Origin of the sequence: Saccharothrix obliqua (assembly GCF_019375475.1) — a bacterium.
Taxonomy (GTDB): domain Bacteria; phylum Actinomycetota; class Actinomycetes; order Mycobacteriales; family Pseudonocardiaceae; genus Actinosynnema; species Actinosynnema obliqua.
The window spans coordinates 1-115,343 of sequence record NZ_JAHXGQ010000006.1 but is presented as its reverse complement, the minus strand read 5'-3'; the positions used below and the strand labels follow the sequence as shown (position 1 = coordinate 115,343).

General features: G+C 72.2%; 106 protein-coding genes (1 of these 106 running past the window's edge). 47 read left to right on the top strand and 59 right to left on the bottom strand.

What is annotated here, in order from left to right:
* The 8 genes from KZQ38_RS20025 to dnaA form a co-directional block, all read right to left on the bottom strand.
* Positions 1-357, bottom strand: the 5' portion of a protein-coding gene (locus KZQ38_RS20025) for a DUF3566 domain-containing protein (RefSeq protein WP_219443663.1). 450 nt of this gene lie to the left of the window's left edge; the window shows 357 of its 807 coding nt (coding positions 1-357); its start codon is at positions 355-357; its stop codon lies off the left edge, out of view.
* A gap of 27 nt (positions 358-384) precedes the next feature.
* Positions 385-2,910 (bottom strand): DNA gyrase subunit A, encoded by a 2,526-nt coding sequence (gene gyrA, locus KZQ38_RS20020; protein WP_219443662.1) that lies wholly within the window; start codon positions 2,908-2,910, stop codon positions 385-387.
* A gap of 46 nt (positions 2,911-2,956) precedes the next feature.
* Positions 2,957-4,930 carry a DNA topoisomerase (ATP-hydrolyzing) subunit B gene (gyrB, locus tag KZQ38_RS20015; RefSeq protein ID WP_219443661.1) on the bottom strand — a complete coding sequence of 658 codons (1,974 nt, stop codon included), beginning with the start codon at positions 4,928-4,930 and terminating at the stop codon, positions 2,957-2,959.
* 239 nt (positions 4,931-5,169) lie between these two features.
* On the bottom strand, positions 5,170-5,703 hold the full coding sequence (locus KZQ38_RS20010) for a DciA family protein (protein ID WP_257901865.1): 534 nt from the start codon (positions 5,701-5,703) through the stop codon (positions 5,170-5,172).
* An 85-nt stretch (positions 5,704-5,788) separates the two neighbouring features.
* Positions 5,789-6,904, bottom strand: coding sequence for a DNA replication/repair protein RecF (recF, locus tag KZQ38_RS20005; protein ID WP_219443660.1), 1,116 nt, complete (start codon positions 6,902-6,904; stop codon positions 5,789-5,791).
* Between the two features lie 3 nt (positions 6,905-6,907).
* Entirely contained in the window at positions 6,908-7,912 is a 1,005-nt protein-coding gene (gene gnd, locus KZQ38_RS20000) for a phosphogluconate dehydrogenase (NAD(+)-dependent, decarboxylating) (protein WP_372452260.1), read from the bottom strand.
* A complete protein-coding gene (gene dnaN / locus KZQ38_RS19995) occupies positions 7,854-8,990 on the bottom strand; it encodes a DNA polymerase III subunit beta (protein WP_219443658.1) in 1,137 nt (378 codons plus the stop codon). Before dnaN ends, gnd begins: the two co-directional genes overlap by 59 nt.
* Before the next feature lie 1,028 nt (positions 8,991-10,018).
* Positions 10,019-11,539 (bottom strand): chromosomal replication initiator protein DnaA, encoded by a 1,521-nt coding sequence (dnaA, locus tag KZQ38_RS19990; RefSeq protein WP_219443657.1) that lies wholly within the window; start codon positions 11,537-11,539, stop codon positions 10,019-10,021.
* A 418-nt stretch (positions 11,540-11,957) separates the two neighbouring features.
* Between dnaA and rpmH the strand changes: the two genes are divergently transcribed.
* The 9 genes from rpmH to KZQ38_RS19945 all read left to right on the top strand — a co-directional run bounded on the left by rpmH (position 11,958) and on the right by KZQ38_RS19945 (position 17,853).
* Positions 11,958-12,101 (top strand): 50S ribosomal protein L34, encoded by a 144-nt coding sequence (rpmH, locus tag KZQ38_RS19985; RefSeq protein ID WP_073897783.1) that lies wholly within the window; start codon positions 11,958-11,960, stop codon positions 12,099-12,101.
* Positions 12,102-12,114: 13 nt separating this feature from the next.
* Positions 12,115-12,471 (top strand): ribonuclease P protein component, encoded by a 357-nt coding sequence (gene rnpA / locus KZQ38_RS19980; RefSeq protein ID WP_219443656.1) that lies wholly within the window; start codon positions 12,115-12,117, stop codon positions 12,469-12,471.
* The gene (gene yidD, locus KZQ38_RS19975) at positions 12,468-12,737 is read left to right on the top strand and encodes a membrane protein insertion efficiency factor YidD (RefSeq protein ID WP_219443655.1); all 270 of its coding nucleotides are present in this window, start codon (positions 12,468-12,470) and stop codon (positions 12,735-12,737) included. The genes rnpA and yidD overlap by 4 nt, the downstream gene beginning before the upstream one ends.
* 3 nt (positions 12,738-12,740) lie before the next feature.
* Positions 12,741-13,799, top strand: coding sequence for a membrane protein insertase YidC (gene yidC, locus KZQ38_RS19970; RefSeq protein WP_219443654.1), 1,059 nt, complete (start codon positions 12,741-12,743; stop codon positions 13,797-13,799).
* 18 nt (positions 13,800-13,817) lie between these two features.
* Positions 13,818-14,360, top strand: coding sequence for a Jag family protein (locus KZQ38_RS19965; protein WP_219443653.1), 543 nt, complete (start codon positions 13,818-13,820; stop codon positions 14,358-14,360).
* Between the two features lie 112 nt (positions 14,361-14,472).
* Positions 14,473-14,931 carry an NUDIX hydrolase gene (locus KZQ38_RS19960; RefSeq protein WP_219443652.1) on the top strand — a complete coding sequence of 153 codons (459 nt, stop codon included), beginning with the start codon at positions 14,473-14,475 and terminating at the stop codon, positions 14,929-14,931.
* A gap of 248 nt (positions 14,932-15,179) precedes the next feature.
* Positions 15,180-15,857: a 16S rRNA (guanine(527)-N(7))-methyltransferase RsmG gene (rsmG, locus tag KZQ38_RS19955; RefSeq protein ID WP_219443651.1), complete on the top strand. Its 678-nt coding sequence runs from the start codon at positions 15,180-15,182 to the stop codon at positions 15,855-15,857.
* 143 nt (positions 15,858-16,000) lie between these two features.
* Positions 16,001-16,873: a ParA family protein gene (locus KZQ38_RS19950; RefSeq protein ID WP_308258493.1), complete on the top strand. Its 873-nt coding sequence runs from the start codon at positions 16,001-16,003 to the stop codon at positions 16,871-16,873.
* Complete coding sequence (locus tag KZQ38_RS19945; RefSeq protein ID WP_219443650.1) at positions 16,870-17,853, top strand: ParB/RepB/Spo0J family partition protein; 984 nt, start codon at positions 16,870-16,872, stop codon at positions 17,851-17,853. Before KZQ38_RS19950 ends, KZQ38_RS19945 begins: the two co-directional genes overlap by 4 nt.
* A 92-nt stretch (positions 17,854-17,945) precedes the next feature.
* On the opposite strand, the gene KZQ38_RS19940 is transcribed toward KZQ38_RS19945, so the two are convergent.
* The gene (locus KZQ38_RS19940; RefSeq protein WP_219443649.1) at positions 17,946-18,890 is read right to left on the bottom strand and encodes a D-alanine--D-alanine ligase family protein; all 945 of its coding nucleotides are present in this window, start codon (positions 18,888-18,890) and stop codon (positions 17,946-17,948) included.
* A gap of 15 nt (positions 18,891-18,905) precedes the next feature.
* Positions 18,906-20,225, bottom strand: coding sequence for an aminotransferase-like domain-containing protein (locus KZQ38_RS19935; protein WP_219443648.1), 1,320 nt, complete (start codon positions 20,223-20,225; stop codon positions 18,906-18,908).
* 147 nt (positions 20,226-20,372) lie between these two features.
* Here KZQ38_RS19935 and KZQ38_RS19930 point away from each other — a divergent pair, with 147 nt between their 5' ends.
* The gene (locus tag KZQ38_RS19930) at positions 20,373-21,005 is read left to right on the top strand and encodes a GNAT family N-acetyltransferase (protein ID WP_219443647.1); all 633 of its coding nucleotides are present in this window, start codon (positions 20,373-20,375) and stop codon (positions 21,003-21,005) included.
* Between the two features lie 13 nt (positions 21,006-21,018).
* Positions 21,019-22,014 (top strand): YdcF family protein, encoded by a 996-nt coding sequence (locus tag KZQ38_RS19925; RefSeq protein WP_308258492.1) that lies wholly within the window; start codon positions 21,019-21,021, stop codon positions 22,012-22,014.
* A 1-nt stretch (position 22,015) separates the two neighbouring features.
* On the opposite strand, the gene KZQ38_RS19920 is transcribed toward KZQ38_RS19925, so the two are convergent.
* From KZQ38_RS19920 to KZQ38_RS19865, 13 genes are all read right to left on the bottom strand, one after another.
* Positions 22,016-22,153, bottom strand: coding sequence for a hypothetical protein (locus KZQ38_RS19920; protein ID WP_219443646.1), 138 nt, complete (start codon positions 22,151-22,153; stop codon positions 22,016-22,018).
* Between the two features lie 147 nt (positions 22,154-22,300).
* The gene (locus KZQ38_RS19915) at positions 22,301-23,572 is read right to left on the bottom strand and encodes an AAA family ATPase (RefSeq protein WP_219443645.1); all 1,272 of its coding nucleotides are present in this window, start codon (positions 23,570-23,572) and stop codon (positions 22,301-22,303) included.
* A gap of 116 nt (positions 23,573-23,688) precedes the next feature.
* Positions 23,689-24,831, bottom strand: a complete 1,143-nt coding sequence (locus tag KZQ38_RS19910) for an N-acetylmuramoyl-L-alanine amidase (protein WP_219443644.1) — start codon at positions 24,829-24,831, stop codon at positions 23,689-23,691.
* A 172-nt stretch (positions 24,832-25,003) separates the two neighbouring features.
* On the bottom strand, positions 25,004-25,333 hold the full coding sequence (gene trxA, locus KZQ38_RS19905) for a thioredoxin (protein ID WP_219443643.1): 330 nt from the start codon (positions 25,331-25,333) through the stop codon (positions 25,004-25,006).
* Between the two features lie 25 nt (positions 25,334-25,358).
* Positions 25,359-26,351: a thioredoxin-disulfide reductase gene (gene trxB, locus KZQ38_RS19900; RefSeq protein WP_219443642.1), complete on the bottom strand. Its 993-nt coding sequence runs from the start codon at positions 26,349-26,351 to the stop codon at positions 25,359-25,361.
* A 96-nt stretch (positions 26,352-26,447) separates the two neighbouring features.
* The gene (locus tag KZQ38_RS19895; RefSeq protein ID WP_219443641.1) at positions 26,448-27,179 is read right to left on the bottom strand and encodes an anti-sigma factor family protein; all 732 of its coding nucleotides are present in this window, start codon (positions 27,177-27,179) and stop codon (positions 26,448-26,450) included.
* A complete protein-coding gene (sigM, locus tag KZQ38_RS19890; protein ID WP_219443640.1) occupies positions 27,176-27,793 on the bottom strand; it encodes an RNA polymerase sigma factor SigM in 618 nt (205 codons plus the stop codon). Before sigM ends, KZQ38_RS19895 begins: the two co-directional genes overlap by 4 nt.
* Before the next feature lie 517 nt (positions 27,794-28,310).
* Entirely contained in the window at positions 28,311-28,700 is a 390-nt protein-coding gene (gene rbsD / locus KZQ38_RS19885; RefSeq protein WP_219443639.1) for a D-ribose pyranase, read from the bottom strand.
* Complete coding sequence (locus KZQ38_RS19880; protein ID WP_219443638.1) at positions 28,697-29,554, bottom strand: ribokinase; 858 nt, start codon at positions 29,552-29,554, stop codon at positions 28,697-28,699. Before KZQ38_RS19880 ends, rbsD begins: the two co-directional genes overlap by 4 nt.
* Positions 29,551-30,474, bottom strand: coding sequence for a substrate-binding domain-containing protein (locus KZQ38_RS36335; protein WP_257901810.1), 924 nt, complete (start codon positions 30,472-30,474; stop codon positions 29,551-29,553). The genes KZQ38_RS19880 and KZQ38_RS36335 overlap by 4 nt, the downstream gene beginning before the upstream one ends.
* Positions 30,475-30,488: 14 nt before the next feature.
* Positions 30,489-31,448 carry an ABC transporter permease gene (locus tag KZQ38_RS36330; RefSeq protein ID WP_257901809.1) on the bottom strand — a complete coding sequence of 320 codons (960 nt, stop codon included), beginning with the start codon at positions 31,446-31,448 and terminating at the stop codon, positions 30,489-30,491.
* On the bottom strand, positions 31,445-32,887 hold the full coding sequence (locus KZQ38_RS19870; protein ID WP_219443637.1) for a sugar ABC transporter ATP-binding protein: 1,443 nt from the start codon (positions 32,885-32,887) through the stop codon (positions 31,445-31,447). Before KZQ38_RS19870 ends, KZQ38_RS36330 begins: the two co-directional genes overlap by 4 nt.
* Complete coding sequence (locus tag KZQ38_RS19865; RefSeq protein WP_308258491.1) at positions 32,877-33,881, bottom strand: LacI family DNA-binding transcriptional regulator; 1,005 nt, start codon at positions 33,879-33,881, stop codon at positions 32,877-32,879. The genes KZQ38_RS19870 and KZQ38_RS19865 overlap by 11 nt, the downstream gene beginning before the upstream one ends.
* A gap of 143 nt (positions 33,882-34,024) precedes the next feature.
* Between KZQ38_RS19865 and KZQ38_RS19860 the strand changes: the two genes are divergently transcribed.
* Entirely contained in the window at positions 34,025-36,160 is a 2,136-nt protein-coding gene (locus KZQ38_RS19860) for a DUF2339 domain-containing protein (RefSeq protein ID WP_219443636.1), read from the top strand.
* Positions 36,161-36,369: 209 nt separating this feature from the next.
* Positions 36,370-37,362: a YncE family protein gene (locus KZQ38_RS19855; protein ID WP_219443635.1), complete on the top strand. Its 993-nt coding sequence runs from the start codon at positions 36,370-36,372 to the stop codon at positions 37,360-37,362.
* Here KZQ38_RS19855 and KZQ38_RS19850 read toward each other — a convergent pair.
* Positions 37,359-39,461 (bottom strand): MMPL family transporter, encoded by a 2,103-nt coding sequence (locus tag KZQ38_RS19850; protein WP_219443634.1) that lies wholly within the window; start codon positions 39,459-39,461, stop codon positions 37,359-37,361. The two genes, KZQ38_RS19855 and KZQ38_RS19850, sit on opposite strands and share 4 nt — an antisense overlap.
* 114 nt (positions 39,462-39,575) lie before the next feature.
* On the opposite strand from KZQ38_RS19850, the gene KZQ38_RS19845 reads away from it, so the two are divergent.
* Positions 39,576-40,322 (top strand): TetR/AcrR family transcriptional regulator, encoded by a 747-nt coding sequence (locus KZQ38_RS19845; protein WP_219443633.1) that lies wholly within the window; start codon positions 39,576-39,578, stop codon positions 40,320-40,322.
* 27 nt (positions 40,323-40,349) lie between these two features.
* On the opposite strand, the gene leuS is transcribed toward KZQ38_RS19845, so the two are convergent.
* A complete protein-coding gene (gene leuS / locus KZQ38_RS19840) occupies positions 40,350-43,145 on the bottom strand; it encodes a leucine--tRNA ligase (RefSeq protein ID WP_219443632.1) in 2,796 nt (931 codons plus the stop codon).
* Between the two features lie 146 nt (positions 43,146-43,291).
* On the bottom strand, positions 43,292-44,422 hold the full coding sequence (locus KZQ38_RS19835; RefSeq protein WP_257901808.1) for an esterase-like activity of phytase family protein: 1,131 nt from the start codon (positions 44,420-44,422) through the stop codon (positions 43,292-43,294).
* Positions 44,423-44,531: 109 nt separating this feature from the next.
* Here KZQ38_RS19835 and KZQ38_RS19830 point away from each other — a divergent pair, with 109 nt between their 5' ends.
* Positions 44,532-44,930, top strand: a complete 399-nt coding sequence (locus KZQ38_RS19830) for an SdpI family protein (protein ID WP_308258490.1) — start codon at positions 44,532-44,534, stop codon at positions 44,928-44,930.
* Positions 44,931-44,932: 2 nt separating this feature from the next.
* Here KZQ38_RS19830 and KZQ38_RS19825 read toward each other — a convergent pair whose 3' ends face one another.
* Entirely contained in the window at positions 44,933-46,795 is a 1,863-nt protein-coding gene (locus KZQ38_RS19825) for a hypothetical protein (protein ID WP_219443630.1), read from the bottom strand.
* Between the two features lie 208 nt (positions 46,796-47,003).
* Complete coding sequence (locus tag KZQ38_RS19820; RefSeq protein WP_219443629.1) at positions 47,004-47,585, bottom strand: YqgE/AlgH family protein; 582 nt, start codon at positions 47,583-47,585, stop codon at positions 47,004-47,006.
* A gap of 259 nt (positions 47,586-47,844) precedes the next feature.
* On the opposite strand from KZQ38_RS19820, the gene KZQ38_RS19815 reads away from it, so the two are divergent.
* A complete protein-coding gene (locus tag KZQ38_RS19815; protein WP_219443628.1) occupies positions 47,845-49,167 on the top strand; it encodes an MFS transporter in 1,323 nt (440 codons plus the stop codon).
* On the opposite strand, the gene KZQ38_RS19810 is transcribed toward KZQ38_RS19815, so the two are convergent.
* Positions 49,138-49,410 carry a response regulator transcription factor gene (locus KZQ38_RS19810; RefSeq protein ID WP_219443627.1) on the bottom strand — a complete coding sequence of 91 codons (273 nt, stop codon included), beginning with the start codon at positions 49,408-49,410 and terminating at the stop codon, positions 49,138-49,140. The genes KZQ38_RS19815 and KZQ38_RS19810 overlap by 30 nt on opposite strands.
* Positions 49,411-49,501: 91 nt before the next feature.
* Complete coding sequence (locus tag KZQ38_RS19805; RefSeq protein ID WP_219443626.1) at positions 49,502-50,992, bottom strand: CCA tRNA nucleotidyltransferase; 1,491 nt, start codon at positions 50,990-50,992, stop codon at positions 49,502-49,504.
* A 116-nt stretch (positions 50,993-51,108) separates the two neighbouring features.
* On the opposite strand from KZQ38_RS19805, the gene KZQ38_RS19800 reads away from it, so the two are divergent.
* From KZQ38_RS19800 to KZQ38_RS19780, 5 genes are all read left to right on the top strand, one after another.
* Positions 51,109-51,654 carry an NUDIX hydrolase gene (locus KZQ38_RS19800; RefSeq protein WP_219443625.1) on the top strand — a complete coding sequence of 182 codons (546 nt, stop codon included), beginning with the start codon at positions 51,109-51,111 and terminating at the stop codon, positions 51,652-51,654.
* The gene (locus tag KZQ38_RS19795; RefSeq protein WP_219443624.1) at positions 51,651-53,903 is read left to right on the top strand and encodes a DUF6049 family protein; all 2,253 of its coding nucleotides are present in this window, start codon (positions 51,651-51,653) and stop codon (positions 53,901-53,903) included. The genes KZQ38_RS19800 and KZQ38_RS19795 overlap by 4 nt, the downstream gene beginning before the upstream one ends.
* A gap of 14 nt (positions 53,904-53,917) precedes the next feature.
* A complete protein-coding gene (gene murJ, locus KZQ38_RS19790) occupies positions 53,918-55,531 on the top strand; it encodes a murein biosynthesis integral membrane protein MurJ (protein ID WP_308258489.1) in 1,614 nt (537 codons plus the stop codon).
* A gap of 37 nt (positions 55,532-55,568) precedes the next feature.
* Positions 55,569-57,098 carry a protein kinase family protein gene (locus tag KZQ38_RS19785; RefSeq protein WP_219443622.1) on the top strand — a complete coding sequence of 510 codons (1,530 nt, stop codon included), beginning with the start codon at positions 55,569-55,571 and terminating at the stop codon, positions 57,096-57,098.
* A gap of 109 nt (positions 57,099-57,207) precedes the next feature.
* A complete protein-coding gene (locus KZQ38_RS19780) occupies positions 57,208-58,839 on the top strand; it encodes a phosphoenolpyruvate--protein phosphotransferase (protein ID WP_219443621.1) in 1,632 nt (543 codons plus the stop codon).
* 279 nt (positions 58,840-59,118) lie between these two features.
* On the opposite strand, the gene KZQ38_RS19775 is transcribed toward KZQ38_RS19780, so the two are convergent.
* The 7 genes from KZQ38_RS19775 to KZQ38_RS19745 form a co-directional block, all read right to left on the bottom strand.
* Positions 59,119-59,988, bottom strand: a complete 870-nt coding sequence (locus KZQ38_RS19775; protein WP_219443620.1) for a LysR family transcriptional regulator — start codon at positions 59,986-59,988, stop codon at positions 59,119-59,121.
* Positions 59,985-60,530, bottom strand: coding sequence for a hypothetical protein (locus KZQ38_RS19770; protein WP_219443619.1), 546 nt, complete (start codon positions 60,528-60,530; stop codon positions 59,985-59,987). The genes KZQ38_RS19775 and KZQ38_RS19770 overlap by 4 nt, the downstream gene beginning before the upstream one ends.
* A 67-nt stretch (positions 60,531-60,597) precedes the next feature.
* Positions 60,598-61,782 carry a glycine C-acetyltransferase gene (locus tag KZQ38_RS19765; protein WP_219443618.1) on the bottom strand — a complete coding sequence of 395 codons (1,185 nt, stop codon included), beginning with the start codon at positions 61,780-61,782 and terminating at the stop codon, positions 60,598-60,600.
* Positions 61,783-62,817, bottom strand: coding sequence for an L-threonine 3-dehydrogenase (gene tdh, locus KZQ38_RS19760; RefSeq protein WP_219443617.1), 1,035 nt, complete (start codon positions 62,815-62,817; stop codon positions 61,783-61,785).
* A gap of 51 nt (positions 62,818-62,868) precedes the next feature.
* Positions 62,869-64,314: an SDR family oxidoreductase gene (locus tag KZQ38_RS19755; RefSeq protein WP_219443616.1), complete on the bottom strand. Its 1,446-nt coding sequence runs from the start codon at positions 64,312-64,314 to the stop codon at positions 62,869-62,871.
* Between the two features lie 63 nt (positions 64,315-64,377).
* Positions 64,378-64,572, bottom strand: a complete 195-nt coding sequence (locus tag KZQ38_RS19750; RefSeq protein ID WP_219443615.1) for a DUF397 domain-containing protein — start codon at positions 64,570-64,572, stop codon at positions 64,378-64,380.
* Positions 64,573-64,588: 16 nt separating this feature from the next.
* A complete protein-coding gene (locus KZQ38_RS19745; RefSeq protein WP_219443614.1) occupies positions 64,589-65,428 on the bottom strand; it encodes a helix-turn-helix domain-containing protein in 840 nt (279 codons plus the stop codon).
* Positions 65,429-65,585: 157 nt separating this feature from the next.
* On the opposite strand from KZQ38_RS19745, the gene KZQ38_RS19740 reads away from it, so the two are divergent.
* Positions 65,586-65,783: a hypothetical protein gene (locus tag KZQ38_RS19740; RefSeq protein WP_219443613.1), complete on the top strand. Its 198-nt coding sequence runs from the start codon at positions 65,586-65,588 to the stop codon at positions 65,781-65,783.
* Here KZQ38_RS19740 and KZQ38_RS19735 read toward each other — a convergent pair.
* From KZQ38_RS19735 to macS, 4 genes are read right to left on the bottom strand one after another with little or no spacing between them, the layout of a single operon-like run.
* Positions 65,780-66,331 carry a GNAT family N-acetyltransferase gene (locus tag KZQ38_RS19735; protein ID WP_308258488.1) on the bottom strand — a complete coding sequence of 184 codons (552 nt, stop codon included), beginning with the start codon at positions 66,329-66,331 and terminating at the stop codon, positions 65,780-65,782. The genes KZQ38_RS19740 and KZQ38_RS19735 overlap by 4 nt on opposite strands.
* Entirely contained in the window at positions 66,328-66,903 is a 576-nt protein-coding gene (locus tag KZQ38_RS19730; RefSeq protein ID WP_219443612.1) for a DUF1707 SHOCT-like domain-containing protein, read from the bottom strand. Before KZQ38_RS19730 ends, KZQ38_RS19735 begins: the two co-directional genes overlap by 4 nt.
* Positions 66,900-67,553: a response regulator gene (locus tag KZQ38_RS19725; RefSeq protein WP_219443611.1), complete on the bottom strand. Its 654-nt coding sequence runs from the start codon at positions 67,551-67,553 to the stop codon at positions 66,900-66,902. Before KZQ38_RS19725 ends, KZQ38_RS19730 begins: the two co-directional genes overlap by 4 nt.
* Complete coding sequence (gene macS, locus KZQ38_RS19720) at positions 67,550-68,656, bottom strand: MacS family sensor histidine kinase (RefSeq protein WP_308258487.1); 1,107 nt, start codon at positions 68,654-68,656, stop codon at positions 67,550-67,552. The genes KZQ38_RS19725 and macS overlap by 4 nt, the downstream gene beginning before the upstream one ends.
* Before the next feature lie 219 nt (positions 68,657-68,875).
* On the opposite strand from macS, the gene KZQ38_RS19715 reads away from it, so the two are divergent.
* Positions 68,876-70,072 (top strand): GGDEF domain-containing protein, encoded by a 1,197-nt coding sequence (locus tag KZQ38_RS19715; protein WP_219443609.1) that lies wholly within the window; start codon positions 68,876-68,878, stop codon positions 70,070-70,072.
* A gap of 1 nt (position 70,073) precedes the next feature.
* Here KZQ38_RS19715 and KZQ38_RS19710 read toward each other — a convergent pair whose 3' ends face one another.
* Positions 70,074-70,631, bottom strand: a complete 558-nt coding sequence (locus tag KZQ38_RS19710) for a TetR/AcrR family transcriptional regulator (protein WP_219443608.1) — start codon at positions 70,629-70,631, stop codon at positions 70,074-70,076.
* A 100-nt stretch (positions 70,632-70,731) separates the two neighbouring features.
* On the opposite strand from KZQ38_RS19710, the gene KZQ38_RS19705 reads away from it, so the two are divergent.
* Positions 70,732-71,451 carry an MBL fold metallo-hydrolase gene (locus tag KZQ38_RS19705; RefSeq protein WP_219443607.1) on the top strand — a complete coding sequence of 240 codons (720 nt, stop codon included), beginning with the start codon at positions 70,732-70,734 and terminating at the stop codon, positions 71,449-71,451.
* On the opposite strand, the gene KZQ38_RS19700 is transcribed toward KZQ38_RS19705, so the two are convergent.
* On the bottom strand, positions 71,426-72,598 hold the full coding sequence (locus tag KZQ38_RS19700) for an AI-2E family transporter (RefSeq protein WP_219443606.1): 1,173 nt from the start codon (positions 72,596-72,598) through the stop codon (positions 71,426-71,428). The genes KZQ38_RS19705 and KZQ38_RS19700 overlap by 26 nt on opposite strands.
* Before the next feature lie 104 nt (positions 72,599-72,702).
* Here KZQ38_RS19700 and KZQ38_RS19695 point away from each other — a divergent pair, with 104 nt between their 5' ends.
* The 3 genes from KZQ38_RS19695 to KZQ38_RS19685 all read left to right on the top strand — a co-directional run bounded on the left by KZQ38_RS19695 (position 72,703) and on the right by KZQ38_RS19685 (position 81,243).
* Positions 72,703-74,880 (top strand): translocation/assembly module TamB domain-containing protein, encoded by a 2,178-nt coding sequence (locus KZQ38_RS19695; protein ID WP_257901807.1) that lies wholly within the window; start codon positions 72,703-72,705, stop codon positions 74,878-74,880.
* 216 nt (positions 74,881-75,096) lie between these two features.
* Positions 75,097-75,903: a hypothetical protein gene (locus KZQ38_RS19690; RefSeq protein WP_219443605.1), complete on the top strand. Its 807-nt coding sequence runs from the start codon at positions 75,097-75,099 to the stop codon at positions 75,901-75,903.
* 189 nt (positions 75,904-76,092) lie between these two features.
* On the top strand, positions 76,093-81,243 hold the full coding sequence (locus KZQ38_RS19685; RefSeq protein WP_219443604.1) for an autotransporter outer membrane beta-barrel domain-containing protein: 5,151 nt from the start codon (positions 76,093-76,095) through the stop codon (positions 81,241-81,243).
* A gap of 1,387 nt (positions 81,244-82,630) precedes the next feature.
* Here the strand turns inward: KZQ38_RS19685 and KZQ38_RS19680 are convergent.
* The 5 genes from KZQ38_RS19680 to KZQ38_RS19660 form a co-directional block, all read right to left on the bottom strand.
* Positions 82,631-83,008 carry a helix-turn-helix domain-containing protein gene (locus tag KZQ38_RS19680; protein WP_219443603.1) on the bottom strand — a complete coding sequence of 126 codons (378 nt, stop codon included), beginning with the start codon at positions 83,006-83,008 and terminating at the stop codon, positions 82,631-82,633.
* 59 nt (positions 83,009-83,067) lie between these two features.
* Entirely contained in the window at positions 83,068-83,286 is a 219-nt protein-coding gene (locus tag KZQ38_RS19675) for a hypothetical protein (protein WP_219443602.1), read from the bottom strand.
* A 1,315-nt stretch (positions 83,287-84,601) separates the two neighbouring features.
* On the bottom strand, positions 84,602-85,426 hold the full coding sequence (locus KZQ38_RS19670; RefSeq protein WP_219443601.1) for a sensor domain-containing diguanylate cyclase: 825 nt from the start codon (positions 85,424-85,426) through the stop codon (positions 84,602-84,604).
* Between the two features lie 103 nt (positions 85,427-85,529).
* Positions 85,530-86,366: an exonuclease domain-containing protein gene (locus KZQ38_RS19665; protein WP_219443600.1), complete on the bottom strand. Its 837-nt coding sequence runs from the start codon at positions 86,364-86,366 to the stop codon at positions 85,530-85,532.
* A 25-nt stretch (positions 86,367-86,391) separates the two neighbouring features.
* Positions 86,392-86,949, bottom strand: a complete 558-nt coding sequence (locus KZQ38_RS19660; RefSeq protein ID WP_219443599.1) for a TetR/AcrR family transcriptional regulator — start codon at positions 86,947-86,949, stop codon at positions 86,392-86,394.
* A 241-nt stretch (positions 86,950-87,190) separates the two neighbouring features.
* Between KZQ38_RS19660 and queC the strand changes: the two genes are divergently transcribed.
* The 11 genes from queC to KZQ38_RS19605 all read left to right on the top strand — a co-directional run bounded on the left by queC (position 87,191) and on the right by KZQ38_RS19605 (position 96,862).
* The gene (gene queC / locus KZQ38_RS19655) at positions 87,191-87,901 is read left to right on the top strand and encodes a 7-cyano-7-deazaguanine synthase QueC (protein ID WP_219443598.1); all 711 of its coding nucleotides are present in this window, start codon (positions 87,191-87,193) and stop codon (positions 87,899-87,901) included.
* Entirely contained in the window at positions 87,901-88,542 is a 642-nt protein-coding gene (queE, locus tag KZQ38_RS19650) for a 7-carboxy-7-deazaguanine synthase (RefSeq protein WP_219443597.1), read from the top strand. The genes queC and queE overlap by 1 nt, the downstream gene beginning before the upstream one ends.
* Positions 88,542-88,901 (top strand): 6-carboxytetrahydropterin synthase QueD, encoded by a 360-nt coding sequence (gene queD, locus KZQ38_RS19645; protein ID WP_219443596.1) that lies wholly within the window; start codon positions 88,542-88,544, stop codon positions 88,899-88,901. The genes queE and queD overlap by 1 nt, the downstream gene beginning before the upstream one ends.
* On the top strand, positions 88,898-89,719 hold the full coding sequence (gene folE2 / locus KZQ38_RS19640; RefSeq protein ID WP_219443595.1) for a GTP cyclohydrolase FolE2: 822 nt from the start codon (positions 88,898-88,900) through the stop codon (positions 89,717-89,719). The genes queD and folE2 overlap by 4 nt, the downstream gene beginning before the upstream one ends.
* Entirely contained in the window at positions 89,716-90,669 is a 954-nt protein-coding gene (locus KZQ38_RS19635; protein ID WP_219443594.1) for a hypothetical protein, read from the top strand. Before folE2 ends, KZQ38_RS19635 begins: the two co-directional genes overlap by 4 nt.
* 1 nt (position 90,670) lies before the next feature.
* Positions 90,671-91,801, top strand: coding sequence for a DGQHR domain-containing protein DpdB (dbpB, locus tag KZQ38_RS19630; RefSeq protein WP_219443593.1), 1,131 nt, complete (start codon positions 90,671-90,673; stop codon positions 91,799-91,801).
* Complete coding sequence (dpdA, locus tag KZQ38_RS19625) at positions 91,798-93,036, top strand: tRNA-guanine transglycosylase DpdA (protein ID WP_219443592.1); 1,239 nt, start codon at positions 91,798-91,800, stop codon at positions 93,034-93,036. Before dbpB (KZQ38_RS19630) ends, dpdA begins: the two co-directional genes overlap by 4 nt.
* The gene (gene dbpB, locus KZQ38_RS19620) at positions 93,033-94,217 is read left to right on the top strand and encodes a DGQHR domain-containing protein DpdB (RefSeq protein ID WP_219443591.1); all 1,185 of its coding nucleotides are present in this window, start codon (positions 93,033-93,035) and stop codon (positions 94,215-94,217) included. Before dpdA ends, dbpB (KZQ38_RS19620) begins: the two co-directional genes overlap by 4 nt.
* Positions 94,218-94,527: 310 nt before the next feature.
* Positions 94,528-94,653: a helix-turn-helix domain-containing protein gene (locus tag KZQ38_RS19615; protein WP_257901806.1), complete on the top strand. Its 126-nt coding sequence runs from the start codon at positions 94,528-94,530 to the stop codon at positions 94,651-94,653.
* Positions 94,654-94,678: 25 nt separating this feature from the next.
* Positions 94,679-95,281, top strand: coding sequence for a TetR/AcrR family transcriptional regulator (locus KZQ38_RS19610; RefSeq protein WP_219443590.1), 603 nt, complete (start codon positions 94,679-94,681; stop codon positions 95,279-95,281).
* Positions 95,282-95,362: 81 nt separating this feature from the next.
* Positions 95,363-96,862: a carboxylesterase/lipase family protein gene (locus tag KZQ38_RS19605; RefSeq protein WP_219443589.1), complete on the top strand. Its 1,500-nt coding sequence runs from the start codon at positions 95,363-95,365 to the stop codon at positions 96,860-96,862.
* Here the strand turns inward: KZQ38_RS19605 and KZQ38_RS19600 are convergent, their stop codons facing one another.
* Entirely contained in the window at positions 96,863-97,798 is a 936-nt protein-coding gene (locus tag KZQ38_RS19600; RefSeq protein WP_219443588.1) for a zinc-binding dehydrogenase, read from the bottom strand. It abuts the gene before it with no gap.
* Positions 97,799-97,887: 89 nt separating this feature from the next.
* Here KZQ38_RS19600 and KZQ38_RS19595 point away from each other — a divergent pair, with 89 nt between their 5' ends.
* Both KZQ38_RS19595 and KZQ38_RS19590 read left to right on the top strand, forming a co-directional pair.
* Positions 97,888-98,478, top strand: coding sequence for a TetR family transcriptional regulator (locus KZQ38_RS19595; protein ID WP_219443587.1), 591 nt, complete (start codon positions 97,888-97,890; stop codon positions 98,476-98,478).
* A 140-nt stretch (positions 98,479-98,618) separates the two neighbouring features.
* Positions 98,619-99,437 (top strand): S1 family peptidase, encoded by an 819-nt coding sequence (locus KZQ38_RS19590; RefSeq protein ID WP_219443586.1) that lies wholly within the window; start codon positions 98,619-98,621, stop codon positions 99,435-99,437.
* A 15-nt stretch (positions 99,438-99,452) separates the two neighbouring features.
* Here KZQ38_RS19590 and KZQ38_RS19585 read toward each other — a convergent pair whose 3' ends face one another.
* A complete protein-coding gene (locus KZQ38_RS19585; RefSeq protein ID WP_219443992.1) occupies positions 99,453-100,316 on the bottom strand; it encodes an SDR family oxidoreductase in 864 nt (287 codons plus the stop codon).
* A 57-nt stretch (positions 100,317-100,373) separates the two neighbouring features.
* Between KZQ38_RS19585 and KZQ38_RS19580 the strand changes: the two genes are divergently transcribed.
* The 3 genes from KZQ38_RS19580 to KZQ38_RS19570 all read left to right on the top strand — a co-directional run bounded on the left by KZQ38_RS19580 (position 100,374) and on the right by KZQ38_RS19570 (position 101,697).
* Positions 100,374-100,964, top strand: coding sequence for a TetR/AcrR family transcriptional regulator (locus tag KZQ38_RS19580; RefSeq protein ID WP_219443585.1), 591 nt, complete (start codon positions 100,374-100,376; stop codon positions 100,962-100,964).
* 195 nt (positions 100,965-101,159) lie between these two features.
* Positions 101,160-101,372, top strand: coding sequence for a hypothetical protein (locus KZQ38_RS19575; protein ID WP_219443584.1), 213 nt, complete (start codon positions 101,160-101,162; stop codon positions 101,370-101,372).
* A gap of 1 nt (position 101,373) precedes the next feature.
* Positions 101,374-101,697 (top strand): hypothetical protein, encoded by a 324-nt coding sequence (locus KZQ38_RS19570; protein WP_219443583.1) that lies wholly within the window; start codon positions 101,374-101,376, stop codon positions 101,695-101,697.
* Between the two features lie 238 nt (positions 101,698-101,935).
* On the opposite strand, the gene dnaB is transcribed toward KZQ38_RS19570, so the two are convergent.
* The 6 genes from dnaB to KZQ38_RS19540 form a co-directional block, all read right to left on the bottom strand.
* Positions 101,936-103,297, bottom strand: a complete 1,362-nt coding sequence (gene dnaB / locus KZQ38_RS19565; protein ID WP_372452259.1) for a replicative DNA helicase — start codon at positions 103,295-103,297, stop codon at positions 101,936-101,938.
* A gap of 415 nt (positions 103,298-103,712) precedes the next feature.
* Positions 103,713-104,168, bottom strand: a complete 456-nt coding sequence (gene rplI / locus KZQ38_RS19560; RefSeq protein ID WP_219443582.1) for a 50S ribosomal protein L9 — start codon at positions 104,166-104,168, stop codon at positions 103,713-103,715.
* Positions 104,169-104,183: 15 nt separating this feature from the next.
* A complete protein-coding gene (rpsR, locus tag KZQ38_RS19555) occupies positions 104,184-104,423 on the bottom strand; it encodes a 30S ribosomal protein S18 (RefSeq protein ID WP_033428226.1) in 240 nt (79 codons plus the stop codon).
* Positions 104,424-104,468: 45 nt separating this feature from the next.
* A complete protein-coding gene (locus KZQ38_RS19550; RefSeq protein WP_219443581.1) occupies positions 104,469-104,972 on the bottom strand; it encodes a single-stranded DNA-binding protein in 504 nt (167 codons plus the stop codon).
* 12 nt (positions 104,973-104,984) lie between these two features.
* On the bottom strand, positions 104,985-105,296 hold the full coding sequence (rpsF, locus tag KZQ38_RS19545; RefSeq protein ID WP_219443580.1) for a 30S ribosomal protein S6: 312 nt from the start codon (positions 105,294-105,296) through the stop codon (positions 104,985-104,987).
* A 121-nt stretch (positions 105,297-105,417) separates the two neighbouring features.
* Entirely contained in the window at positions 105,418-106,380 is a 963-nt protein-coding gene (locus KZQ38_RS19540) for a hypothetical protein (protein WP_219443579.1), read from the bottom strand.
* Positions 106,381-106,526: 146 nt separating this feature from the next.
* Between KZQ38_RS19540 and KZQ38_RS19535 the strand changes: the two genes are divergently transcribed.
* Genes KZQ38_RS19535 through KZQ38_RS19525 form a run of 3 tightly spaced genes read left to right on the top strand, consistent with a single transcriptional unit; the run spans position 106,527 to position 109,332 of the window.
* Complete coding sequence (locus KZQ38_RS19535) at positions 106,527-107,297, top strand: deoxyribonuclease IV (protein WP_219443578.1); 771 nt, start codon at positions 106,527-106,529, stop codon at positions 107,295-107,297.
* On the top strand, positions 107,294-108,697 hold the full coding sequence (locus KZQ38_RS19530) for a glycosyltransferase family 87 protein (RefSeq protein ID WP_219443577.1): 1,404 nt from the start codon (positions 107,294-107,296) through the stop codon (positions 108,695-108,697). The genes KZQ38_RS19535 and KZQ38_RS19530 overlap by 4 nt, the downstream gene beginning before the upstream one ends.
* Complete coding sequence (locus KZQ38_RS19525; RefSeq protein ID WP_219443576.1) at positions 108,694-109,332, top strand: class I SAM-dependent DNA methyltransferase; 639 nt, start codon at positions 108,694-108,696, stop codon at positions 109,330-109,332. The genes KZQ38_RS19530 and KZQ38_RS19525 overlap by 4 nt, the downstream gene beginning before the upstream one ends.
* 4 nt (positions 109,333-109,336) lie before the next feature.
* Here the strand turns inward: KZQ38_RS19525 and KZQ38_RS19520 are convergent, their stop codons facing one another.
* The 3 genes from KZQ38_RS19520 to KZQ38_RS19510 all read right to left on the bottom strand — a co-directional run bounded on the left by KZQ38_RS19520 (position 109,337) and on the right by KZQ38_RS19510 (position 114,563).
* On the bottom strand, positions 109,337-110,884 hold the full coding sequence (locus KZQ38_RS19520; RefSeq protein WP_219443575.1) for a glycosyltransferase family 87 protein: 1,548 nt from the start codon (positions 110,882-110,884) through the stop codon (positions 109,337-109,339).
* Between the two features lie 108 nt (positions 110,885-110,992).
* Positions 110,993-113,464 carry a transglycosylase domain-containing protein gene (locus KZQ38_RS19515; RefSeq protein ID WP_308258486.1) on the bottom strand — a complete coding sequence of 824 codons (2,472 nt, stop codon included), beginning with the start codon at positions 113,462-113,464 and terminating at the stop codon, positions 110,993-110,995.
* Positions 113,465-114,158: 694 nt separating this feature from the next.
* Positions 114,159-114,563 carry a DUF5318 domain-containing protein gene (locus KZQ38_RS19510; protein WP_219443574.1) on the bottom strand — a complete coding sequence of 135 codons (405 nt, stop codon included), beginning with the start codon at positions 114,561-114,563 and terminating at the stop codon, positions 114,159-114,161.
* Between the two features lie 163 nt (positions 114,564-114,726).
* Between KZQ38_RS19510 and KZQ38_RS19505 the strand changes: the two genes are divergently transcribed.
* Positions 114,727-115,269, top strand: a complete 543-nt coding sequence (locus KZQ38_RS19505; protein WP_219443573.1) for a PadR family transcriptional regulator — start codon at positions 114,727-114,729, stop codon at positions 115,267-115,269.
* Positions 115,270-115,343: the final 74 nt, after the last annotated feature.

The window sequence follows — 115,343 nt, the reverse complement described above, 5'->3', positions numbered from 1 at the left end:
CGGACCACCGGGCGGCACGGGCCGGGCCACGGCCACCGTGTCCGGGTCGGAGGCCGGGTACGCGGGCTGCTGCGCCCCGACCTCCGCCGGCTGCTCGGGCGCCGGGTCGCCCGGCCCCACCTGCTGCGCCTCGCCGTAGTGCGGCTGCGGTACCTGACCCTGCTGGGCCTGACCCTGTTGGGCGGCGTCGTTGGCGACCCGCTGCCACGGCGGCGGCGCGGCGGGGGCCTCCTGCTCCCCGGCGGCCTGCTCGCTGCCCGAGGAGGTCTGCACCGCCTGTTGCTCGGGTGTCCCCTCGGCCGCCCCCGGCCGGGTGATCACCGCGGTCTTGTCCTCTGGCTTCTCGGGTGAACTCACGAGCAGTCCCTCAACCTCTCGTCCGCGCTAGTTGGCAGGCTCGGCCTGGTCCGCGTCGCCTGCGGCCACGTCATCTGTGGTGACGTCTCCGGCCTCCTCCGCGTTGCGTGCCACGGCGATCAGCGTGGTCCCCTCGCCGAGGTTCATCAACCGGACGCCCTTCGTCTGCCGCCCCGCCTTGCGCACCTCCGCGGCGCTGGTCCGGATGAGCCCGCCCGTGGAGGTGATGGCGTACAGCTCGTCGTCGACGTCGACGATGAGCGCGCCGACCAGCCTCCCACGCCGGCGGTCGTGCTGGATGGTCAGCACACCCTTGCCTCCGCGACCCTGCACCGGGTAGTCCTCGATCGGCGTGCGCTTGGCATACCCGCCGTCGGTGGCCACCAAAACAAACAGGCCCTCCTGGACGACGCCCATCGACAGCAGCTCGTCACCGCTGTTGAACCGCATCCCGAGCACGCCCGACGTGGCCCGGCCCATGGGCCGCAGCGCCTCGTCGTTCGCGTGGAACCGGATGGACTGGCCGTCCGCCGAGACCAGCAGCAGGTCGTCGTCGGCCGAGCAGAGCACGGCGCCGACCAGCTCGTCGTCGTCCCGGAGGTTGATGCCGATGAGACCACCCGATCGGTTGGAATCGAAGTCCGACAGCTTGGACTTCTTGACGAGGCCCTTCTTGGTGGCGAGCACCAGGTAGGGCGCGACGTCGTAGTTCTTGATCTGGATGACCTGGGCGATCTCCTCCTCCGGCTGGAACGCCAGGAGGTTGGCGACGTGCTGGCCGCGCGCGTTGCGGTTGGCCTCGGGCAGCTCGTACGCCTTGGCCCGGTACACGCGGCCCTTGTTGGTGAAGAACAGGATCCAGTCGTGCGTGGAGCACACGAAGAAGTGCTGCACGATGTCGTCCTGCTTGAGCTGCGCGCCCTGGACGCCCTTGCCGCCGCGCTTCTGCGACCGGTACAGGTCGGTCTTGGTGCGCTTCGCGTAACCCGTCCGAGTGATCGTGACGACGACGTCCTCGACGGCGATGAGGTCTTCCATCGACACGTCGCCGTCGAACGGCACGATCCGGGTGCGCCGGTCGTCGCCGTGCTTCTCCACGATCGCGAGCAGCTCCTCGCGCACGATCGCGCGCTGCCGCTCCGGCTTGGCCAGGGTGTCCTTGAGGTCCGCGATCTCGACCTCGATCTCGGCGAGCTGGTCGATGATCTTCTGCCGCTCCAGGGCGGCCAGGCGGCGGAGCTGCATCTCCAGGATCGCGTTCGCCTGGACCTCGTCCACGTCGAGCAGCTGCACCAACCCGGTGCGCGCCACGTCGGGCGTGTCCGACCGCCGGATCAACGCGATCACCGCGTCGAGCTGGTCCAGCGCCTTGACCAGGCCGCGCAGCAGGTGGGCCCGCTCCTCCGCCTTGCGCAGCCGGTAGCGGGTGCGCCGGACAATGACCTCGATCTGGTGCTTCACGTACTGGCGGATCATCTGGTCCAGCCGCAGCGTGCGCGGCACGCCGTCGACCAGGGCCAGCATGTTGACGCCGAACGAGTATTGGAGCTGGGTGTGCTTGTAGAGGTTGTTCAGCACGACCTTGGCGACCGCGTCCCGCTTGAGCGTCACCACGATGCGCATACCGCTGCGCTTGTTGGACTCGTCGGCGATGTTGGCGATGCCGGTGAGCTTCTGGTCGCGCACCAGCGCCGCGATGTTCTCCACCAGGTTGTCGGGGTTGACCTGGTAGGGCAGCTCGGTGACGACCAGGATGGTGCGGCCCTTGGCGTCCTCGTCGATCTCCACGACGGCGCGCATCTTCACCGAGCCGCGGCCGGTGCGGTACGCGTCCTCGATGCCCGCGGTGCCCAGGATCAGGCCGTGGGTCGGGAAGTCCGGACCCTTGATCCGGGCGATCACCGCCTCCAGCGCCTCCTCGTCGGACGCCTCGGGGTTGTCCAGCGCCCACACCACGCCGTCCGCGACCTCGCGCAGGTTGTGCGGCGGGATGTTGGTGGCCATGCCGACCGCGATGCCGGACGAGCCGTTGATCAGCAGGTTCGGGATGCGGGCCGGCAGGACCGTCGGCTCCTGGATGCGACCGTCGTAGTTGTCGCGGAAGTCGACGGTCTCTTCCTCGATGTCGGCCAGCATCTGCATGGCCAACGGGGTGAGCCGGCACTCCGTGTACCGCATGGCGGCGGCCGGGTCGTTGCCCTGGGAACCGAAGTTGCCCTGGCCGTCGACCAGCGGGTACCGCAGTGCCCACGGCTGGGCGAGGCGCACCAGCGCGTCGTAGATGGCCGAGTCGCCGTGCGGGTGGTAGTTGCCCATCACGTCGCCGACCACGCGCGCGCACTTGTTGTAGCTGCGGTCCGGGCGGAAGCCCGAGTCGTACATCGAGTACAGGACGCGGACGTGGACGGGCTTGAGGCCGTCCCGCACGTCCGGCAGCGCCCGCCCGACGATCACGCTCATCGCGTAGTCGATGTACGAGTTCTGCATCTCCAGCTGGAGGTCGCGCGGTTCGGTGCGGTCTCCCCCGCTCGGAGGCAGCGTCGTCTCAGTCACGGTTCTTCTTTCCTGTTCGCCGGCCTGGTGGGGTGCTCGCGGACGCTCAGACGTCCAGGAACCGCACGCCCTTGGCGTTGCGGGTGATGAAGGAGCGCCGCGCCTCGACGTCCTCGCCCATCAGCACGCTGAACAGCTCGTCGGCGGTGGCCGCGTCGTCCATCGTGACCTGGAGGAGCACCCGGTGCGCCGGGTCCATGGTGGTCTCCCACAGCTCCTCGGCGTTCATCTCGCCGAGGCCCTTGTAGCGCTGGATGTTGTCGTCCTTGCCGATCTTGCGGCCCGCGGCGAGGCCCTGCTGGATCAGGCCGTCGCGCTCGCGGTCGGAGTAGGCGTACTCCGGCTCCTGGCGCTGCCACTTGATCTTGTACAGCGGCGGCTGCGCGAGGTACACGTGCCCGTGCTCCAGCAGCGGTCGCATGAAGCGGAACAGCAGGGTGAGCAGCAGGGTGCGGATGTGCTGGCCGTCGACGTCGGCGTCGGCCATCAGCACGATCTTGTGGTACCGGAGCTTGGACAGGTCGAACTCGTCGTGGATGCCCGTGCCCAGCGCCGTGATCAGCGACTGGACCTCGACGTTCTTCAGCACGCGGTCGATGCGCGCCTTCTCCACGTTGATGATCTTGCCGCGGATCGGCAGGATCGCCTGGAACATGGAGTCCCGGCCCTCCTTGGCCGAGCCGCCCGCCGAGTCGCCCTCGACGATGTACAGCTCGCACTCCTCCGGGTTGGTGGAGCGGCAGTCCTTGAGCTTGCCGGGCAGGCCGCCGATGTCCAGCGCGCCCTTGCGGCGCACCAGCTCCCGCGCCTTGCGCGCGGCGATCCGGGCCTGCGCCGACGACACCGCCTTGGTGACGATGGTCCGCGCCTCGTTCGGGTGGCGCTCGAACCAGTCGGCCAGGTGCTCGTTGGTCGACTTCTGCACGAACGACTTGGCCTCGCTGTTGCCCAGCTTGGTCTTCGTCTGGCCCTCGAACTGGGGCTCCTTGAGCTTCACCGAGATGATCGCGGCCAGGCCCTCGCGGATGTCGTCGCCGGTGAGGTTGGCGTCCTTCTCCTTGAGCAGCTTCTTGTCGCGGGCGTACTCGTTCACGACGCGGGTCAGCGCGGCGCGGAAGCCCTCCTCGTGCGTGCCGCCCTCGTGCGTGTTGATCGTGTTGGCGAACGTGTACACCGACGGCGTGTAGCCGGTGTTCCACTGCATCGCCACCTCGACCTCCAGGTCCTCACCCTTCGCCTCGAAGGAGATGACCTTCTGGTGGACGGCCTCGCGCGTGTGGTTGATGTGGCGGACGAAGTCCTCCAGGCCACCCGGGTAGTGGAAGACGCGCTCCCGCACCACGGCGCGGTGCCCCTCGGCGTCGGCCTCCTCGGCGGCCTCGTCCTGGACGCGCTCGTCACGCAGGACGATGGTCAGGCCCTTGTTGAGGAACGCCATCTCCTGCAACCGCCGGGAGATGGTCTCGATGTTGTACTCGGTGGTCTCGAAGATCTCCGGGTCGGCCCAGAACGTGATGGTCGTCCCGGTCTCCTCGGTCGGCGCGCCCCTGGTCAGCTCGTGGGCGGGCTTGGAGCCCTCGAAGCGCTGGTTCCACGTGAAACCATCGCGCTTGACCTCGACGTCGAGCGCCGTGGACAACGCGTTGACCACCGAGACGCCGACGCCGTGCAGACCGCCGGACACCGCGTAGGAGTCGCTGTCGAACTTGCCGCCCGCGTGCAGCACGGTCAGCACCACTTCGAGCGTGGGGCGCTTCTCCACCGGGTGCATACCGACCGGGATGCCGCGACCGTCGTCGATGACCCGGACGCCGCCGTTGGCGAGCAGGGTCACGTCGACCATCGTCGCGAACCCGGCCATCGCCTCGTCGACGGAGTTGTCCACGACCTCCTGGATGAGGTGGTGCAGACCGCGCTCGCCGGTGGACCCGATGTACATGCCGGGTCGCTTCCGGACTGCTTCCAAGCCCTCCAGGACGGTGATCGAAGACGCGCTGTACTCATTCTTCTTGGCTGCCACGGGCCTGGTGTCTCCTCGGACGTCAAGCGACTCGCCACCGAAGGGGTCGCGGCGCTGGTGTCACGCTACCCCTCGATTCTACTGGCCGGGGTGCCCAGAAACCCACCAAGGACACCCCTGGTTTGCTCACAGACGGCCCGAAGTGAAGAAGGACGAGTCCGCCCGACGGGTCCAGGGGTGTGAATCGGCTGGTGAGCGCTCACCGCGCCACAGGATCGCCGCTGACGCCCTCTCGGCGCTCACCCGTAGGTGTCGCGTGGTCCGCGCCCCGGGACGTGCCTGGGCCCGTACCGCCAACTGGGCGCGGCCGGCCCCTGCACCTTGAGCTTGTGCACGACGCCGTCGCCGACGCCCGCCGCGATGCGCTTGAGCAGTTCCCGCTGCAACAGGCGGAGCTGCGTGGCCCACGCCGTGGAATCGGCCTGCACGGTCAGCTCGCCGTCCTCGAACGCGACCGGGCGCGCGTGCTCGGCCACGTCCTCGCCCACCAGCTTCCCCCACCGGGCGAACACCTGGCCGCCCGCGAGGCGCTCGGTCCACCCGCGCTCGGCGGCGATCCGGGACGCGAGCCTGCCCAGCGGCTGGGGGTCGCGGTCGTCCGGGCCGGGACCCGACCAACGCCGCCGACGCCGGCGCACCGCGCCACCGCGCCCGGTCTTCCGCACGCCCTGCGCGCCGCGTTCCTTCGCCGACGCACGCGCGGCGGCCAGGGCGGCACGGGCGAGGTCCGACCCGGTCGGACCACCCGGCCGAGCGACTTCAGGTGTGGACAGGTGTCCTTCAGTGGCCGAGTTATCCACACCATCCACAGGGTTGTCCCCAGATGTGCCGCCAATCACACCCGTTCGGCGGTTCTCCTCAGACACGGCGCACCTCCCCGTGGTTGACCTCGAACCGGGCGCCGGACAACTCCTCCGGCACGTCCTCCGCGACCGCCGCCGTGATGAACACCTGCTCCGCCGCGGCGGCCACCTTCGCGAGCTGCCGCCGCCGGCCCCGGTCGAGTTCGGCGAACACATCGTCCAGCACGAGCACCGGTTCGGAGCCCTCGACACGCAGCATCTCGTAACCGCCGAGCCGCAGCGCGAGCGCGAACGACCACGACTCGCCGTGGCTGGCGTAGCCCTTCGCGGGCAGGTCGCCGAGCACCAGGTCCAGGTCGTCCCGGTGCGGGCCGACCAGGCACACGCCGCGGTCCACCTCCTGCGGGCGCAACCGGCGCAGCTCGGCCAGCAACGCCTCCTCCAGCGCGGCCCGGTCGGGCGTGCCGGGGAACGCCTCGCCCAGGCTCGACCGGTACGCGATCCGCGCCGGCCGCGACTCGGGCGCGACGTCGGCGTACGCCCGCGCCACGTGCGGCGCGATGTCCGCCACCAGCCCCAACCGGCCCGCCAGCAGCTCCGCGCCGTGCCGCGCCAGGTGCCCGTCCCACACGTCGAGCGTGCCCACGTCCGCCGACCGCACCGAGCGGATGCTCTTCAGCAACGCGCCCCGCTGCTTGAGCACCCGGTCGTAGTCGCCGCGCACCCCGGCGTAGCGGGGCGAGCGGGTGGTCAGCAGCTCGTCCAGGAACCGCCTGCGCTCACCGGGGTCGCCGCGGACCAGCGCCAGGTCCTCCGGCGCGAACAACACCGTGCGCAGGATGCCCAGCACGTCGCGCGGGCGCGGCACCGGACCGCGGTTGACCCGCGCCCGGTTCGCCTTGCCCGCGGTGATCTCCAGCTCGACCAGCAGCTCGCGGCCGTCGTTGACCACGGCCGCGCGCACCACCGCGCGCGGCGCGCCGTGCCGGATCAGCGGCGCGTCCGTCGCCACCCGGTGCGAACCGAGGGTGGCGACGTAGCCGAGCGCTTCGACCAGGTTCGTCTTGCCCTGGCCGTTGCGCCCGACGAGCACGCTCACCCCCGGCTCGAACGCCAGGTCCGCCTGCTCCCACGACCGGAAGTCGGCGACTTGCAGGTGCCGGACGTACAAGGCTCAGCTCTGCGTGGTGCCGGCACCGGAGGAGGGGCCGGCGGCCTGCACGGCGTGCCCGCCGAACTGGTTGCGCAGCGCCGCGACCGCCCGCATCGCGGGCGAGTCCTCCTGGCGGGACGCGAACCGGGCGAACAACGCGGCGGAGATCACCGGCGCGGGCACCGCGTGGTTGATCGCCTCCTCCACCGTCCACCGGCCCTCGCCCGAGTCCTCCACGTGACCACGCAGGTCGTCCAGCTCCGGGTCCGACTCCAGCGCGCGGACCAGCAGGTCCAGCAGCCAGGACCGCACCACCGTGCCGCGCTGCCACGCCTTGATCGTCGCCGGCACGTTCTCGACCAGCTCCGACGCCTCCAGCAGCTCGAAGCCCTCGGCGTACGCCTGCATCAGGCCGTACTCGATGCCGTTGTGCACCATCTTGGCGAAGTGGCCCGCGCCGACCCGGCCCGCGTGCGCGAAGCCCTCCTCGCGCGGGCCCTCCGGGCGCAGCGCGTCGAAGATCGGCATGGCGCGCTCGACGTCCTCCGCCGCGCCGCCGACCATCAGGCCGTAGCCGTTGTCCAGGCCCCACACGCCACCGGACACGCCGCAGTCCAGGTAGCGGACGCCCTTCGCGGCCAGCGCCTCGGCGTTGCGCGCGTCGTCGGTGAACCGCGAGTTGCCGCCGTCGATCACCAGGTCGCCCTCGCTCAGCAGCTCGCCGAGGTCCGCGATGGTCTGCCGGGTGATGTCACCGGCGGGCACCATCACCCACACCACGCGCGGCGCCTCCAACTCGGCCACCATGTCGGCGAGCGACCCGGCGTCGGTCACGTCCGGGTTGCGGTCGTAGCCCACCACCTCGTGCCCCGCGCGGCGGATCCGCTCGCGCATGTTGAAGCCCATCTTGCCGAGACCGACGAGTCCGAGCTGCACGGTCGTTCTCTCCCTGGAGTTCTGTGGTTGATCAGCCGGGCAGGCGCACGGGCATGAGCAGGTAGAGGTAGCCGGGCGCCACGTTCCCATCCTCGTCCACCGGCTTGAGCAGCGCCGGGCGGCTGGGCGTGGTGAACGACAGGTGGGCCCGCGGCGTGCGCACCGCCTGGAGCCCTTCCAGGAGGTAGGTCGGGTTGAACGCGATCGTCACCGGCTCGCCGGTGTAGTCGACCGGCAGCTCCTCCTCCGCGCTGCCCTCGTCGTCGCCGCCCGCGGACAGGCGCAGCGACGCGTCGAGGAACTCCAGCCGGACCTGCGTGCCGCGCTCGGCGACCAGCGACACGCGCTTGATCGCCTGCACCAGCGAGTCGACCTCGATCACGGCCGCCGCGGAGTGCTCCGTGGGCAGGAGCTGGCGGTACTTGGGGAAGTCCGCGTCGAGCAGGCGGGTGGTCGTGCGGCGGCCCGTGCCGGACAGGCCGAGCAGGCCGTCGTTCGCGGCGAGGGACAGCTCGACCTTCGCGCCGGACGCGCCGAGCGTCTTCGCCGAGTCGTTCAGGGTCTTGGCCGGGACGAGGACCGCGACCTCGCCGAGCGAGTCGTCCGGCTCCCACGGGAACTCGCGCATCGCGAGCCGGAACCGGTCGGTCGCCACCAGGGTCAGCCTGCCCTCGCCGATCTCCAGCCGGACGCCGGTCAGCATCGGCAGCGTGTCGTCCTTGCCCGCCGCCACGGCCACCTGGGAGACGGCCTCGCCGAACACCTCGCCCGGCAGCTCGCCCGCGAGCTGCGGCATGGCCGGGAGCTGGGGGTAGTCCTCGACCGGCATGGTGGGCAGGCTGAACCGGGCCGAACCGCAGCTGATGGTCATCCGCGCCCCGTCCACGGAGATCTCCACCGGGTGGTTGGGCAGCGCCTTGGTGATGTCGGCGAGCAGCCGGCCGGAGACCAGCGCCCGGCCGCCGTCCGCGATGGTCGCCGGCACGCCGCACTGCGCGGACACCTCGTAGTCGAAGCCGGAGACGGTGAGCGCGTCACCCGACCCGTCCTCGGCTCCGGCGTCGAGCAGCACGCCGCCGAGCACCGGGACCGGTGGCCGGGACGGCAGGCTGCGCGCGACCCAGGCGACGGCGTCGGCCAGCCCGTCGCGCTCGACGCGGATCTTCATGAGGCGTCCTTTCTTCCTCAAGTCGGCAGGGTCCACAGCAACAGCATCCGTTGCGGTGGGGATCGGGGAGCCGCGTCCCTCGCCGGATCGTTCCGACCCTCGGCGCGGAGGCTCCACCGTAGAGCGTCGGGGAGCACTTCGTCACCTCGGGGCGGCACCCGGGTGCCACCCGGGTGCCGGTGCTGTCCCCGGGTTCGACCCCCGCCTGTTTTTTCTTTGTTCATCTCTTCAAGAGAGGACAACAGCAACAGCAGTAGGGGCTGTGGACAGTGTGGACAACAGGCGTTACCGCTGCTCGTCGCCCACTTGGAGGTGTGGATGAGTACGGGTGGTCACCCGGGGACAAGTCGGCGCACCCGGGGAGAACTCCGGCGGTGCTCCGTTCGGTCCACAGGTCGGCCGAGTTGTCCCCGGGTGCATCCCCGGGTGTGGGCCGAGTTCTCCCCGGGTGCTGCACAGGGTGAGCGTGGCCTGGATCTCCCCCGATCGACACCTTTTCCGGCCCTGTGGACAACTCGTCGCCCCGGGTTCACCCGGCGAACCGGCCCCCGCGCGGCCCTCCCGGCAGGTCGTACCGGCGTTGTCGACCGTGCTCGCACGCAACGCTTCCGGCCCCCGCGCCGGGCCTCGTGAAAGTCCTTCACGGGCCCCGAGTCGCCCTCTCCGAACCCCGCGGGGCCGCCCTCGCCGGGACACCTCCGGCACCCTCCCGCGGCGTCCCCCGCCGACCTCGGACGCCACCTCGGACGCCGCACCCGGGGACCCCGCCGCTCCCCGGGTGCCGCCGCCGCGCCGCCCCGCGCACCCGGGTGCGACCCGACCGCACCCGGGTGCGAGCGGGGTCCGCGCCCGCCCGGCCCCGGGTGCGGACCCCGCTCCCCTCCGCCGGCCCGCCTCCCGAGCGCCGCCCCGGTGCCGCACCCGGGGCGGCCTCCCGACCACCCCCTCCCCGCCCGTCGTTCGTGCGGTCCCCACGGAAACGCCGAGGGCCCGACCGCACGCAGCGGTCGGGCCCTCGGTCGGACGGGTCAGGGGGTGTGGCGGGCGCGTTGCTTGATGCGCGACGTCAGCTCCTGCACCTGCTCGTACACGCGCCGGCGTTCGGCCATCTCCTTGCGGATCTTCTTGTCGGCGTGCATGACCGTGGTGTGGTCGCGCCCGCCGAAGGTCTGGCCGATCTTGGGCAGCGACAGGTCGGTCAGCTCGCGGCACAGGTACATGGAGATCTGGCGGGCCTGGGCGAGGACCTTGGTCTTGCCGGGGCCGCAGAGGTCGTCTATCGAGACGCTGAAGAACTCCGCCGTCACGGCCATGATGGTGGGCGCGGTGATCTCCGGCGCGTGCGAGTCCGGGATCAGGTCGCGCAGCACTATCTCCGCGAGCTGCACGTCCACCGGCTGCCGGTTGAGCGACGCGAACGCCGTCACGCGGATCAACGCGCCCTCCAGCTCGCGGATGTTGCGCTCGATCCGGGCGGCGATGAACTCCAGCACGTCCGCGGGCGCCGCGAGGCGGTCCTGGGCGGCCTTCTTGCGGAGGATCGCGATGCGGGTCTCCAGCTCGGGCGGCTGGATGTCGGTGATCAGGCCCCACTCGAAGCGCGTCCGCAGGCGGTCCTCCAGCGTCTCCAGGCGCTTGGGCGGCCGGTCGGAGGACACGACGATCTGCTTGTTGGAGTTGTGGAGGGTGTTGAACGTGTGGAAGAACTCCTCCTGCGTTCCCTCCTTGCCCTCCAGGAACTGGATGTCGTCCACGAGCAGCACGTCGATGTCCCGGTACCGCCGCTGGAACGCCACCTTGCGGTCGTCGCGCAGGGAGTTGATGAAGTCGTTCGTGAACTCCTCCGTCGACACGTACCGCACGCGCATCCCGGGGAACAGGCGCTGCGCGTAGTGCCCCACGGCGTGCAGCAGGTGCGTCTTGCCGAGCCCGGACTCACCCCAGATGAACAGCGGGTTGTACGCACGGGCGGGCGCCTCGGCGACGGCGACGGCCGCCGCGTGGGCGAACCGGTTGGACGCGCCGATGACGAAGGTGTCGAAGTTGTACTTCTCGTTGAGCCTGGTCTGCGACGACGCCGGGTTCGCCGGCCGGGTGAACGGCGTGCCGCTGGGCGCGCCGCCGCTGAACGTCGGCCAGATCTCGGTCACGGCCGCGAGGGCGTCGCCCTCCTCGTCCACCTCTTCGTCGGTCTCCGCCTCCTCCACGACCACCGGCAGCTCGGGCGGCACGCCGTTGGCGGCCACCGGCACCTGGATGGGCGTGGTGGGCGGACCGTTCACCGGTTCCGGCGAGTCGACCTTCACGGCCAGCGACACGGCGCGACCCAGCCTCCGGGACAACGCCGCGGTGATCGGCTCGCGCAGGGCGCGTTCGATCGCCTCCTTGGCGAAGTCGGACGGCGCGGCCAGCAGCGCGGTGCCGTCGAGCAGCCCGATGGGGCGGGTCACGCGCATCCAGGCGCGTTGCTGGGGCGACAGCGTGCCGGCGGCCAGCTCCTGCACGACCTGCTCCCACACGCGGCCCAGGTCGGCCTGGTGGTCGGACACCTCCGCGCTCCCCTCCCCTCGGTGACTGTCCCGCGATCGATCCCCCGGGGACCGCCACGACGTGGACACGGAGAATAGAGGCATCCACAGAGTTATCCACAACTGTGCACTAACGCGCGTCGGAACGCAGTGGGTCCCTCGTAGCTTTCCGAACGCCCGGCGGCGGCGTGACGCGTCGTCTGCTCCGGCCCGCGGCCACCCGCGAAGGCAGCACGCTAACAAGGCGCGGGGCGGTGCCACAAGGCGCTGCCCCGCCGCAAGCGCTTTACCCACCCGGGTGCGCCGTCGGCACCCCCCGATTTGAGTCCGCACCCGGGGCTGCGTACCCTGGACCGGTCTCCGTTCGCGAGGCGTGCCCTTCGCGCGCCCATGGACCCGCCGGGGACGACCACAGACGTTAAGCACCGGGAGTCCGACCGTGAGCAAGGGTAAGCGCACCTTCCAGCCCAACAACCGCCGCCGCGCGAAGACGCACGGCTTCCGGCTGCGTATGCGCACCCGCGCCGGTCGCGCCATCCTGGCCGCGCGCCGTGGCAAGGGCCGCAAGCAGCTGTCCGCCTGATCGCCGCAGCGCCGTGCTACCCGCGGCCAACCGGCTGACCCGCAGCCAGGACTTCGGCCTGGTGGTCCGCCGAGGCCGCCGGGCCGGCCGGCCCCGGCTGGTGGTGCACGCCCTCGTGCCCGCCACTGATCCGTTGGCGCAGCCCACCTTGGAGTGCTCCAAGGTGGGCTTCGTCGTGAGCAAAGCCGTGGGCAACTCCGTCGTCCGGCACCGCGTGAGCCGTCGCCTGCGGCACGTGGTGCGGGACCGGCTGGACGCGTTGCCCCCCGGTACGTCGCTGGTGGTGCGCGCGCTCGCGCCGGCCGCCGCGGCGAGCAGCGCCGAGCTGGGCGAGGACTTCGACGCCGCGCTGCGCAGGTTGTCGCGATGAGCGACCGGGTGAGCCCCGTGACGCGGGTGTTGTTGCTGCCGATCCACTTCTACCGGCGGTTCATCTCCCCCGCGCTGCCCCCGACTTGCCGTTTCCACCCGAGTTGCAGCACGTACGCGGTGGAGGCGTTGACCGTCCACGGTCCGCTGCGCGGGTCCTGGCTGGCGATCCGCCGGCTCGGCCGCTGCGGACCCTGGCACCCTGGTGGCCTGGACCCCGTTCCGCCGAGGCGAACCACGGTCCCCGACCTTCCTGCCGAGGAGTAGTCAGTGCTCAACTTCATCTACTACCCGGTGTCCTTCATCCTGTGGTGTTGGCACTGGGTGTTCGGCCACGTCTTCGGCGAGTCGAGCGGGATCGCCTGGGCACTGTCCGTGGTGTTCCTGGTGTTCACCCTGCGCGCCCTGCTGTTCAAGCCGTTCGTCGGCCAGGTCCGGTCGATGCGCAAGATGCAGGAGTTCGCGCCGGAACTCCAGAAGATCAAGAAGAAGTACGCGAACGACCGCCAGCGCCAGGCGCAGGAGATGCAGAAGCTCCAGTCCGAGCACGGCGTGAACCCGCTCGGCGGCTGCCTGCCGATGCTGGTGCAGATCCCGGTGTTCATCGGTCTGTTCCACGTGCTGCGCTCGTTCAAGCCCGGCTGGGGCGAGGTCTACTTCTTCGACGCGCAGGGCGTGGACTCGTTCGTCAACGCCAAGCTGTTCGGCGCGAACCTGTCGACGTTCATCACGATGCCCGACAACGAGCTGGTGAACTTCGGCACCGAGCGCGTCTCGGTGCTGTACGTCGCGATCCCGCTGATGATCATCGCGTCGATCGCGACCCACTTCACGGCGCGGCACTCGGTGGCCCGGCAGACGCAGGTCGCGGCGGAGAACCCGCAGACCGCGATCATGAACAAGCTGACGCTTTACATCTTCCCGCTGGGCGTCCTGGTCGGTGGTTTCTTCTTCCCCATCGCGATCCTGCTGTACTGGCTGAGCAACAACGCGTGGACGCTCGCGCAGCAGTACGTCGTGTACCACCGCATCGACCGCGAGGAAGCGGCGAAGAAGGAAGCCGCCGTGCAGCAGCGGCAGGCGCTGGCCCCGAAGCCCGGCGTGAAGCCGAAGCCCGGCGCCAAGCCCGCGCCCGGCGTGAAGCCGGCCGCCGGCGCCAAGCCCGCGGCCAAGGCCGCCGCCAAGAAGCAGGACCCGGAGCCCGCCGACGCGGAGCCCGCCGAGTCGTCCGACGAGACGACCGCGAACGGGAAGCCGGCCACCGAGATTCCCGGTCTGAGCCCAGACCGATCCCCTGGCAAGAAGCAGGGCAACAAGAGGCGTCGTTGACCCTGGAGAGGAGACATCGTGTCGGAGACGTTGCAGGCGACCGACGTGGACGCACCGGAGGCTGACGAGGTCCCGCCGGCGCGGTCGGGGACTTCGGAGGACCTGCTCGTCCAGGAGGGCGACATCGCCGGGGACTACCTGGAGAGACTGCTCGACCTGCTCGACTACGACGGCGACATCGACCTCGACGTCGAGGCCGGCCGGGCGATCGTCAGCATCGACGGCGGGGACGACCTGGAGAAGCTCGTCGGTCCCCGCGGCACCGTGCTGGAGTCGCTTCAGGAACTCACGCGGCTGGCCGTGCAGCAGGAGACCGGCGTGCGCAGCCGGCTCATGCTGGACGTCGCGGGCTGGCGTGCCGGGCGGCGGGCCGAGCTGGCCGACCTCGGCCGGACGACTGCCGAGAAGGTGCTCGCCACGGGTGAGAAGGTGCGGCTGCACCCGATGACCCCGTTCGAGCGCAAGGTGGTGCACGACGCCGTCGCCGCGGTGGCGGGCGTGCACAGCGAGAGCGAGGGCGAGGAGCCGCAGCGCCGGGTCGTGGTGCTGCCCAAGGGCTGACGCGCGCAGTGCCGAAACGGCCCCTTGTTCCACGTGGAACAAGGGGCCGTTTTGCGTGCCGGGCTTCGGCGAAATGCTTCCGCGCTCGTGTTCCACGTGAAACGGTCGCGGCATGAGTGAGATCATCCGGAAGCTCCGGGTCGCCGCCTACGCGGTGATCGTGGAGGAGGACCGCATCCTGCTGTCGCGGTGGTTGGGGCCGGAGCGGCCACGGTGGATTTTGCCCGGCGGCGGGGTCGACCACGGCGAGGACCCGTACGACGCCGTGATCCGCGAGGTGCACGAGGAGACCGGGTACCACGCGGAGGTGCGTCGGCTGCTCGGCATCCAGAGCGTGCGCGGCCCGCTCAACTCCGATGGCGACGACGTGGACTACCACCGCATCCGCATCCTGTACGAGGCGGCGGTGGTGGGTGGCGAACTGCGGTACGAGGTGGGCGGCTCGACGGACCGCGCCGCGTGGTTCCCGCTGGCGGACGTGCCGGGCCTGGACCGGGTGGAGTCGGTGGACGTCGGGCTGGAGATGTACCGGACGCGACCGCCGGACGGCCGCCCGCCACGTTCCACGTGAAACACGCGCCATCACGTTCCACGTGAAACACCGCCCGTTTCACGTGGAACGCCGCGCCGCGTGGAACCCCGGCTCACCGTTCCACGTGAAACACCGTCGGTCTGATCACGTCGATTTGGCGTGTCGCCGGGGTGATCCGTCATAGTGGGCACCGGCACACCAGCGGGGCGCCCGCCGCCCCCGTGGCCGCCCCCGCCAACCCACCCGGCGCGGTACCGCCGCGTGGTTTCACGTGAAACGACGGAGACATGGCCGCACCTCTGGAGGACCGCGCGCAGCGGGTTTTCGGTGACCACTACCCCAAGGCGGTCGCCTTCCGGGACCTGCTCGTGGAGCACGGGGTCGAGCGCGGGCTCATCGGTCCGCGCGAGGTCGACCGCCTCTGGGAGCGGCACATCCTCAATTCCGCGGTCATCGCGGAGTTGCTTCCCCAAGGTTGCCGGGTGGTGGACGTAGGCTCGGGCGCGGGCTTGCCGGGCATCCCCCTGGCGATCGCCCGCCCCGACCTCGACCTCACGCTCTTGGAGCCGATGGCCCGTCGCGTGACGTGGCTGTCCGAGGTGGTCGAGGCGCTGGAACTGGAGGTCCACGTCCTCCGGGGGCGGGCCGAGGAGGTGGCGGTGCGGGACCGGCTGGCGGGCAGCGACGTCGTGACGGCACGCGCCGTGGCCCCGCTCGAACGGCTCTCCCGGTGGTGCCTCCCCCTCCTCCGCCCCGGCGGTCTGCTGGTCGCCCTCAAGGGCGAGAGCGCCGAGGAGGAACTGGAGCGCGACGCCGAGGCGGTGCGGCGAGCCGGTGGCGTCCGGCCCCGCGTGACCGCCTGCGGTGGTGACGTACTCGAACTGCCGACCACCGTCGTGCTGGTGGAGCGCGACGAGCAGGCGAGCCGCCGTGACGGCACGCGGCGGAGAAGGAAGGATCGGTGACCGTGCACCCCGACCCCCTGCAACCGGTGTTCCAAGCGGCCGGTGTTCCACGTGAAACCGAACCGGCAGGTGCGGGTGCAGCGCTCCGCCCCGACAACGGCCCGACCACCAACGGCTCGGACGACAACGCAGGAGACAGCACCGTGTGGACCCCCATCGCGGAGGAAGCAGCACGCGCTACCCGTGTTCTGCACCCCGACTCCTCCCAACTCCCCCGCCCCGCCCGCCGCCGCGTCCTCACCGTCGCGAACCAGAAGGGCGGTGTCGGCAAGACGACCAGCACGGTGAACCTGGCCGCCGCGCTCGCCATCCACGGCCTCAAGGTCCTCGTGATCGACCTGGACCCGCAGGGCAACGCCAGCACCGCGTTGGCCGTCGAGCACCGGTCCGGCACCCCCTCCGTGTACGAGGTGCTGATCGGTGAGCTGTCCGTCGCCGAGGCCGCCCAGGTCAGCAACCAGTCCCCCAACCTGTACTGCGTGCCCGCCACGATCGACCTCGCGGGCGCGGAGATCGAACTCGTCTCGATGGTCGCCCGTGAATCACGCCTGAAGGAGGCGTTGAGCCCGGAGGCGCTGGAGCCGATCCGCCCGGACTACGTGTTCATCGACTGCCCGCCGTCGCTGGGCCTGCTGACCGTCAACGCGATGGTCGCGGCGCAGGAGGTGCTGATCCCGATCCAGTGCGAGTATTACGCGCTGGAGGGCCTGGGACAGCTCCTCCGCAACATCGAGCTGGTGCAGGCGCACCTGAACCCGACGCTGAGCGTGTCCACGATCCTGCTCACCATGTACGACGGCCGCACGAAGCTCGCCGACCAGGTGACCAGCGAGGTGCGCGGCCACTTCGGCGACACGGTGCTCCGCACGGTCATCCCGCGCAGCGTGAAGGTGTCGGAGGCACCGGGCTTCGGTCAGACGGTGCTCACCTACGACCCCGGCTCGCGCGGCGCGATGAGCTACTTGGACGCGGCACGGGAGATCGCCGAACGCGGCGCGGAGATGGGGACGGCATGACGGAACAGCGCAAGGGTGGCCTCGGCCGCGGTCTGGCGGCACTGATCCCGAGCGGACCCCCGGTGGGCGCCCCGACCCCGATCCGGGCGGTCCGAACCGGGACCACCCCTGCGCCCAGCGAGCCCTTCACGGAAACACCCGCGGGCGAGGTGGCCGGCGCGGTGTACCAGGAGCTGCCGGTCACGGCGATCCGCACCAACCCGAAGCAGCCGCGCCAGGTGTTCGACGAGGAGGCGCTGCGCGAGCTGGAGCACTCCATCCGCGAGTTCGGCCTGATGCAGCCGATCGTCGTGCGCGCGGTCGGGCCGGGCAGCTACGAGCTGGTGATGGGCGAGCGCCGGTGGCGGGCCACCCAGCTCGCCGGGCTGACGACGATCCCGGCCATCGTCCGCCGGACCGCGGACGACGTGATGCTGCGGGACGCCCTGCTGGAGAACATCCACCGCGTCCAGCTCAACCCGCTGGAGGAGGCGGCGGCGTACCAGCAGCTGCTCCAGGAGTTCGGCGTCACCCACGAGGAGCTGGCGGACCGCATCGGCCGCAGCCGCCCGGTCGTGACCAACACGATCCGCCTGCTGAAGCTGCCCCTCCCCGTGCAGCGGCGGGTGGCGGCCGGCGTGTTGTCGGCGGGGCACGCGCGTGCGTTGCTCGGCCTGGAGGACCCGGGCGTGCAGGAGGAGCTGGCGACCCGGATCGTGGCCGAGGGCATGTCGGTGCGCGCGACCGAGGAAGCCGTGACGCTGGCGAAGTCGGCCGAGCCGGCGAAGGCGAAGCAGGTGCGGCGCAAGCCCGTCCTCGCGCCGGGGCTCCAGGAGTTGGCGGAGCGGCTGTCGGACGACTTCGACACGCGGGTCAAGGTGGAGCTGGGCCAGCGGAAGGGCCGGATCGTGGTCGAGTTCGGCTCCGTGGACGACCTGGAGCGGATCATCCAGCTCATGTCGCCGGAAGCGGCAAATCGGACACGTACGACAGACGTGTGATCACCCACGGCCCTTATGTCACGGTGATGATTACGTCTGGTAGCTAAATGACTACGGCCCCGCACTGCGGGGCCGTAGTCATGTTCGGTCGATCAACGCGACACGGCGCGCTCCACGAGACCGGCGTAGATCTCCCCGAGCGAAGCACCCGCCGCCTCCACCGCCATCGGCAGCAACGACGTCTCGGTCAGGCCCGGCGACACGTTCACCTCCAGGAAGTGGACCGTGCCGTCCGCCGCCACGACGGCGTCGGTGCGCGACACGTCCCGCAACCCGAGCAGCCGGTGCGCCGCCACCGCCAGCTCCCCCACCGCGTGGGCGGCCTTGTCGGCCAACCGAGCCGGCGCGTGGAAGTCGGTCAGCCCCGCGGTGTACCGGGCGGTGTAGTCGTACACGCCGCTCTCCGGCACGATCTCCACCGGCGGCAACGCGTACGGCCCGTCCGGACCGTCCACCACCGCGACGGCCACCTCGACGCCCTCCACGTACCGCTCCGCGAGCACGGTGTCCCCGTACGCCAGGCACCCGACCATCGCGGCGGGCAGCTCGGCCGCCTCCCGCACCACCTGCGCGCCCAGCGCCGACCCGCCCTGGTCCGGCTTCAACATCAGCGGCAGGCCCAGTCGCTCCACCAGGGCGTCCAGCACGGGCTGCGCACCCAGCTCGCGGAACGTCGCGTGCGGCAGCACGGCCCACTCCGGCGTCGTCAGCCCGGCCCGCGCCAGCTCCGCCTTCGCGGTCGGCTTGTCCCAGGCGCGGCGGCACGCGCGGGAGTCCGTCCCGACGAACGGCACGCCGAGCATCTCCAGGATCGTCTGCACGGACCCGTTCTCGCCCTCACCGCCGTGCAGGGCGACCACGACGGCGTCGGGGCGGTGCTCGTGCAACCGGTGCACGAGCTGGGTGTCGGCGTCCCACTCCTCCACGACCAGACCCGCCGAACGCAACGCGGCGGAGAGCCGGCGACCGGACCGCAGGCTCACCTCGCGCTCGTGCGACAGGCCACCGGACAGCACAGCGACCCAGCGGTCAGACAACTTCTCTTCTCCTGATCAGGCGGTGTCGGGCGAGGGGGTCTGCGGCCCCGGGACGGCACGCCGCGCGGCCGTGGGGCCGAACGTCTCGTGCAACTCCATCTCGTCCTTGATGACGTTCGCGAGCCGCCGCACGCCCTCCCGGATGCGCTCCGGCGTCGGGTAGCAGTACGAGATGCGCAACTGGCGGCTGCCCAGGCCGTCCGCGTAGAAGCCGGTGCCGGACGCGTACGCCACGCGTTGCGTGACCGCGCGCGGCAGCATCGCCTTGGTGTCGATCCCCTCCGGCACGGTCAGCCACACGTAGAACCCGCCGGCGGGCTTGTTCCACGTGGAACCAGCCGGCATGTGCTGCTCCAGCGCCGAGATCGCCGCGTCCCGGCGCTCGCGGTACGCCTCGCGGTAGACCTTGACCTGGCCCTTCCAGTCGTGCGTCGAGAGGTAGCGCGACACGATGAGCTGGTTGAGCGTCGGCGGGCACAGCGTGGCCGACTCGGCGGCCAGCACCAGCTTCTCCCGCACGGCGTGCGGCGCGAGCACCCAGCCCACGCGCAGGCCCGCGGCGAACGTCTTGGAGAACGAGCCCAGGTACACGACGTTGTCCGGGTCGGTGGACCGCAGCGCCGGGTACGTGACGCCGTCGAAGCCGAGCAGCCCGTACGGGTTGTCCTCGACCACCAGGACGCCGTGCGCGCGGCAGATCTCCAGCACCTCCGCCCGCCGCTGGACGGCCAGCGTCACGCCCGCCGGGTTGTGGAAGTTCGGGATCGTGTAGAGGAACTTGACCCGGCGACCGGACCGCTCGACGGACGCCAGCGCCTCGCGCAGCGCGGCGGGCACCAGGCCGTCCGCGTCCATCGCCACGTGGACGACCTGCGCCTGGTAGGCGGCGAACGAGCCCAGCGCGCCGACGTACGACGGGCCCTCGGCGAGCACCACGTCACCGGGGTCGCAGAAGATCCGGGTCACCATGTCCAGGCCCATCTGCGAGCCCACGGTGACGACCACGTCGTCCGGGTGCGCGGAGATGCCCTCCAGCGCCATCACGTCGCAGATCTGCTCGCGCAGCTCGGGCACGCCGTGCGCGGAGCCGTACTGGAGCGCGACCAGGCCGTCCTGCGCGATGAGGTCGCCGATCTCGGCCGACAGCGAGTCGAGCGGAAGCGCTGCCAGGTGGGGCATCCCCCCCGCCAGGGACACCACCTCGGGTCGGCTCGCCACCGCGAACAGCGCCCGGATCTCCGATGCCGTCATGCCCGCCGTGCGCGCCGCGTACCGGCGCAGGTGGGGATCGAGGCTTCTGGCGCCCTGCTTCGGGTGCTGACCGGGTAGGTTCACGGGGAACTCCGACGTGGTAGTGGTTACCGGCGGGTTTGTTCCCGGCTGAGTGTAACCGCCGTCCCGTTCGGGGCATGTGCCTTCCAGACGGGGGTCACATCCGCATATCCTTCGTAGGGGTTCGCCTACGGGGGTTGGGAGGTCGGGGTGTCGCGACGCGTCGTGGGCGTCACTCTGGACAACCTGGAGCACCTTTCCAAGCACAGCCGGACCTGCGTGTTCTGGGAACTGGCGCCACATCTCAAGGAGCAGGCCGAGGAGTACGGGGACACCGAGTTCGAGAAGGAGGCGTGGGTTTCCAGCGTCCTCCTCGAATGGGGTTCCTGCGGCCGGATCATCTACTGCGACGGCATCCCGGCCGGTTCCGTCTTCTACGCGCCGCCGGCGGCCGTGCCCCGGTCGCTCGCCTTCCCCACCTCGCCCGCCAGCCCCGACGCGGTGCTGATGACCGGCCTGGAGGTGCTGCCGGAGTTCCGCGGTGGCGGGCTCGGGCGCGTGCTGGTGCAGACCGTGGCGAAGGACCTGACCCGGCGCGGCGTGAAGGCGATCGAGGCGTTCGGCGACAACCGGCCCGACGAGGACGAGCAGTCGTGCGTGACGCCCGCCGACTTCCTGCTCCAGGTGGGCTTCAAGACCGTCCGGCCGCACCCGCGCTGGCCGCGGCTGCGGCTGGAGCTGCGCAGCGCGTCGTCGTGGAAGGAAGACGTCGAGGCCGCGTTGGAGCGCCTGCTCAGCACGGTGTCCGTGTCGACGGCCGAACCGAGCTTCCGTCCCGCGTAGGTACGTTGGCGGCGTGCTCTACGCGATCATCGCCGCGGTGTCGGCCCTGAACTTCGCCCTCGGTGTCCGGCGTGACCGGCGACGGGTCATGAACGCCGTCTGGCTGGGGTTGACCCTGGTGTTCGCGTTCCTGTGGCTGGTGTCCCGCGACGACCTGCCGACGTGGGTGAACGCCGTCATCGGCTGGGCCGTGCTGGTCGTGTTCCTGCTGGCCGTGCTGGTGCTGCCGGTCGCCCTCGTGGTGAACGGCGTGGTGATGCTCCGGCGCGAGGGCCGTGGCCTGGCGAACCTGCTGTCCCTGCTCACCGGGCTGGCCATGGTGACGTTGATCGTCGCGTTCGGCTTCGCGCTGCGGTCGGAGCGGACGTGGGTGCACGCCGTCGTCGGCGCGTTGGTCGTCATCGCCTGGTACGTGGCGTTCCTGTTCGTCAGCCTGCTGCTGTACTCGATCCTCTACGGCAAGACCGGGCGGCGCACGGGCTTCACCGCCGTGATCGTGCTGGGCGCGGGCCTGGCGGGCGACCGCGTCCCACCCCTGCTGGCGAGCAGGCTGGACCGGGCGGTGGCCGTGTACCGACGCGAGGTGGCAGCCGGCCACGACCCGCTCATCGTCGTCTCCGGCGGGCAGGGCCCCGACGAGGCCGTCTCGGAGGCCGCCGCCATGCGGGGTTACCTGCTGGACAGCTCGGTGCCCGAGTCGGCGATCGTCCTGGAAGACCGGGCCACCACCACCGAGCAGAACCTCCGGTACAGCCGCGCCCTGCTCGCCGAACGCGGCCACGACGGCCGGGCCGTGGCGGTGACCAACAACTTCCACGTCTTCCGCACCGCCGTCCTCGCCCGGCGGCTGCGGATGAAACTGGAGGTCATCGGCTCGCCCACGGCGTGGTACTTCCTGCCCAGCGCCTTCCTGCGCGAGTTCGTCGCCCTCCTCGCCCGGCACCCGGTCGTGCACGCAAGCGTTTGCGGTGTGCTGGTGGTGCTGTACCTGCTGCTGATCCTGCGGTAGGTCAGCGGGCCGCCCCGATCGCCGTCAGGAACAGGTGCATCGAGGACGACGGGTTGTCGTACGGGACGATCTTCCCGTGCTGCTTGTGGCGCGCGGCGAGCGCGGCGGCGCGGTTGACCGCAGTTCCCCGGTGGGGCATGTACCGGGCGACGTCGAGCTGCTTGCCCGTGCTCCCGTCGAGGCTTCGTCGCCGGCGTACGGCCGCATCGGTGTCGAGGTGGGCGTTGCACTGGTCGGGTGGCGGCTGTCCGGCGCAGGCTTTTGCCGGCCCTCTTGCGGTTCGCGGTCAACCGATCAGCCCCAGCACCCGGAGCACCGCGGTGCGGTCCACGTCCGGCAGTGCGCCGAACCTGCCGTGCAGGTAGGCGTTCTCCAGGTTCTGCGACCTGCGCACGCGCTCCCCCGCGAAATCGGCCAACGCGCCGAGCCGGGTGGTGCCGTTCGGGAGCTCCTCGGTCAGCCGGACCTCGTCCCGGTTCAGGTGGTTGAGCAGGCTGGTGTCGTGCGAGGTGAAGATCAGCTGTGCGCCCAGGGGGTTGGTGACCCGATCGTGGAACAACCGGATCAGCTGCGCGGACAGCGTCGGGTGCAGGCTCGCGTCCAGCTCGTCGAACAACAACGGGGAACCCAGTCGCAGCGCACTGAGCACGGGACCGATCAGGCGGTACCAGGTGCGCGTGCCCTCGGATTCCTGGTGCAGGTCCAGCGGCACGAGTGCGTCATCGGACCGGTGGACGAACCGGATTCGCCTCCGTGTCCGCCCGACACCGGGCGGCACGTCGTCTCCGGGGAAGGGCATCTCTTCCGAGTCGATCACGACGTCGTCGATGCCCAGGTCGGCCATGCGCAGCATGGCGAGGGCCTGGGCGCGGTCTTCCCGGGAGGTGTCGTCCGCTCCGGGTAGCGACGACGGGGCCTGGTCGGGATCCAGGCCGAACCACCAGGCAGTGGGGTTGTGGGTCGAGCGTCGCCCGGTCGGCCACGGCGCGAGCACCTGCGTGTTCCTCAACACCGCGGCGAAACCGTTGACCAGCGGTTCCTCGAACCGCCGCGCGACGGCCAGCACGAGCGTGCGCGGAGTGAGGAGTTCGCGCGTTCCGGACAAGCCGCTCAGCCCACGCTGGAGTTTGAGGGTCTCGCCCTCGCGCTCGAAGACCCGCCGACGCTTCTTCTCGGGGTAGTGGAACAGGCCCTCGTAGTGGACGCGCGTCTTGTCGAGTTCGAGCACGTACTCGAAGCGAACTCCTTGCACGATCGCTTCGAGCACGAACTCGGACGTCTGCCGACGACCGTCCCCGAAGGCGAACGTGTCGACGGGTATCCGGTCCTCCCAGAACCGGAGCGAGTGCACGACCGCGTCCCGGAGCCAGTGGAGCGCGGTGATCACATTGGACTTGCCCGACGCGTTCGGGCCGAAGATCGCGGCCACGGGCAGCAGGCTCTCGCCGATGTTGGGTGCCGGGCGGGCCTCCGGGCGGTCCCGGTCGACGGCCACCAGGGACAGCTCCACCGGATCCAGGATCGAGCGGAAGTTCGCCACCTCGAACCTGATCAGCACGAGTTACCTCTCCGTCGACAGGCTGTAGCTACAGCCCCGCTTTCGTCAGGTATGGACGAAAACAGCCGTCTGTCGACGCCTGAGAGGCGTTTACCCGCGTTCGAGTGTGTCCCGGGTCAGCGGGCCTGGCCGGTGGTCAGCTCGTGCCGCATCAGGTCGTCCAACGTGAACGTGCCCGTGGGCTGGTCGTTCTTCCCCAGCAGGTACAGCCGCTTCACGGCGACGAGGATGCCCTCCGCCACCACGTCCCGGAACGACGGGTTCGCCAGCCGGGCCCGGTCACGCGGGTTGGTCAGGTAGCCGACCTCCACGCGGACCGCCGTGCAGCGCGTCATCCGCAGCATGTCCCACGTCTTCGGGTGCGTGCCGCAGTCGAGCATCCCGGTCCGCGCCACCAGCTCCCGCTGGATGAACCCCGCCAGGGCCTCGCCGACCGTGGACGACGTGCCGTTGCCGGTGCCGAAGTGGAAGCTCGCCACGCCCGCCGCCAACGCCGACGAGTTGGCGTCGGTGTGCAGCGACAGGATCAGGTCCGCGCCCGCCTCGTTGGCGAACTTCGCGCGCTCCCCCTCGTCCGGGCAGTGACCGGGGCCGCGGGTGAGCAGGGCCTCCATGCCGGTCGCCGCCATCTTGCCCTCCAGCAGGCGGGCCAGGTCGAGCATCACGTCCGCCTCGGCGACGCCGTCGACCACCACGCCGCGGTCCGCGCCGCCGTGCCCCGGGTCGATGATGATCCGCTTGCCCGACAGCCGCGGCCCGGCCCGGCGGACCCGCTCCTGCTCGCGCAGGAACACCGGCCGCCCGCCACGCACCTTGGGCTGCAACTGACGCAGGGCGCGCACCGTGTCGGGACCGCACATGCCGTCCACGATCAGGCCGTAGTCGCGCTGGAAGCTGCGCAGCGCCAGCTCGGTCTGCCTGCCGAACTCGCCGTTCGGGCGGCCGGCGTCGTAGCCGAGTTCGAGCAGCCGCTCCTGGAGCGCGAACACGTCGTCACCGGTCACCGGCTGGGACACCAGGTACGCCAGCGGCCGGTCGCCCAGGCGGAACGTGGCGTCGCGCAGCGCGCGGTACGTGGCCGGTCCGACGACGCCGTCGGTGATCAGGCCGCGCTGCTGCTGGAACGCGCGCACCGCGTGCTCGACCGGCAGGTCGAACACCTGCGACGGCTGCGGGTCGGACAGCAGGCCGATCCTCGTCAGCGTGGCCCTGACCTCGGCGACGTCCGGGCCGAAATCCCCGCGGCGGAGTAGCGGCATGGACCCCTCGTTCGCTTGGGCGTCGACATCCGCCGACGCTGGAAGTTGACGCCCTATTGTGCCCTGCCTGAACAGGAGCCCCACGCAGGGCTACGAGCGGTGGGTACCCACCCACGAAAAGCGTGACCCGTCCGGCTACCGGCGTAGCCGAACGGGTCACGCTGCGGGTTGTTCAGGCCAGGACGTCGGCCAGGTCGTTGAGCAGCGCCGCCTTCGGCTTCGCGCCCACGATCTGCTTCACCGGACGGCCGCCCTGGAACAGGATCAGGGTCGGGATCGACATGATCTGGTAGTCGCGGGCGATCGACGGGTTGGCGTCGATGTCGACCTTCGCGACCGTGAGCTTGTCGGCGTTCTCCGCCGCGATCTCCTCGAGCACCGGGGCGACCATCTTGCACGGGCCGCACCACGTCGCCCAGAAATCGACCAGCACGGGCTTCTCGCTCTGCAACACGTTCTCGGTGAACGTGTTGCTCGTCACCGGCACGGTGGCGCCTGCCATGTTCGTTCTCCTCGTCAGAAGGTTTTCAACGGGTGGTGACGGGCTCGCTGTAACCGCCGCCCACGTGCTCGGCGGTGATGGCGGCCTCGCCCGTACCGTGCTCGGCGAGCCAGCGCTCGGCGTCGATCGCGGCGGAGCACCCCGAGCCCGCGGCGGTGATCGCCTGCCGGTAGGTGTGGTCCACCAGGTCACCGGCGGCGAACACGCCGGGGATGTTCGTGTACGTGCCGCGGTCCTGGACCTTGACGTAGCCCTCGTCGTCCAAGTCGACCTGACCACGCACGAGGTCGCTGCGCGGGTCGTGGCCGATCGCCACGAAGAAGCCGGTGAACGGGTGCTCGGTCACCTCGCCCGTGCGGGTGTCGCGGACCTTCAGCCCGGACACCGTGCCGTCGCCGACGACCTCCGTGACTTCGGAGTTCAGCAACCACTTGATCTTCTCGTTGGCGCGGGCGCGCTCCAGCATGATCTTGGAGGCCCGGAAGTCCTCGCGCCGGTGGATGATCGTCACCGACTTGCCGAAGCGGGTGAGGAACGTGGCCTCCTCCATCGCCGAGTCGCCGCCGCCCACCACCGCGATCTCCTGGTCGCGGAAGAAGAAGCCGTCGCACGTCGCGCACGCCGACACACCGCGGCCCAGCAGCTCCTGCTCACCGGGCACGTGCAGGTAGCGCGGCGCGGCGCCCATGGCGAGGATGACGGCCTTGGCCGCGTACCGGGTGCCGTTGGCGGTGACGTACTTGACGTCGCCCTCCAGCTCCACCGACTCCACGTCCTCGGCCCGCAGCTCCGCACCGAACCGCTTGGCCTGCTCCCGCATCTGCTCCATGAGGTCGGGGCCCATGATGCCGTCGCGGAAGCCCGGGTAGTTCTCCACTTCGGTCGTGGTCATCAGCGCGCCGCCGTACTGCGACCCCTCGAACACCAGCGGTTCGAGCTGGGCACGCGCCGCGTAGACCGCCGCGGTGTACCCGGCGGGCCCCGATCCCACGACGATCAGGTTCCGAACGTCCGACACCCTCGACCTCCGTTAGTCGTGACAGGCACTGGCCTGCACTGCGTTCAACGGATCGTAGGGTGCCTTGATTCCTGGCCGGCCGGGTGAGGTGGGCTACTACGGCGTGATGCTGCTGCGTGCCAGCACGCCGTTGGGGTTGTCCGGTCCGCACGTGTCGGGGTCCAGGACCACGATCTGGAACGCGCCCGGCTTGCCGCCGGGGAGGACGGCCATCACGGCGTCCCGGCCGTCCAGGGTGATCGGGCTGACGCCGAGCGGCTTGGTGCTGACGATGTTCGCGCCCTGGAGGCAGCCCGCCAGCTTGTCCTGGTTCTCCAGCGGACCGTAGTTCTGGGCCTTCAGCACGTCGCCGAACACCGGGCCGAAGTCGTTGCCCTTGACCGCGAGCGGCTGGTGGGTGACCGGGGTGTCCGCCTTCGTGGTGGGCAGCGCCTGCTGGTCGCTGGTCGGCGCGGCCGTGTTGCCCTGCGTCGACACCACCACGACACCGACCGCGACGGCCGCCGCGGCGAGCAGCCCCGCGCCCCAGCCGAGCTGCTTGCGCCGCCTGCGCGCGGTCAGGTCGACCACCGGTGCGAGCGGCCGGGCCTCGGCGGCGAGCGCGGCGTCGATCCGCTCCGCCACGTGGCGCGGCATGGGTATCGGCGGCAGGTTGTGGAGTTCTTCCACGGTCGCGTCGAGCGCCCTCAGCACGGCCTGCGCGTCGGCGTCGTGCGCCACCGCCGCCCGCAGCTCCGCTTCGTCCCGCGGGTCGAGGACACCCGCGTGCAGGTCAGCCAGCAGGTCGACGGACCACGGCGGCCCGGAGCGCCGCACATTGCCGGTCATCGTTCCTCCAACTGACGTCTCTGTTGCACCTGCACATCGTCGACTGGGACGTTCGCATCTGCACTCCGGTTCCGGAGGTGCCCCAGAACTTTGGCGAGCTTCGCGCGTCCCCTGGCGCACCGGGATTTCACGGTGCCCTCCGCGATGCCCAGCAACTGCGCCGTTTCCGCTACCGAGTATCCCTCCACGTCGACCAACACGATCGGGGCACGTTGCTCCTCCGGCAGCTCCGCCAGCGCCGCCTGCACGACCAGCCGCGTCTCCCGCTCCGCCATCGCGTCCCGGGGCGCCACCGGCTCACCCGGACCGGCCTCGGGCAGCGGCACGGTGGGACGCGTTTGCCGCCTGCGCATCCGATCGAGGCACGCGTTCACCACTATTCGGTGCAACCACGTCGTGACCTGCGATTCCGCCCGGAAGCTCCCGGCGGCGCGGAACGCCGAGATGAACGCCTCCTGCAACGCGTCCGCCGCCTCTTCGGGGTCGCGCAACGTGCGCAACGCGACCGCCCACATCCGATCTCGGTGGCGTTTCACCAGCTCCGAGAACGCGTGCGGGTCGCCGGCGGCATGAGCCGCGATGAGGTCTGCGTCCGAGCTGGCTGCGGCGGTCACGGAGAGAGGGTATCGGCACCGCCGGGGTGCACCACGATCACCCGTTCAGCGATGTTCCCGCACCCCGGTCCGCGCGCGGGGGCGTGCGCTCGGGGTCAGGGGGTCCACCCAAGCCCCTTCGCCGAGCGACGGTGCCCGAAGCTCATAACGAGACGATGGTGAACCGAATGAAAACCACCCCACCCGGCTGTAAAGTCACAGGTCAACAAGGGTCTTCCCCGCGCCAGCGGGGGTGGTCCCACCGGCCGCTGGCCGGCCACGTCCCAGGTGTGCGTCTTCCCCGCGCCAGCGGGGGTGGTCCCGTCAGTGGGTTTGTCACGGCGTCGGCTCGGGTGTCTTCCCCGCGCCAGCGGGGGTGGTCCCTCACCGCGGAGTCGTGCAGGTACATCCGCCACGTCTTCCCCGCGCCAGCGGGGTGGTTCGTCGTCTGTCAGTGACCACCTCGGCTACCGGGCGTCTTCCCCGCGCCGGCGGGGGTGGGCCAAGGCCGGCCGGCCTTGGCCCCAGCGGTGAGGGGCTAGAACGGGACGCCGCAGCGCAGCAACACGTTCGCGTACGGGGTCGCCTCACCCGTGCGGATCACCAGGCGGACACCCGCGACCCGCGCCTTGAACTCCTCGTGCGCCACGCGGTCGACCAGCGGCAGACGGGTGGTCAGCGCCGCGGCGCACCGCGGGTTGCGCTCGTCCACCTCGGCGGCGACCAGAGCGCGCTCCACCACCAACTCCGCCAGCACCGCGTCCAGCACCTGGAGAAGCGACGGCACGCCGAACACGAACGCCAGGTCCACCACCGCCGGCCCGGCCGGGATCGGCAGGCCGCAGTCCGCGACCACCAGCTCGTCGGTGTGGCCGAGCCTCGCCAACTCGGCGTTCAGGCCCGCGTGCAGGATGCCCGCCCGCTTCACGGCAGCACCTCCCCCGCGGTCGGGTACGACGGCTGCGCGCCCGCCCTGGTCACGGACGTCGCCGCCACCCGCGCCGCGTACCGCGCCGCCTCGACCAGCGACGACCCGTCGGCCAGCCGGGCCGCGAGGGCACCCGCGAACGCGTCACCGGCGCCCGTCGTGTCCACCGGCGACACCTCCGGCGCGGTCACCTCGACCACGCCGGACGCCGTCACCACGGCCGCACCGCGAGCACCGAGCGTGACCACCACCGACCGCGGCCCCAGATCAAGCAGTCCCTCGAACGTGTCGGCCAACTGGGACGCCTCGTGCTCGTTCACGATCAACGGGTCGAGCAGCGCGAGCGTCGCCGCCGGCACGTCCGCCACGGGCGACAGGTTCAGCACCGGCCGCGCCCCGCGCCCGGCCGCCGTCCTGATCCCGTGCACGACCGTCTCCAGCGGCACCTCCAGGGAGCACACCAGGACCGTGACGCCGTCCCACGACAAGGCATCCACGTCCGCCGGCGACACGTCGGCGTTGGCACCGGGCGCGACCACGATGGAGTTCTCGCCGTCCGGGGTCACCGTGATGTAGGCGATGCCGGTCGGCCGGTCCGACGTGCGCACCAGGTCGGTGCGCACCCCGGACTCCGCCAGCGACTCGCGCAGCAGCCGCCCGTACTGGTCCGGGCCGACCGCGCCGACCAGCGCGACATCGCACCCGAGCCGCCCGGCGGCGGCGGCCGTGTTGGCGCCCTTGCCGCCGGGCATCACGACCGTGTCGCCGCCCAGCACCGTCTCGCCGCCGCCGGGGCGGCGGGGCACCGCCACGACGAGGTCCGCGTTGGCCGAGCCCAGCACCAGTACCGTCACTTCTTGAACTCTGCCAGGTTCTTCTTGGTCACGACCTTCACCTCGACGTCGACCACGCCCTGCACGACCTCCTTCTTGGCCGCCTTCACCGCCTGCTCCACCGCCTTGCGGCCGAGCACGTCGGGCTGCTGCGCGATGGTCGCGGCCATGACGCCGTCCTCGATCGCCTGGAGGCCGTCCGGCGTGCCGTCGAACCCGACGACCTGCACGTCCTTGCCCGCGCGGTCACCGAGCGCCTTGATCGCGCCCAGCGCCATCTCGTCGTTGTCGGCGAAGACGCCCTTGATGTTCGGGTTGGCCTGCAACAGGTTCGTCATGACGTCCAGGCCCTTGGCGCGGTTGAAGTCCGCGGGCTGGCTGGCGACGACCTTGATGCCGCCCGAGTTCAGGCCCTCCTCGAAACCACGACCGCGGTCGCGGGCCGCCGACGCGCCCGGGATGCCCTGGAGGTGCACGACGTCGCCGCTGACCGCGCGGCCCAGCTCGATGGCGGCGAGCGTGCCGCCCTGCACGTTGTCCGACGCGACCTCGGACGCCACCTTGCCCTCGTCCACCGAGCGGTCCACCGCGACCAGCGGGATGGACGCGTTCTCGGCGGCCTTCGCGGCGGGCGACGCCTGCTTGGAGTCGACCGGGTTGATGATGATCGCGCCGACGCCCTGGGTGGTGAACGTCTGGACCTGGTTGACCTGGTTGGTCGCGTCGTTCTGCGCGTCCGCCACGGTCAGCTTCACGCCCAGCTCGGCGGCGGCCTTCTCGGCGCCCTCCTTCAGGGCCACGAAGTAGGGGTTGTCGAGGGTGGAGATGGCCAGGCCGATGGTGATGTCGCCACCACCGCCCCCGGTCGTCGTCGTCCCCGAACCGCACGCGGTCAGCGCGAGCGCGAGCGCGGACAACGCGGCGACACCGCGGAGCTTCATCTTCCTGATTCCTTTCATCGGGTACGGCGGCGAAGGGTGTCGAGCAGCACGGCCAGCGCGATCACCGCGCCGATGACGACCTGCTGCCAGAACGGGGACACCTGCAACTGGTTGAGGCCGTTGCGGAGGACGGCCAGGACGAGCGCGCCGACCAGCGTCCCGGTGGCGCGGCCGACACCCCCGGACAACGAAGCGCCGCCGATGACCACGGCGGCGATGGCGTCGAGTTCGTAGCCCACGGCGGCCTGCGGACCCGCCGACGACAGCCGCCCGGCGAGCAACATGCCCGCGACGGCCGCGAACAGGCCGGACAACGCGTAGACGACGAGCTTCTGCCGCTTGGTGTCGATGCCGGAGAGGCGAGCCGCCTCCTCGTTGCCGCCGATCGCGTACATGGCGCGGCCGGAGTACGTGCGGGACAGCACGAAACCCGTGATGCCGAAGAAGAGCAGCATCACCAGCAACGGCACCGGCAGGAACGGCGTGAGGTTCGAGCCCAGGAAGCTCACCACGTCCGGCGTGGTGAGCGGGCTGCCCTGGGACACCACGAGGGTCAGGCCGCGCGCCACGCTCAGCATCGCCAGCGTCGCGATGAACGCGGGCAGCTTCCCGTACGCCACCAGCGTTCCGTTGACCAGGCCCGCGACCACGCCGGTCAGCAGGCCGAGCAGCAACGCCACCGGACCGGGCAGGCCGGCCTCGGCGGACGACCACGCGCCGACCATCGCGGACAACGCGGCCACGCTGCCCACCGACAGGTCGATGCCGCCGGACACGATGACGTAGGTCGACCCGAACGCGAGCACCGCGACCACGGCCGCCTGCACGCCGACGTTGAGCAGGTTCTGCGTGCTGAGGAACGACGGCGCGAGCACCGACAACGCCACCACCAGCAGCAGCAGGCCCGCGAGCGCGCCGTTGTCCGCCAGCGCGCGGCGGGCGAACGCCGTGCGACCGTCCACAGTGGAACTCATGCCGGGAACTCCTGAACTGCCAACGCCATCACCCTGTCCTGGGTCGTGCCGGCGGGCAGCTCGCCCGCGACCCGGCCCTGCGCCATCACGACGATCCGGTCGCTCATCCCGATCACCTCGGGCAGGTCGGACGACACCAGCACCACGGCGCGCCCGGCCGCCGTCATCCGGTTGACCAGCTCGTAGATCTCCACCTTCGCGCCCACGTCCACGCCACGCGTCGGCTCGTCCAGCACCAGCACCCGCGGGTCGGCGAGCAACCACTTGCCGATGACCACCTTCTGCTGGTTGCCGCCGGACAGCTCGCGCACCGACTGGCCGAGACCGGAGGTCTTGACCCGCAACGCGTCCGCCACCTCGCGTGCCCGCGTGCGCTGCCCGACGCGGTCCACGAGGCCCGCGCGGGCCGTCGAGCGGAGCGTGACCAGGCCGAGGTTGTCGCCGACGGTGGAGGTGAGCACCAGGCCCTGCGCCTTGCGGTCCTCGGGGACCAGGCCGAGGCCCGCGCGCATCGCGGCACGCACGTCGTGACCGGGCAGCACCCGGCCGGCGACCTTCACCCGGCCGGCGTCGTAGCGGTCGACGCCGAACGCGGCACGCACCACCTCGGTGCGGCCCGCGCCGACCAGGCCCGCGATGCCGACCACCTCGCCCGCCCGCACCCGGAACGACACGTCCTGGAACGCGCCCGCGCGGGTCAGGCCCTCGACCTCGAACAACACCTCGCCGGGTGTGCCGCGCCGACGCGGGTACCGCTCGGCGATGGCGCGGCCCACCATCAGCTCGATCATCCGGTCCACGGACGCGCCACGCGGCAGGACGCCGACGCTGCGGCCGTCACGCAGGACCGTGATGCGGTCGGCGATGCGGCGGATCTCGTCCAGGTGGTGGGTGATGAACACCAGGCCGACGCCCCGGTCGCGCAGCTCGGCCATGATCTCGAGCAGCCGGTCCGTCTCGGTGTCGGTGAGCACGGCGGTCGGCTCGTCCAGGACGAGGACCTGCGCGTCCAGGTCGAGCGCGCGGGCGATCTCGACCATCTGCTGCTGCGCGATGCCCAGCCCGCCGACCGGCGTGGCCGGGTCCAGGCGCAGGCCGACGCGGTCCAGGAGGCGTTGGGCGTCATGTCGCATTCGCGCTTTGTCGACAAATCCGAAGCGACGGGGCGGGCGGCCGAGGAACAGGTTCTCCGCGACCGAGAGGTTCGGCACCAGCGCCAGCTCCTGGTGGATCACGGCGAGCCGGGTGCCCGGTGCGCGCTCGACCCGGCCGTCGTCCGGGCTGTGCACGCCGGCCAGGACCTTCACCAGCGTCGACTTGCCCGCGCCGTTCTCGCCGAGCAGGACGTGCACCTCGCCGGGCCGCACGTCGAAGTCGACGCCGTCCAGCGCCCGCACGCCGGCGAAGCTCTTGGTGATGCCGCGTGCCTCAAGCAGCACCGGTCGCCTCCCCGCACGAGCCGCGCACCACGAGGCGCGCGGTGAGCCGCACGTCGTCCGGCTGCTCACCCGCGATGAGCGCGAGCAGGCTGCGCGCCGCGGCCCGGCCCATCTCGACGGTCGGCTGCGCGACCACCGTGATCGGCGGGTCGAGCAGCGGGAACCACGGCTGGTCGTCGTAGACGGCCAAGCCCACGTCGGCGGGCACCTTCAGGTTGCGGCGGCGCAGTTCCTCCAGCGCGCCCAGGCCCATCAGGTTGTCCATCGCCACCAGCGCCGTCGGCCGGTCCGGCAGGTCCAGCAGCGCCGCCGCCGCGCGCACGCCGCTGTCCCGGCGGAAGTCGCCGTGCACGACCTCCAGCTCCAGCCCGCCGCGGGCGAACTGCTCCAGGCGCTCGCGACCGGTGCTGGTGTCGGCCGGCCCCGCGATCACGCCGACCCGGCGGTGGCCCGCGGCGGTGAGCGCGGCGGCGAGGTCGGCCAGGGCCTGCGCGCCGTCCGCGCGGACCACCGGGCAGGTCGCGCCGGCCACCGTGCGGTCGAGCAGGACCAGCGGGATGTGCTTGTCCTCCACCTCGGCGATCCAGGTCGGGTCGTCGGTGGCGGGGCAGACGAGGAGGCCGTCGACGCGGCGGTCGAGGAGGTTGCGGACGTAGGTCGCCTGCTGCTCGGCGGACTCGTCGGCGTTCGCGACGATCACGCAGAAGCCGTGCGCGCGGGCCTCCTCCTCGACGGCGCGGGCGATCTCGGCGAAGAACGGGTTGACCAGGTCGCTGATCACCAGGCCGAGGGTCGTGGTCGAGGTGGTGCGGAGGGAGCGGGCGAGGGCGTTCGGGCGGTAACCCAGCTCTTCGACGGCGGCGAGGACGCGGGTCCGGGTCTCCTCGGTGGGGGCGGCGTGGCCGTTGAGGACGCGGGAGACGGTCGCGGTCGAGACGCCGGCGTGCTGCGCGACGTCCTTGATCGTGGTCACGCTGCGCACCTCCTCGGTCACGTGGTAACGATTACAGGGCTAAGTTAATCGGTTACACGTAGGGCGCTGTCAAGTGTCTCGATTCAGCTCGTGACCTGTTCGGTACGCGGTATTGAGTAGAGGTACGGATACGGATACGGCACCGATCGGGTGAATCTGGTGCCATGACTGGACCGGACCCCCTGATACGGCTGGCGGACGAGCTGGGCCACCTCGGTCGACGACTGGAGGCGGTCGGGCTGGAGCTGAAGCACGTGGCGGCGCCGACCGCGCTGCTGGAACCCGGCCCCGCGCGCCCGACCGGTGCGGAGGGCGAGCCGACCGCAGCCGAGCCGCCCGCCGCCGCTGAACAGGGCGCCGCCGAGCCGACCCCGGCCGCTGCCGGACAGGGTGCCGCCGAGCCGGCCGCCGCTGCCGGACAGGCCGCCGCCGAGCCGGCCGCCGCCGAGCCGACTCCCGCCGAGCCGACCCCCGCCCGCGCCGAGGGTCCGGCCGAGCCGAGCGGTGCGGCCGGTCTCCCGGACAGCGGTGCGGTGCGAACCGGTGCGGCCGAGGTCGCGGGCGGGCAGGCGGGTGCCGGGCGACCCGGTGGCGGCGCGGCTCCGGCCGGTGCCGGGCACGTCGCTCGTCCCGCGACACCGTTCTCGGCCTGGTCGGCACCCGGACCGTGGGCGGGGCAGCCGGGCGGGTGGCCGCCCCGGCCGTCGACACCGCCACCGCCCCCGCCGCCGTACGCCCCGTACGCGCCGCAGCAGGCGCGGCCCACCCTCATCGACCGGCTCGGCAAGCCGGGCGCGGGCAGTCGGCTGCTGGCCTGGGTCGGCGGCGCGGTGACCCTCCTCGGCGTCGTCATGCTGCTGGTCCTCGCCGTCCAGCGCGGTTACCTCGGCCCGGTGCCCCGCGTGGTCGGCGGCGCGGTGCTGGGCGCGGTCCTGGTGGGTGTCGCGTTGCGGCTGCACCGCGGCGAGCACACCCGGGTCGGGGCGTTCGCCGTCGCCGCCACCGGGTTCGCCGTGCTCTACCTGGACGTCGTCGCCGCCACCTCGATCTACCGCTACCTGCCGGAGGGCGCGGGCCTGGCGCTCGGCCTGGCGGTCGCGGTCGGCGGGCTCGTGCTCGCGATGCGCTGGGACTCGGCCGCCTTCGCGGTGGGTGTCGTCGGCGCGTGCGCGGTGTGCGCGCCGATCCTCACCCACGGCTTCCCGCCCCTGCTGGTGGCCTTCCTGCTGGTCCTGAAGATCGCCGCGAGCCCCGTCCAACTGCGGCGGGCGTGGCCTTCGCTCGCCGTCACGGCCGGGGTGCCGCCGCTGCTCGCCGCGGTGGTGTCGATCGGGCAGACCGACGACCCGCGGGTGCTCGCCGGCATGGCGCTGCTCGCGGCGGTGGTCGGGGTGGCGGCGGCGGTGGCGACCGCGTGGCGGCGACCCGGTGACGCGGTGGCGCTGGGCCTCGCGGTCGGGTCGCCGATGCCGGCGCTGCTGACCACCACCGTCCTGGACCGGCCGTGGGCGGCGGGGCTGGCGGGCGCCGTCGCGTTCGTCATGCTGCTGCTGTGGGCGGTCGGGCTGCGGACGCTGCCGAAGGCGTTCACGGCCGGTGTCGGCGGCGTGGGGCTGCTCGCCCTGCTGCTCACCACGGCCATCGCCCTGGACGGCAGCGCGCGTGCCGCCGCGGTGCTGGGCGAGGCGCTGGTGCTCGCGTTCCTGGCCAGGCAGCTCGGGTCGCGGAGCACGCTGGCCGGCTCGGCGGTGTTCGGCGTCATCGGGCTGGGGATGGCGTTGGTCGACGCGGTGCCGCCGGGCCTGCTGCTCGCGCCGCCACGCCGCCCGGTCGCCGAGGGCGCCCTGGTCACCGGTGCGGTCACCGCGCTGGCCCTGCTGGTGCTCGCGGTCTTCCTGCCGTGGGCGGCTGTCCACCTCGGTGTCCTCCGGCGGCACCCGCTGCCGTGGGTCGTGGTCGGCCTGGTCGCGTTGTACGCGGCGGCCGGGGTGGTGTTGTGCTCGGCGTTGCTGGTGTCGCAGAGCGTGACCGGGTTCGTCTTCGGTCACTCGGTCGTGACGGTTTCCTGGACGGTCGCGGCGCTGGTGCTGCTGGTCCGGGGCATCGACACCCGGTCACTGCGCGTCGCCGGGTTGGTGCTGGTCGGCGCGGCGGTGGCGAAGCTGGTGCTGTTCGACCTGTCCCGCTTGGACGGCATCGCGCGGGTCCTCGCGTTCATCGGCGCGGGTCTCGTCCTCCTTACGGCGGGCACGCGCTACGCCAAGCTGGTGGCAACCCGACGAATTTCGGCCAATTCGTAGCTGTCGGGATCCAAAACGCCCTTCGTTGCGTCAACCTGGTGGTAGTTCTACGTCGTCGGGGCTCAGACCACCGGTGCAGCGCACCGGCAGGGGTCCGGCGTCGGTCGTTTCGCCCCCCGAGCGACCGGCGCCGGGCGCACACCACCGACTGTCACCCGGACCGGCGAAAGTGCTGGCCACCCGGCCGTACCGGGTGTTGCCATTCGGGCATGTCGACCCGACGGGCAGCCCTCGCCGCGGCGGCGCTGGTCGTCTGCGTGATGATCGCCGCGGCGGCACCCGTCCCGACCGTGACGGCGTCCGAAACCGGGGTGCACCGCGCCTACGTGTTCACCCGCAGCGGGCAGGTCCAGGTCATCGACACCCGTGACGGCCGTGTGGTGACCCGGGACGACACGGGCGCGTGGACGACCGGAGCGGCCGTGTCGGCGGACGGCCGACGCGTTTACGTGGTCAACGGCTGGGCGGGCCTCGTCACGGCGGTCGAGCCGGGTGCGGGCGTGGTCGGCCGGGTCGACCTCGGCACCCAGCTCGCGCAGGCCGTGTTGCGCCCGGACGGGCGACGCCTCTACGTCACCGGCAGCGGCGTGGTGGCGGTGATCGACCCCGGCCGGTTCCGGCTGGTCGCGGCGATCCGGGTGGGCAGGCAGCCGCAGGGCATCGCGGTCACCCCGGACGGCGCCGAGCTGTACGTGGCCAACGCCCAGGACGGCACGGTGAGCGTGCTGGACACCAGGTCCGCCTCGCCGATCCGCACCGTCGAGGTCGGCGGGCTGCCGCAACGGGTGGCGGTCGCGCCCGACGGCGGCGAGGTCTACGTCAGCTCGCTGCACCTCGGTGAGAAGGCGGGCACGGTGACCGCGATCGACGCGCGCACCGGTGGCGTGCGCTGGTCGGTACCGGTCGGCGACGGCGCGGGCAGCCTCGCCACCACCCCGGACGGCAGGCGGCTCTACGTGGCCCGGGGCCGGTTCGTCACGGTGCTGGACACGGCCACGCGCACCGCCGAACACCTGGAGATCGCCGCGAAGAGCCTGGCCGTCGCGCCCGGCGACCGGCGGGTGTTCCTCGCGACCGGCCGGTCCGTGCGCATCCTGGACAGCGCCGACCACTCGACGCCCACCACGCTCCAGCTCAGCGCCTTGAACGACGACGGCCGCGGCGTCGAAGCCGCGGCCATCGGGTTCGAGCGCCCGGGTTAGACCCGGGCGGGCACCTTCTCGTCCTCCAGGGGCGGCGCTTCCTCGTGGATCGCCATGCGCTCCTGGATGCGCCGCAACGGTCCGGGCGCCCACCACGCGGCGTTGCCGAGCAGCTTCAGCACCGCGGGCACGAGCAGCATCCGCACCACGGTGGCGTCCAGCGCGAGCGCGAGGATCATGCCGACGCCGACGAACCGCATCATCGTGATCTGCGAGAACGCGAACGCGCCGGTCACCACGATCAGCAGCAGCGCCGCGGCGGTGATCACGCGCCCGGTCTTGGCCAGCCCGGTGGTCACCGCTTCCTCGGTGGACGCGCCACGCCCCCGCGCCTCCACCATGCGGGACAGCAGGAACACCTCGTAGTCCGTGGACAGGCCGAACACCATGGCCGCCATCAGCACGACGATCCCGGACTCCAGCGGCGCGGGCGTGACGCCGAGCAGCGACGCGCCGTGGCCCTCCTGGAACACCCACACCAGCACGCCGAACGTCGCCGACAGGGACAACGCGCTGACCACGACCGCCTTGACCGGCAGCAGGACCGACCCGAACGCCAGGAACATCAACACGAACGTGGCGCCGATCAACATCAACGCCATCCAGGGCAGCTTGTCCTGGATCGCGTCGAGGCTGTCGGACACGACCGCCGTGCTGCCGCCCACCAGCACCTCGTCACCCGGGCCGGTCAACGCGCGGACGTCCTTCATCGCCTGCTTCGACTCGTCGGACAACGCGTCGTGGTCCAGGCCGGCGTTGAGCAGCCACACGCCGTTCTTCGGCTCGGCCGCGATGCGTGCCTCGCTGACACCGGGCACGTCACCGACGCGGGCCGCGAACGCCGCCACGTCGGCGGGCGCCGGGTCGCCCGTGACGACGACCTTGAGCCCGCCCGCGGCGACGGCGGAGAAGTCGCGGTTGATCGTCTCCACGGCGGTGCGCACGGAGTTGCCCTCGGGCAGCACCTTCTCGTTGACCTCGCCGAACTTCACGCCGAGGAACGGCGCGCCGAGCGCCACCAGCACGGCCACGATCGGCAGCGCGAACAGCACCGGCCGCTTCATGACCTTCGCGGCGAGCCGCCGCCAGCCCCGCTCGGACGGCTCCTTCTTGCGCCACGGCACGGCCAGCTTGTCGACGCGGTGGCCGAGGACGGCGAGCAGCGCGGGCAGCAGGGTGAGCGACACGAGGGCGGCGATGGCGACCGCCGACATGCCGCCGTAGCTGAGCGACTTGAGGAACCCGTGCGGGAACAGCAGCAGGCCGGACAACGCGATGACCAGCAGCGTGGCCGAGAACAACACGGTGCGGCCGGCGGACATCACGGTCCGCTGCACGGCCTGCGGCGTGCTGCGCCCGGCGGCGAGTTCTTCGCGGAACCGGCCGACCATGAACAGGCCGTAGTCGATCGCCATGCCGAGGCCGAGCAGGCTGGCGACGTTGACCGCGAACGAGTTGACCTCGGTGCCGAGCGAGACGGCGTGCAGCACGCCGAGCGAGCCCATGATCGCGAGACCGCCGACGGCGACCGGCAGCGAGGCCGCGACCAGGCCGCCGAAGATGATCACCAGCAGGACCAGCACGATCGGCAGCGACACCGCCTCCGCCTTGGTCAGGTCGGACGACGACATGTCGTTGATGGCCTTCTGCGTCGGCACGAGGCCGCCGACGAGTTCGTCGACGCCGTCGACGTGGAGCTGCCCGGCGATCTGCTCGAACTGCTTGACGTGCGCGTTGGAGTCATCACCGCGCAGCGTGATCGCGACCAGCGACTTGCCCGCCTCGGGCGAGGGGAACGGCGGCGCGACCTGGAGCACGGCGTCGGACGGCAGCTTCGCGAGGTGGTCGCTGATCGCGCCGAGCCGTGCCGGGTCGACGGTGTCGTAGACCACGACCACGTCGCCGCCCTGCCGGCCGAACGCGTCCTGCGCGACCTGGTTGGCGCGGGCCGACTCACTGGCCGGCGCGTCGTAGCCGCCCTGGCTGAGGCGGTCGAACACGCCGAGCCCCCAGACGCCGCCGGCCACCGCCAGCACCACCGTTGCGATCAACACCACCCACCGGCGGTGGTACGCCAGCGATCCCCACTTCGCGAACACGCGTCCTCCCAGGCCGATGGGTTACGGTGGCGTGGCGTCAACTCTGTGAACACCGTTCACCGATGCCCGAAGGTACGCGTGGTGAACACCGTTTACAACCCGATGGGGTGACATATGACCGAGGCCACCCGACGAGAACGACTACGCGCGGAGACCGACCGCGAGATCCGCCGCCAAGCGCGCGCGCTGCTGGTGGAGCACGGCCGGGACGCCGTCACGCTCCGTGCCATCGCGCGCGAACTCGGCATCACCGCGCCCGCCCTCTACCGCTACTACGACTCGCGCGAGGACCTGCTGCACCACCTCGCCGACGACATCTGCACCGACCTCGCGGTGGAGCTGAACGCCGGCCTGGTCGACATCCCGCCCGACGACGTCACCGCGCAGGTCTACGCCGTGTGCCGCGGCTTCCGGCGGTGGGCGCTCGCGCACCCGCAGGAGTTCGCCCTGGTGTTCGCGTCCACGGAGACGACGCTCGGCACGTGCGGGCCGGACGGCCGCAGCCAGGTCGGCGACCAGTTCGGCCGGGTGTTCCTGGAGGTCGCGGGCAAGCTGATCGCGAGCCACCCCATGCCGCACGACCGCGGCGACCGGGTGCCCGCCGAGCTGCACGCCGACCTGGAGGTGTTCCAGCAGGTCCTGGTGGACACGGTGAACCAGCGCGGCGTGGCGGTCGACACCGGCGTGCTCGACCTGTACGCCGTCTACCACATCACGCAGTCGTGGGTCCGCATCTACGGCCACGTGGCCCTTGAGGTGTTCGGGCGGTTCCCGTTCGCGGTCGCCAACCCGGAGCCGATGTACGACTCGATGCTCGCCGAGATACTGGGCGAGATGGGTTTCCCCACCCCGCCGCCCTGACCGGGCCGCCGCGGCGGCCCGGCCGGTTCACAGCACCACGTTGACCAGGCGGCCCGGCACGACGATGACCTTGCGCGGCTCGCCGCCGTTGAGCAGCTCCACCACCTTCTCGTCGGCCAGCGCCACCGCGCGCACCTCGTCCGGCGACGCGGACGCCGCCACCGCGACCCGGGCCTTCACCTTGCCGTTGACCTGGATTGGGTACTCCACCACGTCCTCGACCAGGTACCGCTCGTCGGCGGCCGGGAACGGGCCGTGCGCCAGCGACTCCGCGTGACCCAGCTTCGCCCACAGCTCCTCGGCCACGTGCGGGCACAGCGGGGCCAGCAGCAGCACCAGCGGCTCGGCCAACGCGCGTGGCGCGCCACCCGGGTGGTGCTTGGTGACGAAGTTGTTCAGCTCGATCAGCTTCGCGCCCGCCGTGTTGTAACGCAGGTGGGCGAAGTCGTCACGCACCCCGGCGATCGTCTTGTGCAGCAGGCGCAGCGCGTCCTCGCCCGGCGTCTCGTCGGTCACGCGCAGCGCGCCCGTCTCCTCGTCGACCAGGTTGCGCCACAGGCGCTGCAAGAACCGCTGCGCGCCCACGACGTCCTTCGTCGCCCACGGCCGCGACACGTCCATGGGGCCCATGGACATCTCGTACAGGCGGAACGTGTCCGCGCCGTACCGGGCGCACATCTCGTCCGGCGTGACGACGTTCTTCAGGCTCTTGCCCATCTTCCCGTACTCGCGCCGGACCTCCGCGCCCTCGAAGAAGAACCGGCCGTCGCGCTCCTCGACCTTCTCGGCCGGCACGTAGGAACCGCGGTCGTCGCGGTACGCGTACGCCTCGATGTAGCCCTGGTTGAACAGCCGGCGGTACGGCTCGTCACCGGACACGTGGCCCAGGTCGAACAACACCTTCTGCCAGAACCGCGCGTACAGCAGGTGCAGCACCGCGTGCTCCACGCCGCCGATGTACAGGTCCACGCCACCGGGGTCCTGCGGGCCGTGCTCGGTGGTGCGCGGGCCCAGCCAGTAGCGCTCGTTCTCGGCGTTGACGAACCGCTCGGTCTCCGTCGGGTCCACGTACCGGAGCTGGTACCAGCAGGAACCCGCCCAGTTGGGCATGGTGTTGGTCTCGCGCCGGTACTTCTTCGGCCCGTCGCCCAGGTCCAGCTCGACCTCCACCCAGTCGGCGGCGCGGGACAGCGGCGGCGACGGCTCGGAGTTCGCGTCGTCCGGGTCGAACGTGCGGGGCGAGTAGTCGTCGACGTCGGGCAGCTCGATCGGCAGCATCGACTCCGGCACCGGGACCGGCGTGCCCTCCTCGTCGTACACCACGGGGAACGGCTCGCCCCAGTACCGCTGGCGGGAGAACAGCCAGTCGCGCAGCTTGAACTGCACGGTGCCCTCGCCGTGGCCGTGCTCCTCCAGCCAAGCGGTGATGGTCTTCTTGGCCTCGGCCACGTCCAGGCCGTCCAGGAAACCGGAGTTGATCGCCGGGCCGGTGCCGGTGTACGCCTCGCCGTCGAAGCCCTCGGCCGGCTGGACGGTCCGGATCACCGGCAGGTCGAACGCCTTGGCGAAGTCCCAGTCCCGCTGGTCCTGACCGGGCACGGCCATGATCGCGCCGGTGCCGTAGCCCATCAGCACGTAGTCGGCGACGTAGACCGGGATCTCCCGGCCGTCGACCGGGTTCACCGCGTGCGCGCCGGTGAAGACGCCGGTCTTCTCCTTGTTCTCCTGCCGGTCCAGCTCGGACTTGCGGGACACCGCGCGGCGGTACTCGGCGATCGCGTCGGCCTGCTCCGGCGTGGTGATCTCGTCCACCAGCGGGTGCTCCGGTGCCAGCACCAGGTACGTCGCGCCGAACAGCGTGTCCGGGCGGGTGGTGAACACCTCGACGGTCGCGGGCTCGGCCGCGCCGGGCCGGGCGCACGCGAACCGGACCCGCGCGCCGTGCGAGCGGCCGATCCAGTTGCGCTGCATCGCCTTGACCTTCTCCGGCCAGTCCAGCCGGTCCAGGTCGTCGATCAGGCGGTCGGCGTAGGCGGTGATCCGCATCATCCACTGGCGCAGCGAGCGGCGGAACACCGGGAAGTCGCCGCGCTCGCTGCGGCCGTCCGGCGTGACCTCCTCGTTGGCCAGCACGGTGCCCAGGCCGGGGCACCAGTTCACCGGCGCCTCGGACAGGTAGGCCAGGCGGTAGCCGCCCAGCACCTTCTCCCGCTCGGCGCGGCCCAGCGCGGACCACGGCCGGCCGTCCGGCGTGGCACGCGTGCCCGCGGCGAACTCGGCCTCCAGCTCGGCGATCGGCCGGGCCTTGCCCGCCGCCTCGTCGAACCAGGAGTTGAAGATCTGGAGGAAGATCCACTGGGTCCACTTGTAGTAGCCCGGGTCGATCGTGGAGATCCGGCGGCGCTCGTCGTGGCCCAGGCCCACCCGGCGGATCTGCCGCAGGTAGGTCCTGATGTTGTCCTCGGTGGTCTCGCGCGGGTGCCTGCCGGTCTGCACGGCGTACTGCTCGGCGGGCAGGCCGAACGCGTCGAAACCCATGGTGTGCAGCACGTTGCGGCCGGTCATCCGGTGGAACCGGGCGAACACGTCGGTGCCGATGAACCCCAGCGGGTGCCCGACGTGCAGGCCCGCGCCGGACGGGTACGGGAACATGTCCTGCACGAACAGCTTGTCCGCGGGCACGTCGCCCTTGAGCGGGCCGACCGGGTTGGGCGCGTGGAAGGTGCCGCGCTCCTCCCACTCCCGCTGCCACCGCTCCTCGATCTCGGTCGCCAGCTCGGCGGTGTAGCGGAAGGCGGGCATTTCGGCCGCGTCGGTGCTCATCTCGGGTCTTCCCTTCGGTTGCCGGCCCCTGACATGACGAAACCCCCCAGCCCAGATGGGCATGAGGGGTTGCCGCGCCGACCCTGCGTACGGGTCCGCGCGGCTAGCTAAGGAGCAGGCGGGCCGTGCTCATGTCGTCAACGGTATCAGCGGACCGCAAGCGCGATGAACCGGGTGAACTCCTCGGCGGCGAAGTTGTCGTCGCTGACCAGGACCAGGGTGCGCTCGCCGGACGGCAGGCGCGGACCCCACACCAGGCCCTCCACGTTGTCGATCACCGGCAGCGGCAGGTCGTGCAGGTCGGCGACCAGGCGCTTGCGGACCGGGCGGACGCCGTCGCCGTCGGTGGCCAGGCTGCGCACGTGCTTGATGTCGGACGCGCCGAGCACGTCGATCTCGTACACGCGGACCTTGTAGTTCCAGCCGGGCACCCAGCTGCGCTCCACGGCCAGGTAGCGGCCGGGGTGCCGCGGGTCGGCGAGGATCGCGGACACCCCGGTGTCCGGGCCCCACGGGTCGGGCTTGGGCTCGGCGAACAGCGGTTCCAGCGGGTAGGCGTACTGGGCGAGCACGTGGCCGAACCTGGTCTGCACGGTGATCCGGGCGAGCGAGCCCTCGTCGACCGTGGACTCCTCGCCGTCCTCCAGCAGCGGGCCCTCGACCACGCTGGTCAGCAGCGTGCCGGCCGCGTCGAAGGTGATGGCCTCCAGGGCGAGGTTGCCGCGCGGGCCGGCGTCCGGGGTGATCGCGTAGTTCGCGGGCAGCGGCAGGGTGGACCGGTGCGCGCCGGCGCGGGTGGAGCGCTCGATCGACGGCTGGACGGGCGTGGCGGCGCGGTTGCCCTCCTGCGACCACCACAGGTCGCCCGAGAGCGGGTCGATCCGCACCTCCTCCGGGTCGACGGAGTTCGGCGGGTAGGTGGTGCCGTCGGCGCGGCGGAGTGCCTTGGTGCCGGTGATCCGGGGGTCGTGGACGCCGTCGGCGTCGACGTCGACGCGGGCCGCGTAGACCCGGGCCGGGTTGGTGTTCGACCGGTCGTCGCTGATCAGGACGTACTCGCCGGTCCACGGGTCGCGGTCGACACCGGACAGGCCACCGACGGTGGTGCCCTCGAACTGGAGCTTGTGCGGCAACGTCGCCTGGCCGAGGAAGCGGGCGCGTGCCTGGGTGGCGGACGGCTCGGCCGCCGCGGCGGGTAACGCGGCGGCCGGTGCGATGGTCGCGGCGATCGCGGTGGCGGCGGTGGCCAGCGCGGTCAGCCAAGATCGGGAACTCATGGCACCGAGCCTGCCGGGGTCGGCGGCCGGGCGGTAGTGAACAGTCGGGTGATCCCGTACGGCGGACCTGGTTCGACCTTGATCGAAGGACGCGCCTACCCTCGGGGGCGTGAACATCGTGCTGCTGGTGGTGCTCGTGCTGGTCGGTGTCGCGTTCGGGGCGGTCGGCGTCCTGGGTATGCGCGGCCGGCTGCACCGCAACCGGTTCTTCGGTGTGCGGACCAAGGCCACGCTCCGCGACGACGAGGCGTTCGCGCTGGCCAACCGGATCGCCGCGGCGCCCACCCTGGCGGCGGGCGGTATCGCCCTGGTGGCCGCGGCGGCGATCGCCGTGAACCCCGGCACCGCGGTGCTGGTGGGCGTGCTCGGCCTGGTCGGCGCGTTCGTGATCGCGGCGGCGGGCGGAGTGCTCGGCCACCGCGCGGCCGAGGCCATGCCCGCCCCCGAGCCCGCCGGGTGCGGCGGGTGCGCCTGCGCCGGCGCGTGCGGCGTGCTCCAGCGCGCCTGACCTCAGTCGACGTCCTCCGGCTCCTCGTCGGAGGTGCGGACCCGGTCGGGCAGCGCCGCCGGGTCGCCGCCGGTGGTCACCACCCACCCCTGCTCGGGTCCGCCCTTGACCAGGCAGCTGATCCCGCCGCCCCGGCCGAGCGCCGCGCCGGCGGCCTCCGGTGACGTGTAGACCACCTCGTCCACCGCGTGCAGCTCGTCGACGAGGAACGCCTCGAACGCGGCGCGTGCCCCGGCGTCCCCGGTGCCGTTGGTGATGTAGCACCGCGTGCCGCCGCGGCCGGTGACGAACAGGCCGTTGAAGAAGTTGTGGCTCGCCGCCTTCTCGAACCGCGCGCGGTGCACCACCATGTGCCCCGCGCGGAGGTCGTCCGCCGCCTGGTCCTCCAGCCGGCACCGCAGTTCGAGCGCCGCCAACCACCGGCTGTCCGGTGCCGACGCGCGTTCCCGCGCCCGTGCCAGTTCCGGCTTGCTGTCGTTGACGACGACCCGGCCGCGACCCGCGAACAGCAGGCCCATGTCCAGGTGGAACTTGCCGGGCTGCTCCACGAGCAGCACCTGGTCGTGCGCCAGCCCGAAGTCCTCGGCGATCAGGGCGCGCACCTCGGCGTCGTCCGCCAGCCGGTACACCGCGCGGGTCACCGCGACGGCGTCCCGGCCGACCAGCACCACCGTGCGCCCCGCCGCGTCCTCGCCGGTCACCGCGTTGCCGCCCTCGACGTAGGCACGCAGGTGGCCGGCGGGCCGACCGCGCTCGCGCGCCGCCTCCTCCCACAGCCGGCCGGTGGCGTCACCCGCCGCGACGGCCAGGCCCATGGGCACCCACCGGTCGTCGAACCGCTCGTCGCGGAAGGCGGGCGGCACCAGCCCGGCCCACCGCTCGTGCCGGCCCGCCAGCAGCCCCGACTGGGTCGGGGTCGCGCCCCGGAACAGCTCGTGGTGCACGACGGGCTGCCCGGTCTCCAGGAACTCGACGGAGTCCTGCGTCCAGCGGCTCGGCGCGCCGCTCACCACCACCGGCTCGGCGCCCGCGAGGTCCAGCCGCGCGCCCAGGCCGCGCCACCCGTCGGCGGTGGTCAGGACGCGGACGTGCAGGCCGAGCCGCCGCGCGGTCGCCAGGACGAACCGCACCCGGTCCACCGCCGCGTCGTCACCCCTCGGCGGGTAGTTGACGTGCAGGACGCGGGTGCCGCCGTCGGGCGTCTTCCGGTGCGGCGGCCGGCGATCGGTGTCGACCGGCGGCACGGCCGCGCGCACCGCCCGCTCGACCTCGTCCACCAGGTCGGTGTCGCCGGCCGTGCGCGCGTGGTCGAGCAGGGTGTGCAGGTCGCCGACGCCCCAGGTCGCCAACGGGTGCCGTGCCGCCAGGTGGTCCACCACCCGGCGCGGCGCCGTTCCGCGCCCGAGCAGCGCCAGGCCCGCGCCGGGTGTCGTGACGTCGAGCGGCCGGTCGCCGGCCTCGGGCACGGTGAGGCCGGCGTCGGTGAGGAGGCGTTGGAAGCGCCGGAACCGGCCCAACGGCCAGGGTTGCGGGTGGCGTGCCACGACGTGGTCGGCGACCGAGGTCGCGTCGTGGCGCACCGCCGGGTCGGTGACGTTCGGGCAGAGCAGCACCAGCACGTCCAGGCACTGGTCCAGCGACAGGCCGGCGAGCCGGGCCGCCTTGGCGTCCGGCGCGGCCTCAGTGTCCCACTCGACCCCGTCGCCCCGGTACCGGACGCGCTGCGCCTGGAGCAGCCGCTGCACGGCCCGGTTGCCCGCCGCCGAGCCCAGCGCGAGCAGCGCGGGTGGCGCGGGTGGCGGCACGGGCGACTGGTTGCGCGGTCGGTGCGGCGGGACCCGGTCGGGCGTGGCGTTCAGGTGCACGGCGACCACCTCGGTACCGAGCGTCGCACCCGCGCCGCCGACCGTCCACCGCCATGTCCAGCGGCAGGCGGGTGAGCCGATGGCGGCCGTCGTCCCCGCGCCGGCGGGGGTCCCGAGGGCTGTTGCCGCCCGCGAACTTTCAGGGAGCCTGCCTGATAGTTAGCGCCCCGTCCGGCCACCGTCCCCCGCTCCGGCCTCGAGGACCGCCCTAGTTGCGCCGGACGTCCAGCGGGAACGTGGCGAGCAGCGCCGTCGGCATCCCCTGCCGCCGTAGCACGCGCCCCCAGAGGTCGGTGTTCGGCGGTGCCAGCACGTCGTCGGGCAGGCCCGGCACGACGATCCAGTCCCCGCGCTCGATCTCGTTCGCGAGCTGCCCCTCGCCCCAACCCGAGTAACCCGCGAACACCCGCAGGCCGCGCACCTTGGTCGCGAGGGCGTCCGGGTCCGAGTCCAGGTCGATCAACGCGATCGGACCGCGGACGTTGACCACGCCCTCGATCGACCGGTGGTCCTCGCCGGTGCGCAGCGCCGCCAGGCACAGGGCGGTCTTCGGGTGCACCGGCCCGCCGATGTAGACCGCCTGCGGGCGGGTCGCGTGCGGACCCCACGACGGGAGGACGTCGTGGACGGCGACCTCGCTGGGCCGGTTCAGCACCACGCCCAGGGAGCCCTCCCCCCGGTGGTCGATGACGTAGACCACCGTTCGGCGGAAGTTCGAGTCGGTCAGGCTCGGTGCCGCGACCAGCAGGGAACCCGGTTCGACTTCGGCATCAGGTCGCACGGGCACCATGATCCCAGACGACGCACGTCACACCGGGAGCGGAACATCCGGGTCACCGCGGTCGTTGCACGAACAGCCAGGCGTCATCGAGTCCCCCGGGCCCAATCGAAACCGCCTCCGCGGAATACCGTTCGGCTGGAGCCGCGCAGCGCGACCCGCCGAGAGGCGACCGGGCGTCTGGTGCAAGGGGCCGGATCCGCGACGAGCGGGTCCGGCCCCTTCGCTGTGCTCCCGTGGCGGCACGGGCGGCACGGCTTACGCTCACCCGGTGACCACCGCCGAGCCCACCGCGGCGAAGCAGCACCTCGGCGCGCGCAGGCTGCTCGCCCGCGCCGACTTCCGCCGGTTGTTCGCCTCGCGGCTGGCCGCCCAGTGGGGCGACGGCCTGTTCCAGGCCGGCCTGGCGGGCGCGGTGCTGTTCAACCCCGAGCGGCAGGCCGATCCGCTGGACGTGGCGGCCGGGTTCGCCGTCCTGCTGCTGCCCTACTCGCTGGTGGGGCCGTTCGCGGGCGCGTTGCTGGACCGGTGGGACCGGCGGCGGGTGCTGGTCGTGGCGAACCTGGTGCGCGCGGTGTTCATCGTGCTCACGGCGGTCGCGGTCGGGGTGGGCCTGGAGGGCGTGCCGCTGTACGCGGCGGCGTTGTTCGTGACCGGCGTGAGCCGGTTCGTCGGCTCGGGGCTCTCCGCTTCGCTGCCGCACGTGGTCGAGGGCGACCACCTGGTCGAGGCCAACGCGCTCGCCGCCACGATCGGCGCGCTCACCGCCGTGCTCGGCGCGGGCTGCGCGGTCGGCCTGCGGCAGGTCTTCGGCGAGGGCGACAGCGGTTCCGCGCGGACCACGGCGGTCGCCGTGCTCGGGTCGCTGGTCGCGGCGTTCGTGGCGTCCCGGTTCCGCCGGGGCGCGCTGGGCCCGGACGAGGTGGCCGAACCCCGTGCCGCGCTGGTGGCCGTGGCACGCGGGCTGCTGGACGGCGGGCGGGCCGCGTGGCGCACGCCGAGCGTCGCCGCCGCGCTGCTGGCGCTGCTCGCGCACCGCGCCGCGTTCGGGGTCTCGCTGCTGCTCACGCTGCTGCTGATGCGGCACTCGCTGGAGGACTTCGGCCCGTTCAAGGCGGGCATGGCCGGCCTGGGCGAGGTGGCCGTGGCCGGTGGCGCGGGCATCCTGCTGGCCGGTCTGGTCACCGACCGGCTGGTGGCCCTGCTCGGCCGCACGTGGGCGGTGTGCGGCGCGTTGGCGCTGGCCGCCGCGGCGCAGCTCGGCCTCGGCCTGCCGATGGCGTTGCCGACGATCCTGGGCGCGTCGTTCGTGCTCACCGGCACCGGCCAGGTGGTGAAGCTGTGCGTGGACGCGGCGGTGCAGGGCGACGTCGGCGACGAGGTCCGCGGCCGGGTGTTCGCCCTGTACGACACGCTGTTCAACATCACCCAGGTGGTGGCGATCTCGGCGGCGGCGGCCGTGGTCCCCCTGGACGGGCGCTCGCCGGGCCTGATCGTCACCGCCGCCTGCGCGCACCTGGTCGGCGCGGGCGCGTACCTGGTGCTGAACGCCCGCCGGACCGGCTCAGTCGGCCACGGCCCCGGGCACCGGTAGCCGGATCAGGCCGGTCTCGTGCGCGAAGACCACGGCCGCCATCCGGTCTCGCAGGTTGAGCACCCGCAGGATCTCCGCCACCTCCGCGCCGACCTGGCGCTGGCTCACCGCCAGCACCCGCGCGATCTCGTGGTCGGCGAGCCCGCGCGCGAGGCACCGCAGCACGGCGCGCTGCTGGTCGCTCAACGCGGCCAGGCCCCGCGGCTGCGTGGTTCCCTCGGTCGACAGTCCCCAACTGTTCATGCGACACCACCCCCAGTGTGCGTCCGACGCACACAGTCATGGTCCCGCAACTGCCTGTCACTTGGCTAACGGAAAGCGGGTGATTCGGCCGTCAGGTCGCCGCGGGCGGCTCGACGGGCTCCGCCGCGGGCGGCTCGGCGGCCTCTGCCGCGGGCGGCTCGATGCCCTCCGATCGGGCCCACGCGAACAGCTCCGCCACCGCCTCGTCGTGCTCCAGCGGACCGCGGTCCAGGCGCAGCTCCTTGAGGAACTTCCACGCCCGGCCGACCTGCGGCCCCGGCGGCAGCCCGAGCAGCCGCATGATCTCGTTGCCGTCGAGGTCCGGCCGCACGCGGCGCAGGTCCTCCTCGGCGGCGATGCGCGCGATGCGGCGCTCCAGCTCGTCGTAGGTGCGCTGCAACGCGTTGGCCTTGCGCTTGTTGCGGGTGGTGCAGTCGGCCCGGACCAGCTTGTGCAGCCGGGGCAGCAGGGGACCCGCGTCGGTCACGTACCGGCGCACCGCCGAGTCGGTCCACTCCCCCGAGCCGTACCCGTGGAACCGCAGGTGCAGGTACACGAGCTGGGCGACGTCCTCCACCACGTCCTTGGGGTACCGCAACGCGCGCAGGCGCTTGCGGACCATCTTCGCCCCCACCACCTCGTGGTGGTGGAACGAGACGCCGCCGCCCGACTCGAACCGCCGGGTGTCCGGCTTGCCGATGTCGTGCAGCAGCGCGGCGATCCGCAGCACCAGGTCCGGCTCCGGCCCGTCCTCCAGGTCGATCGCCTGCTCCAGCACCACCAACGAGTGCTGGTACACGTCCTTGTGCTGGTGGTGCTCGTCGATCTCCAGCTTCATCGCGGGCAGCTCCGGCAGCACCACGTCGGCGAGGCCGGTGGCGACCGCCAGCTCCACGCCCGCACGCGGGTGCGCGCCGGTGAGCAGCTTGGACAGCTCCGCCTGCACGCGCTCCGGCGTGATCCGGCCCAGCTCGCCCGCCATCGCGGTCATCGCCTCGACCACGCGCGGCGCGGGCGTGAAGCCGAGCTGGGACGCGAAGCGGGCGGCGCGCAGCATCCGCAGCGGGTCGTCGGAGAACGACTCGCGCGGCGTCGCCGGGGTGTCCAGCACGCGGGCGGCCAACGCCGCCCGACCGCCGGTCGGGTCCACCAGCACCCGCTCCACCAGGTCGAACGCCATCGCGTTCACGGTGAAGTCGCGGCGCACCAGGTCGCCCTCGACGGTGTCGCCGAACGTCACCTCGGGGTTGCGCGTCACGCCGTCGTAGGCGTCCGCGCGGAACGTGGTGATCTCCAGCGTCCGCCCGTGCCGGGACGCGCCCACGGTGCCGAACGCGATGCCGGTGTCCCACACCGCGTCGGCCCAGCCGGACAGCAGCGCCTGCACGGCGGGCGGGTGGGCGTCGGTGGTGAAGTCCAGGTCGAACGCGCCGGAGAGCCGTTCCAGCAACGCGTCCCGCACGCTGCCGCCGACCAGGTACAGCCGGTGGCCCGCGGCGGCGAACCGACCGGCCAGTTCGTCGGCCAGGGGGAAAGCGCTCAACAGCTCCACCACGTCGGTGGACACGTTCGATCCGGACACGAGGAGCCAGAGTACCCACCCGCGGCGTGGGCAACGAACATCACACGTTGATCATGTCACTCGGCGGAGTCGGCCACGCACCACCTGTAATCGCTGCTCACCACTACCATCAGGACATGCCCCACTCGTCCGGTCGCTCCGGCGGTCCCAAGCCGAGGCGCCGGAACCGACGCCGCGGCCGCCGCCTGAAGACGGTCGACGAGACCTCGGCGGGTGGACTGGTGCTCGACGACGGCCGCCGGGCCGCCGCGATCATCGGTCGGCTGGACCGGCGTGGCAGGCTGCTCTGGTCACTGCCCAAGGGTCACATCGAGGCCGGCGAGACCGCGGAACAGACCGCGGTGCGCGAGGTCGCCGAGGAGACCGGTATTCATAGCAGGGTGCTCCGGCCCCTCGGCTCGATCGACTACTGGTTCGTGGCCGAGGACCGCCGGGTGCACAAGACCGTCCACCACTTCCTCCTCGAAGCGCTGGGCGGCGAGCTTTCCGACGAAGACGTGGAGGTCACCGAGGTGGCGTGGGTGCCCCTTGGCGAACTGGACGAGCGGCTCGCCTACGCGGACGAGCGGCGTCTGGTGCGCCGCGCCGTCGAGCTGCTCGGACCTGACCGGACAGGCTCCGACCTGGCCGACGCCAACGTGGACGGAGCGGAGTGGGCGTGAAACGGCTGCTGTCCGCGCTCGCGGTGGCCGGGGTGCTGATCTCCGGCACGCCCGCGGTCGCCGCGCCGGTCGACGGCGGGCGCATCCCCGTGCGACCCGCGCCCGCCACGCAGGTGTGGGCGACCCGCCCGGCGTCCAACCAGCCCGGCCAGACCGTCCAACCGCTGCTGCGGCTGGACATCGAGGAGCTGTCGCCGCGGGTGGTCACCGCGGGCGCGAACTCCGTCACGGTCACCGGCAAGATCATCAACACCGGTGACCGGGACATCACCGACATCGAGCTGCGGCTCGAACGCGGTGAGGCGCTGACCAGCGAGGAGGCCGTCCGGCAGGCGTTGCGCGAGCCGACCGACGCCGAGTTCGTGCAGCCGTGGTTCACCCGGATCGCGGACGAGCTGAAGGTCGGGCAGAGCAAGCCGTTCACCCTGACCGTGCCGGTGCGCGGACCCGACAACACGTCGCTGCGCATCGACCGGCCCGGCGTCTACCCGATCCTGGCGAACATCAACGGCAGCCTGGACCGCGGTTACCGCGCCCGGCTGGCCGCGCTGAGCACCCTGCTGCCGGTGCTCGCGGTGCCGGACGGCGAGGCGCTCGGCGTGCCGGCCAACCCGGCGCGGATCACGCTGCTGTGGCCGCTGGCCGACCAGCCCCGCATGGTGAGCGGCGGCCTGGAACCGGTGTTGTCCGACGACGAGCTGGCGTCCTCGCTGGCGCTCGGCGGACGCCTGTACGGCCTGCTCAAGGGGTACGAGTCGGCGTTGGGCGACCCGCTGGGCACGGGTGTGTGCCTGGCCGTCGACCCCGACCTGCTGCGCACCGTGCAGGCCATGAGCAAGGGCTACCAGGTGCGTGGCCAGGGCGCGGGCAAGGGCCGCAACGAGGCCGAGCTGTGGCTGGCGCAGCTGCGCCTGCTCGCGGGCGGCCGGTGCGTGGTGGCCCTGCCCGACGCGGACGCCGACCTGGTCGCGCTGGCCCGCGCCGGGCTGACCGACCTGACCGCGCTCGCCGCCAAGGGCGCGGACGTGGTGCGCGAGGTGCTCCAGGTGCAGGCGCAGCCCGGCCTCGCGTGGCCCGCCGACGGCGTCGTCGACCAGCAGGCGCTGACCGAGCTGAGCGCCCAGGGCGTCACGTCGCTCGTGCTCGACCAGGCCGCCGTCGCGGGCACGCCCGGCACCGGCCCGGTGCGGCTGGACGCCGACGGCAAGCAGGTCACCGCCGTCCGCATCGACGGCATGGTGTCCGACGCGCTGCGCGGCGCGGCCACCGCCAGGACCGCGAGCGGCATCACGACACCCGTCGAGACGCGCCCGGTGTCCGTGCAGAACGCGCTCGCCGCGCTCGCCTACCGCACCGGGTTCCAGGGCAACGGGCAGCAGGTCGTGATCAGCCCGCCCCGCCGCTGGAACGCGCCGACCGGCGAGGTCAACACGTTCCTCCAGATCACCAAGTCGCTGGTGGCCGCCGGGTACGCCACGCCGGTCGGGCTCCAGGCGCTGCTGGGCGCGCTGCCCGAGCAGCAGGCCGCGTTGAGCTACCCGGTCGAGTCCGGCGCGCACGAGGTCCCGCCCGCGGTGACCGCCGAGGTCGCCGGGTCGTGGCAGGGGCTCCAGGAGCTGTCCCGGGCGATGAGCCAGCAGGACGCCGCGTCCACCGCGCCCAACGCGCTGGTCGACCCGCTGCGGCTGGGCCTGCTGCGTGCCACGTCCGGCGCGTGGCGCGGCAACGAGTCGGGCGCGCGGATCGCCCTGGGCAACGCCCGGGAGCAGGTCGACGAGCTGCGCCGCAAGGTCACCGTGACCGAGCCGAACAGCCCGATCCTGCTCGCGTCCGGCGACAGCCCCATCCCGGTGACCGTCCGCAACCGCCTGGACGTGCGGGTCACCGTGCGGATCGTGGTGGAGGAGACGCCCGGCATCATCGCCCAGCAGTTGCCGGACCAGGTGCTGCCCGCGCGTGGCGACCGGCAGCTCACCGTGCCGGTGGAGGTGCTGCGGTCCGGGCGGTTCCCGGTGCACATCAGGCTCACCACGCCGGACGGCGTGGAACTCGGTGAACGGGCCCGGCTGGAGGTCTCCTCCTCCGCCTACGGGACCATCACCATCGTCATCACCGTCCTCGCCGCCGCGCTGCTGGTGCTGCTGTCCGCCCGGCGCATCTACCGGCGGGCGCGTGCCTCGCGGGCCGCGGCGGCGGCGGTGCCGAACGACGCCAGGGGCGTCACAGCCGAGAAGTCGAGCACGAGTTGAGCGGAACGTCCACGGTGACCGAGCAGCGGAAGCCCCCGTCGGTGGCGCGTGCCTCCGGCTCGATGGCGATCGCCACGATCGTCAGCCGGGTCTCGGGCCTGCTGTCCAAGCTGTTGCTGATCACGATCATCGGCGCGAAAACCCTCAACGACTCGTACCAGGCGGCCACCACGCTGCCGACGATGATCAACGAGCTGCTGCTCGGCGGCGTCCTCACGTCCGTCGCGATTCCCTTGCTGGTGCGTGCCGAGAAGGAGGACGGCGACGGCGGCGAGTCGTACGCGCAGTGGCTGATCACCATGGCGACCGTGGTGCTCGGCGTCGGCACGGTCATCGCCGTCGCGTGCGCGCCGCTGCTGACCGCGATGTTCACCAAGGGCTCGGACCAGGCCAACCCGGAGCTGGTGACGGCGTTCGCCTACCTCGTGCTGCCGGGGATCGTGTTCTACGGCCTGTCGGCGCTGCTCGGCGCGATCCTCAACGCCCGCCACGTGTTCGGACTGCCCACGTGGGCACCGGTGCTGAACAACGTGGTCGTGATCATCACGCTGGTCGTGTACTGGCTGATGCCGGGCGAGATCTCGCTGGACCCGGTGCGGATGGGCGAGCCGAAGCTGCTGGTGCTCGGCCTGGGCACGATGCTCGGCGTGGCCGTGCAGGCGGCCGTGCTGCTGCCGGCGATGCGGCGCACCGGCCTGCGGTTCCGCTGGCGGTGGGGCTGGGACCGGCGGCTCGCCGAGTTCGGCGGGCTCGCGTTCTGGGTGCTGCTGTACGTGGCGCTGGGCCTGGTGAGCATGGCGATCCTGACCCGCGTCGCGCTCAACGCCGAGGGCGCGCTGACCGCGTACAACTACCAGTGGCTGGTCGCGCAGGTGCCGTACGGCGTGCTGGGCGTGTCGCTGCTGACCGCGTTGATGCCGAAGATGTCGCGTGCCGCGGCGGCCGACGACACCGGCGCGCTGGTGGGCGACCTGTCGTTCGGCAACCGGATGTCGGCGATCCTGCTGATGCCGTTCAGCGCGTTGATGACGGTCGCCGGCGTGGCGATCGGGCTGGCGGTCTTCTCGCACGGCGAGTCCGGGATCGCGGGCGGCGAGCGGATGGGCACGGCGCTCGCGTTGTCCGCGTTCGGGTTGGTGCCGTACGCGGTCACGCTGCTCCAGCTCCGCGTGTTCTACGCGTTGAAGGACGCCCGGACGCCCACGTTGATCCAGGGGGTCATCGTGGTGGTGCGGATCGCGCTGCTGTACGGGTTCCTGGAGTTCGCGCCGCGCGAGAAGCTCGCGGTGGGCGTGTCCATCGCGATGTCGTTGAGCTTCGTCGTCGGCGCGCTCGTCGGGCAGGTGTGGCTGAGGGTGCGGTTGGGACGCCTGCGCACGGGGTACACGGCGTGGACGATCTGCCTGACCGTGGTGGCCTCGGCCATCGGCTTCGCGGTCGCGGCCGGCGCCGCGTGGCTCGCCGTCCGCGTCCTGGGTCCGGAGGGACCGGTCGCCACGGCCTGGGTGGAGCTGGTGGTGCTCACGGTGGTGGGCCTGCCGGCCAGTTTCGCCCTGCTCGCCCTGTTCCGCGTCCCCGAGGTGGCACCAGCGATGAACAAGATCATGCGTCTGGCGCGGCGGCGATGACCGCGCCCCGCGGGCCGATTCCCGTACGCTCGGGCGCGTGAGCGGCGGCCCGATCCAGAACACCTCGCTGGTGCCCGGCGGGGTGATCGGCGACGGCCGGTACCGGCTGCTGGCCCGGTCCGGGATCGACCGGCGTTGTGCCGCGCACCTCTGGCGCGGGCGCGACGGCCAGCTCAACCGGGACGTGGCGCTCACCGTCCTGGTCGGCAACCCGACCGACCACGCGGCGCTCGCCCGCGCCAAGCGCACCGTCGAGCGCGCCATGCACGCGGCGAGCTTCACGCACCCCGGCGTGGCCAGGGTGATCGACGTGCTGACGCCGGGTGCCGGCATCCGGTTCGACGAGGGCATCCTCGGCCTGGTCGTCGCCGAGTGGACGCAGGGCACCGACCTGGTGGACCTGGTCGCCGAGGGGCCGCTGCCGGCCGGCGCGGCGACCAAGCTGCTGGAACCGCTGGGCGCGGCGATCGAGGGCGCGCACCACGCGGGCCTGGTGCTCGGCGCGGACCACCCGCAGCGCATCCGGGTGACGCCGGACGGGCGGTTGCGGCTCGCGTTCCCCGGTCCCCGGCCGGACGCGATCGCGCGCGACGACGTCAAGGGTCTCGGCGCGATCCTGTACCTGCTGCTCACCGGTCGGTGGCCGTTGCCGGGCGGACCGGACGGCGTGCCCGCCGCGCCGACCGGGCCGGACGGCGCGGTGATCGCGCCCAGCGCGTTGCACCCGTACGTGCCGCACGAGCTGTCGTCGGTCGCGGTGGGGTCGCTGGAGGACACCAGCGTCGGCGGCATCCGGACGTCCGCGGCGATCCTCCAGGTGTTGGACCGGATCGCGGAGTCCGAGGCGAAGACGGCGTTGATCCAGCCCGTGCCGGACGACGACGACAGCGACGACGGTGCCGTGTGGACGACCCGGCGGCCCGTGCGCGACAAGGAGCGCAAGCGGAAGCTGATGATCAGCGTCGCCGTGCTGGCCGTGGCGACGCTGGCCGTGGTCGTGTGGCTGGGCGTGCAGATCGTGAGCTTCTTCAGCGACGAGCCGACCAAGGGCGGCGGCCCGACCGTCGTGATCGGCCAGTCCGCGCAACCCGACTCCGGCAAGCCCGCGCCGCCCGCGCCGACACCGGCCGGTCCCGTGCAGCCGGGGTCGGTGGGCGTGTACGACGTGACCAACCAGCCGGACAACGCCAACCGCGCCAGCCGGGCCGTGGACAACAACCCGACCACGGTGTGGCAGACGGAGAACTACTTCGAGCCGTTCCCGGCGCTCAAGCCCGGCATCGGGCTGATGGCGTCGTTCGCCGAACCGGTGAAGCTGGCCTCGGTGACGGTCACCTCGCCCAGCGAGGGCACGGTGGTCGAGGTGCGCGTGGCGGCCTCCGAGGGCGCGCCGCTGGAGGAGACCAAGGTGATCGCGAACGCCACCCTGTCCGCGGGGCAGACGCAGATCCAGGTCAACGAGCACGAGGCGACGCAGCACGTGCTGCTGTGGGTGACCAAGCTGGCGGGCAGCGGGCGGAACAACCGGTCGGAGATCGCCGAAGTCGTGTACACGCGGGCCCAGTGATCGCTTGCCGCGCCCCGGGTCGGTGGCGCTCGGGGTTTGCGGTAGCGGAACGGCGGGTGGTGGCGTTGGCTGTTCACGTCCCGTCGACCCGAAGGGTATGGTCTAGACCATGTCGAGCGCGCGGCTGAGCGGTGTCGGTGTCAGTTCAGGTCGGGCCGCCGGGCCCGTGGTGCGGGTGGCCGAACCGCTGGGCGAACCCCCGGCCACGCCCGCGCCCGCCGACCCGGCCGCCGAGGCGGCCCGCGTCCGGCCCGCCGCCGACGCCGTCGCCGAGCGGCTGTTCGCCCGCGCCGCGCAGGCGACCGGCGACGCGAAGGCCGTTCTGGAGACCACCGCCGCCATGGCCGCCGACCCGGCGCTGCTCGCGCAGGCCGAGAAGTTCGTCGCGGACCGCGAACTGCCCGCCGCGCGTGCCGTGCACGAGGCCGCCGCCGGGTTCATCACCGCGCTCGAAGCCGCCGGCGGGTACATGGCCGAGCGCGCCCGCGACGTCCGCGACGTGCGGGACCGGATCATCGCCGAGCTGCTCGGCGTGCCCGCGCCCGGCGTGCCCGAGCTGGCCGCGCCGAGCGTCCTGGTCGCCCGCGACCTCGCGCCCGCCGACACCGCGGGCCTCGACCCGGCCAAGGTGCTCGCGCTGGTCACCGAGGAGGGCGGGCCCACCTCGCACACCGCGATCCTCGCCCGCTCGCTCGGCATCCCGGCCGTCGTGGCGTGCCGGGGCGTGCTCGCGCTGGACGTCGCCGCGTTGGCCGTGGACGGCGACACCGGCGTGGTCCAGGAGTCCGACGGCACCGTGCTCGCCGCGGGCGCCGGCGGCAAGCCCGAGTGGAACGGCGTCGGCGCGCTGCGCGACGGCTACCGGGTGAAGGTGCTGGGCAACGTCGGCTCACCCGCCGACGCGGCGGCGGCAGCGGCGGCCGGTGCGGAGGGCGTCGGGTTGTTCCGCACCGAGTTCTGCTTCCTGTCCTCCACCGCCGAGCCGACCGTGGAGGAGCAGCGCGCGGCGTACGCGGCGGTGCTGGCGCCGTTCGCGGGCAAGCCCGTGGTGGTGCGGACCCTCGACGCGGGCGCGGACAAGCCGCTCGCCTTCCTCGCGCCCGAGCCCGAGCCGAACCCGGCGCTCGGCGTGCGCGGCCTGCGGGTGGCGTTCGACCGGCCGGACGTGCTGGACCGCCAGCTCACGGCCATCGCACTGGCCGCGAAGGACACCGGCGCGGACGTCTCCGTGATGGCGCCGATGGTCGCGACCGCCGCCGAAGCGGCGTGGTTCGTCGAACGCGCGCGCAAGGCGGGTGTCGAGCGGGCCGGCGTGATGGTCGAGATCCCGGCCGCCGCGCTGGCCGCGCGCGAGATCCTGGCCGTCGTGGACTTCGTGTCGCTGGGCACCAACGACCTGGCGCAGTACGTGTTCGCGGCGGACCGGCAGGTCGGCGCCGTGGCGGCGCTCAACGACCCGTGGCAGCCGGCGTTGCTGCGCCTGGTCGCGATGGTCGGCGAGGCGGGCACCGAACTGGGCAAGCCGGTGGGCGTCTGCGGCGAGGCCGCCGCGGACCCGCTGCTCGCGTGCGTGCTCACCGGTCTGGGCGTGACCAGCCTGTCCATGAACCACGCGGCGCTGGCCGGCGTCGGCGCGAAGCTCGCGTCCACCAGCTTCGACCTGTGCCAGCTCGCGGCTCGCGGCGCGCTCTCGGCGGCCGACCCGGCGGCGGCGAAGCTCGCCGCCCGCGCGCCGCACTAGGGCCTGCCCGCGGAGGTGGTGTGGTGGGTCTGCCGACCCGAGGTCGGACGCCTTCCCCGCCCCAGCGGGTGTCCTGAAGGCTGTCGCCGCCGCGAAACTTTCAGGGAGCCTGCCTGATAGTTAGGGCCTGGCCCGCGTATCTATCAGGGAGCCTCCCTGATAGATAGCGCCCGGCCCGCGTATCTATCAGGGAGCCTGCCTGATAGTTAGCGCTCCGCCTGACCGCCGTCCTCCCCGCGCCGGCGGGGGCGGTCCGGGTCGTGCTCCGGCTTTGAGGACCTAGGTCGTCACCGAGGTGATCGCCGCGCACACCACCCGCACCAGCGGGTGGTCCTCCGCGCCCTTGCGGACGGCGGCGAAGACGCGGCGCAGCGGGATCGCCCCGGTCACCGGCGTGCCCCGCACCGCGCGGCGCGGCACGAGCGCCACGCCCGCGCCCGCGCGGACCAGCGCGCCGATGGCGGTGAAGTCGTTCGACGTCTGCGTGATGCGCGGGGCGAACCCCGCGCCGCCGCACGCCAGCTCCACCACGTCGCGGACCGGGTTGCCGGGCGGCGGTGCGACCCACTCGTCGTCGGCGAGGGCCGCGAGGTCCACCGCCACCGCGCCCGCGAGCGGGTGCGCCGGTGGCAGCACGGCGTCGAACGGCTCGGTGTAGAGCGGGAACCGGGTGAGGCGGCCGTCGTCGCGCTTCGGCCGGTACTCCTCGGTGATCGCCAGGTCGATCTCGCCGTCCAGCAGGAGCGGCACCGAGGCGTGGCCCTCCACGTCCCGCACGTGCACCACCACGCCCGGCGCGGACGACCGCAGCGCCGCCATGGCGGGCGCCACGACCTGCGTGATCGCGGACGCGAAGCTGCCCACCTCGACCAGCCCGGCGGTGCCCGCGGCGAGCCCGGCGAGCGTCGCCCGCGCCCGCTCCAACTCGGCCGCCACGGCGTGCGCGTGCCCCACCAGCAGCTCACCGGCCGACGTCAACGACACCCGCCGCCCGCGCCTGCGCAGCAGCTCCTGCCCCACCTCCGCCTCCAACGCGGCGAGCTGCTGCGACACCGCCGACGGCGTCAGGTGCAACGCGGTGGCCGCCGCGGTCACGGTGCCGTGGTCGGCAAGGGCGCGCAGCACGCGCAGGCGTCTGGGGTCGATCACCCGTCCATTGTCTTGACCAGCGACAGCACCTGCTTGTCCGCACCCGACGACAGGTCCAGGTCCAGCCGCCGCCCGGTGACCGAGGCGCCCATCCCGCCGCACGGGCCGGCGGTTGTCTGGAACGCGAGCCGCCCGTCGGCCACCTCCACCTCACCCGTGCAGTGCAACTCCATCGGCGGCAGCCCGCCGTGAGCGTTGGGCAGGTCGAACACCACCGCGATGTCCAGCCGGAACGCCCCGTCGGCACCGACCACCAGCTTGGACGGCAGGTCGGCGACGCTGCCGGACGGCGCCAGCTCCCAGGTGCCGACCGCGTCGGCGACCCGGGCCGGTGGCGGACCGGCGGGTGGTTCCGCCACCACCCGGTAGGCGGCCACGCCGCCACCGCCGAGCAGCGCGGCGGCGAGCACCCCGAGCCCGACGCCGCGGAAGCTGAAGTGCCGGTGCTTGTCACCGGCGTGCCGGACGCGCACGTCGCGCCCGCCTTGGAAGACGTGGTTCCGGTCGCCCTCGACGTGGGACGACTGCCTCGGTTCGGACATGGGCACACCCCCTCACCGGGGAGGTGGGCCGAACCGGGGCAGTCGTTACCGGGTTCCCCCGAACGGATCAGCCGTGCATCAACGCGCGTGCGGCCACGAACGCGTCCACGGCGCGGTTCACGTCGTCCGTCGAGTGGGCGGCCGACATCTGGGTCCGGATGCGCGCCTTGCCGTGCGGCACCACCGGGTACGAGAAGCCGATCACGTAGATCCCCTGCTCCAGCAGCAGGTCCGCCATCCGCGACGCCTCCGCCGCGTCGCCGATCATCACCGGGATGATCGGGTGCTCGCCGGGCAGCAGGTCGAAGCCCTCGTCGGTCATCCGCTGCCGGAACAGGCGGGTGTTGTCACGCAGCCGGGTGAGCAGTTCGCCGGACGAGCTGAGCAGGTCCAGCGCCGCGACCGAGGCGGCCGTGATGGACGGCGCCAGCGAGTTGGAGAACAGGTACGGCCGGGACCGCTGCCGCAGCATCGCCACGATCTCCGCCCGCCCGGACGTGTAACCGCCGCTCGCGCCGCCGAGCGCCTTGCCGAGCGTGCCGGTGACGATGTCCACCCGGTCCTGCACGCCGAACAGCTCCGGCGTGCCGCGCCCGGTCGGGCCGGTGAAGCCGACGGCGTGCGAGTCGTCCACCATGACCAGCGCGTCGTACCGGTCGGCCAGGTCGCAGATGTCGTCCAACGGCGCCAAGTAGCCGTCCATGGAGAACACGCCGTCGGTGGCGATGAGCCGGTACCGCGCGTCGGCGGCGTCCTTGAGCTGCCGCTCCAGGTCGTCCAGGTCGCGGTTCTTGTAGCGGTAGCGGCGGGCCTTGGACAGGCGCACGCCGTCGATGATCGACGCGTGGTTCAGCTCGTCGCTGATGATCGCGTCCTCCGGGCCGGTCAGCGTCTCGAACAGGCCGCCGTTGGCGTCGAAGCAGGAGCTGTAGAGGATGGTGTCCTCGGTGCCGAGGAACTCCGACAGGCGCTTCTCCAGCTCCTTGTGCGGTTCCTGGGTGCCGCAGATGAACCGCACGGACGCCATGCCGAAGCCCCACCGGTCGAGCGCGTCCTTGGCGGCTGCGATCAAGCGCGGGTGGTCGGCGAGGCCCAGGTAGTTGTTGGCGCAGAAGTTCAGCACCTCGTCACCCGCGCCCACCCGGACGGCCGCGTTCTGGGGTGTCCCGATGACCCGTTCCGCCTTGTACAGGCCCGCTTCGCGGATCTCGTCGAGTCCGGCCCGCAGGTCGTCGCGCATGGCGCCGTACATTCAGTTGGCTCCCGTCCAGTCGAGGATGACCTTGCCGCACTTGCCTTCGCGGGCGGTGGCGAAGGCTTCTTCGTACGCGGTGTAGTCGAACCGGTGCGTGATCACCGGTGTCAGGTCGAGGCCGCGTTGCAGCAGCACGGACATCGAGTACCAGGTCTCGAACATCTCGCGGCCGTAGATGCCCTTGATGTGCAGCATCTTCAGCACGACGCTGCTCCAGTCCACGGCGAACTGCCCGGCGGGCAGGCCGAGCATCGCGATCCGGCCGCCGTGGGCCATGTTGCCGATCATGTCCTGGAGCGCCTGCGGTTGGCCGGACATCTCCATGCCGACGTCGAAGCCCTCGGACATGCCCAGCTCGGCCTGCGCGTCGGCGATGGTGCGCTCGGTGACGTCCAGCGCGAGGTCGACGCCCACCTTGCGCGCGATGTCCAGCCGGTGGCCGCTGACGTCGGTGATCACGACGTTGCGCGCGCCCGCGTGCTTGGCGACGGCGGCGGCCATGATGCCGATCGGGCCCGCGCCGGTGATCAGCACGTCCTCGCCGATGACCGGGAACGACAGCGCGGTGTGCACGGCGTTGCCGAACGGGTCGAAGATCGCGGCCACGTCCAGGTCGACGGGTGCGCGGTGCACCCACGCGTTCTGCTCGGGCAGCACGACGTACTGGGCGAACGCGCCGTCGCTGTGCACGCCGAGGCCGCGGGTGTGGGCGCACAGGTGGCGGCGGCCCGCCTTGCAGTTGCGGCACGTGCCGCACACCAGGTGGCCCTCGCCGCTGACCAGGTCGCCGATCCGCACGCCGGTCACCGCGGGACCGGTGGCGACCACCTCGCCGACGAACTCGTGCCCGACGACCAGCGGCGCGGTGATGTTGTGCGCGGCCCAGTCGTCCCACGAGTCGATGTGGAGGTCGGTGCCGCAGATGCCGGTGCGGAGCACCCGGACGACCACGTCGTCGGGTCCGGGTGTCGGGTCGGGGACGTCGGTGAGCGACAGCCCCGGCCCCGCGGCCGCCTTGACCAGTGCCTTCATGCCGGCAGTGTGCTCCCGTCGCGCTTGTGTAGTCCATCAGGACTTTCTGAATCAGCTTGTAAGCTCAGCTTCACTGGTGATGTTGCGGACCATGCCGCCGAACACCAGCCCGTGCCACGGCCACACGGCCCACCAGTAGAGGTGCCCGGCCAGCCCGCGCGGCACGAACACCGCCCGCTGCCGGTACACCGAACCGCCACCCGGGCCGGGTGCCACGCGCAGCTCCAGCCACGCCAGTCCGGGTACCCGCATCTCCGCCCGCAGCCGCAGCAGCCGGCCCCGTTCGACCTCCTCGACCCGCCACCAGTCCAGCGCCTCACCCACGTGCAGCCGACGCGGGTCGCGCCGCCCCCGCCGCAGCCCGACACCGCCGATCAGCCGGTCCAGCCACCCGCGCACCGCCCAGGCCAGGGGGAACGAGTACCAGCCGTGCTCGCCGCCGATGCCCTCCACGACGGCCCACAGCCGTTCCGGCGAGGCGGGCGTCCGGCGTTCCCGGACGTCGACGTAGGACGAACCGCCGGTCCACCCGGGGTCGGACGGCAGCGGGTCCGACGGCGCGCCCGGCACCGACGCGCCGGACCACCGCGTCTCCACGTCCGCGTCGCGGACCTTGGCCAGGGCGAGTTCCACCGCCCGGTCGTAGCCGGTGACCGGGCCGGGCAGCAGGCGGCGCGCGTCGTCCTCGTGGCAGACCACCTCGTGCACCAGCGACTCGATCAGCGGCACGGCGATCGCGCGGGGCACCGGGGTCACCAGGTTCACCCAATGTGAGGACAGCCGCGGCGTCAGGAAGGGGACCGGCAGCACCTTGCGCGGGGGCAGCCCGGCCACCACCGCGTACCGCCGCATCATGTCCAGGTAGGTGAGCACGTCGGGCCCGCCGATGTCGAAGGTGCGGTTGATCCCGTCCGGCAGCCCGACCGCCTCCACCAGGTAACGCAGCACGTCGCGCACGGCGATCGGCTGGACGCGGTTGTGCACCCAGCGGGGCGTGACCATCACCGGCAGCCGCTCGGTGAGGTAGCGCAACATCTCGAAACTGGCCGACCCGGACCCGATCACCACCGCCGCCTGGAACACCACGGCGGGCACCTCGGAGGCGAGGAAGACGTCACCGACCTCGGTGCGGGAAGCCAGGTGCGGCGACAACGGCCCGCTCGGGTGCAACCCGCCGAGGTACACGACCCGCCGCACCCCGGCCTGTGCCGCGGCGCGCGCGGTGTGCTCGGCGGCGCGGCGGTCGGCGTCGGCGAAGTCCTTGTCGCGCAACGAGTGCACGAGGTAGTGGACGACGTCGACGCCGGCCGTCGCGGCGGTCAGCGTGGCCGGGTCGAGCACGTCGCCGCGCACCACCTCCACCCGGTCGGCCCACGGCACGTCCCGGAGCTTGGCGGGATCGCGCACGAGGCACCGGACCTCGTGCCCCTCGGCCAGCAGCCGGGGCACCAGCCGACCGCCGAGGTACCCGGTCGCACCCGTGACAAGGCAGCGCATCCCCCGATCCTGGGGGTGTTCCGCCCGGCGCGCACGCGGGGGCGGTCGGCCGGCCCCCGGCGGTCAGGCGTGGGACCTGAGGTGGTTGAGCAGCCCGGCGAACCCGTTGGGGCTGAAGGTCAGGACGGGGCCGTCGGGGTTCTTGGAGTCGCGCACGGCGACCCCGCGGGTCACGTGGGCGACCTCCACGCAGTTGTCGTTGCCTTCGGTGTAGCTGGCCTTGCGCCAGCGTGCGGTGGGGAATTCCGGGGCCGGCATTCCGCTACCCCTTTCGTCACTTGAGCGAGTTGATCCGTCGGTCCAGCATCTTCGCCGATGCGCGGTCGTCCAGGGCGGTCACCCGGAGCCGGTCGAACGCGAGCGCGTACACGTCGGTCGCCTTCGGGTGGTCCAGGTAGTTGGCGTCGGTCAGCCCCTCCAGGTACGCGACGGTGAGCGCCGGCAGGGCCAGCCGCAGCAACGTGAACGGCGTGCCGAGCGCGTGGTGCTCGCCCGCCTCCAGCGGGAGCACCTGGAAGGTCACGTTCGGCAGGTCGATCAGCTCACGCAGCCGCCGCAACTGCGCCCGGAAGACCTCGCCGCCGCCGATCGGCCGGAGCAGCGCGGGTTCCGCGACGACGAGCCAGTACGCGGGCGGGTCGTCGGCGGTCAGCAGGTCCTGCCGGGCGGCGCGCTCGCGGGCCGCGTTGGCGACCTCGGCGGGTGGGGTCGTGAGCGACATGGAGAGCAGCGCCCGCGCGTAGTCCTCGGTCTGGACGGTGCCGGGCAGCATGGTCTCCCGGTAGGTCTTGATCTCGGCCGCGTGTGCTTCCAGGACGCGGTAGGTGTCGCCCCACGCGGGCGTCCGGCCGGCGCTGGTGCGCGCCCGCGCGAGGCCGCCGAACTCGTGGACCTTCGCCGCCTCCGCGCCGGTGACGTCGTACAGGTCCAGCAGGCGGCCCAGTTCCTCCTCGGTGAGCCGGACCGTGCCCGCTTCGAGCTTGCTGACCTTGCCGACGCCGTACCAGCCGAACCGCTGGGCCACCTCGGTCGGCGTGCGGCCGGCCCGTTCCCGCAGGCTGCGCAGGAAGATGCCGAGCACGACCCGGTACGTCGTGGCTGCTGGTGCCGTCATGCGGTCGGTCCTCCGGTCTGGGGGTGCGAGCGCCTACATCCTGCCGCTCGGCCGGACATTCACCCGTTTGGCTACCGGGACCTGGGCAACTTACCCAATACCATTCCACGGAGGCTAGGTAATCAAACTAGTAACTTTCTGATTGAGGTCCCGAATCATGATCAACGGCTCGAAGCCCGAACTCTGGACCGCCGCCGATTTCGACGACGACGTGCGCATCGACCACCAGACCGGCCGCGACTGGGCGAAGTTCACCTTCCCCGGCGGGCAGGTCGAGCTGACCTTCAGCGCGCACGCCCTCGCCAAGTTGATCACCGCCGGCCAGGCGGCGCTCGCCGAGATCCGCCGCGCCTAGCGCACCGGCCGGAACGGGTGGCGGGTGGCGAACTCCGCCGCCGTCAGCCCGAACAACACCACGTCGTGGTGCCGTCCGGCGAAGAACTCGTGGTCCCGCAGCACGCCCTCCCGCCGGAACCCCAGCTTCTCGTGCAGCGCGATCGACGCCTCGTTGAAGGCGTGCACCGACACCTCGCACTTGTGCATCCGCCGCTCACCGAACATGAACCCGAGCAGCAGCACCACGGCCTCCGCCGCGTACCCCCGCCGCTGGTGCTCGCGCCCGATCCCGATCCCGTACCCGAACCGCCCGGCCCGCGCGTCCACCCCGAACGCGGACAACGACCCGACCAGCTCCCCACCGACCTCGACGGCCAGCCGGAACTCGTCACCGCCGTCCCGCACGGCCTCCTGCTCCGCCCAAGCCCGGTACCCCGCGGCCGACCGGGGCGGGTGCACGAGATCCCCGTCCCGCATGTCCGACACGTGCTCGTCGAACCGCATGAACGCGCGCCAGTCCTCCGGCTCGACACCCCGCAGCCGGACCCGCTCCCCCACCCAGCTCACGCGCCGCGGAACCAGCGGTTCTTGCGCTTGATCTCCAACGCGCCCATGGTCATCCGCCCCCGCACCACGAAGTGCGGCCGACCGCCCACCCCGCCGACCTTGTCCCGCAACGAACTGGCCGACATCTCCACGTCGTTCGCGTCCACCGTGGCGCTGTCCGGCACGACCATGGTCACCGACCCACCCGCGACGTCCAGCTCGACGTCCACCACCGGGTGCTGGATGTCGGCCTCGCGGAAGTCCAGGTCCGTCGAACCCATCCGGCTGCGCACGAGCAACGCCTGCGGCACCACCCACGCGCCCTTGCGGACCATGGACGACATGGTCGACTTCAGCTCCATCCGCTCCTTCGGCGGCGCGACCACGGCCACCGGCCGCTCGGTGTTCACCACGCCGGTCAGGTCGAGCAGCACGACGTTCAGCTCCTCGCGGGTCCGCGCGGCCAGCGCCCGGTCCGCCCGCTCGGTGAACTCGTCCAACGTGATCAACCCGCGCCCGATGGCCTTCTGGAGCACGCCGACGACGTGCTCCCGCTCGGCGTCGGACACCCGCCACTGCCTCGGATCCGTCATGTCCCCTCCGGTTCGACGTCGAGCCCCTGCTCGATGGCGTACCGCGCCAGCTCGACGCGGTTGTGCAGTTGCAGCTTCCGCAGCGTGGACTGCACGTGGTTCTCCACGGTCCGGTGCGAGATCACCAGCCGGTTCGCGATCTGCCGCGCGGTGAGGCCCTTCGCGACCAGCCGCAGCACCTCCGTCTCGCGGTCGGTGAGCTGCGGCTTGTCCACGTCCGGCGTGGCGGCCATGCGGCGGTACTCGCCGAGCACCAGGCCCGCGAGCCCGGCCGTGAACACGGCGTCGCCGGCGGCGGTCCGGTTCACCGCCTCCACCAGCTCCTCGGCCGACGCCGATTTCACCAGGTAGCCCGACGCGCCCGCCTTCACCGCCTCCAGCACGTCGTCGTGCTCGCCGCTCGCCGACAGCACCAGCACCCTGGTGCCCTCCAGCGACCCGGTGATCATGGTGGTGGCCTCGACACCGGACGGCCCGCCCAGGTTGAGGTCCATCAGCACCACGTCGGGCCGCACGGCACGCGCGATGCGCACCGCCGACGCCGCGTCGCCCGCGGTCGCGACCACGTCGAACCCGCGCTCGGCGAGGTCCCGCGCGACACCGTCGCGCCACAGCGGGTGGTCGTCGACCACCATCACGGACACGCTCATCGGTAGACCCGCACCTCCCACTCCGTGCCCTCCCCCGGCCCGGTTTGCAGCTCCAGGGTCCCACGCAGCGCCTCCACCCGGCCCCGGATCGACTTGGCGACGCCCAGCCGCCCCTCCGCCTCGGCCGACGCGAGCCTGCCCTCCGGTATGCCGGGCCCGTCGTCGCGCACGCTCAGCACGACCTCCTCGCCCAGGTCCTCCAGCAGCACCCACGCCTTCGCGCCGGGCGCGTGCTTGTCCACGTTGGACAACGCCTCCCGGACCACGGACGTCAGCTCGAACGCCGTCGCGGCGGGCAGCATGACGCGGGTGGCCGGAGTGGACACCTGGACCTTCGGCGTGGCCAGCAGTTGCAGCGCGGGGCGCAGGTCCGCGTCACCGTCCACAGTCGACTCCGCCGGCGCGGCGGCCACCAGCGAGCGCAGCGCCACCTCCTGCTCGCCCGCCAGCTCCGCCAGCTCGGCCGCCTCGCCACCCAGCTCCACGCCCCGCTTGCGGACCCGCGCCAGCACCTGGAGCACACCGTCGTGGATGGACCGGGCGAGCCGTTCGCGCTCGGCCGTGGCCGCCTCGGCGCGCAGCGCCTGCGCCAACCGCACCGCCGCGCGCCGCGCCGTGCTGGACGCCATGCCGACCACGAGCCCGGCACCGGCGAGCAGCACCACGTCGCGCACCAGGTCCACGGTGAGCGTGCCCCGGTTCAGGTAGGTGGAGAGGCCGACGACGAGCCCCGACAGGCCGCCCGCGACCTGCCCGCCGAGCGCGCCCGCGGCCACCGCCGGCCCGCACGCCCAGATGGTGGTGATCAGGGGGACGTTCGCCAGGAACTGGGTGTCGGTCATGATCAGCTGCGACAACGACATCAACCCGCACGCCACGGCGAGGTCCGCGGACACCACCCACGGTCGGCGACCGCTCTCCCGGCTGTACGCCTGGATGGTGAACACCGACCACGCCGCCATCACGCCGATAACGGTCCACGCGAGCCATGGCCTGGCATACGTGTTGTGATGCACGGCTGCGTTGCCCAGAGCGAACAGGAACGTCACGATGCGTAACGCGACGGTTCCCCGCCAGAGGTGCGCGACCGGGTCCTCGGTCACCGATGGACCCCCTGGTGCGGCCTTTGTGTGCACGGTGTGCTCCCTTCGCCGTTGATTTTGCCGTGTCGGAGTGGCGCAGCTAACCCCCAGGTGGACGTCTGTTCCCACTACGACATGTGTGAAAGGCTTGCCGGCATTACTGGGTGTGACGTGTTGGCTGCGATTTCTGAAGGGACACCGCGCCATTCGACTCCTACGACCGCGGGGGGTGGGCTGAGCGTGCGGGATTGGCCACTGTGGACGTTGCGGAAGTCCGCCCTGGCCTACTGGCTGCTCGTCGACCTCCTCGCGCTCGCGGTGGTTGTGTACGTAATCGCTTCCTCGCCCCAGCCCGGTTCCGCCGAGATAGCCCGGTTCGGCGCCATCGCGGGCACGGCGGGCGCGGTGATCATCGGCAGCTCGATCTTCAGCCACCGGATCGGCGAGACCGAGCGCAACCCGTGGGCCGCCCACATGTGCTACCTCACGGCCGGCGTGGTCGCGCTGCCGTGCAACCTGCTGGTGCTGCTGCTGTTCGGTCCCGCCCTGCACGGCGTGCTGGCCCAGCGCCCGGAGTCGCACCGCTGGGTGTTCACCCTGTCCGCCACGGCGTTGTCGGTGTTCGCCGCCCGGTACCTGATCGGCTGGAGCGAGCCCGACCAGCAGTTGCCGGTGATGGTGTTCGGCGCGCTGGTCCTGCTGGTCGTGCGTGCCGTCCTGGTCTCGATCGGCCTGAAGCTGCGCAGCCCGCGTGCCGCCACCGAGGAGGTGGTGGGCGAGCCGATCGACGCCGTGCTGGGCATCGTCGCGGTGAGCATCGGCGGCCTGATGGGTTTCGCCGCGACCACCACACCCGTGCACGCCCTGATGGCCGCCGCGCCGATGGCGTTGCTGGAACGGGCCGCGCAACTGCCGCAGTGGCGGCGCTCCGCGCAGCGGGACGCGAAGACCGGCCTGGCGAACGCCGTGCACTGGGACGGCCGCGCGCGTTACGAACTGGCCAAGGCCCGGTCCCGCAACCGGCCGATGGCCGTGCTGCTGCTGGACCTGGACCACTTCAAGCGGGTCAACGACCGGATCGGCCACCTGGCGGGCGACGCGGCGCTGAGCGCGGTGGCCGTGCTGCTGTCCGGCACGGTCCGGCGGGGCGACCTGGTCGGCCGGTTCGGCGGCGAGGAGTTCGTGGTGCTGCTGCCCGACGCCGAACCCGCGGTCGCCCGGTCCGTGGCGCAACGCGTGCGGCACGCCGTGGAGGACCTGGCCGTGGCGACGGTCGGCACCGACGGCCGGGAGCACCTGCTGACCGGCCTGACCGTGAGCATCGGCGTGGCCACCACCCAGCGGTACGGCTACGAGCTGCCGGACCTGCTGGTGGCGGCGGACGCGGCGTTGCTCGCGGCCAAGGGCTACGGCCGCAACCTGGTCGAGATGGCCTGACTCACGCCCGCGCGAGCGCGTCGGCGAGCCGGGCGACCCCGTACTCGAACGCCCGCTCGACGTCGCCGCCCAGGTTGAACGCGCCCGCCAGCTCCATGCCGACGAAGCCGTGCGCCCAGGCCGTGATCGTCCGCGCCGCTTCGAGCGCATCGTCCGGCCCGGCCAGCGCGCCGGCGACGCGCAGCACGGCCGTCGCCGCGGTGGCGAGCGAGGTGACGGCGGGCCTGCTCGCCGCGGGACCCGCGAAGACCAGGTGGTAGCCGGCCGGGCGGCGGTGCGCGAACGCCCGGAACGCCCGGCACAACCCGGCGAGGTCGGTGCGGGCGTCGCCGCCGACGGCCACCGCGTCGAGCTGTTCGCCGAGTTCGCGGACGGTGGCCTCGGCGACCAGCCGGACGAGGTCGTCGCGGTTGCGCACCCGCTTGTAGAGCGACGGCGCGCGCACGCCGACGCGGACGGCGACGGCCTGCATGGTCAGGTTCGCGAGCCCTTCCTCCTCCGCGATGTCCTGTGCGGTCGCGACGATCTCCGCGAGCGAGGTCCGGTCGGGTGTGGGCATCCGTGCTCCTCCGGTCGGTGTCGCCCCCATCATAGCTATGGACAATAGCCATGATGGCTATGTACCGTAGCCATCAACACCGCGACGGGAGAAGGCCGCCATGAAGCTCGGGAACCACCTCCACCGCATCGGCAACGACATCGTGGCCGTTCACCTGATCGTCACCGACGAGGGCATCACCGTCGTCGACGCCGGGCTGCCCGGCCACTGGCGCGAGCTGACCGCCGAGCTGGCCGCCCTGGGCCGCTCCGTCCACGACATCCGCGGCGTCGTCCTCACCCACGGCGACACCGACCACCTCGGCTTCGCCGAACGCCTCCGCCGCGACCACGGCGTCCCGGCCTACGTCCACGCCGCCGACGCCGCCCGCGCGCGTGGCGAGACCAGGACGCAGCCCGCGTGGGGTCCCGTGAAGCTCGGCCCCACCGCCCGCTTCCTCGGGTACGCCGCGCGCAAGGGCGGCCTGCGCACGACCTACCTCACCGAGGTGGTCGAGATCGCCGACGGCGACGTCCTGGACCTGCCCGGCGCGCCCCGCGTCATCGGGATGCCCGGTCACTCACCCGGCAGCGTCGCCGTCCACGTGCCCGTCGCCGACGCGGTCTTCGTGGGCGACGCGCTCACCACCCGCCACATCCTCACCGGCGGTCGCGGGCCCCAGCCCGCCCCGTTCACCGACGACCCGGACGAGGCGCTGGCGTCCCTCGACCGGCTGGCCGACGTCCGGGCGACCCGGCTCGTCCCCGGCCACGGCGCGCCCTGGGAGGGCGGCGTCGAGGAGGCCGTCCGCCGGGTCAGCGCGGTCGCCGGTCGTCGTTGACGTCCGCCTCGCGGGTGCCGCCGGTGTCCGGCGGACCGGTCTCCTGCGGTTCGAGCACGTCCACGTCCTTCGGGCGCACGCTCCGGTCGGAGTCCGACAGCAGCGACCGGATGCCGGAGTTCAGCACCGCCAGCAGCGGCACGGACAGCAGCGCGCCCGCGATACCGCCCACCACCAGGCCCGCGGTGATCGCGAGCACCACGGCCAGCGGGTGCAGCTTCACCGCCCGCCCGAGCAGCAGCGGCTGGAGCACGTGGCTCTCCAGCTGCATCACGCCGATCAGGATGGCCAGCACGACCAGGGCCGCCACCGGTCCCTCGGCGACCAGCGCGACCAGCACCGACACCGCGCCGGTGATCACCGCGCCGACGATCGGGATGAACGCGCCCAGGAACACCAGCGCGGCCAGCGGCACCACCAGCGGCACGCCCACGATCCACAGGCCGATGCCGACGCCGACCGCGTCCACCACGGCCACCAGCGCCGTGGCCCGCACGTAGGACACCAGCGAGGCGAACCCGCGCCGACCGGCCACGTCCGCGCGCTCACGCACGTCCGGCGGCACCGCGCGCACCAGGAACCGCCAGATGCCGTCGCCGTCGTGCAGGAAGAAGATGAGCGTGAAGAGGGCCAGCAGCAGGCCGGTCAGCAGCTCGCCCACGGTCGCCGCCGTGGTGAGCGCGCTGGACGTGATCTCGGCCTGGTTGTCCTTGATCGTCTGGAGCACCCGGTCCAGGTACTGCTGCAACTGGAGGTCGCTGAGCTGGAGCGGCCCGTCGTGCAGCCACGCCCGGATGGTGTCCAGGCTCGCGCTGACCTGCTTCTGGAGTTCCGGCAGGCCGTTGGAGAACTCGGTGATGACGAACGTCAGCACCCCGCCCACCACGGCGAGGCCGCCGATCAGCACCAGCCCGGTCGCCAGCCCCCTGGGCACGCCGACCCGCGTCAGCTGCGCCACGGCGGGCGACAGCAGCGCGGCGAGCAGCAACGCCACACCCGCCGGGATCACCATGGTCGCCAGGTAACCGACCACCATGCCGACCACGTACAGCGCCGCGACCACGGCGACGAACCGCCAACTCAGCGCGGCGCTCACGCGCAGCAACCGCGGCACCCGTGCGTCCACGTCCGACTCGGTCCTTCTCACACGGATCACCGTAGCCCGATCACGGCGGGCGTATGCGTTGCTCAAGCGTGCCGAACATCGCGAAAACCGTGACGGCGAGTCGTCCGGGATGATCGGATCGGGTCGTGGTGGGTGCGGTCGAGGAACGAGTGCGCGCCGCGTACGCGACCGGGACGCGCGTCCGGTTCGACCCCGGTGCGCCGGAAGGTGCTCGCGCCGTGCGCGGCGAGGTGCTGTCCGCGTTGCTCGCCGAGCACGTGCCGGGCGCGGCGCTGCGGCTGGTCGGCGCGCACGTCACGGGGCTGTTCGCGGTCGAGGGCACGTGGGTCGACCACGTCGTGGACTTCCAGGACTGCACGTTCGAGGAAGCACCCGAGCTGGCGGTGGCGCGCCTGGTCGGGCTGCGGATGCGTGGCTGCCGGGTGCCCGGCCTGCGTGCGCGGAACCTGCGCGTCGGCAGCGACCTGGTGCTGGAGGGCGGTTTCACCAGCGACGGCGTGGTGGACCTCACGGACGCCACCGTCGACGGCACGCTGCGGCTGGCGGGCGCGGTCCTGCGCGGCGCCGGCGGCCACGCGCTGCTCGCCGCCCGCGTCCGGCTGTCCGGCTCGCTCCACGCCATCGCGTTGCGCGCGGACGGCGAGGTGCGGCTGCACGGCGCGGACGTCGGCGGTTCCGTGCACCTGGGCGGCGCGCGGCTGGTCAACGCGGGCCAGAACGCGCTCGACGGCTCGGGCGCGACCATCGCGGGCAACCTGTTCTGCGACGAGGAGGGCGGCCGGTTCACCGCCGAGGGCCGCGTCCTGCTGGACGGCGCGCGGGTCGGCGGCAACGTCGTGTTCTCCGGCGCGCGGCTGCGCACCAGCGCCGTGGACCGGCCGGTGCTGGTGATCCCGCGCGGCACCGCCGACGAGTCGGCCGCGCTGGTCGCGGACCGGCTGCGGGTCGAGGGCAACGTGGAGCTGGACGACGGGTTCACCTCCAACGGCACGGTCCGGCTGCCCAACGCGGAGATCGGCGGCTACCTGCGGCTGTCCGGCGCGGTGATCGGCCGGCGCGAGGTGGTGGACGACCTGGTGGCCCGCGAGGTCGTGGACCGCATCCCGGTCGCGTTGCACGCGGACGGCATCCAGGTGCGCGGCGACCTGGAGGCGCGGGGCGCGGTCGACGGCGGGTTCCGGGGCGACGGGGCGCGTGAGTCCGCGTTGCGCGCCTACGGGCAGGTGCGGTTGGTGGACGCGCACGTGCGCGGCAGTGCGAGCCTGTCGGGCGTTCAACTGCACGGGCCGGGCATCGACGTGCTGTTCGCCGACCGGCTGCGCGTCGGCGGCACGTTGTTCCTGCGCGACCTGCGGGCCAGGGGTTCGCTGCGGCTCCAGAACGCGGCGATCGGGTCGACGCTCGACTGCTCGGGCGCGTCCCTGCTGTCGCCGCGTCGCCGGCCCAACGGGACGGTGAAGCCGTCGTTGGACGCACGGGTCGTGACGGTCGGCAAGGACCTGTTGTGCAGCCACGGGTTCACGGCGGTCGGCGGGGTGCGCATCCTGCTGGCCGAGGTCGGGAAGAAGGCGACGTTCACCGGCGCGCGGCTGGGCGGGCCGGACAGCGGCATCGCGTTGAACGCGCAGGGGCTGACGGTGAGCCAGCTCGTGCTGCGGCCGGACGAGGACCACGTGCCGGTCGGCCGGGTCCAGTTGCGCCGGGTGCGTGCGACGGCGGTGCAGGACGGGCCGGGGCTGTGGGCGGCGACCGGTGGCGTGGACGTGGAGGACTTCACGTTCGGCTCGATCTCCTCTTCGCCGCCCGTGGACGTGCGCACGCGGCTGCGGTGGCTGCGCGAGGTGCAGCCGGACTTCGCGCCGGGGCCCTACGAGCAGCTCGCGAACGTGTACCGGGACGGTGGCGAGGAGGAGCTGGCGCAGCACGTGCAGCTGGAGAAGCAGCACCGGCGCTACTCGGAGCTGGGCCGGGCGGGTCGCGTGTGGGGCTTCCTCCAGCGCTGGACGGTGGGCTACGGCTACCGGCCGTGGCTCGCGATCGCCTGGCTGACGGCGTTCTGGCTGCTCGGCGCGCTGTGGTTCCTGGGCCACGAGATGCCGAAGCTCAACGACGACGAGTCGCCCACGTGGAACCCCTGGCTGCTCGCGGTCGACCTGCTGATCCCGATCGTCGACCTGGGCCAGGACGGCAAGTGGAAGTTCAGCGGCCCGTCGCAGTGGATCTCCAGCTCGCTGATCGCCGTCGGCTGGATCCTGGCGTCGACCGCGGCGGCCGGCGCGGCGCGGGTGCTGAAGCGGGTCTGAGCAGCGGGCGGCTACCCGTTGTCACGGCCGGCAACACGCTGTGTCGATCACACGATCCGGCGAACCCGCCGGCGAAGGGGTGCGCCCCGGGTCCGCACCCTGGCACGCTCGTCGGCGTCGGCTTGATCCTTTCCGATCCGCTGTGCCGGCACATCCCTAGGCGTTCAGGTGGAGGTACCAGTGCGGTCGTCGGCCGGTCGGCGAGCGGGTGCGGGGGTGAGCCGCGCGCAGCGGCTGCTCTCCCGCGCCCTGCTGGCCGCCGGCGGCGCGCTGGCTGGCACTGCCGCCGCCTGGGCGTTGTCCACGACCGCGGCCTCCGCGCAACCCGCCGACCACGACGTGATCGGCGTGGTCGGCGTGGTCGTTCGTGCCGTGGACGCCGCACCGGAGGTCGTCGCACCGGTCGGTGCGACCGTGCGCGACCTCGACGCCGCGTTGCACGCCCACCGGGCGGTCGACGCGACGCCACCCGACCTCGGCCACCACGTCGCGGGCGGTCTCCGCGACGCGGTCGCGCTCGGCCTGCCCGAACTCGACCTGGCCGACCTCCGCCCGATCGAACTCCACCCCGTCGCGACCCACCCCGTCGCGACGTCACCCGCCGGCCCGGTCCGCGCCACCTCCCCGGTGGCGCGGCCGGCCGGTGAAGCACCCGCCCAACCGACCGGGACCGCGGCCGTCGCGCCCCTCCCGGCCGGCCCGGTGGCGGCGGACCCGTTCGGCGAGTTCCGCCAGACCTGGGCGCCCGCTCCGGCGCAGCCGCTCGACGCACCGGGCGACGACGCCCAGCGCTCCCAGCCGGGGGACCCGGCCGCCCCGCCGCTCGCCCCGCTCGCGCCGCCCGGGGTGCCGGCGCACTGCGCGTGCGGCGGTGACGGACCCGGTTCCGCGAACGGTGGCAGCGGCCCGTCCACGGGCGTGTCCACCGACCACCACACCTCCGCCGTGGCCCGGGCCGTAGTGCCCCCCACCGGGCGGAACTCCGTGATGCCCGGCAAGCAGCCCGGCATCACCCCCGACTGACGCCAGCGCGCGGTCCACGACGGCCCACCGGCCGTCGGGTTGCTCGACCGTCGCGCTCTCGCGCACCGCTGCAACTCCGGTCGAGAAGCCGCGCACCACCAAGTCCCGGGTGGTCGCCACCCGACGCTGCGCAGGCGTCCCGACCACCCTCACCTCCCCTCGACGAGAGACACCGACGAAGGAGAACCCATGCAAACCTGGGCCAAGCGCGGATTCCAATCCGCACTTGTCACGGGTGGCCTGCTGATGCTCGGCACGGGCATCGCCTCAGCCCACGAGAACGTGAGCCCCGACGACCCGCCCTCACCGCTGGACGCGCGGGTGCGGGTGCCGATCGAGGTCGACGAGAACAACCTGGGCACCGCGGCGGGCAACCGCGACCTGCCCGAGGTGGACCGCGAGGTCGACACGGAGCAGGTCCGCGCCGCCGCCCCCGCCAACCCGCTGGTCCGCGCCACGCGCGACCGCCTCAACGGTGTCGACCACACGCAGCTCACCCGCGGCAACGCCGTCGACGTCGACCTGCTCGTCCCGGTCAAGGCGTGCGGCAACGCCGTCGCGGCGGGCGCGGACGCGCGTGCGGCGCAGGAGTGCGAGCAGATCACCGAGACCACCGGCGAGACCCGGACCGGCGGCGCGCACGGCACCCTCGGCGGCAACACGGCCGCCGTGCACGGCGCGGACCCGGTCCTGGTGTCCGGCAACGCGGTCGGGCTCCTCGCCGACGCGCAGACCAGGACCGCCGCGCGGCAGGAGACCCGGTCCGGCGGCGGTGTCGTCACCGACGGCTCGGACGGCGCGTTGTCCGGCAACGCCACCGCCGTCCAGCAGGCGCTGCCCACCCAGGTCGCCGACAACGGCGTCGCGGTGGGCGGCACCGCCGACAGCGGTTCCACCGCGCGCAGCACCGCCCGGTCCGGCGGCGCGCTCACCTCCGGCGGCGACCGCGGCTCCGGCAGCGGCAACGTCGCGGGCGTGCCGGTCGCGTCGTCCGCGGCCGTGCACGGCAACGCGGTCGGCGCGGCGGGCAACGCCGACACCGCCGCGGCCAACGAGGTCGAGTCGCGGGCGGGCGACGACGCGCCCGGCCGGTTCAACGCGCGCCGGTGGGTCGACACCAGCGGCGAGGACGGCACCGCGTCCGGCGCGGTGGTCGAACCCCAGGGCGCGGTGCCCGTGTCGGTGGCCGACAACGCCACCGGCGCGCTGGGCAACGCCGACACCACCGGCCGGTCCGAGTACCGCGCCACGGCCGGCGGGTCGTCACGCACCAGCGGCAACGACTCGGTGGCGGCGGGCGAGGTGGTGAACGCGCCGGCCGGCCTGCCGGTCGCGCTCAACGGCAACTCCGGATCCGCGCTCGGCAACACCGCCGCCCGCCACGCCAACCGCACCCGGTCCACCGCGGGCGGTGACGCGCTGACCCTCGGCGAGCGCTCGTCGTTGTCCGGCAACGCGGCCGACGCCCCATCGGCGGGCGCGGCCGACCTGTGCGGCAACGGGGTCACGGCGGGCGGCGTCGCGGACGGCGCGTGCGCCAACGACGTCGAGTCCGGCGCGGGCGGCTACACCGGCTCGCTCGGCAACGACGCCGTCGGCGCGGGCAACATCGCGAAGGCGCCGCTCGCCACGCCCGCGGAGGGCTTCGGCAACGGCGCGGGCGTCGTCGGCAACGCGTCCGGCCGCACCGCGGAGACCAAGCTCATCCGCTCGGGCGGCCCGGCCAACGCCAAGGACGACAACGGAACCGTGTCCAGCAACGTCGTCACCGCACCCACGGCGCTCGGCGGTCAGTTCTTCGGCAACGCGGGCGGCGCGGTCGCCAACCCCACCTCCACCGCCGACTCCGACACCAGGCTCGTCGCGGGCGGTCCCGCCCAGGCGACCGGCAAGCACGGCTCGCTCGCGGGCAACGTGGTGGAGGCGCCGACGTCGAACCCGGCCCAGGTCTTCGGCGTCACGGCGCTCGGCGCGGGCAACGGCTCGGCCACCGCGACGAGCGCGCTGGACTCCCGGGCCGGCGGTCCGGCCACCTCGACCGGCGAGGCGGGTTCGCTCGCGGGCAACGTGGCCTCCGTCCCCGAAGCCGGCGCGCCGCAGGTGTTCGGCAGCGCGGTCGGCGCGGGCGGCAACGCGCGCAGCACGGCCCGGAACCAGGTCCGCTCGCTCGCGGGCGGCGACGTGCACACCTCGGGCGACCGGGGTTCGCTGTCCGGCAACGGGGTGGCCGCGCAACCGGCCGTGCCGCTCCAGGCGTTCGGCGACACGGCGTCCGCCGCCGGCACCGGCGAGTCCACCGCCGTGAACAACACCGAACTGGTGTCCGGCGGCAACCACGCCACCAAGGGCTGGGCGTCGACCCTGTCCGGCAACCTGCTCACCGCACCAGTGGACGCCGAACCCGAGGCGTACGGCGACGCCGTGTCCGTGGTCGGCCACGCCACGTCCACCGCGGACAGCACCCACCACGCCCACTCGGGCGGCACCGCCACGCACACCGGAGTCCCCTTGGTAGACGCGCCCGCTGTCGCACCGGCACCGGCCGACGCGCCCGCTCCCCCGTCCGCGCGCACCGCCGCCACCCCCACCGCGGTCGACCCGTCCGGCGCCGTCGCCGCGGCAGCCACCACGGTCGCCGCGACCGCGGCTTCTCTCGCCACCGCCCTCGCCCAGGACCACCACGCCCTGCCGGTGCCCGACGGCATCAGCCTGGTGGACGTGCCGGCCGCGGTCGTCGGCGACGCCACCGCCCGCGCCGAGGAACCGGCCGGCGAGGACGGGGTGGAACCCGTGCGCAAGGTCGTCCGGGAGGGCATCCAGCTGCCGCCCATCGTCGACCACCACCTGCGGGCCACCGAGGTGCCGTTGCTGGCGAGCCTCGACCGGTTGCGCTCGTACGGCACGTTGGACCGCCTGTCCGACCTGGGCGTGCGGCGTGAGTACCTCGACCCGGTCGCGTTGCTCGACCCGGCGAACCTCGCCGAGGCACCGGCCGCGGTGGACCACACCCGGTACGTCGACCCGTCCCGCATGACCGACCCGTCCCGGCTGGTCGCGCCGCACCGCGCGCTCGACCCGGCGCACCGCGGCGAGCCCATCCGTTTCGTGGACACCGAGCAGGTGGTCGACACGTCACCGCTGATCGGCGAGCCGCGGGTGAGGGTCGTGCAGCCGCCCCGCGTGGCCGATCCCGCCCGCGTGGTCGACCCGGCCACCGCGGACCCGGAGCGCCTCACCGACCCGTCCACGATCGCCCGGCACGGCGGTCCGCTCGACCCGACCCGGGTGGTGGACCCGTCCCGGATCGCCGACCCGAGCCGGATGCCCGACCCGTCCCGCGTGGTGGACCCGTCCCGCGTGGTGGACCCGTCGCGCCTGGAGGACCCGTCCGACCTGGTCGACACCAGCTCCGTGGTCGACCCGTCCCGCCTGTCCGACCCGTCGCGCCTGGTCGACCCGTTCGAGGCGGTCGACCGGCTGCCCGTGCCCGACCTGGCCCGCACCGTGGACGCCCTCCAGGTGCCCGCCCCGTCGCAGCTGCTGAAGCAGGTGCCCGGTGCCCTCGCCGACACGACCGTGCTGCCGAAGATCCCCGGCGGGCCCACGGCGCGTGACCTGCCGACGCACTCGACGGCAGGCGGCGCGCCGACGGTCGAGTTCGTGATGCCGTCCGCGTTCCCGGGCAAGGCGCCGGAGTACGGCTCCATGAGCGGGATGCTCTCCGCTTCCGAGGTCCAGGGCCACGACCTGCGTCACGCCCTCCGGCCGGACCGCGCCGCGCGTCCCACCCGGGCACGTCACGAGGTCACCACCGCCTCGCACGCCGGCGGCTCGCACGTGAACGGCCGGCGGCACGACGGGGTCCGCCACCACGACCTGCCCCAGTACGACCTGCCGCAGTACGAGATCCCGTCGTACGCGACGCCCGACTACCCGTACCGACCGGGCGGCAGCACCCACCCGCACTACGAGTTCGACTTCCCCCAGCACGACGACCAGGACGAGTACACCCCCGAGCCCGCCGACCAGGACGCGTACACCCCCGAGCCCGCCGACCAGGCCACCCACCCCGAGCCCACCGCCGACGAAACCCCCACGGCGGTCCTGCCGACCACGCCCCCCAGGCCCCACGGCACCCAGGACCCGGTCACGCAGGCCGACTTCGACCTGCCCAGCGCGTCCCAGCTGCTCACCCCGCACGCGCCCGACCTGCCCCAGCACCCGGACGCCGACCTGCCGACGACCATCCTGCCCCCGCTGGACCTGACGTCCACCCGGCTACCCGCGGACCTGCCCCCGGCGGACCTTCCCGCGGCCGACCTGCACACGGCCGACCTGCCCACCGCGGTCATCCCCCGACACCACCCAACCGCCGAACTCCACACCACGCGCAACACCCGTGACCTGACGAACCTCTCCACCTTCTCCGCCGCAGCCCACCTCCCCACGCCACCCACTCCCACCAACTCGTCCACCCCCCAGCCCGCGCCGACCCCCCAGTCCGCGCCCACCACTCACACCTCGACCACCAGCCACCTCCCGGTAGCCGGCCAGGTACCCCTCGCCAACCACACCCCGTCGGCCACCCAGCCCGCGCCCGCCACCCGCACCTCGACCACCAGCCACCTCCCGGTAGCCGGCCACCTCCTGTCCGCCAACCACACGTCGCCCGCCACCCAGCCGGCGCCCGCCACCCACACTTCAACGACGAGCCACCTCCCGGTAGCCGGCCAGGTGCCGCTCGCCAACCACACGTCGCCCACCACCCAGTCCGCGCCCGCCACCCACACTTCGACCACGAGCCACCTCCCGGTGGCTGGCCAGGTACTGCCCTCCAACCACACCTCGTCCGCCACCCAGCCGGCGCCTGCCACCCAGCCCGCGCCCGCCACCCACACCTCGACCACCAGCCACCTCCCAGTAGCCGGCCACCTCCTGCCCACCGGTCACCGTTCGGGCCTCCCCAGCAACCCTCTGGTGCCAACCGGCGAACGCGCCCGCCACAACCTGCCCGTCCTCGGCAACACGGTCGGCCTCACCCCGGTGATCCAGGGCACCGAAAGCCTGAACCAACTCAGCCAACTCCTGCCGCTAGGCCAGCGCGCCCTGCCCAACCTGCCAATCGCATCCCCGATGGACCTGCCGTTCGTGCTCCCCGTGCCAGGCGTGGCCCAAAACCGAACCACCTCCACCCCCGCCGTAAGCACCCTCGGCTTCAACCCGCTGGACGGCATCACCCCCCTGACCACCATCGCCAGCACCAGGGCAGACCAGGCCCTAACCGCAACCGGTGCCCGGTCCGCCAGCACGGAAGACACCGTCGTCCTCCCACGCATCTGACCCACCCAACCCACCCACCCCAGAGCCCCCGGCACCCCCGCCGGGGGCTCTGCCCTTCCCCACGCCCCGCCCAACCCCCCTCGCCCAACCCCCCTCGCCCGCCCTTCCGCGCCCGCCTCCGCTCGCTGCGCTCGGCCTCTCCGCCCTCGCCCCCGGCGCTCCGCCCAACCGCCCCTTCCGCGCCCGCCCCTTCCGCTGCGCTCGCCCCGCTGCGCTCGCCCCTTCCGCGCCCGCCCCCGCTCACCCCACCCGCTGCGCTCGGCCTCTCTGCCCTCGGCCCCTCCCCGGCCCGCTCCGCCCAACCGCCCATTCCACGCCCGGCCCTTCCGCTGCGCTCGCCCCGCTGCGCTCGGCCCCTCCCCGGTCCGCTTCGCCGAACCACGCCCGCCTCTACCCGCCCGGCCCGGCCAACCCGCCCAGCTCCAGCAGCCCGGCCCACCCCCGTTCCGCCCCGCCCTCCCCCTGGAACCCGGCGCGCCCCGGCCAGCTCCCCTTCGCCCCGCCCTGGCCGCCCTGCCTAGGCCCGGCTTGCTCCGGCCCGTCCGGCCGCCCCCCTGCGGCGCGCTGACCTGCTCCCTCCGCGCCTGTCCGCTCCGCCCAACCACGCCCACCTCAACCCGCCCACCCCGGCCAACCGGCCCCAGCCCCCTCCGCTCCGGCCCGCCCCCCAACCCGGCGCACCCCGGCTGCCCCCTTCCCCCTTGCTGCCCTCCGCCCCCGCCCGGCCACCCCTCCGCGGCGCGCCGGTCTGCCCCCTCCACCCCGCCCACTCCGCCCCGCGCCTGTCCCTCGGCCTTGCCCGCCCAGTTCCAGCCGACTCGGCCCCAACTCACCCGACCCCAACCCATTCCGCCCCGCCCGCTCGGCCCTTCACCCCAAGCCTCCTCCGCGCGGCCTCCGCCTCCGTGCTCCGCGCCGGCCATTGCGCTCCGCCCCTGCCTGCCCCCGGGCCAGGCCCACTCCGCGCCACCCAGCCCACTCCGCTCCGGCCCGCGTTTCCCCAGCCCGGTCCCTCCGCGGCACCCCCTGCCAGCCCCCTCAGGCCCTGGCCGCCCCGGCCAGCCTGCTCCGGCCCGCTCCGCCAACCCGCTCCGCCCAGCTCCAGCCGGCTCGGTCCCGTTCCGCCCGGCCCCAACTGATTCCGCTCCGGCCCGCCCCGCCTGCCCCTGCCTGCGCCCCCTCGCCCGGCCCAGCCCGCTCCGCCCTGCCATCCGCGGCGCGCCCGGCCGGTCGCCCCGCCCGGCTCGCCCGGCTTCAGCTCACCCGCACCCATTCCTGATCTCCCGCCCCACAGCCAGCCCCCGGCCGCGACCTCCCGGCTCAAGGCCACGCCCCCGCAACAACAAAGGCCCCGGCGACGTGGTCGCCGGGGCCGTGGGTGGTGTGGTCAGGCCGTCCTGAGGTGGGCCCGTGCGGTGGTGATGTGCACGACCGCACTACCAGCACGCGTGTCGGGGTCGACCGGTCGGACCGGCGGGTCGAGCGGGTCCACCAGGTCCTTGGCGGCGACCCAGAGGGGACGCCACTCGGTGTCCACCGTCTGCTTGTCGATGCCGAAGCCCAAGCGCAGCAACGCGTCGACGACCCGCCACGCGGGCAGGACCTTGCCGCTCAACGCCCGTTGCACGGTGCTGGGCGAGGCGGCGTGGTTGGTACGTCGGGACAGGTCTCGCAAGGACAGCTCACCGGCGTCGCGGCGGGCCCGGCGCAGCCGGTAACCCAAATCCTCGATCGCGGCCGCGGCCTCCGGGGTCTCGTGGGACATGGAGATCTCCTTCCTGCGTGGACGCCCAGGCGGGCGTCCACGCGAGGTGGTCACGCGGCTCAGGCCGTTGCCGGGCCGAGCGCCGGGTTACCACCGGCGCCGCCGGCGCCAGGAGTGTTGCCGAAGATGCGCACCGCGACCTCGGCCGCGACCATGGCCATCAAGCCGGATGCCGTGGCGGCGTCGTCGAGCGAGTAGCCGTGCAGCACCAGCGGGATGAACAGGGACGGCGCGAGAACGCCGGTGATCCACAGGAAACAAACCCAGTAGGGGCTCACCTGCCTCACCTCCTTCCTTCTGTAGCGGCTTGGACGCGGGACTTGTCGAGGCCCACGGAGCACCCACGACTGCCAGATCGGGGGGTGCTCGGAGAAAGCATACGACAGTTCAATCGAACGTGTGTAACACCATCAGGGGCGTAGACGACGGTCTAAGGGAAATCTCAGGGTTACCGGAATTAACGAGCATTACTCGGTTACCCGGCAACCGCCCACTCGGGCAGTCCGTTGCCGCAATTGCCACGTACTTGCAATGCGAGCATTCCACACGGCTTGAGCCTCGGGGACGCGGCGGGAATGTGAACCTCCATCGCATGTCCCACAAACGCACCCACAAGCGAATGGCGCAAAACAGATGGGAAAGCGAAAGGCCCCCCGCTGGCACAGGGGGCCTTTCTTGGGATCCCGACGCCCGCGTCCAAGCCGATTACAGGAGGAGGCTCCGGGAAATCTCGGGGTCATCGGCGACGGTGTGGCCACATCGCACGACCAGGCGCGGTCGTTGTCACGCGCGAAAACCGAGACAGCAGAGGGGGATGAAATTAGCACGCCACGCCGGTGGCGCGATCACGCGGAAACGCTTCCCACGCGCACCCGGTGCCCGGGGCTCGCGAACACCCGGCCGGATACGACGAAAGTCACCTCACCAGTGTAGCCAGTCTCTGGTCAGGTGACTGCCTGGAGCGTCTGTGAACTGCGCAGATGGGGTGGCGACCACGCCCGGACCGGTCGGCTACCACCACCGGCCGCCGCCCCGGCGGACCCGCCCGCGGGCACGGCGCTGGCGCACCGCGACGCGTGTCGCGCGAGCCGCCACCGGACCACGAAAACGGCCGCACCCGTCGCCGGCGGGACGGGAAAGGGTAATAGCGCGTCACCATTGGCGACCGAAGTTGCTGGACGTGACATCGCCGGACTCCTTCCCCTGGGCACAGCGGTGGCTTTTAGGCCGCTCCCCCCGGCTGACGCGACGGGGTCGGGCTCCACCTTGGGCTGAACCGCGACGGCCCACAACCACGCGCACGGGTTTGACACAGCATGACACGGCTTGCGACGCCTTGACACGAAAAAACGCGTACTCCCGACCCGGTAGTCCACAAGAGATGTCACGCGCTCCCGCGCCCGCATACTGCGGTCCAGCCGCTCCCGAATCGGCTGGCGGTCGCTGAACCGCGTCCGACGCGCGTGCGGGTTCGCGCATCACCTGAAGTCGGGAACATGATCCCCGAAATTCGCGCCTGATGCTTCCGGCGCATAGTTCGCGTGAGCCGTTGTGCCCGGCGCGACTGCCGCCAAAAGTATTTCCTCGGAATGTTCAGCGGTCCGGGGTCAGGTCGCAGACGGGCGCCTTTTGCCGCAGCCGCTCCTCCACGTAAGCGATGACGGAGTGGGGTGACGCGGCACCGTCGCTCGTCACCCAGCACGCACGCACCCCGGGCCGCACCCGACGGCCGGCGATGCGCACCCCCCGCCCGGCCAACTCCCGCACCCGCGCCGCAAGCGCCTCACCGCTGCCGTTCGGGTGCTCGGCCACCACGGCGAACTCGTCCCCGCCGTACCGCGCCACCGTGTAGTCCTCCCGCAACCCCGCACGCAGGCGGCTCGCGATGACGGTCAGCAACTCATCACCGCGCTCGAACCCGTGCTCCCGGTTCACCGCCGCGAGCTGGCGCACGTCGGCCAGCACGAGCGAAGCGAGCGTCCCGTGCGTCCGCGCCCGCACCAACGCCTGGTCGAGCCGGTCCAGCAGCAGCGCCCGCCCCGGCAACCCGGTCAACGCGTCCAGCATCCGCGCCGAGTTCGGCACGTCCGCCTGCACGGGCCGCAGCACCAGCAGCACCTGCCCGCGCGGCTCCAGCGGCTGGTACTCGGCCCACACCTTCGCGTGCGGCAGGACCATGGGTATCACCAGGGGCGCCCTGGTGCGCAGCACCTGCTCGGCCAGCTCGGCGCAGGTGGGCAGCGGCGCGCCGGAGGGGTCGCGTGCCTCGGGCCGCGGGTGGCCGGGCAGCACGCCCATCAACGCGCAGGCGGCCCGGTTGCCCGCGAGGACGGCGCCGGAGCCGTCCAGCAGCAGCACCCCGTACGGCAGCCCGGACACGAGTTCGTCCCACACGGCACTGCTCTGCACGGTGCTCATAGGACTCGTGCCCTCCGCCGGATGGAGCCTGTCCGTCAAGAGCATCCCCACAGGTCGCGGGCATTTCAATAGCCCCAACACCACCCGGTACGGTGATCTTTGGTCACCGTTGTAACGCACCGACCAGGTCGTGGAAGTCCTCTTCGGACACGATCGGCACCCGGTACGCCCGCGCCCGCCGCGCCTTGCCGGACAGCGTGAACGGGTCGGCCGCCACCAGCACCCGCGTCGACCGGGTCACCCACCCCTGGCTGACCAGCCCCGCCGCGTGCGCCCGCGACTCCCACACGTCCCTCGGCTCCGCCATCTGCCCGGTGAACACGACGACGTCACCGGGCCGCAACGCGACGTCCGGCCGCTCGGCGGCGACCACCGCGTGCCCGCGCCGCACCTCCGGCACGTCGTCGCCCGCCACCCGCGGCCACGGCACCAGCGGACCGGTCAACGGCCCGTGCCGCAGGTAGTGGGCGAGCAGTTGCCCGGTGGCGCGGGCGTCGTGCAACGCGGAGTGCGCGTCGGCCAGGTCGATGCCGGCGGCGGCGCAGCACGCTCGCAGGGAACGGCCCGCGCCGGGCAGGAACCGGGGCGCGAGCAGCATCGTGCACAGGCCGTCCAACGCGACGTCCACGCCGAGCCGGGCGAACTCGGCCGCCAGGAACCGGGCGTCGAACGCGAGGTTGTGCGCCACCAGCACCCGTCCCGCGAGCCGCCGCGCCAACGCGCCCGCCACCCCCGCGAACGTCGGCGCGTCCCACACGTCGGCGGCGCTGATCCGGTGCACGTGCCGCGGACCCAGGTCGCGGCCCGGGTTCAGCAGCGTGCACCACTCGCCGGTGCGCCGCCCGGCCGCGTCCAGCTCCACCACCGCGACCTCGACCACGCGGTCCGCGCGCCCCGCCGCGAACCCGGTCGTCTCCACGTCGACCACGGCATACCCCATGATCGGCCAACCCTACCGAGCAAGGTCATCGGCGCAGCGCCCGGAGCGTCAGGTCCACCAGCGTGTCGGAGAACGACCCGCTCAACGGCCCGGTCCGCAGCAACCACCGCTGGTACACGGGCGCCAGCAACAACTCCGCCGCGGCGGGCACGTCCACGTCGGCGCGGATGTCACCGTCCCGCCGCGCCGCCGCCAACCGCTGCTCCAGCACGACCCGCCGGGGCGCGAGCAGCAACGCCACCAGGTCCGTCCGCGCCTCGTGCACCAGCACCCGGCACACCTGGTCGAACCGCCGCCGCGCCAACTCGTCCACCGCGGCGCGCAACTCGGCCTTGAGGTCGTCGCCCAACTCGCCCCACGGCCGCACCACCCGCCCCGAAGCCTCCAGCTCCACCAGCGCGTCGAACAGCAGCGCCCCCTTCGACGACCACCACCGGTAGATCGTCTGCTTGCCCACCCGCGCCCGCGCCGCCACCGACTCGATGGTCAGCTTCGCGTACCCGACCGACTCCACCAGCTCCAGGGCCGCGACGAGGATGGCCTGCCGGGACCGGTCGCTGCGCCGCGCCGGGTCGGGTGCCATCCCTTGATCGTATGCAAGGTTGTCCGGACGTTCACCCGATGCCGCCGGGGCCGTGCCGGCCGGGGGTCGGACGACTCGGCGGTGGTCCACTCGGGGGCAACCACACGTCCACTGTTCGGAAAAGTGCTGTATATCGGGCGGGTCTCAGTGATGATTAGTGTTGCAGTAACCTAACCGGCGCTCAGCACTTTTCGGTGACCGTCGTGCATGTGGTCGCCGACACTATCTTGAGGGGTTCGAGATGAACGAGAAGCGCAAGGCCGTGGTCCTGCTCAGCGGAGGGCTGGACTCGGCCACCGTTCTCGCCATCGCGCGCGCGGAGGGCTACGAGCCGCACGCCCTCAGCTTCCGGTACGGGCAGCGTCACGACGTCGAACTCCAGGCCGCCAAGCGGGTCGCCGAGGCCATCGGTGTCGACGGCCACGTCATTGCCGAGATCGATCTCCGCGTGTTCGGCGGTTCGGCGCTGACCGCGGACATCGACGTGCCCCACTACGAGAGCGCCGACGAGGTCGGTTCGGGCGAAGCACCCATCACCTACGTGCCGGCTCGGAACACCGTGTTCCTGTCGTTCGCCCTGGCTTACGCCGAAACACTCGGTGCGAGCGACATCTTCATCGGGGTGAGCGCGGTCGACTACAGCGGCTACCCGGACTGCCGCCCGGAGTTCATCGAAGCGTTCCAGAACCTCGCCAGGGTCGCCACGAAGGCCGCCGTCGACGGCACCATGGACCTGCGCGTCCACGCTCCCCTGATCGAGTTGTCCAAGGCGCAGACGATCCAGCGTGGTCTCGACCTCGGTGTGGACTACTCCCTGACCCACAGCTGCTACGACCCGAGCCCGGAGGGGCGGGCGTGCGGGACGTGCGACTCGTGCCTGCTCCGGGGCCGGGGTTTCGCGGAACTCGGGTTGACCGACCCCGCACTCGCCGCTCCCACCCGGCTCTCCTGATGGCCTACCAGGTCAAGGAAATCTTCTACACGTTGCAGGGCGAGGGAACGCACGCCGGCCGGCCGGCCGTCTTCTGCCGCTTCGCGGGCTGCAACCTCTGGAACGGCCGCGAGTCCGGACGAAGCAAGGCGATCTGCACCTTTTGCGACACGGATTTCGTCGGCACGGACGGTCCCGGCGGTGGGAAGTTCGCCACGGCGGATGATCTCGTGACGCGGATCGCGGACACGTGGCAGGGCGCTGCGGCCGACCGCGCCCGGCCGTTCGTCGTGTGCACCGGGGGTGAACCGCTGATGCAGGTGGACACCCCGCTGGTCGATGCTCTGCACGGAGCCGGTTTCGAGATCGCGGTGGAGACCAACGGCACCAAGCCCGCGCCACCCGGACTGGACTGGATCTGCGTCAGCCCCAAGGCGGGCGCCGATCTGGTGCTCACCTCCGGTGACGAGTTGAAGCTGGTGTTCCCCCAGGTGGGGGCCGAGCCGAAGCGGTTCGAGCACCTGGACTTCGACCGCCTGCTGCTGCAACCGATGGACAGCGCGGACCGGGATGAGAACACCCGGCTGGCGGTCGAGTATTGCCTGGCCAACCCCCAGTGGAGCCTCAGCCTGCAAACCCACAAGTACCTCGGGATCCGGTGATGGAGATCTTCCGCGAGTTCACGTTCGAAGCCGCGCACCGGCTGCCGAACGTCCCTGAAGGGCACAAGTGCGCCCGCCTCCACGGGCACTCCTACCGGGTGCAGGTGCACGTCAGCGGTCCGGTCGGTGACGACACCGGCTGGGTCATGGACTTCGGTGACGTGAAGGCCGCCTTCAAGCCGTTGGAGGAGCAACTCGACCACCACTACCTCAACGAGGTCCCCGGTCTGGAGAACCCGACGAGCGAGGTGCTGGCCCGCTGGATCTGGGACCGGCTCGCCGAGCGGTTGCCGCTGTCCGCCGTCCAGGTGCGCGAGACCTGCACGTCCGGCTGCGTGTACCGGGGAGAGGAGTCGTGACGCTGGACGACGTCCAGTCCCGACCGGATCTCCGGGGTATCGCGATCGACGAGGCCGGGGTGAGCGGTCTGCGCTACCCGGTGGTCGTGCGTGACCGCAGGGGCATCGCGCAGTCGACCGTCGGGACCTTCGCGGTGTCGGTCTCGGTGCCGGAAACGGTGAAGGGCACTCACATGAGCAGGTTCGTGGAGATCGTCCACGAACACGCGCAGGACATCGGGGCGGCCACGATGGCGTCCCTCGTCGACGAGGTGCGGACGCGACTCGATGCCTCCCGGGCACACGTCTCGGTGAGCGCGACGTACTTCCGCGAACGCCTGGCCCCGGCGACCGGAGCCCGCGCACTGCTCGGGTGCGACGTGGTGTGGTCGGCGACCTGCGACGGCGACGAGAGCCGGGTCGAACTCGGCGTGGACGTCCCGGTCACGAGCCTTTGCCCGTGCAGCAAGGAGATCAGCGACTACGGCGCCCACAACCAGCGCGGGCACGTGATCGTCCGGGCGCGACAGGCAGCGGCGGCGGAGCGGTTGTGGGTCGAGGACCTGATCGACGTCGCGGAGTCCGTCGGTTCCGCACCGGTGTACCCGCTCCTCAAACGACCTGATGAGCGGTACGTCACCATGCAGGCTTACGACAACCCGGTCTTCGTCGAGGACATGGCACGTGACGTGGCGCAGGAGTTGCGCAAGGATTCCCGGGTGGAATCGTTCCAGGTTCGAGTTGTCAACGATGAGAGCATTCACGACCACGCGGCGTTCGCCTCGATCTCCTGGCCCGCGCAGGCCGGTGTCGGGCTCGTCCGGTGGGACGGTCGATGATCCCGCTTCCTCTCGGTGTGCCCACCGAGCGGCGCGTCAACGTGATCGTCACCTGCGCCAACCGCAAACTCCGCCCGGTGCCTGACGAGTTGCGCTTGGGCAGCTTCGCCCGGACGTCGGTCGCTGATCGGCTGGAGCGCTGGGTCTCGGCGTTGGAACGGCATTCGACCGCGTCCTGCCCCGCGGACCTGCTCTACGGGGGTGAGCACTGGCAGGTGGCCCGAACCCTGGGTGCGCAAGTGGAGGTGTCCGGGTGGGATGCCCGCACTTGGGTGTGTTCCGCGGGCTACGGTCTGGTCCCGGTCGGCGCGCCGTTGAAGCCCTATGGCGCGACATTCGCGACGGCGCATGAGGATTCCGTGGGTGAAACGGCCGCGGAGACACGCAGTTGGTGGGAAGCGCTGACCGGGTGGGACGGTCCGGCCGCCGGACCGAGATCGTTGGAGGCCCTGGCGGGGGAAGCCCGCGACGCCGCGTTCGTCGTGGTGCTGTCGCCGAGTTACCTCCGGGCTTGCGCCGATGACCTGCTCCGTGCGATCGGGGTAATGGAATCACCGGATCGGCTGTCCATCGTGTCGATCGGCGGGACACCGCCGCGCGAGCTGCGGGAGTTCGTGCTGCCCGGCGACGCCCACCTCCAGACCGTGCTGGGCGGGAGCCTCGGCGCGCTCAACGTCCGGGTGGCGCAGCGGCTGCTGCGCATGTCCGCCGACTCGGCGATGGATCGCGCGACGTTGGCCGAGCACGTCGCCGCGCTGGCGAGTTCCGGTGGTGTGCGGGAAATCCCGCGTCGGCAGCCGATGAGTGATGACGACGTGCGGAAGTTCATCATGGAGAACCTGTCCGAACGCAGCACGCACACCTCGTTGTTGCGCAAGCTTCGCGATTCCGGACTCGCGTGTGAGCAGAAGCGCTTCGCGCGGTTGTTCGCGGCGACGGTGGGCGGCTGAAGTGGCGTCGCAGCTCTTCCTCACCAGGCGCGCGTTGCGCATCGAGCAGACGTCGAAGGTCACGATCTACCAATTCGCGCTCACGGCGAGCGAAATCCTGGACGTCGCCGACATCTCCCGGGTGAGCCGGGACGAGGCCGGGAAGCTCATCGGCTACCAGCGGCCCGAGGTGCGCGGCCACGTCAAGGAGATCGTCGACTACCTCAACGGCCCGGACGTGATCTTCCCGAACCCGATCATCCTCGCGTTGTCGTCGGTGGTCCGGTTCGTGCCCAGTCGCGGCTCGAAGACCTCGGACGGACTGGCGCGCGGTGGCGAGATCGTGATACCGCTGTCCGCGGAAGGCCGTCCTAAACCGGGGTGGATCGTCGACGGGCAGCAACGGGCGCTGGCGTTGGCGCAGGCGGTCAACAAGGACTTCCCGGTGCCGGTCACCGCATTCGTGGCGGACTCCGTGAAGATCCAGCGCGACCAGTTCTTCCGGATCAACAACACCAAGCCGCTGCCACGCGGCCTGGTCACCGAGCTGCTCCCGGAAGTCGACACCCCCCTGCCGCCGCGCTTGTCGATCAAGAGGTTGCCGTCGCAACTCTGCGACGCGTTGAACGCCGACGAGAGCTCGCCCTTCCACGGGTTGATCAAGCGTGCTTCGTCCGAGGCCAAGGCGTCCCGCGACCTCGTCGTGACCGACACCGTGCTGGTGAAGATGCTGGAGGAGAGCCTGTCACCCACCGGGTCGCTGTTCGTCTACCGCAACATGAGCAGCGGTGACATCGACTCGGAGGGGCTCTGGACGGCGCTGGTCAACTACTGGACCGCGGTCAAGGAGACGTTCCCGGACGCGTGGGGCAAGCCGGCGGCCAAGAGCAGGCTGATGCACGGCGCGGGCATCAAGGCGATGGGCCGGTTGATGGATCGCATCCTGAACACGGTCGACGCCGCCGCGCCCGACTCGGTCGAGGCGATCAAGGCGGAGTTGGCCCGGGTCGCTCCGCACTGCCGGTGGACGTCGGGCACCTGGGACGAGCTCGGGCTCGAGTGGGACGGTGTGCAGAACGTGTCCAGGCACATCCAGCAGCTTTCCAACTTCCTTATCCGGATCTACATGCAGAGCAGGATGTCGCGGACATGAAGTTCTTCTTCCCCGATTCCCAGGACCAGATCGACCGCGAGTTCGATTTCGTCCGCGAGGAGAAGGATCTCTTCCGGGTCCGGCAGCGGGACGACCTCTACGCGCACGAAGCCCTGCACAAGTCCCCGTTCGACGGCCTGCTGGTGTCCAAGGCGATCGTGGACGGCACGGCGGGTGGCACCGGCAAGTACACCGTCGCGCAGCGGAACCGGCTCTACCTGGAGCGGGCGGAGCGGTTCTTCCGGCTCGACCACGTGGACGGTCCTCTGTCGATCATGGGTGACTGCGGCGCGTTCAACTACGTCCGCGAGGAGTACCCGCCGTACACACCGGACGAGGTCATCGACTTCTACGAGGACTGCGGCTTCGACCTCGGGATCTCGGTCGACCACGTGATCTTCGGGTACAACCCGGCCGCCGACGCGGGCGTGGCCGTGCCGGGGCTGGAGGGCTGGGAGTCCCGGCAGGAGCTGACCTTGCAGTTGGCCGCGGAGTTCCTGGCGGGCGTGCGGAAACGGGCCTCGTTCGAGCCCCTCGGCGTCGCGCAGGGGTGGAGCCCCGAGTCCTACGCGCACTCCGTGGCGGAGTTGCAGAAGATGGGCTACCAGCGGGTCGCCCTGGGCGGCATGGTGCCGCTCAAGACGCAGCAGATCATGGAGTGCCTTACCGCGATCAGCGACGTGCGCGAGAGCACCACCCAGTTGCACCTCCTGGGCGTCAGCCGCTGGGAGAACGCCCGCGGGTTCGCCGCGCACGGGGTGACCAGCTTCGACAGCACCTCGGCGTTCCAGCAGGCGTTCAAGGACGAGCGGAACAACTACCACACGCTGGAGCGCACCTACGTCGCCATCCGCGTGCCGCAGGCGGACGGCAACCCCAAGCTGAAGAAGGCCATCCGAGCGGGGCGGGTGTCCCAGGACGCCGCGATCAAGCACGAGCGGGACTGCCTGCGACTGCTCCGCGCCTATGCCGCTCACGAGGCCGACGTCGACACCGTGGTCGAGGCGCTGCACGACTACGAGAAACTGTACGATCCCGGAAAAGATCGCAAAGCGGCCTACCGGGAGACGCTGGGTGACCGGCCCTGGGAGCGGTGCTCGTGCGGTATTTGCGACCGGATCGGCGTGGAGGTCATCATCTTCCGCGGTTCGGAGCGCAACAAGAGCCGCGGGTTCCACAACCTGCACGTCTTCCGACAGCAACTCGACAGCGAACTAGCAGGGAGCACCGCGTGACCCGTAATGGCGATCGGCCGCGCAAGGCGAAGCGAACGGCCGACGAGATTCGGATCCCCGCGCTGGAGGTCCAGCAGGGCCCCAACCGCACCCTGTACACGTTCGCGATCGACGGGAAGCAGTTGCCGCGCGTGGCAACCGTTTCGCGGGTGCGTCGGAACGACGACGCGGTCCTCCAGGGCTACCAGCGTCCCGCCGCGCTCTCGCACATCAACGCGATCCGGCGGTACATCGAGTCGCCGGACGCGATGCTGCCGAACGCGCTGGTGATCGCGTTCGACAAGCGGGTGACCTTCGAGTCCGCCGAAGAACGGGCAGCCGGCGCCTACTCGCGGGCGGGCACGCTCATCATCCCGGTGGACGACACGTGGGACGACTCCGACAAGCCCGGTTGGATCGTGGACGGGCAACAGCGCTCGACGGCCATCCGGGACGCCGAGGTCGAGCAGTTCCCGGTCTGCGTCAGCGCGTTCATCACCGACGACGAGTCGCAGCAGCGGTCGCAGTTCATCCTGGTCAACAACACCAAGCCGCTGCCCAAGGGCCTGATCCACGAACTGCTGCCCACGTCGGCGGGTTCACTGCCGCCGCAACTCCAGGCCCGCCGGTACCCGGCCCTGCTGCTGGAGCGCTTGAACCACGACGCCGACTCGCCGATGCGGCACCGCATCCAGACGCCGACCATGCCCGAAGGCGTCATCAAGGACAACTCGGTGCTGCGCATGCTGGAGAGCAGCCTCACCGATGGCGCCCTGTACCAGTTCCGGGACGCACAGTCCGGTGGTGGGCGGACCGAGGCGATGCTCATCATGGTCAAGAACTTCTGGACCGCGGTCAGCACGGTGTTCGCCGACGCGTGGGCGCTGCCGCCCCGCAAGTCGCGGCTGACCCACGGGGTGGGCATCATCAGCCTGAGCTTCGTGATGGACGCGATCGTGGGCACGGTCGCGGTCGGCGAGGAGATCGGGCTCGACGAGTTCATCACCGAGTTGTCGAAGATCGACGAGGTGTGCCACTGGACGTCCGGCGCCTGGGAGTTGGCCGACGGCACCACGAGGAAGTGGAACGACCTCCAGAACACGTCCAAGGACATCCAACTGCTCACCAACCACCTGCTGGGTGAGTACCGGGCGCGTGCTCGGGGCAAGAAGCGCGGGCCGCGCCAGCTCCGTCTGGCCTAGGAGCGCGCTGGTCACCCACTCCGATCACTTGCCACCGGCGCACTCGTGCCCGGCGACCGAACAGCCCTGCGCGGTGTTCGACTCGCCTGATTTCGATCTGGCGCCGTACGCGGGCTTCGACACGCCGGCACACCTGCTCCAGCCGGGACGACGCGGGCCGGCGGTCGTTGCTCGTGCGGTGCTTCGACCACGCGCCCGAGGTGGAGGGCCTGCACCTCGGGCTCTACGCGGCTGGTGACGTGGTTGCCCGGACAGGCGGTGGGGAGCCGGTGCGCCGGTTGCGCGGCTGCGGATCGGGCGGGCACAGCGGTTGCCGGCCGGTGGCCTCACCGTCACGCAGGTCGCCGAGCGTTGCGGGTTCGCCAGCCCGGGAGCGTTGTCGACGGCCTTCCTGAGCCACGTCGGCGTCCGGCCGTCGGTGTACCGCCGGCCCTGAAGCGATACGGCGGTATGGTTACCGGATGCCCCGGGTTGCCGATCACGACCAGCGCCGCGCCCTGCTCGCGCGCGCGTTCCAGCGCCTGCTCGCCACGCGGGGTTTCGCCGACGTCTCGTTCGCGCGCGTGGCGGCCGAGGCCGGGGTCTCGGTCGGGCTCATCCAGCACTACTTCACCGACAAGGACGCGTTGCTCCGCTTCGCGTACGAGGACGCCGTGAACCGGATGAGCGACCGGGTGCGCGTGCGGGTCCGCAACGGCGAGGCCGCCGGTCTCCCGTTCGCGGACCGGCTGCTGGACACCCTGGTCGAACTGCTGCCGCTGGACGCGGAACGCGACGTCGAGTACCGCGTCCGGCAGGGCTTGCAGGCCCAGGCGCTGCACCACCCCGGCCTGGCCGACGTCGCCCGGCGCGCGGGCGGCGACCTGCTCGGGTACGTGCGGGCGGTGGTCGAGCGGGGAAAGGAGAGCGGCGACGTCGCGCCCGGCGTGGACGCCGTGCTCGCGGCCCGCGCGATCCTCGCGACCGTGCAGGGGCTGGCCGACCAGGTCGCGCTCTCGGGGCCGGACGCGTTCCCGGCGCGGGACGTGCTGCGGCCGGTCGTCGCGGCGGTGTTCACCGGCTGACCGGTGGGGAACCTGTGCGACAGCAATACGGCCGTATGGTTACGATGGCAATATGATCGTATGGCAAACGAGGCGGGTCCGATGACCGAACACGTGATCGCACGGCTGAGCAGCGGCGCCGTCCGCGGCCGCCGGCTCGACGGGCGCGTCTCGTTCCGGGGCATCCCCTACGCCGCGCCGCCGGTCGGCGAGCGGCGGTGGCGCGCGCCCGCGCCGGTCGAGCCGTGGTCCGGGGTCCGGGACGCGATCGAGCCCGGGAAGCCCGCACCGCAGGCGGCCCGGTCGTTCGCGGACGCCGCGTCGGTCGACGAGGACTGCCTGACGCTCGACGTCACCACGCCCGACGTGCTGGGCGCGGACCGGCCGGTGCTGGTGTGGCTGCACGGCGGCGGTGGCACGAACGGGAGCACGGCCCGCGACCCGCGCCGGCTGGTCGCCCACGACGTCGTCGTGGTGACGCCGACCTACCGGCTCGGGGTGCTCGGGTGCTTCGGCCACCCCGGGCTGGCCGACAGCGGCACGTTCGGCCTGCTGGACCAGCAGGCCGTGCTGCGCTGGGTGCGGCGGGAGGTCGAGCGGTTCGGCGGCGACCCCGGGAACGTGACCCTGGCCGGCGAGTCGTACGGGGCGCAGATGGCGATCGCGCACCTGGTGTCGCCCGCCTCGGCCGGGCTGTTCCACCGGGTGATCCTGCAAAGCCCGTTCGCGGTGCTGGGCACGACGCCGCCGCACACCTTCATCCCCGGCGTGCCCGCCCTCCCGCCCCGGTGGGTGCCGGCGGACGACCTGGCGCGGCTCGGCGCGGCCACCGCCGTCGAGCACGGCTGGGTCGAACCGGGCAGCACGCCCGAGGATGCCCTCGCCCGGCTGCGGCAGGTGCCGGTGGCGGACCTGCTCCAGGTGTCGGACGCGTTCATCCGGCCCGCGTTCGGCGGACCCGCGCTGCCCGAGTCACCCGCGACGGCGCTGCCCGCCGGCCGCTTCCACCGGGTGCCGGTGGTGCTGGGCGGCACGCGGGACGAGGCGCGGTTCTTCGTCGGGCTCTTCGCCGACCTCGCCGGCCGGCCGGTCACCGCCGAGGACTACCCGCGGCTGCTGGCCGAGGCGTTCGGCGACGCGGCGGACGAGGTCGCCGCGCACTACCCGCTCGACCGCTTCCCGACGCCGAGCCTCGCGTGGGCGCAGGTCTGCACGGACCGGGCGTGGGCGCGCCCGACCCGTGAACTGGGCAACGCCCTCGCCACGCACACCGACACCTGGTGCTACGAGTTCGCCGACCGCGACGCACCGCCGCTCGTGCCGTTCCCCGGCTTCCCGACCGGCGCGCAGCACGCCGCCGAGCTGGTGTACCAGTTCGACTTCCCCGGCGGACCGGCGTTGTCGCCCGCCCAGGAGGCGTTCGCCGACCGGGTGAACCGCTACTGGACGACGTTCGCCGCCCACGGCGACCCGGCCCACCCCGACCTGCCCGGCTGGCCCGGTTTCGCCACGGGCCACGTCCAGTCGCTCGCGCCCGCCCGCATCGGCCGCGTCGACCACGTGGCCGAGCACCGGCTCGACTTCTGGGCGCGGATGCCCTGATCAGGCGATGTCGAGCACCGCCTTGCCGTGCAGGCGGCGTTCGAGCAGGGCCTGTGCGGCGTCGTCGTACCCGGTCCACGGACCACGTCGGCTGATCCCGGGGTCGAGGCGGCCGGCGGCCACCTCGGCGGCCAGCCAGGTCAGGTCGGCGGAGAAGTCGGCGGTCGGGTCGGCGAGCAGGAAGAACGTGTGGATCGACCGGTCGTGCCGCCCGTCGGTCGCCACCAGCGCCTCGGGCGGGAAGACGGCGTCCGTCCCGGCGGACCGGCCCACGCTCACCAGCAGGCCGCCGGCCTGCACGGCGGCGAAGGCGTCCACGAGCTGCTGTCCGCCGACGTTGTCCAGCACCGCGAACACGGGCCGGTCCACGTCGGCGGGATCGGCGTGCACCTCGTGCGCGCCCAACGCGCGCAGGCCGTCCGCCTGGGCGGGGTTCCCGCTGATCGCCACGACCTCCGCACCCGCGCGGGCGGCGAGCTGCACCGCGTAACGACCGACACCGCCGGAGGCGCCGGTGATCAACACCCGCCGACCGAGGAGCGAGCCCATGCGGCGCAGCACGTGCAGCGCGCTCAGGCCTGCGACCGGGATCGTGCTGATCGCGCCGAGGTCGGCGTCGGCGGGCACGGCACCGAGCATCGTGGCCGGCACGGCACGCAGCTCGGCCCAGCCACCGCTCATGCCCAGGGTGACCACCGGTGTTCCCTCGGCCGGCCCCGAACCGTCCGCCGCGGCCCGGACCACCACGCCCGCCGCGTCCCACCCGATCACGGTGCCGTCCGGCACGTCCGGGAGCGTGGCGAGCTTGACCTCGCCGTAGTTGAGCGAGACCGCCTCGACCCGGACCAGCGCCTCGCCCGGCGCGGGTACGGGGTCGGGCACCTCGGTGAGCGAGAGGTGTGCCACCGCGGTGTGGTCGACGACCAGTGCACGCACAGCCAGGTCTCCTTCGTTTGTGCCACAGTGTGGCGTTTGCTCCACCGGAGCATAAGCGCATCCTGGGCACGCCCGCTAGACTGCTGGTGATGACGACCTCCGGACAGACCCTGCGGGAACGCAAGAAGCTGCGCACCCGGCAAGCCCTGGCGGACACCGCGATCTCGATGTTCGGCGAGCGTGGTTTCGACGCCACGCCGCTGGACGCGGTGCTCGACGCGGTCGAGGTGTCGAGGCGGACCTTCTTCCGCAACTTCCGCTCGAAGGAGGACGTCGCGCTCATCGACGTCAAGCAGCTCTGGAGCACCTACCTCGACGTGCTGGACGAGGCCGAGAAGTCCGGGCCGCTGGTCGACGTCTTCCGCGACGCGGTGCTGGCCACCCTCGACCGCATGACCGAGGACTGGTACGGGCGCTTCCCGGTCACGCTCCGGCTGATCGAGCGGTCACCGTCGCTGGAGGGGTACTCCCTGCGGCACTGCGCCGAGGTCCAGGAGGAGATCGCGCGCCGGCTCGGCGACCCGCGCCGCCTCGAACTGCGCCTCCTGATCGAGTTCTGCGTGGCCACCTGGCGGTGCGCCCTGGCCGAGTGGCTGCCCGACTGCGCCCCCGGCGAACTGCCCGCGTGCGTGCGGCGTGCCTTCGCCGTCATGGACGCCGGTCTCCGCTTGGAGGCGTGAGCAGCGGTCCAGGGGTAGCGGAGGCGCTACCGCGGACGGTCGCGCTGTCGCCCCACCGATAGGCGGGCTGGTCGCATGGTCCTGCTCGCGGTGAACGGAAACGATTGGTCTCGTTCGTCGTTCCCGGGTGAAGGAAGAGCATGTCGAGACTGAAGTCCGTGCGCCGTGTCGTGGTCGGTGCCCTGCTGATGAGCGCGTTCGCCACCACGGCGATGACCGGCACCGCCGGCGCCATCGTCAACGGGCGGGATTCCACCGAGCGCTACCCGTTCATGGCCTCGCTCCCGTTGACCGTGCCCAGCGCGGACAACGCCAAGGGCGTCTGCGGTGCGTCGTTGATCCACCCGCGGTGGGTGGTGACGGCGGCCCACTGCGTCGGCCAGGGTGCGGAGGGTGCGGTGCTGGACGGGACCGTGCGCGTCGGCAGCGACCGCCGGACCTCCGGCGGCACCGTCCGGAACATCGACCGCGTGGTGCGCCACCCGGGCTACCGGCTCGGGGAGGGGGCGAAGCCGAACCACAACGACATCGCGCTGGTGCGGTTGGACCGCCCGGTCGCCGAGCAGCCGATCCGGATCGCCAACCGGGCGGGCGACCCCGGCACCCCGACCCGGCTGCTGGGCTTCGGCACCACGGTCGAGGGCGGCCTGCCCGACTGGAAGTTCCCCGAGCGGCTCCAGCAGCTCGACACCCGGCGCGGCGCGGAGTCCGAGTGCGCGCCCGGCTTCGCGGACCGGACCCGGCTGTGCACGATCAGCCGGAAGCCCAACGCCATGGCGTGCTCCGGCGACTCCGGCGGTCCGCAGGTGCAGCGCGGCAAGTGGGGCCGCTGGGAGCTGATCGGCGTCACCTGGGGTCCCGGTGACGAGGGCGCCAAGTGCTCGGACGGCCCCGGCCTCTACACCAACGCGACCGCGTACCGCGGTTGGATCCAGAAGACGATCAACACCAACCGCTGAGCCCACGACGGGTGCTCATGCCGTGGTCATCTTCGGGTAGTGCGGACGGAGCGTGGCCGCGAGGACGTGGTCGAGCACCCGGTCGGGCAGCACCCGGGACAGCCGGGTGACCAGGGCCGCGTCACGGCCGACGGCGTAGCGGGTGCGGGGCTTCCGGGTGGTCACGGCCTTCGCGATCACCCGGGCCACGTCGTCGGCCGACGTGCCGCCGGGGGCGTGGGCGGCGGAATGCGCGTTGACCGCCCGGATCAGGCTCCCGTAGCGGTCGCGGTGTTGTGGTGACATGGCCGCCGCCGCCTGGTCCGTGGCGGCGATGACCCGGTCCACCATCCCGGTGCGGACCGCGCCGGGCTCGACGACGACCACCCGCACGCCCAGTGGCGCCAGTTCCCGGCGCAGCGCGTCGCTGACCGCCTCCAGGGCGAACTTCGTGCCCGCGTACGGGCCGTACGCGGGCAGGGCGACCCGGCCGCCGACCGAGCTGATGTTGACCACCCGGCCCGCGTGGCGCAGCAGCGACGGCAGCAGCGCCTGGGTGACGGCGACGTGGCCGAACAGGTTGACCTCGAACTGCCGACGCCACTCGCTCAGCGGCAGGGTCTCGACCGGGGCGTTGACCTGGACGGCGGCGTTGTTGATCAGGGCGCGCAGCACACCCGGCGAGCCGTCGAAGCGGCCGGCCAGGCGCGCGACGTGGTCGGGTCGGGTGATGTCGAGGATGACGGGCTCGACGCCGGGGGCGCGCAGCGCGTCGGCGTCCTGCTCGCGGCGGACCCCCGCCAGGACGTGGAACCCGCGGCGAGCCAGTTCCCGTGCGGACGCCGCGCCGATCCCGGTCGAGGCGCCCGTGACGACGACGTGGTCCTGTTCAGATGACATTGTCACCTGAACGACGGTAGGCATCTCGGATGACACTGTCAACTGTAGGATGGCGGCATGGTCAGCCGCGCGGAATCCGCCGCCGCGACGCGTCGCGCCCTGCTGGACGCGGCCGGTGAACTGCTGGACAGCGGTGGTCCGGACGCGGTGACGCTGCGTGCCGTCGGTGCACGTGCGGGGGTCACCCGCGGCGCGCCGTACCGGCACTTCCCGGACAAGGACAGCCTGCTGACCACCGTCGCGGCCGAGGCGCTGGACCGGCTCGCGGACCAGGTGCGCGCCGTGTGCGCCGAGCGGGCCTCCCCGGCCGACACGCTGCACCGGGCCCTGGCCGCGCTGATGACGATCGGCCGCTGCCGGCCGCACCTGTACCGGCTGATGTTCACCGCCCCGACCGGTGACCCGGTCGCGGTCGAGGCGGCGGTCCGCGCGGGTGAGCGCGCCATGGACGAGTTCCTCACCGTCGTCGGCGACCTGGTCGGCGCACCGCACGTCCGGCGGTTCGCGGCGCTGCTGCTGGCCGGCGCGCACGGGATCACCGACCTGGAGGTCAACGGGCACCTGTCCCCGGACAAGTGGCACGTCACGACCGAGGAACTGGTCTCGACCCTGGTGTCCGTGATCGAGGTGCGGACCCGGAACGAGTAGCGCCCGCGTCGACGCGGGCTCCCCCGCGCGGGTGACCGGACCCGACCGCCGCCCCGGGCACCTCTTTCGCGCACGTCGGTCGATCACGCCGTGGGCGGGCATGGTGCCGTCGAGGGCCTGGTCTTGGACGGAGCAGTCGGTCCAACCCGAACACCCCGGTCGGGCGCAACCGGTCGTCGAAGCCAGCCCGTCCTCATGATCACCGACGGGCTATTCTCCGGTGTGGATCCGCTCACCTTCGGCTACGAGGACCTGCACCCGTCTGGACCGGGGGGCGTTCGAACTGTTCGACCCGGCCCTCGCCGGTACACCAACACACAGGCGGTGCAGGTGCCATCCAGCGACGAGCCGTTGTTCCGCGAGGACTTCACCCGGGTGGCCGCGCTCGCCAACCGGCGGGTGGTCTGAGGTGGGACCGAAGTTCTTCGAGCATGACGGCGTGCACCTGCGGCTCGACCACGGGATCTTCGAGGCGTTCCGGCGCAGCAATGTCGTCATCGGGTCGTACCGGACTCCGCTGAACTGGGTGAAGGTGCGCGCCGAGGCACGCAAGGGCGGCGTGACGCGCCTGCATTTCGGCCACGTCGAGCAGCTCGACGAACCGATCTACGCCAGCACGACGAGTTCCCGACATCTGCTCATGACCGTCGAGATCCCGACGACCGACGAACCCCTCTTCCGCGCCTTCTTCACCGAGTTGGCCCACTTGGCCGGCCGTCCGATCGGCCCATAGCCCTGCACCGCGGAGGGAGGCCATGCGTAGCTGGGCCGGTGTATTCGTCGGGCTACGGCGGCGGGTGGGGCGTTGCTTCAGGCGTCGTAGCGGGCATCGCGGCTACTCGGCGCTGTCAGACACCGCGGCCGGCCTCCTGTGCTGCCACATCGGCCCCCTTTGCCATCTGCTCGCGGTGAGCCTCGGCGTCGCCGGCAGCGTCAGCCTTGCCAGAGGTGAGAACCCACAACCACGACCCTCAGGACTGGGCGAGGTCGGCGAAGCGGCTGTAGTGGAGCTGGTGGGCGACCGTGATGGTGGCCGTGGGGCCCGCTCGGTGCTTCGCGATGATCAGGTCCGCCTCACCCGCACGCGGGTCGTCGCGCTCCCACGCGTCCGGCCGGTTGATCAGGATCACCATGTCCGCGTCCTGCTCCAGCGAACCCGACTCACGCAGGTCGGAGAGCTGCGGTCGCTTGTCGGTGCGTTGCTCGGGACCGCGGTTCAGCTGGCTGATCGCGATCACCGGCACCTCCAGCTCCTTGGCGATCAGCTTCAGGTTCCGGGAGAACTCCGAGACCTCCTGCTGGCGGGACTCGCTGCGCTTGCCGGACGACATCAGCTGGAGGTAGTCGACCACGACCAGGCGCAGGTCGTGCCGCTGCTTGAGCCGCCGGGCCTTGGCCCGGATCTCCATCATGGTCAGGTTCGGCGAGTCGTCGACGAACAGCGGCGCCTCGCTGATCTCGCTCATCCGGCGGGCCAGGCGGGTCCAGTCGTCGTCGGTCATCCGGCCACCGCGCATGTCGCCGAGGCGGATCTTCGCCTCGGCCGACAGCATCCGCATCACGATCTCGGTGCGGCTCATCTCCAGCGAGAAGATGGCGCTGGTCATGCCGTGCTTGACCGAGCACGACCGCGCGAAGTCCAGCCCCAGCGTGGACTTGCCGACGCCGGGACGGGCCGCGACGATGATCATCTGCCCGGGGTGCAGGCCGTTGGTCAGCTCGTCCAGGTCGGCGAAACCGGTGGGGATGCCCAGCGACGACCCACCACGCGAGGCGATGGCGTCGATCTCGTCCATGGTCGGCTGGAGCAGTTCCTCCAGCACCACGTAGTCCTCGGACGCACGCCGCTCCGTCACCTCGTAGATGGCGGCCTGGGCGCGGTCCACGACCTCGTCCACGTCGGCGCCCTCGGCGCCGTTGTAGCCGAGCTGCACGATCCGCGTGCCGGCCTCCACCAACCGCCGCAGCACCGCCTTCTCCGCGACGATCTCCGCGTAGTACGAGGCGTTCGCGGCGGTGGGCACGGTCGCGATCAGGGTGTGCAGGTACGGCGCGCCGCCGACGCGCAGCAGCTCGCCCCGGCGCTCCAGCTCGGCGGACACCGTGATCGGGTCGGCCGGTTCGCCGCGCCCGTACAGATCCAGGACGCAGTCGTACACGGCCTGGTGCGCGGGCCGGTAGAAGTCGTTCGGCGCGAGGACCTCGACCACGTCGGCGATGGCGTCCTTGCTGAGCAGCATCCCGCCCAGCACGGACTGCTCCGCGGCCAGGTCCTGTGGGGGCTGCCGTTCGAAACCGGGCTCGGCCATGCCCCGGTCGTCCACCAGCGCCACCGCGCTTCACCCCAATCCGGTCGGTCCCCAGTTCTACCCCGCGGGTACGACAATCTCCGCGCGCCACGCTCGGCGACCACGCGGACGCTAGAGGCCCCCGGATGGCGCAGGCAAACCTGCCTGTGGACAACCCGGTGGACAGCCTGGGGATGGTTCGCCCCGGTTGGCCACAGTGCCGTGGAAAGCTGTGGACAACCTGGGTACAACTCCGGCTGTGACAGAAGTTTCACCAGCTCAGAGCCTGTGGATAACTGTGTGGAAAAGTCGTGTGTCACAACCCCGGCGTGTCGCGTGTAACCGCTTGCACGGCGTGTCGCGCCCGACCTGTCACACCGAGTTGTCCACAGCCGGACGCGCGAAAGCGCCGCCCGGCCGGAGTACCCGGCCGAACGGCGCTCCCGGGGTTGCGCGGGGCTCAGCCCGCGGCGGCGACCTCGACGGCCAGCGCCACGGTGACCTCCGGGTGCAGGCGCACCGAGACGGTGTGCTTGCCCAGGGTCTTGATGTGGCCCGCGATGTCGACCGACCGCTTGTCCAGCGCCGGGCCGCCCGCGGTGCGGACCGCCGACACGATGTCGGACGAGGTGACGGAGCCGAACAGCTTCTTCGAGCCGACCGCGGCCTTGGCCTTCAGCGTCACGGAGCCCAGACCCTCCAGCGCGGTCTTGACCTCCTTGGCGTGGTCCAGGTCGCGGATGCGCCGGGTCTCCTGCGCGCGGCGGATGACCTCGACCTGCTTGGCCGCGCCCTTGGTGGCGACGATCGCCAGGCCGCGGGGCAGCAGGTAGTTGCGGCCGTAGCCGTCCTTGACCTCGACGATGTCGCCGGGGCCACCGAGGCCGCTGACGTCAGCGGTGAGGATGAGCTTCACGGTGTCTCCCCTTTCTCAGCGAGCCGTCGAGGTGTACGGCAGCAGCGCCATCTCGCGCGCGTTCTTCACCGCGACGGCGACGTCGCGCTGGTGCTGGCTGCAATTGCCGGTGACCCGGCGAGCGCGGATCTTGCCCCGGTCCGAGATGTACTTCCGGAGCAGGGTGGTGTCCTTGTAGTCGATCAGGTTGGCGTTGCGGTCCTTGCAGAACGCGCAGACCTTCTTCTTGGGCTTGCGCACAGGCGGCTTGGCCATGTGGGTACTCCTGGGATAACGCGGTGAAGTGAGGGAGGGTGCGGTCTAGAAGGGGGGCTCGTCGGAGAAGCCGCCGCCGGAGCCGGCCGGGGGCGCGGAGCCCCACGGGTCGTCCGCCGGGGCGCCACCGCCGCCGCCACCGCGGGACTGACCGCCGCCGCCGAAGCCGCCGCCGCCGTCACCACGGCTCACCTTGTTGACCTTCGCGGTCGCGTACCGCAGCGAGGGGCCGATCTCGTCGACCTCCAGCTCGATGACCGTGCGCTTCTCGCCTTCCTTCGTCTCGAAGGAACGCTGGCGCAGGCGCCCGGTGACCAGCACGCGTGATCCGCGGGTGAGCGACTCGGCCACGTTCTCCGCGACCTGCCGCCACACGTTGCACCGCAGGAACAACGCCTCCCCGTCCTTCCACTCGCCGCTCTGGCGGTCGAAGGTCCGGGGGGTGGAGGCGACCGTGAAGCTCGCCACCGCCGCGCCGGACTGGGTGAAGCGCAGCTCGGGATCGGCGGTCAGGTTCCCGACCACCGTGATCGTCGTCTCGCCTGCCATGTCGGGCGGCCCCTAAGCCTTGGCGGCCGAAGCCTTGGCGGGCTCGCGGCGCAGGACCTTGGTCCGGAGCACCGTCTCCTGCAGGCCGAGCTGGCGGTCCAGCTCCTTCACCGCGTCCGGGGTCGAGGTCAGGTCGAGCACCGCGTAGATACCCTCGGTGTTCTTCTTGATCTCGAAGCTCAGCCGGCGCTTGCCCCACACCTCGACCTTCTCCACGTTGCCACCCGTGGTGCGGATGACGTTGAGGAACGTGTCGAGCGACGGCGCGATGGTGCGCTCGTCGAGACTGGGGTCCAGGATGACCATGACTTCGTAATGACGCATGAAGACCACTCACCTCCTGTGGACTCGGCGGCCACGGACGTTCCGTGGCAGGAGGGTCGTCGCGTCAGCAACCCGCGAATGGTAGCAACCCGTCGCGGGTACACCGCCGAGCGGGTGGTCGTCAGGCCCGGCGCAGCACCCAGGTGCGCACCAGCGCGCCCGTCACGCACGACAGCAGCAGCACGGCCAGCAGCACCGGCGCGGCCACGCCGCCACCCCGGCCGTCGCCCGGCAGCGCCTGCGCGCGCCCGGCGGTCCGCACGCCGTCGGCGTCCGCGCCCGGCAGGCCGTAGCCCGGTCGGTAGCCGGGGACGTTGCCGCCGTACCGGATGCCCGGTGACGGGGTGAACCCGCCGGGCACCGCGAACGGCAGCGAGCCGTAGGTGAACAGCGGCACGCGGCCGGCGTTCGCGCCGAACGACCCGTACAGCGGCAGGTCCGGCGCGCCGACACCGCCGACCGGCGGGGGAGCACCGGGTCGACCCGGCTCGGCCGTGCCCGGTCGGCCGCCACCGGGCGGCGTGCCGGGACCCGGCTCGGGTTCGGGCTCGGGTTCCGGCTCGGGCACGCGTGGCGGCTGCCCGGTGAGCTGCCCGGTGGCGTCCGCCACGGCCTTCGAGGCGTCCTGCACGGGCGCGACCGCGGCGTTCACGCCGACCACCGTCACGCCGCACAGCCGGGTCAGGGTGTCCCGCACGCCCCGCGTCACCGGGTCCAGGACCGGGCCGAGCAGGGGCAGCCCGGCCAACTGGCCGACGACCTGGTCCGCGATCTCGCCGCCCGTGATCACGCGCGTGCCGGTGGGCACCGCGCCGATCGGGATCGGCGGCAGCGCGGTGAACGCCGCCCGGAACGGCTCCGCGAGCGGCGGGCCGAGCAGCGGGACCGCCCGGACCAGCTCGGTCACCGGCCCGGTCACCGCGGCGGGGCTGAGCGAGACCGGTGCGCCCGGCGTGCCCTCGACGGTGGTGGCGCAGTCACCGACGACCACGGGTTCGGCCGCGTGCGCGGTGCCCGCGCCGACCGCGGCGCCCGACCCGACCACGAACACCGCCAGCGCCAGCCGGGTCAGTCGGGTCCGCATGTGCTGCCTCCCTCGGCGACGCCACTGCCCACGTCGGAACAACGAGCGTAGGGGTTCGTGGTGACGTGGGTCATGCACCGATTTCACGAATCTCCTCGCGGCAGTCCTGCCTGTTGCGGCGTGAGTGCCGACTACGCTGCACTGTCATGCGCATCGGGGCCCATGTCCGGGACGATGACCCGCTGGGCGCCGCAGCCGCCCGCGCGGCCGAGGTCGTCCAGTTCTTCCTCGCCGACCCCCAGGGGTGGAAGGCGCCTGAACCCCACCCCCAGGCGGAGGCGCTGCTGGCCTCCGACCTCGACGTCTTCATCCACGCGCCCTACCTGGCGAACGTGGCGTCGCTGAACAACCGCATCCGCATCCCGTCGCGCAAGATGGTGCTCCAGCACGCGCGGGGCGCGGCGGCGGTCGGCGCGAAGGGCCTGATCGTGCACGGCGGTCACGTCGCCAAGGGCGACGACCCGGCCGAGGGCATCGCGAACTGGCGGAAGATGTTCGAGCGGCAGGCCGCCGAGGGTGGTTTCGCGGTGCCGATCCTGATCGAGAACACGGCGGGCGGCGAGAACGCCATGGCCCGCACGTTCGACATGCTCGCCCGCCTGTGGGACGCGGTGGGCGAGTTCGGCGCGGGCTTCTGCCTGGACACCTGCCACGCGTTCGCCTCCGGCGAGGACCTGGTGGGCATCGTGGACCGGGTCAAGGCCATCACCGGCCGCATCGACCTGGTGCACCTGAACAGCTCGCGGGACGAGTTCGGCTCCGCCCGCGACCGGCACGCCAACATCGCGTCGGGCACGATCGACCCGGACCAGCTCGTCGCGGTGGTCGCCGCGGCCGGTGCGCCCGCGCTGGTCGAGACACCCGACGAGGGCCAGGCGGAGGACATCGCGTTCCTCCGCGAGCACCTGGGCCGATGAGCGCGACGCGGGAGGTGGCCGCCGTGCCCGAGCGGGTGTCCGGGCAGCGGTCGCGCCGGTTCGGCAGGGTCGCGCTGGCCGTGCTGGTCCTCCTGTCCGGCGTCACGCTGCTGCTCGGGTTCGCCAACAAGGACCGGTGCACCGGTCCGGAGTTCGACCCGTGGGGCCGCAGCCAGCCGGACTACGAGAAGCGCAACAAGTCCGAGTTCTGCTACTCCGACATCCAGCACCTGTGGATCGGCCGCGACGTCGACCGGCACGTGTTCCCGTACGTGCACGGGGCCATCGACGAGAACGGCGCGTTGTCCGGCGGCACCGTCGAGTACCCGGTGCTCAGCGGCCTGCTGATCTGGGCGGGCGCGATCTTCGCGTCCAACGACGCCACGTTCCTGCTGTTCTCGGCGCTGCTGATGGCGCCGTTCGGGTTGGCGACGGCCTGGTTGCTGGGCAAGCTCAGCCGGTGGCGGGCGTTGCTGTGGGCGGTCGGGCCGCCGATGGTGCTGTACGCGTTCCACAACTGGGACCTGCCGGTGGCGTTCTGCGCCGTGGCGGCCGTGTACGTGGTGCACCGCGGGTGGAGCCGTGCGCCGCGCCCGCTGGTGGACCGGGCCGTGGTGGCGTCCGTGCTGCTGGGCCTGGGTTTCGCGTTCAAGATCTACCCGGCGGCGTTCGTGCTGCCGCTCGCGCTGTACGTGCTGACCGGCGGTCGCGAGGGCCTCGCCGAGGGGCGCAAGCTCGACTGGCCGGGCGCGGTGAAGGTGGCGTTGGCGTCGGTCGTCACGGTGGTCGCGGTGAACCTGCCGTTCGCGATCGCGGGTTTCGCCGGCTGGCAGGCGTCCTTCACGTTCCAGCAGCTGCGCAAGGTCGACATCACCACGAACTCGGTCTGGTTCTGGTCGATGCGGCCGTTCATGCCCGAAGAGACCATGCAGTCCGTCGTGGGCGTGCTGTCGCCGGTGGGCATCCTGGCGTCGTTCGCGTTGGCGTGCTGGCTCGGCTGGCGGCGTTACCTGCGTGAGGGCGTGTACCCGTGGGTTGCCGTGTCGGCGGCCATGCTGTGCGGTTTCCTGTTGCTGCACAAGGTCCACTCGCCGCAGTACACGCTGTGGCTGGTGCCGATGTTCGTGCTGCTGCGCATCCCGCTCGGGTGGGCGTTCGCGTACTTCGCGGCCGACCTGGCGATGGGCATCGGCATCTTCCGCTGGTACTACGCCATCCAGTTCGGCCAGCCGTCCGGCATCTACGACGGGTTCGCCGCGCAGGCCGTGGTGATCGGCGTGTGGGGGCGCGCGGCGTTGCTGGTGGCGTTGTTCGTGGTGTTCCTGAAATCCGATGTGAGCTTCCGGGACCGGCCACCCGGCCGGCTGCCCGCCCACCCCGAGGTGAAGGCGAGGACTTGACCGAACCCGCGTTCTTAACGACGACCCGCACCGCCTACGACACCGTCGCCGCGGACTACGAGCTGCTGCTGCGCGACCACCTGGCGAGTGCCACGTTCGACCGCGCCGCGCTCGGCGCGTTCGCCGAACTCGTCACCGGCCCGGTGGTCGACGTCGGCTGCGGCCCCGGCCGGATCACCGCGCACCTCGCCGGGCTGGGCCTGGACGTGCACGGCGTCGACCTGTCGCCGGGGATGGTCGCGGTGGCCCGCGACCGGCACCCCGGCCTGCGGTTCGAGGTCGGCTCGATGACCGCGCTGGACCTGCCGGACGGCGTGCTGGGCGGCCTGGTGGCGTGGTACTCGCTGATCCACGTGCCGCCGGAGCTGCACGCCGACGTGCTCGCCGGTTTCCACCGCGTCCTCGCGCCGGGCGGGCACCTGCTGCTCGCGTTCCAGGCGGGCGACGAGCGCCGCGACCTCACCGAGGGCTACGGCCACCGGATCGAGCTGACGGCCTACCGCCTGGCGCCGGACCGGGTCGCGGCCCAGCTCGGCGCGGCCGGGTTCGAGCCGCGCGCCACGCTGGTCCGCGAACCCGAGCCGCCGAACGAGAAGACGCCCCAGGCGTACCTGATCGTCCGCAAGCCGGGCTGACCGGTCAGGCCGGCACGGCGACCCGCTTGCGGAACAACACCCGGCGGTCCGGCGCGCCGTCCAGGAAACCACCGCACGGGTCGTCGTCGCCCGCCCGGCGCACCAGGTCCAGCGCCGGGCGGTAGATCTCCCGCAGCACCAGCACGCACAACGCGACCACGGCGACGTCCCGCAGCACCACCGCGCCCAGGAACCAGTCGATCGGCAAACCCTTGTTGTCCGTGCCCAGGTAGAAGTACATGCGCGGCGCCCACACCAGCGCGTCGACCGCCATCCACGCGAGCAGCGGCTTCCACCGGGGCAGCGCCAGCACCGCGAGCGGCACCAGCCACAGCGAGTATTGCGGGCTCCACACCTTGTTCGTCAGCAGGAACGCCGACACCACCAGGAAGGCGAGCTGCGCCAGCCGCGGCCGGGTCGGCGCGGACAACGCCACGTACCCGATCCCCAGGCAGCACACCAGGAACAGCACCGCGCTGACGGTGTTCAACACCTCGGGCGCCTGACCGGGCGCGAGGCCGGGGTCGAAACCACGCCAGTCCGTCCACTGCGCGACCACGTTGTACAGCGAGTCCGGGTCGACGCCGCGTTCGGTGTTGAGCCGGAAGAACTCCCGCCAGCCCGCCGGGTACAGCAACGCGATCGGCGCGTTCACCGCCGCCCACGTCACCAGCGTCGCGGTGAGCGTGGACAGCCCGGCACGCAGCTTGTCCGAGCGCCAGCACAGCAGCAGCAGCGGTCCGAGCAGGAACAGCGGGTACAGCTTCGCCGCGCCGCCCAGCCCGAGCAGCACGCCCGCCAGCACCGGCTTCTTCCGCGCCCACGCCAGCATCCCCGCCGTCGCGAACGCCGTGGCCAGCGTGTCGAAGTTGGTGAACGCGTGCACCACCACCAGCGGCGAGATGGCCACGAGCGCCGCGTCCCACACGCGTCGCCGCGCCAGCCGCACCACCGCCCACACCGTCACCAGCCAGGCGAGCGCCAACCACAACGCGGTGATGTTGAAGTAGACGATGACCGTCATCGGGTTCGGCAGCCACCCGTTCTGCGCGATCACCGTCCAGCCCTGCGCCATGCGGGCGTTGACCCACTGGAACACGCCGGTCAGCACCGGGTACTCCATGTACCGGACGTGCTCGGTGGGCTTGCCCTGGTCGTCCACCCAGGACGTCTTGTAGGGGAACGTGTCCGGCTTGTCGAGCCGTTCCGCCGTGTACAGCGGCACGGTGTCCGAATAGCACATGGCGGTGAACTGGCGGCTCTCCCGCCAATCCAGCTGCACCACGCCGTTCTGGTCGACGTACTGCTGCACGCACGGCGACTTCTGGAGCCACGCGAAGGACAACGTCACCACGGCCAGCAGCAGGACCACCCGCAGCGGCGTCCAGAACCACTGCCTGCCCACCGACGCGTGCCTGCCCACCGGCCCGCCGAACGGCTTCGACGCCGCACGGGCCAACGGCTCCGTCCACGTGGGGTGCACCCGCTCGCGCGGGCTGAGCGAGTCGGTGTCGTCGGCGTTCACCGACGTCTGCTGCGAAGGGCTGGCCACCTGCCGGATGCTACGGGCAGAGGCCGACGGCCGTGGTGAAGCCGGCGGGTTGCCGCAGCGGAAAAAGCGAACGGGGCACGCGGTTGTCCGCGTGCCCCGTTCGCCCGGCTACCTCGTCGGTGGGCTGCCGCCCCCGATCGGGTCGGGATCGGGTTTCTCCGTCGGGTCCGTGGTGTTCGTCGGGCACCGTAGACCCGGGCACCGGGGCGGCGTCGTGGTCGTCGGAGTCGTCGTGTTGTCCCGCGGCGGCGTCTTGGTCGTCGACGTCGGGGCCTGCGGCTCCTCCTCCTTGGGCGTGGTCGTCGTCGTCGGGTTCGTGGTGGTGATCGGCGGCGCTTCGAGCTGGCCGATCGGCTTCGGCTTCGGGAACCGGTCCATCGGCGCGCCGTCCAGCGCCTTGTCCATGAACCGCTGCCAGATCCTGCCCGGCACGCCCGAGCCGTAGATCGCGCCGTCCCGGTTGCGCAGCGCGATGTTGCCCGCGTCCGTGCCCAGCCACACGCCGGCGGCCAGCGACGGGGTGTAGCCCACCATCCACGCCTTGGCGTTCTCGGTGGTGTCGGCCAGCTCGTGCGTGCCGGTCTTGCCGGCGCACTCGCGACCACCCGCGCACGGGATCTTGGACGACTTCGGGATCTCCTTGAGCACGTCCGTCACGTTGTCCGCGATGTCCTGGCTCTTCTGCGGGTCCGAGTCGAACGCGGGGTTCGTGACGTCCGCGTGCGTGTAGAGCGTCTCGCCCTCGGCGTTGGTGATCTTCGAGACGAAGTACGGCTCGTGGTACACGCCACGCGCCGCGAACGTCGCGTAGGCCGACGTCATGTCGAACGGCCGGACCAGCGTCTGGCCACCACCGATCGAGATGTTGCCGTCCGGCGCGCCGCCGTCCTCGGAGACCAGCAGCTTGCGCGGCTTGCCTTCGAGCTGGACCTCGCGCGGCACGCCGGCCTGGTGCGCGGCCTCCGCCACCTTGCCGGTGCCGAGCTGGATCGCCATGTCGAAGAACACGGTGTTGACCGACTTCACCATGGCTTCGCGGACGCTGCAATGCTTCGGGACCGCGCACGCGACACCGGGCGAGTTCCGGACCGGGCGGTCCGGGCCGCGGCCGGGGAACGTGCGCGGCGAGCTGCCGTCGTACAGCTTGCCCGCGCCCTCGCCCTTCTGGAGCGCGGCCACGAAGTCGAATGGCTTGAACGACGAGCCGGGCTCCTGGAGCGTGCCGAGCTGGTAGTCGATGCCGTTGCCGTCACCGCCCCAGTAGGCGCGGACGGCGCCGGTGCCCGGTTCGATCGCCGACATCGAGGTCCGCAGCTCCTCCGGCTGGCCCTCCATGATCTCGGCCACGGCCTCCTCGGCGGCCGTCTGCATCTTCGGGTCGATGGTGGTGTGGACGGTGACGCCGACCTTCTTGGCGCGGTCCAGCGGCCACTTGAACTTCGCCAGCTCCGCCTCGACCTGGAGCCGGATCAGCAGCCGCGGCCCGTCCAGGCCGTGCTGCTCGATCTCGGAGAACGGCCGGATCTGCGGCACCGTCTGGGCGTCCCGGTACGCCTGGTCCATCCAGCCCAGGCTCACCATCTGCTTCGTGACGTACTCCCAGCGCTCCTTGACGTACTCGGGCTTCTCGGAGCGGCTGGGGTTCTGGATCATGCCCGCGATCAGCGCCGCCTCGGACGGGGTGAGGTCCTTCAGCTCCTTGCCGAAGTAGACCTGGCCCGCCTCCTTCACGCCGTACGCCGAGCGGCCGAAGTAGATGGTGTTCAGGTAGGCGGTCAGGATGTCCGGCTTCTCCTGCTGCTCGGACATCTTGTACGCCCGGACGACCTCGGTGAACTTGCGGGTGAGCGTCTCGTCGGCCTCGTCCGTCGCCTTCTTCACGTACTGCTGGGTCAGGCCGGAACCGCCGCTGTCGCGGCCGGTCGCCTGGTACCAGACGGCACGCGCGATGGCCCGGAAGTCGAAGCCCGGGTTCGTCTCGAAGGTCGGGTCCTCGGCCGCGTACACGGCCTTCTTCACGGTGTCCGGCAGGTCGTCGTACTTGATCATCGTCCGGTTCGCCTCGTCCTTGGCGATCCGGGTCATCACCGACTCGTCGGAGTACAGGATGGTGATCGCCTTGTCCTGCCCGAACGCGACCTCCTCCGGGTTCGGGACGGAGACCACCTGGTAGGCGATGGCGAAGGCGACGATCGGGCCGAGGATCATCAGGAAGACGCCCACGTAGGCGATGCGCCGCACCCGGCGCCAGATCTTCCGCCGGCGCAGCGCCTTGGCCTCTTCCTCGGTGGGCGCCTCGTCCTCGTACTCGTAGTCGTCGTACGCCTCCAGCTCGACCTCGTCCTCGCGGTGGGTCAGCAGCTCGGGCTCGCGGGCGACGGTCTGGTGCACGGGCGGCAGCAGGTCGGTCGGCTCCTCGCCGGGCCGCCGCGGGCCGCCGGGCGCCGGCGGCCGGCCGGGCGGGACGGGACCACGCATCCCACCGGGCGGCGTGCTCGGCCGCACCGGGCCGCGCGGCACCTGCCGGGTGGCGTTCGGGTCGGCGTTGGCCGCGCCGGGCGCACCGGGTCCACCGGGCACCCCGGGACCGCGTCCACCGGGGCCGTTCGGGCCGGGTCCACCGGGACCGGCCGCACGCGGCGCGCCGGGGCCGGCCGCTCCGCTCACACCGCCGATGACGGTCGCGTCGCCGGGCCGCCCGCCCTCACCCGGCTCGGGCGCGCGGCGACGGCCGCCGCCCTGCGGGATGCCGCCGGGAGGGGTGCCCTGGGGGAACCCGCCGGGAGGCGTGCCCTGCGAAGGACCGCCCTGCGGGAACCCGCCGGGAGGCGTGCCCTGCGGCGGTCCGCCCTGGGGGAACCCGCCCGGAGGGGTGCCCTGCGGAGGACCGGCGGGGCCGGAGCCGCGGGGGGGTGTGCCGGGACCGCCGCCGGGGAACCCCCCGGGTGGCGTGCCCGGCGGGGGACCGCCGCCCGGGCCGCGCCCACCCGCCGGGAACCCGCCGGGCGGCGTGCCCTGGCGGGGTCCGCCCGGCGGGCGCGCGGAACCACCAGGTGGGGTGTTCGTACGCTCCGGCTGATCCCCTGCACCGTGGCGCGGGGGGTGGCCACCGCCGTCCGGGTCCTCCCCGGTCGGCCACTGCGGCTCCGCGCCACGATGCCTGTCGTCATGCTGGTCGTTCACGAAAAAGCCTCCAAGACCGGCGTGCCGTCGCACGCGGTTCGGTGGTCGTACGCCGTCGCCCGGACGGGCGACGTCCGTCGTCGGAGGGGTTTCACTCCGCCGCGGTCCTCCTGCGTGGTTTCCGGGAGTCCAGGCCACGCGTTCCCAGGACGTATGACTGCACCAGGTGGTTCCAACTACATGTGCGGCAGACCTCGACCACGTAGACGGTGAACTCCTCGAACGAGGTCGCCATGCGGGTCAGCTCTTCGACGGTGCGCGCGGACCCGGCCGCGTGCTTGAGCTCGTCGCCGTAGACCCAGGACACGTGTGTGAGCGGCTCCTTGCGGCACACCGGGCACGTCACGTCGCTCGGCCGGCCGTGGAACTTCGCAGCTCGCAGGAGGTACGGACTGGCGTCGCAGACCTCCATCGTGCCCACGCGGCCCGAGTAGACCTCCGCCAGCAGCGCTCGGCGCTGTAGCGCGTAGTCCACGACCTGCCGTTGGGTCAGCACGGGACCAGAGTACGTGGCGGCCCAACTCCTACGTTGAGCCGTTCGGGGCAGTGGCCGTGATCACGGTGTGACCAGCGCCCGATGGTGTGTCTCAAGTCGTGGACTGATGTATCGCACCGATATAGTCGAGTGACCCATCGGCGTGTGAGTGCGGGAGGTGCCAATGCTGGAGTTCGCCATCCTCGGACTGCTGCACGAGGCGCCCATGCACGGCTACGAGCTGCGCAAACGTCTGCACGAGCTGTTGGGCGCGTTCCGCGCGTTCTCCTACGGGACGCTGTACCCCACGCTGCGCCGCCTGCAACGCGAGGGGTGGATAGTCGAGGAGGCGCCGGAGGAGGTCCGGTCCTGGGGCCGCCGCGCGCGCAAGGTCTACCAGCTCACCGCGGAGGGCAAGGAGCGGTTCACCGACCTCCTCGCCAACGCGGGCCCGCAGACGTGGGACGACGACTCGTTCGGCGTCCACCTCGCGTTCTTCTCCCGCACGCCGGCGGAGATCAGGATGCGCATCCTCGAAGGACGGCGTCGCCGGGTCGAGGAACGCCGCGAGGGGCTGCGGACGGCTTTAGCCGGGGCGGGTGAGCGGATCGACCGCTACACGCGTGAATTGCACCGCTTGGGGTTGGAGAGCACCGAGCGCGAGGTGCGGTGGCTCAACGAGCTGATCGCGCACGAGCAGGCCGAACAGCGCGAACGGGACGAATAGCCCAATGGGCATTGACGGAGAACAAGAAGGAGGACTCGGCATGGGCGACAACCGCCGCACCGTTCGAGTGGCCA

Excerpts from the sequence above, each read along its gene's own strand:
- gnd (WP_372452260.1), bottom strand. The coding sequence starts at position 7,912 with ATGGGAACGTGGCGCCCGGCTACCTCTACCTGCTCATGCCCGTGCGCC.
- dnaN (WP_219443658.1), bottom strand. The coding sequence starts at position 8,990 with ATGAAGATCCGCGTCGAGCGCGACGGGCTGGCCGACGCCGTCGCCTGG.
- yidD (WP_219443655.1), top strand. The coding sequence starts at position 12,468 with ATGAGCGACCGGGTGAGCCCCGTGACGCGGGTGTTGTTGCTGCCGATC.
- KZQ38_RS19960 (WP_219443652.1), top strand. The coding sequence starts at position 14,473 with ATGAGTGAGATCATCCGGAAGCTCCGGGTCGCCGCCTACGCGGTGATC.
- rsmG (WP_219443651.1), top strand. The coding sequence starts at position 15,180 with ATGGCCGCACCTCTGGAGGACCGCGCGCAGCGGGTTTTCGGTGACCAC.
- KZQ38_RS19945 (WP_219443650.1), top strand. The coding sequence starts at position 16,870 with ATGACGGAACAGCGCAAGGGTGGCCTCGGCCGCGGTCTGGCGGCACTG.
- KZQ38_RS19920 (WP_219443646.1), bottom strand. The coding sequence starts at position 22,153 with ATGCCCCACCGGGGAACTGCGGTCAACCGCGCCGCCGCGCTCGCCGCG.
- KZQ38_RS19910 (WP_219443644.1), bottom strand. The coding sequence starts at position 24,831 with ATGCCGCTACTCCGCCGCGGGGATTTCGGCCCGGACGTCGCCGAGGTC.
- trxA (WP_219443643.1), bottom strand. The coding sequence starts at position 25,333 with ATGGCAGGCGCCACCGTGCCGGTGACGAGCAACACGTTCACCGAGAAC.
- KZQ38_RS19895 (WP_219443641.1), bottom strand. The coding sequence starts at position 27,179 with ATGACCGGCAATGTGCGGCGCTCCGGGCCGCCGTGGTCCGTCGACCTG.
- KZQ38_RS36335 (WP_257901810.1), bottom strand. The coding sequence starts at position 30,474 with ATGAAGCTCCGCGGTGTCGCCGCGTTGTCCGCGCTCGCGCTCGCGCTG.
- KZQ38_RS36330 (WP_257901809.1), bottom strand. The coding sequence starts at position 31,448 with ATGAGTTCCACTGTGGACGGTCGCACGGCGTTCGCCCGCCGCGCGCTG.
- KZQ38_RS19860 (WP_219443636.1), top strand. The coding sequence starts at position 34,025 with ATGACTGGACCGGACCCCCTGATACGGCTGGCGGACGAGCTGGGCCAC.
- KZQ38_RS19855 (WP_219443635.1), top strand. The coding sequence starts at position 36,370 with ATGTCGACCCGACGGGCAGCCCTCGCCGCGGCGGCGCTGGTCGTCTGC.
- KZQ38_RS19845 (WP_219443633.1), top strand. The coding sequence starts at position 39,576 with ATGACCGAGGCCACCCGACGAGAACGACTACGCGCGGAGACCGACCGC.
- leuS (WP_219443632.1), bottom strand. The coding sequence starts at position 43,145 with ATGAGCACCGACGCGGCCGAAATGCCCGCCTTCCGCTACACCGCCGAG.
- KZQ38_RS19835 (WP_257901808.1), bottom strand. The coding sequence starts at position 44,422 with ATGAGTTCCCGATCTTGGCTGACCGCGCTGGCCACCGCCGCCACCGCG.
- KZQ38_RS19820 (WP_219443629.1), bottom strand. The coding sequence starts at position 47,585 with ATGGTGCCCGTGCGACCTGATGCCGAAGTCGAACCGGGTTCCCTGCTG.
- KZQ38_RS19810 (WP_219443627.1), bottom strand. The coding sequence starts at position 49,410 with ATGAACAGTTGGGGACTGTCGACCGAGGGAACCACGCAGCCGCGGGGC.
- KZQ38_RS19800 (WP_219443625.1), top strand. The coding sequence starts at position 51,109 with ATGCCCCACTCGTCCGGTCGCTCCGGCGGTCCCAAGCCGAGGCGCCGG.
- KZQ38_RS19780 (WP_219443621.1), top strand. The coding sequence starts at position 57,208 with ATGTCGAGCGCGCGGCTGAGCGGTGTCGGTGTCAGTTCAGGTCGGGCC.
- KZQ38_RS19770 (WP_219443619.1), bottom strand. The coding sequence starts at position 60,530 with ATGTCCGAACCGAGGCAGTCGTCCCACGTCGAGGGCGACCGGAACCAC.
- KZQ38_RS19765 (WP_219443618.1), bottom strand. The coding sequence starts at position 61,782 with ATGTACGGCGCCATGCGCGACGACCTGCGGGCCGGACTCGACGAGATC.
- tdh (WP_219443617.1), bottom strand. The coding sequence starts at position 62,817 with ATGAAGGCACTGGTCAAGGCGGCCGCGGGGCCGGGGCTGTCGCTCACC.
- KZQ38_RS19755 (WP_219443616.1), bottom strand. The coding sequence starts at position 64,314 with ATGCGCTGCCTTGTCACGGGTGCGACCGGGTACCTCGGCGGTCGGCTG.
- KZQ38_RS19750 (WP_219443615.1), bottom strand. The coding sequence starts at position 64,572 with ATGCCGGCCCCGGAATTCCCCACCGCACGCTGGCGCAAGGCCAGCTAC.
- KZQ38_RS19745 (WP_219443614.1), bottom strand. The coding sequence starts at position 65,428 with ATGACGGCACCAGCAGCCACGACGTACCGGGTCGTGCTCGGCATCTTC.
- KZQ38_RS19740 (WP_219443613.1), top strand. The coding sequence starts at position 65,586 with ATGATCAACGGCTCGAAGCCCGAACTCTGGACCGCCGCCGATTTCGAC.
- KZQ38_RS19730 (WP_219443612.1), bottom strand. The coding sequence starts at position 66,903 with ATGACGGATCCGAGGCAGTGGCGGGTGTCCGACGCCGAGCGGGAGCAC.
- KZQ38_RS19725 (WP_219443611.1), bottom strand. The coding sequence starts at position 67,553 with ATGAGCGTGTCCGTGATGGTGGTCGACGACCACCCGCTGTGGCGCGAC.
- KZQ38_RS19710 (WP_219443608.1), bottom strand. The coding sequence starts at position 70,631 with ATGCCCACACCCGACCGGACCTCGCTCGCGGAGATCGTCGCGACCGCA.
- KZQ38_RS19705 (WP_219443607.1), top strand. The coding sequence starts at position 70,732 with ATGAAGCTCGGGAACCACCTCCACCGCATCGGCAACGACATCGTGGCC.
- KZQ38_RS19685 (WP_219443604.1), top strand. The coding sequence starts at position 76,093 with ATGCAAACCTGGGCCAAGCGCGGATTCCAATCCGCACTTGTCACGGGT.
- KZQ38_RS19680 (WP_219443603.1), bottom strand. The coding sequence starts at position 83,008 with ATGTCCCACGAGACCCCGGAGGCCGCGGCCGCGATCGAGGATTTGGGT.
- KZQ38_RS19670 (WP_219443601.1), bottom strand. The coding sequence starts at position 85,426 with ATGAGCACCGTGCAGAGCAGTGCCGTGTGGGACGAACTCGTGTCCGGG.
- KZQ38_RS19665 (WP_219443600.1), bottom strand. The coding sequence starts at position 86,366 with ATGGGGTATGCCGTGGTCGACGTGGAGACGACCGGGTTCGCGGCGGGG.
- KZQ38_RS19660 (WP_219443599.1), bottom strand. The coding sequence starts at position 86,949 with ATGGCACCCGACCCGGCGCGGCGCAGCGACCGGTCCCGGCAGGCCATC.
- queC (WP_219443598.1), top strand. The coding sequence starts at position 87,191 with ATGAACGAGAAGCGCAAGGCCGTGGTCCTGCTCAGCGGAGGGCTGGAC.
- queE (WP_219443597.1), top strand. The coding sequence starts at position 87,901 with ATGGCCTACCAGGTCAAGGAAATCTTCTACACGTTGCAGGGCGAGGGA.
- queD (WP_219443596.1), top strand. The coding sequence starts at position 88,542 with ATGGAGATCTTCCGCGAGTTCACGTTCGAAGCCGCGCACCGGCTGCCG.
- KZQ38_RS19635 (WP_219443594.1), top strand. The coding sequence starts at position 89,716 with ATGATCCCGCTTCCTCTCGGTGTGCCCACCGAGCGGCGCGTCAACGTG.
- dpdA (WP_219443592.1), top strand. The coding sequence starts at position 91,798 with ATGAAGTTCTTCTTCCCCGATTCCCAGGACCAGATCGACCGCGAGTTC.
- KZQ38_RS19610 (WP_219443590.1), top strand. The coding sequence starts at position 94,679 with ATGCCCCGGGTTGCCGATCACGACCAGCGCCGCGCCCTGCTCGCGCGC.
- KZQ38_RS19605 (WP_219443589.1), top strand. The coding sequence starts at position 95,363 with ATGACCGAACACGTGATCGCACGGCTGAGCAGCGGCGCCGTCCGCGGC.
- KZQ38_RS19595 (WP_219443587.1), top strand. The coding sequence starts at position 97,888 with ATGACGACCTCCGGACAGACCCTGCGGGAACGCAAGAAGCTGCGCACC.
- KZQ38_RS19590 (WP_219443586.1), top strand. The coding sequence starts at position 98,619 with ATGTCGAGACTGAAGTCCGTGCGCCGTGTCGTGGTCGGTGCCCTGCTG.
- KZQ38_RS19585 (WP_219443992.1), bottom strand. The coding sequence starts at position 100,316 with ATGTCATCTGAACAGGACCACGTCGTCGTCACGGGCGCCTCGACCGGG.
- KZQ38_RS19580 (WP_219443585.1), top strand. The coding sequence starts at position 100,374 with ATGGTCAGCCGCGCGGAATCCGCCGCCGCGACGCGTCGCGCCCTGCTG.
- KZQ38_RS19575 (WP_219443584.1), top strand. The coding sequence starts at position 101,160 with ATGATCACCGACGGGCTATTCTCCGGTGTGGATCCGCTCACCTTCGGC.
- rpsR (WP_033428226.1), bottom strand. The coding sequence starts at position 104,423 with ATGGCCAAGCCGCCTGTGCGCAAGCCCAAGAAGAAGGTCTGCGCGTTC.
- KZQ38_RS19550 (WP_219443581.1), bottom strand. The coding sequence starts at position 104,972 with ATGGCAGGCGAGACGACGATCACGGTGGTCGGGAACCTGACCGCCGAT.
- rpsF (WP_219443580.1), bottom strand. The coding sequence starts at position 105,296 with ATGCGTCATTACGAAGTCATGGTCATCCTGGACCCCAGTCTCGACGAG.
- KZQ38_RS19540 (WP_219443579.1), bottom strand. The coding sequence starts at position 106,380 with ATGCGGACCCGACTGACCCGGCTGGCGCTGGCGGTGTTCGTGGTCGGG.
- KZQ38_RS19535 (WP_219443578.1), top strand. The coding sequence starts at position 106,527 with ATGCGCATCGGGGCCCATGTCCGGGACGATGACCCGCTGGGCGCCGCA.
- KZQ38_RS19530 (WP_219443577.1), top strand. The coding sequence starts at position 107,294 with ATGAGCGCGACGCGGGAGGTGGCCGCCGTGCCCGAGCGGGTGTCCGGG.
- KZQ38_RS19505 (WP_219443573.1), top strand. The coding sequence starts at position 114,727 with ATGCTGGAGTTCGCCATCCTCGGACTGCTGCACGAGGCGCCCATGCAC.